The sequence below is a fragment of the Halorubrum ejinorense genome (assembly GCF_039522565.1).
Classification (GTDB): domain Archaea; phylum Halobacteriota; class Halobacteria; order Halobacteriales; family Haloferacaceae; genus Halorubrum; species Halorubrum ejinorense.
This window is the reverse complement of record NZ_BAAADQ010000001.1, coordinates 273784-384397: the sequence shown is the minus strand read 5'-3', so window position 1 is coordinate 384397 and position 110614 is coordinate 273784. Positions and strand designations below refer to the sequence as shown.

107 protein-coding genes and 2 tRNA genes (2 of these 109 running past the window's edge) are annotated in these 110614 nt (G+C 69.0%); 50 read left to right on the top strand and 59 right to left on the bottom strand.

Annotated elements, in window-relative coordinates; translation table 11 throughout:
• The 3 genes in view from ABDZ89_RS01990 to ABDZ89_RS01980 are tightly spaced (at most 21 nt apart) and all read right to left on the bottom strand, a layout consistent with a single transcriptional unit that may run on beyond the window.
• Window positions 1-814, bottom strand: partial view of an ABC transporter permease gene (locus ABDZ89_RS01990; protein WP_343776174.1) — the 5' portion only. 206 nt of this gene lie to the left of the window's left edge; only the first 814 of its 1020 coding nucleotides appear in the window; the start codon lies at window positions 812-814; its stop codon lies off the left edge, out of view.
• Window positions 801-1805 (bottom strand): ABC transporter permease, encoded by a 1005-nt coding sequence (locus tag ABDZ89_RS01985; RefSeq protein WP_343776172.1) that lies wholly within the window; start codon window positions 1803-1805, stop codon window positions 801-803. The genes ABDZ89_RS01990 and ABDZ89_RS01985 overlap by 14 nt, the downstream gene beginning before the upstream one ends.
• A gap of 21 nt (window positions 1806-1826) precedes the next feature.
• A complete protein-coding gene (locus ABDZ89_RS01980; RefSeq protein ID WP_343776170.1) occupies window positions 1827-3632 on the bottom strand; it encodes an ABC transporter substrate-binding protein in 1806 nt (601 codons plus the stop codon).
• A 178-nt stretch (window positions 3633-3810) separates the two neighbouring features.
• Between ABDZ89_RS01980 and ABDZ89_RS01975 the strand changes: the two genes are divergently transcribed.
• From ABDZ89_RS01975 to ABDZ89_RS01965, 3 genes are read left to right on the top strand one after another with little or no spacing between them, the layout of a single operon-like run.
• Entirely contained in the window at window positions 3811-5133 is a 1323-nt protein-coding gene (locus ABDZ89_RS01975) for a DUF7405 family protein (protein ID WP_343776169.1), read from the top strand.
• A gap of 1 nt (window position 5134) precedes the next feature.
• Window positions 5135-6805 carry a CRTAC1 family protein gene (locus ABDZ89_RS01970; RefSeq protein ID WP_343776168.1) on the top strand — a complete coding sequence of 557 codons (1671 nt, stop codon included), beginning with the start codon at window positions 5135-5137 and terminating at the stop codon, window positions 6803-6805.
• A gap of 54 nt (window positions 6806-6859) precedes the next feature.
• Window positions 6860-9091, top strand: a complete 2232-nt coding sequence (locus ABDZ89_RS01965) for a glycoside hydrolase family 3 N-terminal domain-containing protein (protein ID WP_343776166.1) — start codon at window positions 6860-6862, stop codon at window positions 9089-9091.
• Here ABDZ89_RS01965 and ABDZ89_RS01960 read toward each other — a convergent pair.
• The gene (locus tag ABDZ89_RS01960; protein ID WP_343776164.1) at window positions 9082-10164 is read right to left on the bottom strand and encodes a TrmB family transcriptional regulator; all 1083 of its coding nucleotides are present in this window, start codon (window positions 10162-10164) and stop codon (window positions 9082-9084) included. The genes ABDZ89_RS01965 and ABDZ89_RS01960 overlap by 10 nt on opposite strands.
• Before the next feature lie 1020 nt (window positions 10165-11184).
• Between ABDZ89_RS01960 and ABDZ89_RS01955 the strand changes: the two genes are divergently transcribed.
• A complete protein-coding gene (locus tag ABDZ89_RS01955) occupies window positions 11185-11394 on the top strand; it encodes a DUF7386 family protein (protein ID WP_343776162.1) in 210 nt (69 codons plus the stop codon).
• 138 nt (window positions 11395-11532) lie between these two features.
• Here ABDZ89_RS01955 and ABDZ89_RS01950 read toward each other — a convergent pair whose 3' ends face one another.
• Entirely contained in the window at window positions 11533-11868 is a 336-nt protein-coding gene (locus ABDZ89_RS01950; RefSeq protein WP_371152136.1) for a type IV pilin domain-containing protein, read from the bottom strand.
• Window positions 11869-12108: 240 nt separating this feature from the next.
• Between ABDZ89_RS01950 and ABDZ89_RS01945 the strand changes: the two genes are divergently transcribed.
• The gene (locus ABDZ89_RS01945; protein ID WP_343776158.1) at window positions 12109-12885 is read left to right on the top strand and encodes a hypothetical protein; all 777 of its coding nucleotides are present in this window, start codon (window positions 12109-12111) and stop codon (window positions 12883-12885) included.
• A 37-nt stretch (window positions 12886-12922) separates the two neighbouring features.
• Here ABDZ89_RS01945 and ABDZ89_RS01940 read toward each other — a convergent pair whose 3' ends face one another.
• Entirely contained in the window at window positions 12923-13300 is a 378-nt protein-coding gene (locus ABDZ89_RS01940) for a YccF domain-containing protein (RefSeq protein ID WP_343776156.1), read from the bottom strand.
• 361 nt (window positions 13301-13661) lie between these two features.
• Between ABDZ89_RS01940 and ABDZ89_RS01935 the strand changes: the two genes are divergently transcribed.
• The 3 genes from ABDZ89_RS01935 to ABDZ89_RS01925 all read left to right on the top strand — a co-directional run bounded on the left by ABDZ89_RS01935 (window position 13662) and on the right by ABDZ89_RS01925 (window position 17003).
• Window positions 13662-13844 (top strand): hypothetical protein, encoded by a 183-nt coding sequence (locus tag ABDZ89_RS01935; RefSeq protein ID WP_343776154.1) that lies wholly within the window; start codon window positions 13662-13664, stop codon window positions 13842-13844.
• A 291-nt stretch (window positions 13845-14135) separates the two neighbouring features.
• Complete coding sequence (locus ABDZ89_RS01930) at window positions 14136-15374, top strand: chemotaxis protein CheC (RefSeq protein ID WP_343776152.1); 1239 nt, start codon at window positions 14136-14138, stop codon at window positions 15372-15374.
• A 90-nt stretch (window positions 15375-15464) separates the two neighbouring features.
• Entirely contained in the window at window positions 15465-17003 is a 1539-nt protein-coding gene (locus ABDZ89_RS01925; RefSeq protein ID WP_343776150.1) for a universal stress protein, read from the top strand.
• 31 nt (window positions 17004-17034) lie between these two features.
• Here the strand turns inward: ABDZ89_RS01925 and ABDZ89_RS01920 are convergent, their stop codons facing one another.
• Window positions 17035-18660 carry a GMC family oxidoreductase gene (locus tag ABDZ89_RS01920; protein ID WP_343776148.1) on the bottom strand — a complete coding sequence of 542 codons (1626 nt, stop codon included), beginning with the start codon at window positions 18658-18660 and terminating at the stop codon, window positions 17035-17037.
• 132 nt (window positions 18661-18792) lie between these two features.
• Here ABDZ89_RS01920 and ABDZ89_RS01915 point away from each other — a divergent pair, with 132 nt between their 5' ends.
• The gene (locus tag ABDZ89_RS01915; RefSeq protein WP_343776146.1) at window positions 18793-19413 is read left to right on the top strand and encodes a class I SAM-dependent methyltransferase; all 621 of its coding nucleotides are present in this window, start codon (window positions 18793-18795) and stop codon (window positions 19411-19413) included.
• 165 nt (window positions 19414-19578) lie between these two features.
• Here the strand turns inward: ABDZ89_RS01915 and ABDZ89_RS01910 are convergent, their stop codons facing one another.
• From ABDZ89_RS01910 to ABDZ89_RS01870, 9 genes are all read right to left on the bottom strand, one after another.
• Window positions 19579-19839, bottom strand: coding sequence for a DUF7123 family protein (locus ABDZ89_RS01910; protein WP_343776144.1), 261 nt, complete (start codon window positions 19837-19839; stop codon window positions 19579-19581).
• Window positions 19840-19844: 5 nt separating this feature from the next.
• Window positions 19845-20108: a DUF8028 family protein gene (locus tag ABDZ89_RS01905; protein WP_343776142.1), complete on the bottom strand. Its 264-nt coding sequence runs from the start codon at window positions 20106-20108 to the stop codon at window positions 19845-19847.
• A gap of 333 nt (window positions 20109-20441) precedes the next feature.
• The gene (locus ABDZ89_RS01900) at window positions 20442-20846 is read right to left on the bottom strand and encodes a helix-turn-helix domain-containing protein (RefSeq protein WP_343776140.1); all 405 of its coding nucleotides are present in this window, start codon (window positions 20844-20846) and stop codon (window positions 20442-20444) included.
• Between the two features lie 174 nt (window positions 20847-21020).
• Complete coding sequence (locus tag ABDZ89_RS01895) at window positions 21021-22079, bottom strand: sulfite exporter TauE/SafE family protein (RefSeq protein WP_343776139.1); 1059 nt, start codon at window positions 22077-22079, stop codon at window positions 21021-21023.
• Window positions 22069-22233 carry a DUF7512 family protein gene (locus tag ABDZ89_RS01890; protein ID WP_343776138.1) on the bottom strand — a complete coding sequence of 55 codons (165 nt, stop codon included), beginning with the start codon at window positions 22231-22233 and terminating at the stop codon, window positions 22069-22071. Before ABDZ89_RS01890 ends, ABDZ89_RS01895 begins: the two co-directional genes overlap by 11 nt.
• Window positions 22234-22491: 258 nt before the next feature.
• Window positions 22492-23667, bottom strand: coding sequence for an inorganic phosphate transporter (locus tag ABDZ89_RS01885; protein WP_343776136.1), 1176 nt, complete (start codon window positions 23665-23667; stop codon window positions 22492-22494).
• A 12-nt stretch (window positions 23668-23679) separates the two neighbouring features.
• Window positions 23680-24138, bottom strand: coding sequence for a YeeE/YedE family protein (locus tag ABDZ89_RS01880; RefSeq protein ID WP_343776135.1), 459 nt, complete (start codon window positions 24136-24138; stop codon window positions 23680-23682).
• Window positions 24138-24695 (bottom strand): YeeE/YedE family protein, encoded by a 558-nt coding sequence (locus ABDZ89_RS01875; protein WP_343776133.1) that lies wholly within the window; start codon window positions 24693-24695, stop codon window positions 24138-24140. The genes ABDZ89_RS01880 and ABDZ89_RS01875 overlap by 1 nt, the downstream gene beginning before the upstream one ends.
• Before the next feature lie 8 nt (window positions 24696-24703).
• Window positions 24704-25897: an MBL fold metallo-hydrolase gene (locus tag ABDZ89_RS01870; protein ID WP_343776131.1), complete on the bottom strand. Its 1194-nt coding sequence runs from the start codon at window positions 25895-25897 to the stop codon at window positions 24704-24706.
• A 248-nt stretch (window positions 25898-26145) separates the two neighbouring features.
• Here ABDZ89_RS01870 and ABDZ89_RS01865 point away from each other — a divergent pair, with 248 nt between their 5' ends.
• Together ABDZ89_RS01865 and ABDZ89_RS01860 are read left to right on the top strand one after the other, a co-directional pair.
• Window positions 26146-26391, top strand: a complete 246-nt coding sequence (locus tag ABDZ89_RS01865) for a sulfurtransferase TusA family protein (RefSeq protein WP_343776130.1) — start codon at window positions 26146-26148, stop codon at window positions 26389-26391.
• A gap of 2 nt (window positions 26392-26393) precedes the next feature.
• A complete protein-coding gene (locus tag ABDZ89_RS01860; protein ID WP_343776128.1) occupies window positions 26394-26978 on the top strand; it encodes a DsrE/DsrF/DrsH-like family protein in 585 nt (194 codons plus the stop codon).
• Window positions 26979-27168: 190 nt separating this feature from the next.
• On the opposite strand, the gene ABDZ89_RS01855 is transcribed toward ABDZ89_RS01860, so the two are convergent.
• The 4 genes from ABDZ89_RS01855 to ABDZ89_RS01840 all read right to left on the bottom strand — a co-directional run bounded on the left by ABDZ89_RS01855 (window position 27169) and on the right by ABDZ89_RS01840 (window position 30240).
• Complete coding sequence (locus ABDZ89_RS01855) at window positions 27169-27801, bottom strand: helical membrane plugin domain-containing protein (RefSeq protein WP_343776126.1); 633 nt, start codon at window positions 27799-27801, stop codon at window positions 27169-27171.
• A 2-nt stretch (window positions 27802-27803) separates the two neighbouring features.
• A complete protein-coding gene (locus tag ABDZ89_RS01850; RefSeq protein ID WP_343776125.1) occupies window positions 27804-28943 on the bottom strand; it encodes an NAD(P)/FAD-dependent oxidoreductase in 1140 nt (379 codons plus the stop codon).
• Window positions 28940-29185: a sulfurtransferase TusA family protein gene (locus ABDZ89_RS01845; RefSeq protein WP_343776123.1), complete on the bottom strand. Its 246-nt coding sequence runs from the start codon at window positions 29183-29185 to the stop codon at window positions 28940-28942. The genes ABDZ89_RS01850 and ABDZ89_RS01845 overlap by 4 nt, the downstream gene beginning before the upstream one ends.
• A 200-nt stretch (window positions 29186-29385) precedes the next feature.
• Window positions 29386-30240: a 4Fe-4S binding protein gene (locus tag ABDZ89_RS01840; RefSeq protein ID WP_343776121.1), complete on the bottom strand. Its 855-nt coding sequence runs from the start codon at window positions 30238-30240 to the stop codon at window positions 29386-29388.
• 551 nt (window positions 30241-30791) lie between these two features.
• Between ABDZ89_RS01840 and ABDZ89_RS01835 the strand changes: the two genes are divergently transcribed.
• Entirely contained in the window at window positions 30792-31796 is a 1005-nt protein-coding gene (locus ABDZ89_RS01835; protein ID WP_343776119.1) for an arsenic resistance protein, read from the top strand.
• 64 nt (window positions 31797-31860) lie between these two features.
• Here the strand turns inward: ABDZ89_RS01835 and ABDZ89_RS01830 are convergent, their stop codons facing one another.
• The gene (locus ABDZ89_RS01830) at window positions 31861-32259 is read right to left on the bottom strand and encodes a helix-turn-helix domain-containing protein (protein ID WP_343776117.1); all 399 of its coding nucleotides are present in this window, start codon (window positions 32257-32259) and stop codon (window positions 31861-31863) included.
• 288 nt (window positions 32260-32547) lie between these two features.
• On the opposite strand from ABDZ89_RS01830, the gene ABDZ89_RS01825 reads away from it, so the two are divergent.
• On the top strand, window positions 32548-33252 hold the full coding sequence (locus ABDZ89_RS01825; protein WP_343776115.1) for a type 1 glutamine amidotransferase: 705 nt from the start codon (window positions 32548-32550) through the stop codon (window positions 33250-33252).
• 62 nt (window positions 33253-33314) lie between these two features.
• Here the strand turns inward: ABDZ89_RS01825 and trxA are convergent, their stop codons facing one another.
• Window positions 33315-33722 carry a thioredoxin gene (trxA, locus tag ABDZ89_RS01820; protein ID WP_343776113.1) on the bottom strand — a complete coding sequence of 136 codons (408 nt, stop codon included), beginning with the start codon at window positions 33720-33722 and terminating at the stop codon, window positions 33315-33317.
• Between the two features lie 286 nt (window positions 33723-34008).
• Between trxA and ABDZ89_RS01815 the strand changes: the two genes are divergently transcribed.
• From ABDZ89_RS01815 to ABDZ89_RS01805, 3 genes are all read left to right on the top strand, one after another.
• A complete protein-coding gene (locus ABDZ89_RS01815; protein ID WP_343776111.1) occupies window positions 34009-34929 on the top strand; it encodes an NAD(P)/FAD-dependent oxidoreductase in 921 nt (306 codons plus the stop codon).
• A 149-nt stretch (window positions 34930-35078) separates the two neighbouring features.
• Window positions 35079-35996, top strand: a complete 918-nt coding sequence (locus tag ABDZ89_RS01810; protein WP_343776109.1) for an SDR family NAD(P)-dependent oxidoreductase — start codon at window positions 35079-35081, stop codon at window positions 35994-35996.
• A gap of 179 nt (window positions 35997-36175) precedes the next feature.
• Window positions 36176-37423: an RNA-guided endonuclease InsQ/TnpB family protein gene (locus tag ABDZ89_RS01805; RefSeq protein WP_343776107.1), complete on the top strand. Its 1248-nt coding sequence runs from the start codon at window positions 36176-36178 to the stop codon at window positions 37421-37423.
• Between the two features lie 75 nt (window positions 37424-37498).
• On the opposite strand, the gene ABDZ89_RS01800 is transcribed toward ABDZ89_RS01805, so the two are convergent.
• From ABDZ89_RS01800 to pheS, 4 genes are all read right to left on the bottom strand, one after another.
• On the bottom strand, window positions 37499-39379 hold the full coding sequence (locus ABDZ89_RS01800; protein WP_343776106.1) for a cation:proton antiporter domain-containing protein: 1881 nt from the start codon (window positions 39377-39379) through the stop codon (window positions 37499-37501).
• Between the two features lie 168 nt (window positions 39380-39547).
• The gene (locus tag ABDZ89_RS01795) at window positions 39548-39703 is read right to left on the bottom strand and encodes a hypothetical protein (RefSeq protein ID WP_343776104.1); all 156 of its coding nucleotides are present in this window, start codon (window positions 39701-39703) and stop codon (window positions 39548-39550) included.
• Between the two features lie 116 nt (window positions 39704-39819).
• Window positions 39820-41580, bottom strand: a complete 1761-nt coding sequence (gene pheT, locus ABDZ89_RS01790; protein WP_343776102.1) for a phenylalanine--tRNA ligase subunit beta — start codon at window positions 41578-41580, stop codon at window positions 39820-39822.
• Window positions 41580-43088, bottom strand: a complete 1509-nt coding sequence (gene pheS / locus ABDZ89_RS01785; protein WP_343776101.1) for a phenylalanine--tRNA ligase subunit alpha — start codon at window positions 43086-43088, stop codon at window positions 41580-41582. Before pheS ends, pheT begins: the two co-directional genes overlap by 1 nt.
• Before the next feature lie 122 nt (window positions 43089-43210).
• On the opposite strand from pheS, the gene ABDZ89_RS01780 reads away from it, so the two are divergent.
• On the top strand, window positions 43211-43519 hold the full coding sequence (locus tag ABDZ89_RS01780) for a HalOD1 output domain-containing protein (RefSeq protein WP_343776099.1): 309 nt from the start codon (window positions 43211-43213) through the stop codon (window positions 43517-43519).
• Between the two features lie 46 nt (window positions 43520-43565).
• Here the strand turns inward: ABDZ89_RS01780 and ABDZ89_RS01775 are convergent, their stop codons facing one another.
• The 8 genes from ABDZ89_RS01775 to ABDZ89_RS01740 all read right to left on the bottom strand — a co-directional run bounded on the left by ABDZ89_RS01775 (window position 43566) and on the right by ABDZ89_RS01740 (window position 51877).
• A complete protein-coding gene (locus ABDZ89_RS01775; RefSeq protein ID WP_343776097.1) occupies window positions 43566-44246 on the bottom strand; it encodes a peptidase in 681 nt (226 codons plus the stop codon).
• A gap of 63 nt (window positions 44247-44309) precedes the next feature.
• Entirely contained in the window at window positions 44310-44960 is a 651-nt protein-coding gene (locus ABDZ89_RS01770) for a nucleotide-binding protein (RefSeq protein ID WP_343776096.1), read from the bottom strand.
• Window positions 44957-45739, bottom strand: a complete 783-nt coding sequence (locus ABDZ89_RS01765; protein WP_343776095.1) for a DUF7857 domain-containing protein — start codon at window positions 45737-45739, stop codon at window positions 44957-44959. The genes ABDZ89_RS01770 and ABDZ89_RS01765 overlap by 4 nt, the downstream gene beginning before the upstream one ends.
• Window positions 45740-45797: 58 nt before the next feature.
• Window positions 45798-46625 (bottom strand): DUF7856 family protein, encoded by an 828-nt coding sequence (locus ABDZ89_RS01760; RefSeq protein WP_425544599.1) that lies wholly within the window; start codon window positions 46623-46625, stop codon window positions 45798-45800.
• Window positions 46622-46960: a DUF7855 family protein gene (locus ABDZ89_RS01755; protein ID WP_343776094.1), complete on the bottom strand. Its 339-nt coding sequence runs from the start codon at window positions 46958-46960 to the stop codon at window positions 46622-46624. Before ABDZ89_RS01755 ends, ABDZ89_RS01760 begins: the two co-directional genes overlap by 4 nt.
• Before the next feature lie 99 nt (window positions 46961-47059).
• On the bottom strand, window positions 47060-47383 hold the full coding sequence (locus ABDZ89_RS01750) for a DUF7854 family protein (protein ID WP_343776091.1): 324 nt from the start codon (window positions 47381-47383) through the stop codon (window positions 47060-47062).
• Complete coding sequence (locus ABDZ89_RS01745; RefSeq protein ID WP_343776089.1) at window positions 47384-51424, bottom strand: LAGLIDADG family homing endonuclease; 4041 nt, start codon at window positions 51422-51424, stop codon at window positions 47384-47386. It abuts the gene before it with no gap.
• 90 nt (window positions 51425-51514) lie between these two features.
• On the bottom strand, window positions 51515-51877 hold the full coding sequence (locus tag ABDZ89_RS01740; protein ID WP_343776087.1) for a TRAM domain-containing protein: 363 nt from the start codon (window positions 51875-51877) through the stop codon (window positions 51515-51517).
• A 202-nt stretch (window positions 51878-52079) separates the two neighbouring features.
• Between ABDZ89_RS01740 and ABDZ89_RS01735 the strand changes: the two genes are divergently transcribed.
• Window positions 52080-54422 carry a DEAD/DEAH box helicase gene (locus tag ABDZ89_RS01735; protein ID WP_343776086.1) on the top strand — a complete coding sequence of 781 codons (2343 nt, stop codon included), beginning with the start codon at window positions 52080-52082 and terminating at the stop codon, window positions 54420-54422.
• Window position 54423: 1 nt separating this feature from the next.
• Here ABDZ89_RS01735 and ABDZ89_RS01730 read toward each other — a convergent pair whose 3' ends face one another.
• Window positions 54424-55773, bottom strand: a complete 1350-nt coding sequence (locus tag ABDZ89_RS01730; protein ID WP_343776084.1) for a putative ATP-dependent zinc protease — start codon at window positions 55771-55773, stop codon at window positions 54424-54426.
• Window positions 55774-55904: 131 nt separating this feature from the next.
• Between ABDZ89_RS01730 and ABDZ89_RS01725 the strand changes: the two genes are divergently transcribed.
• Entirely contained in the window at window positions 55905-56672 is a 768-nt protein-coding gene (locus ABDZ89_RS01725; RefSeq protein ID WP_343776082.1) for a topoisomerase DNA-binding C4 zinc finger domain-containing protein, read from the top strand.
• A gap of 8 nt (window positions 56673-56680) precedes the next feature.
• Here the strand turns inward: ABDZ89_RS01725 and ABDZ89_RS01720 are convergent, their stop codons facing one another.
• From ABDZ89_RS01720 to ABDZ89_RS01710, 3 genes are all read right to left on the bottom strand, one after another.
• Window positions 56681-57667: a tyrosine--tRNA ligase gene (locus ABDZ89_RS01720; protein ID WP_343776080.1), complete on the bottom strand. Its 987-nt coding sequence runs from the start codon at window positions 57665-57667 to the stop codon at window positions 56681-56683.
• An 89-nt stretch (window positions 57668-57756) separates the two neighbouring features.
• Window positions 57757-59805 carry a DUF460 domain-containing protein gene (locus ABDZ89_RS01715; protein WP_343776078.1) on the bottom strand — a complete coding sequence of 683 codons (2049 nt, stop codon included), beginning with the start codon at window positions 59803-59805 and terminating at the stop codon, window positions 57757-57759.
• A 76-nt stretch (window positions 59806-59881) separates the two neighbouring features.
• Window positions 59882-61081 carry a CBS domain-containing protein gene (locus ABDZ89_RS01710; protein WP_343776076.1) on the bottom strand — a complete coding sequence of 400 codons (1200 nt, stop codon included), beginning with the start codon at window positions 61079-61081 and terminating at the stop codon, window positions 59882-59884.
• A 55-nt stretch (window positions 61082-61136) separates the two neighbouring features.
• On the opposite strand from ABDZ89_RS01710, the gene ABDZ89_RS01705 reads away from it, so the two are divergent.
• Window positions 61137-61517 carry a cupin domain-containing protein gene (locus ABDZ89_RS01705; RefSeq protein ID WP_343776074.1) on the top strand — a complete coding sequence of 127 codons (381 nt, stop codon included), beginning with the start codon at window positions 61137-61139 and terminating at the stop codon, window positions 61515-61517.
• 18 nt (window positions 61518-61535) lie between these two features.
• On the opposite strand, the gene ABDZ89_RS01700 is transcribed toward ABDZ89_RS01705, so the two are convergent.
• Window positions 61536-62339 carry a M14 family metallopeptidase gene (locus ABDZ89_RS01700; RefSeq protein ID WP_343776072.1) on the bottom strand — a complete coding sequence of 268 codons (804 nt, stop codon included), beginning with the start codon at window positions 62337-62339 and terminating at the stop codon, window positions 61536-61538.
• 108 nt (window positions 62340-62447) lie between these two features.
• Entirely contained in the window at window positions 62448-63014 is a 567-nt protein-coding gene (locus ABDZ89_RS01695) for a DUF309 domain-containing protein (RefSeq protein ID WP_343776070.1), read from the bottom strand.
• 160 nt (window positions 63015-63174) lie between these two features.
• Here ABDZ89_RS01695 and ABDZ89_RS01690 point away from each other — a divergent pair, with 160 nt between their 5' ends.
• The 9 genes from ABDZ89_RS01690 to ABDZ89_RS01650 all read left to right on the top strand — a co-directional run bounded on the left by ABDZ89_RS01690 (window position 63175) and on the right by ABDZ89_RS01650 (window position 71982).
• A complete protein-coding gene (locus tag ABDZ89_RS01690; protein ID WP_343776068.1) occupies window positions 63175-64092 on the top strand; it encodes an EamA family transporter in 918 nt (305 codons plus the stop codon).
• Between the two features lie 60 nt (window positions 64093-64152).
• Window positions 64153-65217 (top strand): PAS domain-containing sensor histidine kinase, encoded by a 1065-nt coding sequence (locus tag ABDZ89_RS01685; protein ID WP_343776066.1) that lies wholly within the window; start codon window positions 64153-64155, stop codon window positions 65215-65217.
• Window positions 65218-65380: 163 nt separating this feature from the next.
• A complete protein-coding gene (locus tag ABDZ89_RS01680) occupies window positions 65381-66598 on the top strand; it encodes an endonuclease/exonuclease/phosphatase family protein (protein WP_343776065.1) in 1218 nt (405 codons plus the stop codon).
• 82 nt (window positions 66599-66680) lie between these two features.
• Window positions 66681-66764, top strand: a tRNA-Leu gene (locus tag ABDZ89_RS01675).
• Between the two features lie 506 nt (window positions 66765-67270).
• Window positions 67271-68596 (top strand): outer membrane protein assembly factor BamB family protein, encoded by a 1326-nt coding sequence (locus ABDZ89_RS01670; protein WP_343776063.1) that lies wholly within the window; start codon window positions 67271-67273, stop codon window positions 68594-68596.
• Between the two features lie 112 nt (window positions 68597-68708).
• A complete protein-coding gene (gene pyrG / locus ABDZ89_RS01665) occupies window positions 68709-70364 on the top strand; it encodes a CTP synthase (RefSeq protein ID WP_343776061.1) in 1656 nt (551 codons plus the stop codon).
• On the top strand, window positions 70365-71282 hold the full coding sequence (gene guaA / locus ABDZ89_RS01660) for a glutamine-hydrolyzing GMP synthase (protein ID WP_343776059.1): 918 nt from the start codon (window positions 70365-70367) through the stop codon (window positions 71280-71282).
• Window positions 71282-71665: a DUF7126 family protein gene (locus ABDZ89_RS01655; RefSeq protein WP_343776057.1), complete on the top strand. Its 384-nt coding sequence runs from the start codon at window positions 71282-71284 to the stop codon at window positions 71663-71665. The genes guaA and ABDZ89_RS01655 overlap by 1 nt, the downstream gene beginning before the upstream one ends.
• A complete protein-coding gene (locus tag ABDZ89_RS01650) occupies window positions 71662-71982 on the top strand; it encodes a glutaredoxin family protein (RefSeq protein ID WP_343776055.1) in 321 nt (106 codons plus the stop codon). The genes ABDZ89_RS01655 and ABDZ89_RS01650 overlap by 4 nt, the downstream gene beginning before the upstream one ends.
• Before the next feature lie 33 nt (window positions 71983-72015).
• Here the strand turns inward: ABDZ89_RS01650 and ABDZ89_RS01645 are convergent, their stop codons facing one another.
• Window positions 72016-73827: an HVO_2922 family protein gene (locus ABDZ89_RS01645; protein WP_343776054.1), complete on the bottom strand. Its 1812-nt coding sequence runs from the start codon at window positions 73825-73827 to the stop codon at window positions 72016-72018.
• 117 nt (window positions 73828-73944) lie between these two features.
• Between ABDZ89_RS01645 and ABDZ89_RS01640 the strand changes: the two genes are divergently transcribed.
• The 4 genes from ABDZ89_RS01640 (at window position 73945) to ABDZ89_RS01625 (ending at window position 79211) form a co-directional block, all read left to right on the top strand.
• Window positions 73945-75126 carry a metal-dependent hydrolase family protein gene (locus ABDZ89_RS01640; protein WP_343776052.1) on the top strand — a complete coding sequence of 394 codons (1182 nt, stop codon included), beginning with the start codon at window positions 73945-73947 and terminating at the stop codon, window positions 75124-75126.
• Window positions 75127-75198: 72 nt separating this feature from the next.
• Window positions 75199-77355, top strand: a complete 2157-nt coding sequence (ligA, locus tag ABDZ89_RS01635) for an NAD-dependent DNA ligase LigA (RefSeq protein WP_343776050.1) — start codon at window positions 75199-75201, stop codon at window positions 77353-77355.
• A gap of 63 nt (window positions 77356-77418) precedes the next feature.
• Window positions 77419-78399: an ABC transporter ATP-binding protein gene (locus ABDZ89_RS01630; protein ID WP_343776048.1), complete on the top strand. Its 981-nt coding sequence runs from the start codon at window positions 77419-77421 to the stop codon at window positions 78397-78399.
• Window positions 78396-79211: an ABC transporter permease gene (locus ABDZ89_RS01625; protein WP_343776047.1), complete on the top strand. Its 816-nt coding sequence runs from the start codon at window positions 78396-78398 to the stop codon at window positions 79209-79211. Before ABDZ89_RS01630 ends, ABDZ89_RS01625 begins: the two co-directional genes overlap by 4 nt.
• A 352-nt stretch (window positions 79212-79563) precedes the next feature.
• On the opposite strand, the gene ABDZ89_RS01620 is transcribed toward ABDZ89_RS01625, so the two are convergent.
• Window positions 79564-79637 (bottom strand) — tRNA-Val (locus ABDZ89_RS01620).
• 60 nt (window positions 79638-79697) lie between these two features.
• Here ABDZ89_RS01620 and ABDZ89_RS01615 point away from each other — a divergent pair.
• Window positions 79698-80174 carry a DUF192 domain-containing protein gene (locus ABDZ89_RS01615; protein ID WP_343776046.1) on the top strand — a complete coding sequence of 159 codons (477 nt, stop codon included), beginning with the start codon at window positions 79698-79700 and terminating at the stop codon, window positions 80172-80174.
• Between the two features lie 123 nt (window positions 80175-80297).
• On the top strand, window positions 80298-80717 hold the full coding sequence (locus ABDZ89_RS01610; protein ID WP_343776044.1) for an SHOCT domain-containing protein: 420 nt from the start codon (window positions 80298-80300) through the stop codon (window positions 80715-80717).
• Window positions 80718-80771: 54 nt separating this feature from the next.
• On the opposite strand, the gene ABDZ89_RS01605 is transcribed toward ABDZ89_RS01610, so the two are convergent.
• From ABDZ89_RS01605 to ABDZ89_RS01590, 4 genes are all read right to left on the bottom strand, one after another.
• Entirely contained in the window at window positions 80772-81890 is a 1119-nt protein-coding gene (locus ABDZ89_RS01605; protein ID WP_343776043.1) for an ABC transporter ATP-binding protein, read from the bottom strand.
• 102 nt (window positions 81891-81992) lie between these two features.
• Window positions 81993-82937: a carbohydrate ABC transporter permease gene (locus tag ABDZ89_RS01600; RefSeq protein ID WP_343776041.1), complete on the bottom strand. Its 945-nt coding sequence runs from the start codon at window positions 82935-82937 to the stop codon at window positions 81993-81995.
• Window positions 82934-83935 (bottom strand): carbohydrate ABC transporter permease, encoded by a 1002-nt coding sequence (locus tag ABDZ89_RS01595; RefSeq protein WP_343776038.1) that lies wholly within the window; start codon window positions 83933-83935, stop codon window positions 82934-82936. The genes ABDZ89_RS01600 and ABDZ89_RS01595 overlap by 4 nt, the downstream gene beginning before the upstream one ends.
• Before the next feature lie 53 nt (window positions 83936-83988).
• Window positions 83989-85335: an ABC transporter substrate-binding protein gene (locus ABDZ89_RS01590; RefSeq protein ID WP_343776035.1), complete on the bottom strand. Its 1347-nt coding sequence runs from the start codon at window positions 85333-85335 to the stop codon at window positions 83989-83991.
• A gap of 174 nt (window positions 85336-85509) precedes the next feature.
• Between ABDZ89_RS01590 and ABDZ89_RS01585 the strand changes: the two genes are divergently transcribed.
• The 5 genes from ABDZ89_RS01585 (at window position 85510) to ABDZ89_RS01565 (ending at window position 89883) form a co-directional block, all read left to right on the top strand.
• Window positions 85510-86166: a DUF4013 domain-containing protein gene (locus tag ABDZ89_RS01585; RefSeq protein WP_343776032.1), complete on the top strand. Its 657-nt coding sequence runs from the start codon at window positions 85510-85512 to the stop codon at window positions 86164-86166.
• 52 nt (window positions 86167-86218) lie between these two features.
• The gene (locus ABDZ89_RS01580) at window positions 86219-87268 is read left to right on the top strand and encodes an AAA family ATPase (RefSeq protein ID WP_343776030.1); all 1050 of its coding nucleotides are present in this window, start codon (window positions 86219-86221) and stop codon (window positions 87266-87268) included.
• Entirely contained in the window at window positions 87265-87906 is a 642-nt protein-coding gene (locus ABDZ89_RS01575) for a protein sorting system archaetidylserine decarboxylase (RefSeq protein ID WP_343776028.1), read from the top strand. The genes ABDZ89_RS01580 and ABDZ89_RS01575 overlap by 4 nt, the downstream gene beginning before the upstream one ends.
• Before the next feature lie 54 nt (window positions 87907-87960).
• The gene (locus ABDZ89_RS01570) at window positions 87961-88611 is read left to right on the top strand and encodes an HVO_2922 family protein (RefSeq protein ID WP_343776027.1); all 651 of its coding nucleotides are present in this window, start codon (window positions 87961-87963) and stop codon (window positions 88609-88611) included.
• Between the two features lie 114 nt (window positions 88612-88725).
• Window positions 88726-89883 (top strand): DNA primase, encoded by a 1158-nt coding sequence (locus ABDZ89_RS01565; protein WP_343776024.1) that lies wholly within the window; start codon window positions 88726-88728, stop codon window positions 89881-89883.
• A 92-nt stretch (window positions 89884-89975) separates the two neighbouring features.
• Here ABDZ89_RS01565 and ABDZ89_RS01560 read toward each other — a convergent pair whose 3' ends face one another.
• On the bottom strand, window positions 89976-90191 hold the full coding sequence (locus tag ABDZ89_RS01560; RefSeq protein WP_343776021.1) for a DUF7472 family protein: 216 nt from the start codon (window positions 90189-90191) through the stop codon (window positions 89976-89978).
• A 175-nt stretch (window positions 90192-90366) separates the two neighbouring features.
• Between ABDZ89_RS01560 and ABDZ89_RS01555 the strand changes: the two genes are divergently transcribed.
• Window positions 90367-91008 carry an SWIM zinc finger family protein gene (locus tag ABDZ89_RS01555; protein WP_343776018.1) on the top strand — a complete coding sequence of 214 codons (642 nt, stop codon included), beginning with the start codon at window positions 90367-90369 and terminating at the stop codon, window positions 91006-91008.
• Between the two features lies 1 nt (window position 91009).
• On the opposite strand, the gene ABDZ89_RS01550 is transcribed toward ABDZ89_RS01555, so the two are convergent.
• The 4 genes from ABDZ89_RS01550 to ABDZ89_RS01535 all read right to left on the bottom strand — a co-directional run bounded on the left by ABDZ89_RS01550 (window position 91010) and on the right by ABDZ89_RS01535 (window position 93354).
• Entirely contained in the window at window positions 91010-91201 is a 192-nt protein-coding gene (locus ABDZ89_RS01550; RefSeq protein ID WP_343776015.1) for a hypothetical protein, read from the bottom strand.
• A gap of 119 nt (window positions 91202-91320) precedes the next feature.
• Complete coding sequence (gene rpl12p, locus ABDZ89_RS01545) at window positions 91321-91662, bottom strand: 50S ribosomal protein P1 (protein ID WP_343776012.1); 342 nt, start codon at window positions 91660-91662, stop codon at window positions 91321-91323.
• 16 nt (window positions 91663-91678) lie between these two features.
• Window positions 91679-92719 carry a 50S ribosomal protein L10 gene (locus ABDZ89_RS01540; RefSeq protein WP_343776009.1) on the bottom strand — a complete coding sequence of 347 codons (1041 nt, stop codon included), beginning with the start codon at window positions 92717-92719 and terminating at the stop codon, window positions 91679-91681.
• Complete coding sequence (locus ABDZ89_RS01535) at window positions 92716-93354, bottom strand: 50S ribosomal protein L1 (RefSeq protein WP_343776006.1); 639 nt, start codon at window positions 93352-93354, stop codon at window positions 92716-92718. The genes ABDZ89_RS01540 and ABDZ89_RS01535 overlap by 4 nt, the downstream gene beginning before the upstream one ends.
• A 339-nt stretch (window positions 93355-93693) precedes the next feature.
• Here ABDZ89_RS01535 and ABDZ89_RS01530 point away from each other — a divergent pair, with 339 nt between their 5' ends.
• Together ABDZ89_RS01530 and ABDZ89_RS01525 are read left to right on the top strand one after the other, a co-directional pair.
• Window positions 93694-95238: an acyl-CoA carboxylase subunit beta gene (locus ABDZ89_RS01530; protein WP_343776003.1), complete on the top strand. Its 1545-nt coding sequence runs from the start codon at window positions 93694-93696 to the stop codon at window positions 95236-95238.
• Window positions 95238-95570 (top strand): DUF8022 family protein, encoded by a 333-nt coding sequence (locus ABDZ89_RS01525; protein WP_343776000.1) that lies wholly within the window; start codon window positions 95238-95240, stop codon window positions 95568-95570. The genes ABDZ89_RS01530 and ABDZ89_RS01525 overlap by 1 nt, the downstream gene beginning before the upstream one ends.
• A 228-nt stretch (window positions 95571-95798) precedes the next feature.
• Here the strand turns inward: ABDZ89_RS01525 and ABDZ89_RS01520 are convergent, their stop codons facing one another.
• Window positions 95799-96017 (bottom strand): DUF7987 family protein, encoded by a 219-nt coding sequence (locus ABDZ89_RS01520; protein WP_343775997.1) that lies wholly within the window; start codon window positions 96015-96017, stop codon window positions 95799-95801.
• 124 nt (window positions 96018-96141) lie between these two features.
• Here ABDZ89_RS01520 and ABDZ89_RS01515 point away from each other — a divergent pair, with 124 nt between their 5' ends.
• From ABDZ89_RS01515 to ABDZ89_RS01500, 4 genes are all read left to right on the top strand, one after another.
• Window positions 96142-98028 (top strand): ATP-binding protein, encoded by a 1887-nt coding sequence (locus tag ABDZ89_RS01515; protein WP_343775994.1) that lies wholly within the window; start codon window positions 96142-96144, stop codon window positions 98026-98028.
• 135 nt (window positions 98029-98163) lie between these two features.
• Complete coding sequence (locus ABDZ89_RS01510; RefSeq protein ID WP_343775992.1) at window positions 98164-98511, top strand: hypothetical protein; 348 nt, start codon at window positions 98164-98166, stop codon at window positions 98509-98511.
• A 145-nt stretch (window positions 98512-98656) separates the two neighbouring features.
• Window positions 98657-99136: a TRAM domain-containing protein gene (locus ABDZ89_RS01505; protein WP_343775989.1), complete on the top strand. Its 480-nt coding sequence runs from the start codon at window positions 98657-98659 to the stop codon at window positions 99134-99136.
• 164 nt (window positions 99137-99300) lie between these two features.
• Window positions 99301-99786, top strand: a complete 486-nt coding sequence (locus ABDZ89_RS01500) for a Tfx family DNA-binding protein (protein ID WP_343775986.1) — start codon at window positions 99301-99303, stop codon at window positions 99784-99786.
• Between the two features lie 51 nt (window positions 99787-99837).
• On the opposite strand, the gene ABDZ89_RS01495 is transcribed toward ABDZ89_RS01500, so the two are convergent.
• Window positions 99838-100866: a succinylglutamate desuccinylase/aspartoacylase family protein gene (locus ABDZ89_RS01495; RefSeq protein WP_343775984.1), complete on the bottom strand. Its 1029-nt coding sequence runs from the start codon at window positions 100864-100866 to the stop codon at window positions 99838-99840.
• Between the two features lie 147 nt (window positions 100867-101013).
• Between ABDZ89_RS01495 and ABDZ89_RS01490 the strand changes: the two genes are divergently transcribed.
• Entirely contained in the window at window positions 101014-101841 is an 828-nt protein-coding gene (locus ABDZ89_RS01490) for an MBL fold metallo-hydrolase (RefSeq protein ID WP_343775982.1), read from the top strand.
• Window positions 101842-101902: 61 nt separating this feature from the next.
• Complete coding sequence (locus tag ABDZ89_RS01485; RefSeq protein ID WP_343775980.1) at window positions 101903-103006, top strand: molybdopterin-dependent oxidoreductase; 1104 nt, start codon at window positions 101903-101905, stop codon at window positions 103004-103006.
• Window positions 103007-103011: 5 nt separating this feature from the next.
• Here ABDZ89_RS01485 and ABDZ89_RS01480 read toward each other — a convergent pair whose 3' ends face one another.
• The 3 genes from ABDZ89_RS01480 to ABDZ89_RS01470 form a co-directional block, all read right to left on the bottom strand.
• Window positions 103012-103404, bottom strand: coding sequence for a PIN domain-containing protein (locus ABDZ89_RS01480; protein WP_343775977.1), 393 nt, complete (start codon window positions 103402-103404; stop codon window positions 103012-103014).
• The gene (locus tag ABDZ89_RS01475) at window positions 103401-103613 is read right to left on the bottom strand and encodes a DUF7557 family protein (protein WP_343775975.1); all 213 of its coding nucleotides are present in this window, start codon (window positions 103611-103613) and stop codon (window positions 103401-103403) included. Before ABDZ89_RS01475 ends, ABDZ89_RS01480 begins: the two co-directional genes overlap by 4 nt.
• A gap of 69 nt (window positions 103614-103682) precedes the next feature.
• Window positions 103683-106151 carry a DEAD/DEAH box helicase gene (locus tag ABDZ89_RS01470; protein ID WP_343775972.1) on the bottom strand — a complete coding sequence of 823 codons (2469 nt, stop codon included), beginning with the start codon at window positions 106149-106151 and terminating at the stop codon, window positions 103683-103685.
• Window positions 106152-106444: 293 nt separating this feature from the next.
• Here ABDZ89_RS01470 and ABDZ89_RS01465 point away from each other — a divergent pair, with 293 nt between their 5' ends.
• Entirely contained in the window at window positions 106445-106885 is a 441-nt protein-coding gene (locus ABDZ89_RS01465) for a DUF5807 family protein (protein ID WP_343775969.1), read from the top strand.
• A gap of 68 nt (window positions 106886-106953) precedes the next feature.
• On the opposite strand, the gene ABDZ89_RS01460 is transcribed toward ABDZ89_RS01465, so the two are convergent.
• From ABDZ89_RS01460 to ABDZ89_RS01450, 3 genes are all read right to left on the bottom strand, one after another.
• Complete coding sequence (locus ABDZ89_RS01460) at window positions 106954-108606, bottom strand: long-chain fatty acid--CoA ligase (protein ID WP_343775966.1); 1653 nt, start codon at window positions 108604-108606, stop codon at window positions 106954-106956.
• 157 nt (window positions 108607-108763) lie between these two features.
• Complete coding sequence (metX, locus tag ABDZ89_RS01455) at window positions 108764-110062, bottom strand: homoserine O-acetyltransferase MetX (RefSeq protein ID WP_343775963.1); 1299 nt, start codon at window positions 110060-110062, stop codon at window positions 108764-108766.
• A 4-nt stretch (window positions 110063-110066) separates the two neighbouring features.
• Window positions 110067-110614, bottom strand: partial view of an O-acetylhomoserine aminocarboxypropyltransferase/cysteine synthase family protein gene (locus ABDZ89_RS01450; RefSeq protein ID WP_343775961.1) — the 3' end only. 796 nt of this gene lie beyond the right edge of the window; only the last 548 of its 1344 coding nucleotides appear in the window; its start codon lies off the right edge, out of view — the gene reads right to left on this strand; its stop codon occupies window positions 110067-110069.

The window sequence follows — 110614 nt, the reverse complement described above, 5'->3', positions numbered from 1 at the left end:
ACGCGAAGTTGAGCGTCACGCCCCAGTTCTGCGCCGAGTAGGGCAAGACTCCGAGGAAGTAGAGCCCGACCGATGCGAACATGACGTAGCGCGCGGCGAACACGAAGTTGACCGTGATGTACGGCATCAGGTTCGGGATGATGTCCTTGACGATGATACGCGGCGTGCTGATCCCCATCGTCCGCGACGCCTCGACGTAGTTGTTCTCGCGGATCGTGAGCACCTGCGAGCGGAGCGACCGTCCGAGCCCGGCCCAGTAGCTGATGTTGATGATGACGCCGAGGACCACCGGGTTCTCCGGATTTAGCGTCACCGCCAGGATGATGACGAGCGGCAGCCCCGGAATCGCCATCACCAGGTCGGAAAACGACATCAGTCCGCGGTCCACGCTGCCGCCCTTGTAGCCGGCGACCGTGCCGATGACGACGGCAATCAGGGTCGCCCAGACCGCGCCGGCGGTGATCAGGATGAGGATGGTCGGCGTCGAGTGGATAATAAGCGCCATGAGGTCGACCCCCGACTGGGTCGTTCCCAGCGGATAACTCATGTCGGCGAACGGCCCGAGGAGCCGCGGCGCCTGACTCGTCGACGGCTCCCGCCAGAGGCCGAGCACCGCGACGAGCGCCATGAGGACGTAGCCGCCGATGATCAACAGGCCGAACCGGGTCCGCCAGTCGGACCACGCGACGAGCGCCGGCGTCCGCACCCGCGCCTCGTACGTCTCCTTGAGCCGTTCCCGCCTCGTCACGTCGGGCGACGAGGCGCTGTCGCCCCGCCAGTCGACGGCCGTGCTATCGGTCTCAGTAGGCTTCATCTGACTCACCTGCGCTGATCCGCGGGTCGATCCGGCTGTACGTCAGGTCGGCGACGAACACGCCGATCACGAGCGCCACGGTGATCACGAGGAACGTCCCCATCATCAGCGGGTAGTCGTTCGCGTTCAGCGCCGTGATCATGTAGTAGCCCAGCCCGGTGTACGAGAAGATCTGCTCTAAGATGACGGTCCCGCCGAGGCGGAAGCCGAGCAGCAGCAGGAACCCCGTGTACAGCGGGAGGATGGCGTTCCGCGCGACGTATCGGGTCGCGATACGCCCGTCGGAGAGGCCGCGCAGCCGCGCCACCTGAACGTAGTCGTTACCGAGCACCTGGATGCTGTTGCCCCGCATCGCGAGCGCCTGCCCGCCGGCGGCGCCGAGCGTGTACGAGACGATCGGCAGGATGCTGTGTTTCAGCGCGCTGACGACGAACGGGACGCTGAGGCTCCGGTCGACGCTGTTGCTGATCGTCCCCGCGGTCGGCAGCCAGCCGAACTGGTAGGCGAACACGTACAACAGGAGGACGGCCACCACGTAGAACGGCAGCGACATCATCGAGATGGAGACGCCGGTGACCACCTGGTCGAACCGGCCGCCCTCCCAGTACGCCTGTAGCGAGCCGAGGAAGATGCCCACGACGAACACGAGGATCGTCGAGACGAGGACGACGAACACCGTCCACGGCGCCGCCTTCGCCAGCACCGACACCACCGGCTCGCCGAGCGAGATCGACTCGCCCAGGTTGCCCTGTACCAGCGCGGTCATGTAATCGATATACTGCATCCACAGCGGCTCGTCCGGGCGGATGTTCTGGAGGTTCGCGATCCGGGCGTCGACCTCGTCGGCCGGGACCCCCTGCCGCAGCAACTGCGCCCGCAACAGCGTGAACGGACCGCCCGGGAGGAGCCGGACCAGACCGAACGTCAGCGACGCTACGAGGAAGATCGTGACGAACACCCTGGCGGTCCGCCGCACGTAGTAGTTGACCATTGCGTACTATGTGCCGTCGGATTACTCCGTCGCGCTCAGCTTCCCCTGCTTCGGGAGCCAGTGCGACGGCCACTTGACGCCGCGGGCCGGGTCGTCCGGGCCGACGACGTCCCAGTCGGCGTCGGTGAGCCACGACTGGTCGACCTTCCCGACCAGGCTCAACACCGGGATGTTCTGGTTGTGATGCCACGCGACGCGCTGGATCGTCTCCCGCGCCGCCGCCTCGTCTTGGGTCGTGGCGACCGTCTTGATCTCCTCGAGGGGGTCGATCGTCATCTCGCCGGAGCCGTCCATCGCGGGCACCGTCTTCTCACCCTCGGTGAACCCGTGCCCGCCGCTGATGTCCGGGATCTTCATCTGCCAGCGCAGCGGGAAGTACGGGAACGACGAGCGCGCGCCGCCGGGCAGCCAGTAGAGCGCGCCCATCGTGAAGTTCGACTCGATGTACCTGCTGAAGAAGTCGCCGATCGGGAGCGAGTTGATGTCGAAGTCGAAGCCGAAAGAGTTGAGCTGGTCGACGACGGTGTTCGTCGCCGTCGTCCAGTCGGTCCAGCCGGCCGGGGTGAGGTACTCGCCGCCGAGCGCGTTGCCGTCGCCGTCGCGCCACTTGCCGTCGGACTTCGAGTAGCCGGCCTCGCGGAGCAGCGAGGCGGCCTCCTCCGTCTGGGAGGCGTCCATGCCGTAGCTCTCGAAGCTGTCGAAGCGGTCGCCCAGCCGCGTCTCCTGGTCGGCCGGCGCGATACCGGTGACCTTCGGCGCCGGGTCCTTCGTCCGCGGCCCGGCGTTTTCGGCGACCTGCTGGCGGTTGATCACGTGCGCGACCGCCTGCCGCACCTCTCGCTTCCCGAAGTGCTCGTCGTTGTGGTTGAAGAGGGCGCCGTACCCCCACTTCGCCGGCAGTTGGACCTCTTCGACGCGGTCCGGGAAGTTCGCGACGGTCGTCGGCGGCGTGAACAGGCTCGTGACCACGTCGAGTTCGCCGCCCAAGAGCCCCTGCTGGAGCGCGGTGTTGTCGGTCCGCGTGAGCAGCTCGTACGTGCTGAAGTTCACGTTGTCCGCGGAGTGGAAGCTCTCGTTCCGCGTGAGCGTCCACCCCTGGTCGCGCTTCTCCTCGAAGTTGAACGGGCCGTTCCCGTGGATGTCCTCCTCCCACTTGAACTCCTGAACGGCCGAGGCGTCCTGGTCGACGAACTCCTCGTACACCGGCCCGTACGCGTGGATCCGGAGGTCGCCGTTCGCCAGCGTGTGCTTGATGATCTCCGGGTTCGTCGGCTCGGCGAGGTTCAGGACGACGGTCTTGTCGTCGCCGCCCTGCTCGACGCTCTCGACGTAGTCCCAGAGCGCGGAGCCGGTCTTCTCCATCAGGCGGAACTGCCGGATGACGTCGCTCGCCGTCACGTCGTCGCCCGTGTCCCAGGTGAGGTCGTCGCGCAGGGTGAGCGTGACTGCCGTCTCCTCGAACGACCACTCGTCGAGCCCCGCGAGCTCGAACTCCTTCGTCGAGAAGTTGTACGCGGCGAAGCGCTCGAAGATGTGGTTGCCGGCGATCCAGTCGTAGTTCTGGGTCCCCATCGGGTTCACGTGGAGGTTCGACGGCACGCCGTTGTTCGTGGCGCCGACGAGCGCGGTGTCGATCACGCCCGACCCGTCGCCGCCGTCGCTCCCGTCGCTCCCGTCGCCGCCGTTACTCCCGCTCCCACTGCCGCCGCCACCGCCGTCGTCACCGCCCGCGCAACCCGCGAGCGCCGCTGCCCCCGAGGCGCCCGCCGTGGCGACGAACTGCCGCCGGCTGACAATATCGCTATAGTCGTCGTTGGGATTTGCCATGTAACGGTTATCACGTTCTGTCATCTGTTATTAAATGTTATGGTAAATGGACTATCATGGACAATCTAGATCGCGTGCGGGCCCGCGATCCTGCCGACCAGAACCGAGATCTCTCGGTAGGACGCCCGAGCGTGACCGCGACAAAAGAATTAACCTGAGACACTCGTTACCACGGATGATGCCTTCAGACGAGAGTCGAGACATTCCGCGTCGTGCGTTCGTCCGTACCGCGGTGGCGATCGGCGGCAGCAGCGCCCTTTCCGCGTGCCTCGAGGCGGAGCGCGGCCGGCTCGGCGAGGCGCCGGGCTCGACCGACGGGGCCCCGGCCGACGCCGATCCGACGTTCCCGCGTGGGGATCCGAGTGCCGTTCCGGACGGCCAGCACCGCTGGGGGGAGTTCCTCGTCCGCGACGCGCACGGTAACACGGTCCCCCCGCAGCAGCTCGTCGGGATCGGGATGCGCTACGAGGGGTCGACGCCGCCGACGGACGCCGAGCGGGAGACTGTCGAGGAGGCGCTCCGAACGCTCGAACGAGCCTTCCAGTGGGGCACCGGAGGCGATGATGGCGCGCCGTTCCACCGCGGACTGCTCTTCATGCTCGGATACGCCCCGGCCTACTTCGACGCGGTCGGCGACGTCCCCGCGGGGCTCTCGACCCCGGAGTCAGTCCTCGAAGCCGTCGGCGAGGACCCGGCCCGCGCGGACGAGTACGACGCGGTGCTGATACTGACGAGCGACATCGGCTCGATCCTCCTCGCCGCGGAGGAGGCGCTGTTCGGCGAGCTCGACGAGCTCAACGGCCTCCCGGTCGAGTCGACGTTCGAGGGGGTGTTCTCGAAGGCCGGCCGCCACGTCGGCTACGTCGGCAAGGGGCTGCCGGCCGACAAGCTCGACCACGACGACGTTCCCGAGGACGCCCCGCTGTCGATGGGGTACAAGTCCGGATTCCGCGACAACCTCCCGAGCGAGGACCGCGTCACCATCGACGAGGGGCCGATGGCCGGCGGGACGACGATCGCCTCCTCGACGCTCCGGATCGACCTCGACCGCTGGTACGACCAGGGGCAGGCGGAACGGACCGCCGAGATGTTCTGTCCGGCGCACGACCCCGACGACGTCGGCGACACCGGCGACAAGCTCGGCGGCGACAGCGGCGTCACCGAGTCGCACGTCGAAGACATCGACGCCCACGCCGAGGAGTACGACCGCGTCGGCCACACCCAGAAGGTTGCCCGGGCCCGTGACGACGACTTCGAACCGCGCATCCTCCGGCGGACCGAGGGCGTCGCCGACACGGTCCGCGACGGCGCGGGGTTCCAGTTCAACGCGATCCAGGAGACGATGGCCGACTTCGTCGAGACGCGGAAGACGATGAACGTCGACGAGTACGACCACGACGTGCCCGCCGAAGACCACGGCATCACCGATTACCTAGAGACGCTCCGGCGCGGCAGCTACCTCGCCCCGCCCCGCGAGAAGCGCGCGCTCCCGGTGGTCTGAGATGCGACGAGGCCTGCGCGTCGGCGCCGTCTGTCTGTTCGTCCTCCTCGCCGGTTGCTCCGCCGCCGGGGTGTTCGCGACCGGAGGCGACGACCCGGCGACGGAGCCGCCGCGGATCCAGTTCGAGGACGCCACGGCGGAGGCGGGACTGGCGTACGAGGCGAGCGGCGGCGGCGTCGGCAACGGGAACTCCGGCGTGTACGTCGCCGACGTCGACCGCGACTCGTGGCCGGACGTCCTCGCTGTCGGCGGGGCCGAGCCGGCGCTGTTCGTGAACCGGAACGGGACGTTCTCGCGGCGGGGCTCGTTCCCGTCCGTCGACGGGGCAGTGAAGAGCGCCTCGTTCGTCGACGTCGAGGGGGACGGCTGGCCGGACCTCCTCCTCTTCGGCCGCGACGGGACGGTCCACGCCTTCGACAACGACCGCGGCACGTTCGAGCCGACCGACTACGGGCTCGGTACCCTCACGTACCCGCTCGGCGCGGCGGCCGCCGACTACGACGGCGACGGCGACACCGACCTCTTCGTCTACCAGTCGGGGTCGTGGCGCGAGGGGAAGCCCGCGGGCTACTTCAGCCCGAACGCCAGCATCGACGTCGACAACGGGAACCCGAACTACCTCTACGAGAACGTCGGCGGCGCCTACGAGCGCGTCCGGACCGACGATATCGAGGGGGCGCGCTGGAGTTTGGCGGCGAGTTTCGCCGACCTGACCGGGGACGGTCGTCCCGACATCCACGTCGCTAACGACTACAACAACGACACAATCTACGTGAACCGGGGTGGCGGGGGGTTCGAGCGGCGGTCGCTCGGCGGCTCGACGGCCCGCAACGGGATGGCGTCAGAGGTCGCCGACGTGACCGGCGACGGCCGGCCGGATGTGTTCGTCTCGAACATCTGGTTCCCCGACCTCGAAGCGAACATGGAGCCTGAGCGGTACGAGCGACTGAAACGCCTGCTCGATTACGTCATTCACTCGAGTCGGACCGAGGGGAACACCCTCCTCGTCAACCGCGGCGGCGGGGAGTTCACCGACCGCGCCGACGGTCTCGGTGTCCGCCGCGGCGGGTGGGGCTGGGCCGCGAGCATGACCGACTTCGACAACGACGGCGACCGCGACCTCGTCCACACGACCCAGCGGGTCATCAGGGTCGACCGCGAGGATCCGGTGTACACGCACCCGATGGTGTTCCAGTCCAACCGGAGCGTCGCGGGCGACGATGGGGCGTACGAGCGCGTCGAAAAGGAGACGAACGGAATGCGCGAGACCGACGGCCGGGGACTCGCCACGCTCGATTACGACCGCGACGGCGAACAGGAGCTCGTCGTCGCGACGTACGACGCCGAGTTCGTCGTCTACGACAACGCCGCGGTCGACGACCGGAACGGCCTCCAGTTCCGCGTCGTCGACGAGCGCGGCGCGACGGCGCTCGGCGCCGAAGTCACCGTGACGGCCGACGGAGAGCAGGTGGTCCGTCACACCTCGAACACCGACTTCCTCTCGCAGGACTCCCGGGTCGAACACGTCGGGGTCGGCGCCGGCGAGACGGTGTCGCTCCGCGTCGTCTGGCCGGACGGGACCGAGCGGCGCTTCGAGGACGTCAGCGCCGACCAGCGGCTGCGGATCACGAAGTCGGGGATCGTCGTCGTTTCCGGCGATTCGACCGCCTGATGGGGTTTTCCCGCCATCAAAAATTATAAACCAACTTGGTTACCCTCTATGCGTATGCAGTCAAGCAGCGAGCAACCCCTTTACAGAGACGAGACTGCCACTCTCTCGAACCGGGTCGAGGACCTCCTCGACCGGATGACGCTCGAAGAGAAGGCGGGCCAGCTCGTCGGCACGTGGGCCGGCCAACTCAGCGAGTTCAAAACGGTCGACGACGCCGCCGACGAGATCCGCGACCACCACCTCGGCGCGGTCGCGTCGTTCGGCTGGGGCGGCGCGGCGGACATGCGCCTGGACGACATCGTCGAGAACGTCAACCGGCTCCAGGAGGTCGCTCTCTCGGAGACGCGTCTCGGCATTCCACTGCTGTTCAACGTCGACGCCGTCCACGGCCACGCGTACGTCGCCGAGGGGACGGCGTTTCCGAACGGCCTCGGCGTCGGGGCGACTTGGGACGCGGAGGCGGCGGAGCGTGCCGCCGACGTCACGGCGACGGAAGTGCGGCGGTCCGGCGCGCACCAGAACTACTCCCCGACGTGTGACGTCGCCCGCGAACCGCGCTGGGGCCGCGCCTTCGAGACGTTCGGCGAGAGCCCGTACCTCTGCGGGAAACTGGCGGCCGCGAAGGTCCGCGGGTATCAGGGCGAGGGGATCGAAGACTCATCGTCCGTCATCGCGACGGCCAAGCACTTCCCGGCGTACAGCGAACCGGCCCGCGGCGAGGACGCCGCGCCGGTCGAAGTGTCCGAGTACGTGCTGCGGAACGTGTTCCTCCCGTCGTTCCTCGACGCGCTCGACGAGGGGGTCGAGTCGGTGATGCCCTGCTACAACGCCGTCGACGGCGAGCCGGCGCACGGGTCGCGGCGGTACCTCACCGACCTGCTCCGCGGGACGCTCGGCTTCGACGGGACCGTCGTCTCGGACTGGAACGGCGTCCGGATGCTCCACGACGACCACAAGATCACGGCCGACCACCGCGGCTCCGTTCGGCAGACGCGCGACGCCGGCCTCGACATCGCCTCGGTCGACGCCGTCGACCATGCCGAGCACCTCGTCGAACTCGTCGAGGAGGGCGAACTGGCCGAGTCGGCCCTCGACGAGAGCGTCGGGCGCGTGCTCGAACAGAAGTTCCGGCTCGGACTCTTCGAGGACGCCTTCGTCGACCCCGCTGAGGCGCGCGACGTGGTCGGCGCGGCGCCGCACCGAGAGGCCTCTCTCGAGGCGGCCCGGGAGTCGATGACGCTGTTGAAAAACGACGACCTGCTGCCGCTCGACGACGACGCCGACGTGCTGGTCGCTGGTCCGAACGCTGATGCCCCGGTCCACCAGCTCGGTGGCTGGAGCGTTCCCGATCCCGAGGGGACGGACATCGTCACCGTCCGTGACGGGGTAGAAGCGGTCACCGACGGCGACGTCGCATACGAACAGGGTGCGACGATGAACGACGAGCTCGACGTCGATGCGGCCGTCGACGCGGCCGCGGACGCCGACGTGGCGGTCGTCGCCGTGGGCGAGCCGTGGTACCTCCACGAGTTCGGGCCGACGGCCGACACCGGCACCGAACCGGACGAGTTCCCCAACCGGCACTCGCTTAGCCTCCCGGACGCGCAACGCGACCTCGTCGAGGCGATCCACGAGACGGGGACCCCCGTCGTCGGCGTGTTGATTACCGGTCGACCGCTCATCGTCGACTGGATGGCCGACAACGTGCCGGCGCTGCTCATGGCGTACTACCCCGGGACGATGGGCGGCCGGGCCGTCGCCGAGACGCTGTTCGGCGAGAACGACCCCGGCGGCCGGCTCCCGATCACCATCCCGAAGTCCGAGGGCCACCTGCCCGCCCGTTTCAACCACTTCCCGCACCCGACGCCGATCGGACAGGACGAACACCCCTCGTCGTACGACCCGCTGTTCGAGTTCGGCCACGGGCTCAGCTACGCCGAGTTCGAGTACGGACAGGTTACGCTGGCGGACTCCATCGTCGGCCCGCACGAGACGACGACGGTGGAGGTTCCGGTCGAGAACGTGAGCGACCGCGCCGGGACGGACGTCGTCCAGGTGTACGTCACCGACCACGCCAGCCCGACGGTGACGCCGGTCCGCGAGCTCCGCGGATTCGAGCGCGTCTCGCTCGAGGCCGGAGAGCGCGACTCGGTGTCCGTCGAACTCGACGCGGCGTCGCTCGGTCGGGTCGACGCCGAGGGCGTGCGACAGACCGCCGCCGGCGACTACTCGGTCCGCGTCGGTGAACAGACGGTCGGACTGCGCGTCGAGACGACCTACGACTGATCGACGCCGTCGAAGGAGATCGCTTCGAGCGTTATCTTCTGCGCTTCGATGTCCTCGAAGACGGCCCCCCAGCCGCCGATCGAGAGCTCCTCCGTCTCCGCGTCGAGCCAGACGACGGAGTACGTCGAGAGCCGCTCCAGCGACGGGCTGTGGTTGACGAATATGTCCGGGTAGTAGATGTTCGCGACCGTCCCGGTGACCGTCCGGAACTCCCGCGTCTCGACGTCGAGGCCGTCGATGGTCACCGCTACCGTCGCGCCGCCGTGATACACGTCGCTGATGTCGCGGATGAACTCCTTGAGGCTGATGTACGTCTTCGGAAGCCGCTGGTTCGACGACAGCGGCTCCCACGAGTACCAGAGACAGGTCTGGAAGTACCAGTGGTTGATAAACGAGAGGATGTTGTCGTTGATCAAGATCCCGTAGCTCTCCCCGGCGCGCGAGTTCGGCGCAAAGTAGGTCCGGCTCCGGTCGAGAACGGCGAGAAACGGGCCCGGAATCTTGACGACGCGCATCTCTAGGTTCGGCGCCGAGAGGTCCCACTCCTCGCTCCGCGCGGCCAGGTCCGGCTCGTAGTACACCGCGACGTGAATGACCACGTCCCGGTCGGCGGCCGCCTTCAGGTCCGTCCGCAGCGACTCGAACTGCTCGGCGGTCAACGCGACCTCGACGGCGACCTCGGCTTCCCGGATCTGCGTCCGGACGTGTTCGAGTACCGTCTCGGTGTGTTTGACGACGCCGACGCGGTGTTCGTTGAGGTCCGGCTGCTCCCAGCGGTCCTCGAGCTCCTCGGCGGCGTCGGTGAAGAGCTCCCCGCGCTCGCGCAGGTGCGTGAGGAGGTTGACGGGGTCCGACGGCTCCGCGTGAAGCCGGTCCTGATCGATGGTCTCGACGAACCCCTTCCCCTCCAGTGACCGAAGGGTCTCGTACACCTGTGAGGTCGGCACGCTGGACTTTTTGGCGACGTCGACGGCGGGGAGTCGTCCGTGGTCGACGAGCGTCAGATACGCCTCGGCCTCGTACCCAGTCAGGTCGGCGTTTTCCAGCGCTCGCTTGAGCGTGTCCCGGTCCATGGCTCACTCCTCGTGCCCCCGGTATGAATTTCTATCGCACGACACGACAGATATGTTCGAATACGTACGTGAAGTAGCGAGCTGTGTACCCGAATACAGAAATAAAAGTTGATAAATAGATTAGAACGCGTAATAACCTATAAAAGTGTTTCAGAGCCGTCTTGAACCGACTTTTAATTCACACGAGGCTCAAAAGATATCTAAATTGACTATTATTAGATCAGTATGTAGCGGCCGAACAAATATCTTTCACGGCAGGTTTCCCCGCTCGTTCGGTCACAGCGCCGGACCCGCGGGCGACCGGTCGTCGATTGTTGACCGCGCACCGATCTACGTACCATAACAAACGTAACGTTGTTATTTTGAAGCTGTGGCCGAGCCCCAGCGCCGGTTCGACCTTCGTGCCCGACCCTCGAACCGAGAGCGCCGTCGACCTCTCTCACGTGACTCGTTCCGCATCGTATAGGAGCTATCTTATCAGATTTTACTATTACTAGACTTTCCGACTTATTTCACTGTAGACACACGGATCGACCGTTCGTCGAGCGAACGGCCTCGTCTGAAAAATGAGCGTAAACTGCTTAAAAGCGTTTAAAACAGACAAGTAGGCCTGAGAGTCTGTATATTCTACGTTGCGCGCGCGCAGCTCTCGGCGATCCCGATCGGACCTGCGTCCACCCAAACTTGTATCGACAAACCTCGAAAAACCGGCCGCTTATGAGCTTTTATAGCAAATAGCGAGAAAGACAACCCGAGATTCGCCACAATCGTCTTTCGAATAGCTTCGAACGTGATTTTATATCAGAATAAAAGGGAATAATTACTCTAATCAGTTCGCAAGAACGTTTGTGTCGCACAGAAACAGTTCCTCGCCCGCGTCCGTGACTAGCGTTCCCTGAAATCCGTCGTGTTGCGAGTGGGAATCGTCGGATTGCGGCCGATCCGTCGGACATACTTCAACAGAGTGCGGTTCAGTCACTCCGGCGCGGCGAGCGACCGCAGTACATTCAATGTGTATGAATGATCTGTCAAGCCAGAATCAACGTCACCGACGAACGCGAGTTCCAACTTGAGAACGGGACCGGGGTCTCGGCGAAAAGTCCCGACGACGATTCTCCGATGAGCGTGGTGATCGACGCCCCGCTCGCGCATCTGATCCATCCACAGGAGAACATCTGCGAGGCTTGCGACGAGATCGATCCGGTGACGATCCAGCAGTTCAATATTTAAGTGGTTGGCTTACGGTACCGAACAGCAATCCAGAGTCGGCGGCGGTGACATGGTTTTAATCTCGCTTAACAAGGGAGATAGAACTCTATGAAAAGAGGGTTCCGCTTAATAAGATAGTCAGCCGCCGGGGCTGATCGACTACGGCGTGGTTACGTTGAACGAACGGAGAACCGATTCCTCTCCGTTCGGCCCAGTTGCGATCACGTTGTAATCCCCTTGAGAGCTGACCGTGACGCTAGCCCCAGTGCTGTTTATCGGAAGAGTCCCCGTGTAAGACGAAACCCGGTCACCAGTGGTTGAATTCACAATATCAACACTTTCAGCCGTTCCAGTATTAGTGAGCGTTACAGTAGCACTTCCTGTTCCATCCCCATCGACAGTCACGCCGGCCGTGGCCGATCCACCGATCTGATCACCGAGTCCGAGCACGAACGTCCCGATGACGGCGGCCAGAATGACGGTGATTGCGACCATCAGTATGACTCCGATTACCGGACTCACACCGCGGTCATCGTTGTTGAATAGGTTGCCTGGTTTCATAGTTGAACCCAGCAGGGTCCGATGAGCGCGATCCCGGATTAGTCGCGGGTCACGTCTCTCGGGTCGCTGGCTACTGAAGGGTAGGCAGATCCTGTATAAATACTTGATGGCCCACCTCTCACTCGTGAAAATTAGTCCGGCACGTTCAAGCTGTAAGTGTCCATTACTCAAGGTATGAGCCCCACGGCCCCAGCCCTCGCCCGGACGTACAGCGACCGGGAGTACCCGGACCCATGGGAGAAGGTCCTCGACTACCGACGCGTTCGGGAGTACGCGGCCGAGCACCCGGCCCACGGTCGCACTCGCGTCGGGAACACGCTCGACCTCCCGCCGAGTCGCGTGCGCGGGTGGCTAAAGGGCGGCATGCCCGACCCGGTCCGCGGCATTCAGACCGGCCTCAACCACGGCTGGCTCGATCCCGACCCGGCAGGCGAGACCGCGGCCGCGCTCGTCGACCTCCTCGCGCACGTCCTCGCCGGTGGCAGTATCAAGACCCAGACGTACGTCCCGTCGGTGACCGTGGGGCGGCGCCTCGAGACCGACGACGTCCGAGCGGTCTTCGACCGAGTCGGCGTCGAGACGGCCGTCCGCCGGGCCGACGACGACGGCCGTGCGACCGAGGTGGTACCGGAGTGTGACGGCTCGGTCCTCGGTCGGTGTCTCGTCGCGATGGGTGCCCCGACGGGCGAGAAGGTGGGCCTCGACGCCTTCCCGTCCGTCGCGTGGGACGTGCCGGAGTCGGCACGGGCGTCGTTCGCCCGGATCTACCTCGACCACCGAGCGACGGCGTTCGCCGGCAAGCGAACGATGGTCATCCGAGAGGACCGACCGTCGGCGTATCTGGAGGGGCTTCGCGACTTCTTGGCTGCCGTCACCGGTGGCCCGGTGACCGTCGGCAACGGGAACGTGACCGTTTCGGCGGACGCCGTCCGCGAGTTCTGTCCCGCGTAGCGATCCGAGCTCGCCGGCCTGGTATCGACCGTCGGCGTCACCCGTGGAACCGGTACAGCGACGTGACGTACGGCAGCCGGTTGAGCATCCAGACCGCGACCGGGAGCCCCACGACGGTGATCGCGAGGAACGACGCCACGTTCGCCCACAGCAGGCTCAGCCACCAGCCGACGAAGACGAAGTAGACCGCCCGGACGGCGAGCGAGCGCTGTCCTCGCGCCGAATCGGGCTCGGAAAGCGACCGCGGCTCCGCGAGGGTGAGTACCGTCGGGACGAGGTTGATCAGCTTGATCCCGACCGGGAGCAGGACGACGGTGACGTTGAGCAGCCACGCGGTGTTGACGACGATCGGCGTTACCCACCAGCCGACGAACACGAACCACAGCGCGCGAACCGGGAGGGATCGTTGTGTCATGACTCCCGGTAGATCCCCCGGTGATAAACCCGTATCGCCGATCCCGCGGCCCCCGAATCGACCACATAACCGGCGTACAGACATGAACGGGCCGCTTTCGCGGCGACCGGGCGGAACCGATCCGTTCGTCGTGAGCCGCTCAGTGACCGGACGCGGTGACGCATCCGCAGAGGTACTCGCTCGGTGCCGAACAGCAGTGACTCACACCGGAACACGCTCGATCGCCGGTCGAAACGTCCGAGAACCGGACGAACGGACCAGTCCGTCCGGACGGATGAGGGTAGTCGACCGGATCGGTCTGTGGTCGACCGACGGACGTGATTGGGATCAGAACTAAGCCGAACTCCGCCGAACGCTCTCTATGTCCCTCCGACGCAACCTCTACACGGCCGCGTTTATCGGCGGATCGTTATCGTACATCTTCAACGTCCTCGCGTTCACGGGCGCGTTCGACGTATTCCGCTGGTTCGTGTTCGCCGCCGCCTTCCTCGGGTTCACGTACGCATTCGAGCAGTTCATCGGTTGGCAGACCGACTCGGCGTGAACGACCCCCCTCGCGAACGCCACGCTCGCGGCGCCGCCCGACTGCGCACGACCGTGGCGAAACCCGAGACAATCTCCGGGATAATTCTCAACAGCAATACTTGGAGGGGATACGTTTTTGACACGTCTTTGAATTCACACTTACAGTGGCCCGATACATGAATCAGGGAGATCCGCCCGGTCGTGAACGGCGCACTGGCGTCCGTTCGAACGCGGCCGCTCGGTCAGGCGATCCTAGTCGTTCACAGCCAGCTACCCCCCGACAGACCGCGGTCCGGTCCGAACGAACCCGATGAGAGTGGAGGTCGACGCGCTCGGACGGTTCAATCGGCTCGCTCACGAGGGATCGGAACGAGCGGCTCGCGCGCTCGGTCAACTGACGGGCGTCGAGCCGGCCGTCGAAGCGACGAGCATCGACCTGCTCCGTCAAAGCGACATCGTCGCCGACTTTCGAAACGAGGACTTGATCGGGGTCGCGACCGAGTTCTCAGGCGGCATCACCGGTACTGCGCTGCTCGTGTTCAACCGCGCCGGCGCGAGGACGCTCGTGAAGAGCCTCCCCGGAGACACGGACGCCGAGACGAACGTGGAGCCGCGACTGACCGAAGTCGGGAACATACTGTTGAGCGGCTTCATCGACGGCTGGGCCGACCGCCTGCGACGCACCATCGATCAGGACCCCCCGACGTGTCTCACCGGGAGCGGGACGGAGATACTCCCGGAGCGAACGCCGTCGGACGGAACGCCCGGGCAGGTTACGACGGTCACCAGCGTCTTCGAGACGTCGGCCTTGGCCGTCGAGACGTCGGCGTACTCCTTCTTGGAGCGGGAGTCGTTCGAGTCCGCTCTCGTCGAGGAGTTCACCGACCGGTCGACCCCGGTTCCGTTGGATAAGCTACAGCTCTTCAGCCGGATGGCCGCCGTGGGCGGAGCGACGGCCGGCGACAACATCACCATGATGACCGGCATCGACACGACGGTCGACATCAGCCGGATGAGATTTCTCAGGGTCGAGCACCTCTCCGCGAAACTCGGCGACGACCGGCAAGTGGGCGTCGCGGTCGAACTCACCGGGCTGCCGAGCGGATACGTGCTGGTCCTCTTCGACGAACCGTCCGCCAAGACGGTCGCGGAGGCCATGGGCACCGGTCCCGTCGGTGGATCCTTCGGATCGATGCATCGGAGTGCGATCGAAGAGATCTGTAACGTCATGATCAGCGGGTTCGTCGACGGCTGGGCGAACGTGCTCGGCACCTCCAACCAACACACCCCGCCGGAGTTCGTCCACGACTTCGCGTCGGCGCTCGTCGACCCGATAATGGTCGACCTCGCGACCGAACAGGAGTACGCGTTCGTCTTCGATACCGTCGTTCAAACGTCTGAAGAGGCAGTCAGCTGCCAGATTTACGCCCTCCCCGAAGAACGGGAACTCCAGCGAGCACTCGAACGGCTGTCGCCTGACGAGCTCTCTGCGGACATCGTGTCGCGGATGCGCGCCGATCCGGACTCCGTTTTCGGCGGCGATGTGTAAGGCGAGCTCCGTTCTCGACACCGCCGCCACCTCAGCGTCCGCGGCGGACGCTCCGCCACGCTCTTGACCGCCACGGGCGAAGGGGGAGTAATGCTGGACAGGGTGCGAGCGAAACTCGCCGCCGCTCGCCTACGGGCGCGTCGGATCGAACGGCGGGAGCTCGCGGAGCTCCGGCAGTGGACCGCGGACACGACCAATCTCCTTCACTTGACGACGCTGTTGCTCGTGCCGGTGCTCATCGCCTTCGTCACCCAGATAACGAACCTGACTGACCTCTCTTTTCTCCTCTTCCCGCCGCTGGCGTCGGGGACCTACACGCTCTTTGCCGACCCGCAGGGGAAGTACTCCTCGCCGCGGACGTTCGTCGGCGGCCTCGTGGTGGGAGCACTCGCGGGGTGGGTCGCGCTGGAACTCTCGCTGCTCGGCGTCGGCGGCGTCTCGGCCACCGCGATCAGTCCGCTCAGCGCCGGTCTGTCGATCATGCTCTGTGGCGGCCTGACGTGGCTCGCCGACGTCGAAGAGCCGGCCGCCTTCTCGACGGCGCTCTTGGTCCTGGTGAGCGCGCGCGGCGACGCGGTGCTCGTGTTCGGCACCGCTGTCGATCCGGCGGCGGCCTACGTCGTGGGCGTCGCGGTCTCCGGCGGCCTCGTCGCGGGCGCGTTCGCCGTCTGGCGCACGTGGTTCTACGAGGAGCGCGCCCGCTACCTCTACGGGACGACGCAGGCCGACGACCACGTGCTGGTGCCGATGCGCGGGGAGACGAGCGAGGCGACCGCGTTCTTCGGGGCGCGGCTCGCGGCGGCCCACGACGCCGGGAAGGTCGTCCTCCTCGACGTCGTCGACGACGCGGAGATGGCGGCCGCAGAGCGCGCGGTGCTCGCCGACCACGACGCCGCGACGCCGGAGGACCTGCCGGAGTCGGTGCGCACGTCGTTCGACGGCGACTTCGAGGAGGCGGTCACGGACCGGGCGGCGGCGACGGCGGCCGAGCGACTCGAACGCCACGCCGCGGACATCCGGGAGCGGTTCGACGTGCCCTGCGAGGTGGTCGTCGCGGCCGACGGCGATCCGACGCGGGTCGCCGTCGAGACCGCCCGCGCGACGAACTCGGACCTGCTCGTGACGCCGTACGAAACCGAAGACGGCCTCCTCTCGTCGTTCACCCGGGGCGTTTTCGCCGGCCCCCTCGACGCCGTCGCGTTCCGGTCGACGAACGGCGTCGACACCTGGCGGCGCGTCCTCGTCTTGGTCGCCCGCCCCGGCGACTCGGCGCACGCGATGATCGACTTCGCCGAGCGACTGGCCGGCGAGAGCGGCGGGGTGAGCGTCTGTACCTGTATCGACGCCGAGTCCGACCGCAGACAGGCCGAGACGAAGCTGGCGAACCTCGTCGAGACCGCGGCGGGGCCGGTCGAGACGCGCGTCGCGCGGTCGGAGGTAACGGCGTTCCTCAGCGCGAACGCGGACACCTACGACCTCGTCCTGATGGGGTCGAGCGGGGACCGGTCCGCGGCCTCGCGGCTCGTCTCCCCGCCGACCTTCGAGCGCATCCAGGACATTCAGTGCGACGTGGCCATCGTCGACCGCGGCGACGCGGACCGCGACGTGTGGGCGTCGCGAGAGAGGTGAGACCGTCGGCGACGCGCGCGGCGGCGCCGCGTCAGTCGGTGGTCGCCGCGACCGGCCCTTCTGCGGGCGCCGCCCGATCGTCACGGATCAGGTCCGCCGCTCGCTCGGCGATCGCGATCGTCGGCGCGTTCGTGTTGCCGCCGACGAGCGTCGGCATCACGCTGGCGTCCGCGACGCGCAGTCCCTCGACGCCGTGGACGCGGAGCCTGTCGTCCACGACGGCCGCCTCGTCGTCGCCCATCTTACACGTGCCGATGGGGTGATACACCGTGTGGCACTTCTCGCGGACGTGTTCCGCGATCGCCGCGTCTGACCGGGCGTCCTCGCCCGGCCACACCTCGTCTCCGACGTACTCCGAGAGCGGCTCCTGTGCGGCGATCTCGCGGGCGCGTTTCACCCCCTCGACGAGGGTCGCGACGTCCTCGCTCTCGGCGAGGTAGTTCGGATCGATCCGCGGCGCGTCGAACGGGTCGTCCGACGCGAGCGTGACGCGGCCGCGGCTCTCCGGCCGGAGCTGCGTCGCACCGATCGACAAACCCCTCCCGTCGGCGGGGTTCGCGAGTCCGTGCTCCATGAAGTACGAGGGCGCGAAATGGAACTGGAGGTCCGGCCGCGACTGCTCCTCGTCAGTCCGCACGAAGCCGCCCGCCTCGCCGACGTTGGAGGTGAGTCTGCCTCGCTTGAACACGAACCAGTTGAGAATGTCTAAGAGCCCGCCGGCGTCGTCGAGCGTGCTCACGTCGTTCCCCGTCTCGTAGACGGTGAACACGAACAGGTGGTCCTGGAGGTTCCGACCGACGCCGGGCGCGTCGACCGTCACGTCGATGCCGTGCTCCGAGAGGTGCGCCGGGTCGCCGATCCCCGAGAGCATGAGCAGGTGCGGCGAGTTGACGGCGCCGGCGCTGAGGATCACTTCGCCGCTCGCGCCGGCGACGCGGGTCCGGCCGTCCTGTCGGTACTCGACGCCGGTCGCGCGACCGTCCTCGATGGTCACCTCGGTCACCTGTGCGCCCGTCTCGGCGGTGAGGTTCGGGCGGTCGAGGACGGGCTTGAGGTACGCGTCGGCCGCGCTGTGGCGCTCCCCGTCCTTCTGGGTGACGTGGTACATGCCGACGCCCTCCTGTTCTGCGCCGTTGAAGTCGTCGTTCCGGTCGTAGCCGGCCTCGACGGCGGCGCGGACGAACGCCTCGGAGGCCGGTCGCGGCGAGGTCTGATCGGCGACGTTGAGCGGACCGTCGGTCCCGTGGTACTCCGCGACCGACGGTTCGAACGTCTCCGCCCGCTTGAAGTACTCCAGCATCGAGTCGTACTCCCACCCGTCGTTCCCCAGGTCGGCCCAGTGGTCGTAGTCGGACCGGTGGCCGCGGACGTAGATCATCGCGTTGTTCGACGAGCAGCCGCCGAGCGTCTTCCCGCGGGGCCAGTAGAGCTCTCGGCCGTCGCAGTGCTCCTGCGGCTCGGTGTAGTACTCCCAGTCCGTCTCGGTCTTGAAAAGCTCCGGGAACGCCGCCGGGATCCGGATGTTCCGCTCGTCGTCGGGCTCGCCCGCCTCGAGCAGCAGCACGGACGTCTCCGGATCCTGTGTGAGTCTGTTCGCGAGCACACAGCCCGCGGACCCGGCGCCGACCACGACGAAGTCGTACCCTTCTTCTGTCATGGACGATCGTGCGGGTGGTGGCCAATTAAGTGCATTCGTGAACGTACAATACGGTAACACGTCACGATCTTCCGGTCGTTTCCGCTGGGGACCCTTCAACGACGTTTTATATCTCTCACGAAGTCGACACACGTGGACCCCGATACCGTCCGAGACGCGTGGACAGACCGGGCGGGCAGATACTCCCCGGCGTACTACTCACATTACGGCCCCGACGAGACGAGTGCGCTCGTTCGCGAGGGCCTCGGCACGTGCGTCGGCCCCGACGCGAGCGTGCTCGAACTCGGCTGCGGCTCCGGCCGTCACCTCAAACACCTCGCCGACCACGGCTTCGAGGACCTCACCGGGATCGACATCGACGCCGGCGCGTTCGACACGATGCGGGAGACGTACCCCGAACTCGCCGCGGACGGGACCTTTCACTGCGCTCCGATAGAGGACCGCATCGAATCGTTCGACACCGGACAGTTCGACGCGGTCTACTCGGTCGAAACGCTTCAACACCTCCATCCCGACGTCGAGTGGGTCTTCGCGGAAATCGCTCGGGTCACCGACACCGTCCTCGTCACCGCGGAGATCGAGAGGCCGGTCCAGGAACCGCCTGACCCCGACCCGGACGTCAACTACGTCGACGACGACACGCCCCTGTACTACCGCGACTGGAGCGAGATCTTCACCTCGCTCGGTCTCGAGGAAGTCGGCGTCGTCCGCGGCGACAGAGACACCACGCGAACGTTCCGCGTCTCCGACTGACCGCCGGTTCTGGCGTTTCCGACGGGCTCTCTGCTCTGAACCGAGAGGTGTCTCCCGGGACGGTCGCGGAGGTCTCCCAGGACGGTCGCGGAGGTCTCCCAGGACGGTCGCGGAGGTCTCCCGACACCGCCCCGTCGAAGCAAAGCCGACCCGACGACCGTCCCGCTACGCCGACGAGATACGCCACGTCGTCGCGCCCGTGTACGACCACTGCTCGATCTCGATGTCCTGGACGGAGCCTTGAAGCTGGACGAGGAGCGCCCCGATCTCCTTCGGCGAGAGGTCGACGTCGTCGGCGATGAACTTCGCCTTGACGTAGGCCTCGCCGCCGGCGGCCTCCTCGCGCAGGAACGACGCGAGGCGGCTGGCTTTCGTGCTGGTCGACTCGGGCTCTCGGTCGTCGGTCGTGGTTGTGTCGGTGCTCATGGCGTTCAGTCGGAGTTCTCGGGAGCGGCGTGGCCGTGGCCGAGCAGGAAACACGCGACGTGGACTGCGACGAGGACGAGCGGACTGCCCGCCGCCTCGAAGGGTGCGACACCGTAGGCCGCGGGGACGTACGCGAGCGGCAGCGCGACCGCCGCCCAGAACGCGACGGCCCGAACGCCGGCGGCCGCGCGGCGACCGCACGCGGCGGCGATGGCGGTCCCGTGTCGGGCTGGCGTCGGCAGTCGCGTGGAGGACGTGCTGGATGACATGGGGCGTTCGTACTTGCGACCAACACGGACAGGGGCATATAACGGTGAGAGCGTTGACGCGTCTTCACTCGGATTCACCGGCTCTGTGGTTCGTTCGGGTCGATTTACGCTCGACAGCGACCGTTTAAAACGGCAGCAGGAATAGTTAGACCGTTTATCGTGGGTACTAAGCGGTTCCTTTGTGATGTCCCACGTCGCGGCCGGCTGTCGGAACCTCTCCGGTGATCGCCTCGCCGATCGTCGGCTGGCGAGGGCGATCGAGGTGCGCCGAACCGGCGCGCGTCGAGCCGGCGCGGCGGCCGCGCAGCGACCACCGGCTGCCGCGGAGTACCGTCAGTTTTCGGCGGCGGGGGCCGCGGTCTCGGACTGCTCGTACTTGCTCTCGAACTCGCCGATGAGCTGGCCCATCTTCGCGTACCAGTCGTTGAGTAGCCGCTGCATGTCGTCGGTGATCTCCGCCGAGTCGCTCGGCGAGTAGACGTGGTAGTAGCCGCCCTGGTCGTAGTTGATCTGCTCTTTCTCGATGATCCCCGTCTGGAGCAGGCGCTGGACGGCGCGGTACGCGGTCGAGCGCTCCCGGTCTACGTGCTCCGTGAGTTCGTCGACCGTCAGCGGTTCTTCCGCCTCGACGAGCGCCTGGAAACACTCCCGGTCGAGGTCTTTGAGCCCGTGGAAACACTCCAGTAGCCCCTCACACTCCATGTCTTGACGGAGCTGTTCGGCCATCGAGTCTGGCATCGGTATCGACAGAACGTATGCCCCGGGCGAATAAAAGACTTTTGTACATATCGCACAATTTTGCTGAGGGCGCAGAAACCGGGGGGAACGGTCGGCTGCGAGCCGTTCGTCCGCCGAGAGGTCGCCGCGGCGGACGGCCGAACCGAACTCCGACGCAGACTACGTTCGAACGGCTCAGTCCGCGGCCGTGACCGTCTGCCGACGCGTCTGTCGGAGGGAGGTGACCGTCGTGTAGAGGATCGCGGCGGCGACGACGACCGCCGCCCCGATGACGAGGACCAGTCCGACCAGTTCGAGCGTGGGGTTACCGAGGAACGAACCGACCTCACCGATCCCGACCGCGACGGCGCCGATCAGGAGCATCCCGCCGAAGTAGACCTTGATCCCGTCCGCGTCGACGATGGCGGTCGCCGCGGACCCGACGCGCGCGCCGAGCGCGCTCCCGAACAGCAGCGGGACGACGATCCCGAGATTCACGCCGCCGCCCTGTCCGTAGAGATAGCTCCCGATGCCGCCGGAGAAGACGATCTCGAAGAGGTCCGTGCCGACCGCGACGGGCACCGGCACGCCGATCGCGTAGATCATCGCCGGCATCCGAATGAACCCGCCGCCGACGCCGAGGAAGCCGGACAGGACGCCGGTCGCGAAGGCGACGGCGGTGATCACCCACGCCGAAACGCGGACGTCGCCGCGGAGCGTCACCATCGGGGGAACGCGGACGGTCCGTTGGATCGTCTTCGCGACCTCGGGTATCTCGTACTCGCTGAGGTCCTTGTCGGCCGCCTCGTGGTCGACGCCGCCCCCGCCGTCACCGCGCAGGGCGTCACGGGTCACCATGGCCCCGACGCCGCCGAGCAGCACGACGTAGGCCACGCTGATGACGCCGCCGGCCAGTCCCAGCGACTCGAGGTAGTAGACGCTGGCGCGACCGACCTCGATGCCGATGGTCGTTCCGGTTATCATGATCGCGCCGAGTTTGTAGTCGACCTGCCCGAGGTCGTGGTGTTTCAGCGTCGCGATGACCGCCGTTCCGAAGACGAACGCCATCCCGCTGCCGACCGCGACGGGCGCCGGGTAGTCCAGCATCAACAGCGCGGGCGTCACGAGGAACGACCCGCCCATGCCGAAGAACCCGAACAGGACTCCCACGACGAGGCCGAACCCGACGAACAACGCCAGCATCTCGGGGCTCGTCCCGAGGAATCCCGCGCCGCCGAGCAGACTACTGAGCATCCGGTTCACCTCCGACTACGAGTCGCATCAGCGGCCCGCCGACGAGCCGTTCGAGTCCGCCGTACCCCGCGTACAACACGATCGCTTCCAGCAGGATCGTCCCGATGAGCAAGGCCGTCTGCGGATCCCAGGTGGGAATCTCTAGTCCTGCCATCGACTCTCACTCCGATGTCCGACCGCGGAAATTCGTTGTTGGCACATTTCTGCTCAAGAACTCCTACCCGCCTCGTGCCTATAACGGTTTTGGGTTTATCGCACAATACTATATTCGGGTAACCTCGGCCGGAGTATCCGTAACTTATGGCGAACGTATCGCCCGCCGGCGGCTCCGGAACCCGGTCGCTGTACGTCTCTGATCGACGCAGGCGGTCCGCAGAGAAGACAGCCGCACGGCGGCGCCACCCGCTCGCCGCTACAACACCAGCGCGCTCGCGCCGTACGCGAGTCCGAACGAGAGGGCGAACGACCCCGCCCACGCCCCCGCAGTCAGGAGAATCTTCTCGGGGTCTACCGCCTCGCGCCCGCCGACCGCCGCGCCGCTCCCGATGATCGCGCTCACGACGATCTCGTTGAACGAGACGGGGACCCCCAACAGGACGGCCAACTGCGCGATCAGGAACGAGGGGACGAGCGCGGAGATGGCGCGTCGGGGGCCGAGCGACGAGTAGTCTTGTGCGAGCGACTTGATCATCCGGGGGGCACCCATCCACGACCCCGCGAGCATCCCGACGCCGCCGCCGACGAGGACGGCGACCAGCGACACCGTCTCGACCGACTCGAGGAGCGGAATCAGCGGTCCGACCGCGAGCCCGACCTGGCTGCCGCCCGCGGAGAACGCGACGAGCGACCCGAGAGCGAGCAGCACGTGACGGAGTCCCCCCCGTCGGTCGCGACCGACGTCCCACCGGACCGCGGCGGCGACGCCCACCGCCGCGACGCCGGTGACCGCGACGGCCGCGGCGGGGCCCTCGACCGCCAGCAGCCGCTGTGTAACGCCGCTCGCGGTCCCCGTGGCGCCTCCCGCGCCGAGAAAGCTGAACTGGACGTTCACGAGGACGACGGCCACGAGACCGACGAGGACGGGGACGCTGTACCGCTCGGGCACGTCGGGCCGCGGGAGCACGCTCGCGATGGCGTAGGCGATCCCGCCGCCGACGAACGGCGTCAACACCCAGACGGTCGCGATCTGCTGGTACTTCGCCCAGACCGGCGTTCCGCCGAGGGCGAGTCCGACGCCGATGACGGCGCCGGTCACGGTGAACGCGGTCGCGATCGGATACCCCGTGAGGATGCCGACCGCCATCAGGCCGGCGCCCAACACCAACACGAGGATGACGCCGGCGACGGGCATGGTCATTCCGCCGACGAGCCCGCTCCCGACGGCTTCCGAGACGTTTCCGCCCTGCGTGACGGCGCCGACGAACCCGAAGACGCCGACCAGGAGGGCGGCTCGCATCGTTCCGATGGCGTTCGCCCCGACCGCGGGCGCGAACGGGGTCGCGCCGCTCGACCCGGCGCCGATCACCCACGCCATGAACAGGCTGGCGAGCGCCGCGGCGACGAAGAGGGCGGTGAAAGCGAGGTCCATCTGAAACGGGCGTCAGTCGGCGCCCGTCGGCGCGGCGTCCGAGGCCGGACTGCGGCTGCGCCAGTAGCCTTGGGCGTACGCGCCGAGGAACATCCCGGCGAGCGCCCACAGGATCGTGACGTTACCGACGCCGAGGCTGGCGTACGCCGCGCCCGGACAGATCCCGGAGAGCCCCCACCCGACGCCGAAGACGGCGCCGCCGACGAGGACGTTCCGGTCGAACGGCTTCAGCCGCCGCTCGTAGGGCCTGCCGGTGAGCGGCGCGGCGTCCCGAATCCGCGGGAGCAGCGCGAAGGCGAGCCCGGAGACGATAGCGCCACCGAACATGACGAACGGCAGCCCGAGGTCGTCGAACTGCAGGAAGTTCAACACGACCTCCGGGCGCGCCATGTGGCTGAATCCGAGACCGAACCCGAATATCAGGCCGCCGACGAAGACCAGCGGCTTGAACAGGGGATGTCGGTCCGCCATTACGGGCTCACCCCCAGCGCGGCGACGACCTGTGCCGTTCCGATGGCCACGGCCAGGAACGTCACCACGCCGACGAGCGACGTCTTCGACGCCGATCCGACGCCGCAGACGCCGTGTCCGGACGTACACCCCTTGCCGACCCGGGTACCGATACCGACGAGGATGCCGCCGAAGAACAGCCGCCACGGCTGGACGTCGGTCCGCCACAGCGTCACGCCCGCGACGTCGTACAGCTGTCCGGTGGCTCCGGGCTCGTACAGCGTACTCGATACCAGCCCGGACTGGAACGTCGCGGCGAAGGCCAGGCCGCCGAGCACGATGCCGGCCGTGAACACGACTCGCCAGTCCCGCGAGGCGACGTACTGTTGGAACCGCGACTGCCCGGAGACGTACGACAGCGTCGACTCGAGGAACGTGCTCGCCCCGGCCGGGATACCCGTTCCGAGGTAGACGACGACGGTGCCGAGCCCGACGAGAAGCCCGCCGATGGCGTAGCGACTGATCCCGTTGGGGAACAACTCGGCGGCCATCTGGAGCGGGACTGGATCAGTCACCATTGGCGGCGTCAGTCACCCGCGAGCGAGTCCTGGCTCGCCGCGCAGTTGTTCGGGCCGAGTTCGAGGGTGAACGCCTCCTCGTCGTCGACGGCGTGTTGGCCGAGGTTCGTCGCGATGATGTCCTCGTAGTTGGCCGGTCGGGGCGGCATATCCGAGAGGATCAGGTCGACGAAATCGTCCTCGTCCATCGTGAGCGCGTCCATCTCCGCGACGAGCCGGCCCACGGGCGCGGTGTAGGTCCCGTCGGCGGCCGGCTCCGCGGCGTCGCTGAAGTGTGCGCCCCCGATCAGCGTGTCGTCGGGCAGCGTCAACACGCGCTCTTGGAGGGACTCGTAGAGCATGCGGGCCGCGTCGGGCGCCCCCTCGTCACCCTCCTCGAGGTCGGGGCGGGCGACGCTCTCGATGAACAGCCCGTCACCGGTCGCGAGCAGGCTCCCGTCGACGAGGTAGGAGGTCATTCCCGTGGTGTGGCCCGGCGTGTGGACGGCCTCGATGGTGGCGTCGCCCACGCGGAACTCGGTCCCGTCCTCCGCGGTCGTCAGATCGTCGGCGTACGTGACGCCGCGGTCGACGGCGGCCGCGGGGATGACGCCTTCGACGCCCTCCTCGTCGAGGTCACGGATACCCGAGATGTGGTCCGCGTGGATGTGGGTGTCCAGCGCGTACCGTAACTCGACGCCGAGGTCCGCGGCGTCCGCGAGGTAGCGGTCGGTGAACGCCCGCAGCGGGTCGATGATCGCGGCCTCGCCGTCGTCGTAGAGGAGGTAGCCGAGACAGCCCGACGAGGGGCGCTGGTACTGTACGAGCGTACCGGCGCCGTCGTACTCGGTGACCTCGACGGTCTCGTAGATGCTCGCCCAGCCGTTCATCCCGTCTTCGAGGTGATCGACGTCGTACCCGCGCTCCGCGAGCGTGCCCGCGACGTACTCGCTGGCGCCGCCCTTCGCGCACAGGACTGTCACCTCGCGGTCGTCGGGAACCCGGTCGAGGACGTCGTCGTCGATCTCGTCTTCGAGGAACTCGAAGTACGGGACGTTGATCGACGTGACGTTCTCACCGTCGATGCGCCACTCCTCGTAATCGGAACGCATCCGCGTGTCGAGGAGCGTCACGTCGTCACCGGCGTCGATTCGGTCCTTCAGCGTCTCCGGCTCGACCGACGCCACGGAGACGTCGGGAGTCGGGAAGTCGTCAGCGTTCATATCGGACAACCACACCTACCGGCCTGACGCACAAAAGCATTTTCATAGTATTTCCTTTACTAAGCAATACTATGGTCGCTGAAGAAACGCTTCATACTAGAAGGACCCAGAAAACAAGACTTTAATCGGGTCTATGGCTGGGTTCGGTCTGAGAGTAGTTTGTGATAAACACAAGAACCGACAATCTTTTACTTCGGCATCGGGTATTGTGCGTTAGCTCCAATACAGACCACCGGAGCAGATAACCAATGAGTGCTGAATACGACATCGCGGAGACGCTCGACGTGAAAGGCGCATCGTGCCCCATGCCTGTTGTGAAGACGAAGGGAGCCATCGACGACCTCGCGGTCGGCGACGTCCTCGAAGTGCTGGCGACCGATTCCGGCAGCATGAGCGACATCGACGGATGGGCGGCCGGCACCGCGGGTGTCGAACTCGTCGGTCAGGAAGCGGGCGACGACGTGTACAAACACTACGTGCGCAAGACGGAGTAACGATGAGCACGGACACATCCGACGCCCCGTCCGACGGCGCCGCGCCCGACGACGCGCCCTCGCGCGCGGAACTGGCCGCGCGCGTCGACGAACTCGAGGCGGCGCTCGCCGACGCCACGGGCGAGGACGGCAAGAAGATGAGCATCATCGCGACGAAGGGGACGCTCGACATGGCGTACCCGCCGCTCATCCTCGCCAGCACCGCCGCCGCGTTCGGCTACGAGGTGACCGTCTTCCACACGTTCTGGGGGTTGGATATCCTCCACGAGGAGCGCTCGAAGAACCTCAAGCTCAGCTCCGTCGGCAACCCCAACATGCCGGTCCCGAACGCGGTCGCGGCGCTCCCCGGCATGGACCGCGTGACGACGAAGATGATGGAGCGACGCATCGCGGACAACGACACCGCGACCGTCGAGGAACTTCTCGAGACGAGCCTCGACATGGGCGTCGAGTTCCAGGCCTGCCAGATGACCATCGAGCTCATGGACTACGACGAGAACGACTTCTACGACGGCGTCACCACCGGCGTCGGCGCCGCGACGGCGCTTCAGGACATGGCCGACGCCGACATCCAACTGCTCGTCTGAGCGTCGTCGGTCGAACGCGCTCAGACGCGCTCGAACGCGCTCGAACGCGACGCCGACCGCGACCGTCGGGGGTTCGCTCCGCCGCCGACGGTCACCGCTGTTCCCCCTTCTGACAGTAAAAGCGACAGCCGCCCCGACACCGAACGCCCAGCGACGGCGACCGCCGGAACGGGTGCTCCGGTCGGCCGACTCAGTCGGCGTCCGACGCGTCCTCGCTCCGCTCCGCGCCGATCGCGGCCGCCAGCGTCAGCAGGTAGCCGAGCCCGTGCTGAACGTCTGGGTCGCGCAGTCCGCGCACCAGCCCGACGGCGCCGAGCGGCTCGGGCGACGCGCGCTCCGCGTCGCCGAGGCCCCGGAGCAGCGTCTCGATGCCGTCGCGGGTGTCGTCGTCCGCGGCGGTCTGTGCGACCTCCCCGAGCGACGAACCGGTGGCGGCCAGCGACCTGACCATCTCGTCGTCGAGCGCGGCGGCGGCCAGCGACCCGACCTCCGCGACCTCGGCCAGTTCGTCGAGCGTCCCGCTCCGCTGGAGCGCGAGCACCGTCTCTAGGGCCTCCCGTAGCTCGTCGCCGTTCTCGCCGACCGTCTCCGCGAGCGCGACCGTCTCGTCGGTCGCGAGCCCGTCCGCGGACTCGGCGAGCGTCGACCCGGTCGCGGAGAGCTCGCGAACCATCTCGTCGTCCAGCGCGCTCTCGCCGAGGGCGAGCACGTCCAACAGCTCGTTGACCGCGTCGAGGCGCTCCACGAACTGCGCGACCGCCTCGGGATTCCGCTCGATGGCCGCCTCGAGGGCGACCTGCTCGGAGGCCGTGTCCCGCGTCATGGTCAGAGCAGCCCCCGTGCGGTGAGCCAGTAGGACTCGTTGTACGCCAGCTTCGACCAGTGGAGCTTCTCCGAGGGCGGCGCCGGCGACGGCGGACTCTCGTAGTCGAACTCGACGAACGACGCCGCGTCCATCCCGGTCTCGATGAAACACAGCGTCTTGCCGTCGTAGGTCGCCGTCGCGGGGCGACCGCGGATCTCGCTGGCTATCCGTTGACTCACGACGCCCGCCTGGTAGTGCGCGACGCTTCCGGCCTTCGGCACGCCGGTCGTCGCGGCGTCTCCGAGGGCGTACACGTCGTCGGCCGCCTCGGCCTCCAGCGTGTGTTTGTCCACGTCGACCCACCCGCGGTCGCCGAGCCCGGCCTCCTCGACGACGTCGACGCCGCGGTGGGGCGGGATCGCCGCGAGGAGGTCGTACTCGATCTCGGTGCCCTCCATCGAGCCGATGACCTTCGCGTCGGGGTCGACCGACTCGGCGTTGAAGAACGTCTCCACGTCGATGTCGCGTTCCTCCATGAGCGGTGCCGCCCACTCGGCGATGTGGGGGTTCCCGTGGACCCGCTGGACCGGGTACGTGTACGTGATGTCGATCGCGTCCCGGAGCCCGCGCTCGCGGAACCAGTCGTCGGCCATGAAGACGAACTCCAGCGGCGCGGCGGGACACATGTGGGGCGTTCCGACGACGCTAAGCACGAGATGTCCCTCCGTCATCGAGAGCAGCTCCTCGCGGAGCGCCAGCGCACCCGACTCGGAGTAGTAGTCGTGACCGCCCTCCGCGAGGCCGGGGATCTCCCCGTCGGCCAGCGTCGAGCCCGTCGCGACGACGAGGTAGTCGTACTCGAGCGCGTCGCCGTCGGCGAGCGCCAGCGACTTGCGCTCGGTGTCGATCGCGGTCGCTCTGTCGACGGTCAGGGTTACCCGCTCGTCGACGAGTTCGCTGAGCGGCCGTCGCCCGTCCGCGGGCTCCCGCTGTCCGAAGGGAACGTACAGCCAGACGGGTTTGTACACGTGGTCGGGGCCGTCGTTGATCAGCGTCACCTCAACGTCGCCGGCGTCGATCTCCGCGCCGAGCCGCTCCGCGAGGTCGTTGGCGAGCACCGCGCCGCCGGTGCCGCCGCCGAGGATCGCGACGCGCGTCATCCCGAGACCCCCACGTAGAAGCCGTACTCGTCGCCCGTCTCGTCGACGGCGATCAGCTCGTTGTCCGTCTCGTCGACCCACTCTGGCACGTCGGTCAGCGACCGATCGCTGTCGCTCAACAGGAGGACCACGTCGCCGGCGTCTGCCGACCGGACCTGCCCGATGAGGTCCATCAGCGGTCCGGGGCAGGCGGCCCCGCGCGAGTCCACGGTGTCCGTCGGTTCGATGTCGAGTTGGGTCATGTACGCGTGGAAGTACGCGGCCCGCCGTAATAGTATTGTGTAGAATACCCATTTATTAAGAATACTGACTATTCGTCCGGTCACACCGGTGTTGTCCGCGGTTCCCGCCGCCTCGTTGACGCCGTGGAGCCGATCGCGTCGGCGACGAGGGGCCGTGACGCTCGATTCAGCGCACCGTACACGACCGAGTCGCTGTCCGCCTACTCCGCGTCGAACGACAGCGCGTCCGTGGGGCACTCCTCGACGCAGGCCGAACACTGGAGGCAGTCCCCGTGGTCCACGACGCCGTCGGCCTCGCGAGTCGCACCCTCAGTGCCTCCCCACGAGAACACGTCGCCGTGGTCGGTGACCTCCCGGTCGGCGTACTGTCCCGGGTTGATATCCTGACGACACACCGTCCCACACCGGCCGCAGTCCACGCACGCGTCCGCGTCGACTTCGACGCGCGGTGCGGGGTCGCGGCCCAGCGCTTCCGCGATCCGATGGACGGCGTGTGAGAGCGTTCCGGCCGGACAGACCTGACACCAGGCGCGCTGGTGGTAAACGACGCCGAGACCGACGGCGACGAGCGTGCTCACGGCGAGCATGGTCAGGAACGGGACGCCGAGCGATCCGCCCTGTCGCCACGCCGCGCGGATCCCCGTCGCGAGAAGCCCGAACGCCGTCGCCGCCACGACGACGCGGATCAGCGGGTGATTGAACCAGTCCGGCGTTCGCTTCCCGCGGCTGAACAGTCGAACGTAACCGTCGAGCAGCCCGCCCCGGGGACAGAGGTGGTTACAGTAGAACCGCCCCCGAACGGCACCCACTCCGACCGCCGCGGTGGCACACCCGACGACGCCGACTCCCGCGAGCACGGGGTACCAGATCGCCGCTACGAGCAGCCCGACGAAGGCGACGCCGAGATACCGCTGTCGCCGTCGTCGCCGCTCGATGGTCTCGTCGTCGACCGGTCGCCGACGAACGGTGTCGAGTCCTCGTTTGTCGAACCACGGGTCGCCGCCGCGCACCCGTCGGAGTCGCTCGACCAATCGGACCGTTCGCTCACCGGCCACCGCCGATCGCACTCGGTCCGTGAGTCTCCTCGCTCGTTCTCGCAGGGGCATGCTTGACGCGGACGAGTGTATCGGCGTGTTCCACCTAGTAATTGTGGGTATTTCACAATTCTAAGCTTTCCGCGGGTCGATTACGTATCCCCACCCCGGCTCGAACGCGTTGAGGATCGAGAGATCGTTTCGCAGAATTCCTCAAATACACGTTCCAATGCCCTCTGCTCGCATTCAGTGCGAGCCGTGCCCTCGGAAACCCATGCGAGTGTCACCCGCACATTTTTGTACGAAACGCACACAAGTAAATGCGTGGCGCCCGAGACACTCTTCGAGTTCATTGGATCGCACACTGGCTTCGGTCCGAGCGGGACGGTTCTCGCGCTCGCCTCCGGACCCGTCGAGGCGTCGGGCGGTAACGCCGCCATCGGCCCGGACCGGGAGCGTTCACGGACCACGGAGCGAACTAGCCCGGCGGCGATACTCCGCCCGCCCGTCCGACGAGCGGCGGTGTCCCACCGGGTCGAACGACTGGACATAGGGCGGGTCACCGACGCGAGATGATACGCGCGTTCCTCACCGGGGTCAAAGAGCACCTCATCTACGTCGTCGTCGGGTCTCTCGCCGTCGGACTCGCGTTCGGCCAGGTCGCCGGTCCGGCGACGAAGGGCGCACTGAAGATCGCCGTCACCCCGATCCTGTTCGTCATGATCTACCCGATGATGATCAACGTCGACCTCCGAGAGGTGGTCAACGTCCGGGATCACGCCGGACCGGTTGGGGTGAGCCTGCTGGTCAACTTCGGGATCGCCCCGGCGCTGGCGATCGGCCTCGCTCGGGGCTTTTTCGGCGGGAACGTCGCCTACGCCGTCGGGCTGTACTTCATCGCCCTCATCCCGACTTCGGGAATGACGGCGGCGTGGACCGGCCTCGCCGACGGCGACCTCGAGGCGGCACTGGTCGCGATGGCGGTGAACCTACTGGCAGCGGTCGCGATCCTGCCGGCGTACCTGTCGGTACTCGTGCCCGCCAACGTCGGGTTCGATCCGTCCGCACTGTACCGGCAGCTCCTCCAAATCGTCGTCGCGCCGATGGTCGCCGGCACGCTCACCCGCGGGCTGTTGCTCCGGCGATACTCTCCGGAGGGATTCAAACGGCTGAAACCCCTGTTCGGCGGGCTGTCGTCTCTCGGCGTACTGTTGATCGTGTTCGTCGCGATGACCTTACGGTCGAGTCAGATCCTCGCGGATCCGGTCGCCTCGGCGAGTACGATCTTCCCCTTGGTGGTGTTTTACGCCGCGCTCCTCAGCGTCGCTGTCCTCCTCGGACGGGCCCTGCTGGACCCGCCGCGGGCGGTCGCGCTGGTGTACGCCACCAGCATGCGCAACCTCTCGATAGCGCTGGCGATCGTCGTCGCCGCCGAGGCGATTCCCGCCGCCGCGGTCCTGCCGATCGCGCTGGCGTACGTCATCCAGCCACCGTTGGGTGCGGTGTACATGCACTATCGGCGTGACGTCGTCGGCGAGGGGCTCTCGATCCGCGAAGCGGCCGCGCGACTCGTCTGAGCCGAGCGCGTCACGCCGCCGTAATACGGCGGCGCCCGACGTCCTCGCCGGAACGGCGCCTCGATCAGTCCCGGACGGGTGGCGAGTCGGGCCCGGTGTCCGGTATCGCGAAGTCATCGATGGCCCCGTCGAACTCCGTGTACCAGTCGTTGAGCGTCCGGTACATGTCACGACTGACCGCTCCGGAGTCCACGACGGAGTAGACGTGACAGTAGCCGCCGTCGTCGTAGTTCACCTGCTCCTTCTCGACCACTCCGGTCGCGAGCAACCGCTGGACCGACCGGTACACCGTCGACCGGTCGTGCCCGACCGCCGCCGCGACGTCGTCGACCGTCAGCGGCCGATTCGACGATCCGAGCGCCCGGAAACACGACTCGTCTAACCCGGTGTGCCCGTAGAAACAACCGAGCAGCGCTTCACAGTCCATGTCCCGTGTGAGCTGGTCAGCGACCGAATCGACCATTCCGAGACGGAGTACGGAGCAAGGCCACTTAATACATTTGCGTATTTTTCACAATACTAAGCGGCGAGACACCGATTCGGACTCCGTGTTTCGACGTCGAGACGGCGCCGGATCACCCGGCCTCGTCCGCGTGCGACGCCAGATACAGCCCCCCTTGACGGCGCACGTGCTGACACTCGCCCGATCACGGTCCGCGGTGGACCCGGTCAGAGGTGACCGCAGATCAACTGTGCGTGTATAGTACATTACACACAAAAGTACTTGGCGTTACCACTCCTCGGGTACAGTATGAGCCCGGCACTCGCGGTGATCGACGCGTCAGTGGGCGACACCCCGGCGGAGTCGAACCTCCGTCGCGAACTCGACGCGGACCTCTCCGTCTACAAGATCAGCGACGGCGAGTTCCCGCCGTCGGTGTCGGCGGCGGACTGGCGCTTCGACGGCGTCGTCATCAGCGGCTCGCAGACCTCAGTGTACGACGACCGCGACTGGATCCACGAGGCGACGGAGTGGGTCCGCCGGGTTCACCGGTCCGACGTACCGATCCTCGGAATTTGTTGGGGCCACCAGTTCCTCGCACAGGCGCTGGGCGGCCGAGTCGCCGACATGGGTGCGTACGAACTCGGGTACGAGCGGATCGAACGCGTGGGGGAGGACCCGTTACTCGAGGGCGTCCCCGAGACGTTCACCAGCTTCGAGACCCACTCAGATCGGGTCGTGGAGCTCCCCGCGGGCGCGGCGACGCTCGCTCGCAACGACAACGGTGTACAGGCGTTCCGCGTCGGAAGCACGTACGGCGTCCAGTTCCACCCGGAGTACGACCGCGAGACCGCGGTCTGGGTGACGGAGGGCAAGGACCTCCCGGACGAACGCGTCCGCTCCGTGCTCAACGGTATCTCCGACGAATCCGTCGAGGCCGCTCGGGCGAGTAAACGGATCTTCGATAACTTCCGACGCCTCGCTGAAACCCATCAGCCGGTCCAGCGGGCCTGACCACAGTCGCCCGCGGAGCGGCTCGCCGCGAGTCTCCGCGGGCCGACACCGCCGCGGCGCGTTCAGGCGTACCGTTCGATCACCGAGCGTAGCTCCGCCTTCTGCTTTACACCCACCATCTGTTCGACCTCCTCGCCGTCGGCGAAGAGGGACATCGTCGGGACGCCCCGAACCTGGTGTCGCTGTGCCAGCCCCTGGTGCCGGTCGATGTCGACCTTGGCCACGGTGGCGTCGGTCTCGGCGGCCAGCTCCTCGACGATCGGTTCGAGCATCTGACACGGACCACACCAGTCCGCGTAGAAGTCGACGAGAACGACCCCGTCCGCCGCGACGAGTTCGTCGAAGTGGTCGTCGCCCTCGACGTGAACGGGTTCGCGTCGACCCTCGACGGCTTCGGCGGCGCCGCCGTCCGTCGCTCTCTCCCGTAGCTCCTCGAGCTTCTTTCGTCGGATCTCGTCTCGATCGCTCATCGCGTCTCCCTTGCGGCTAGATCCATATAATGGTTATGTGTGTTATGTACAATATCTACCGAGCGGATTGATGCCGATCGACATCCGATGTCAGCGTACCGGCCGTGTTCGACCATCCGAGCGTGCCGACAACACGAGACGATAGAGGCGGTCAGGCGCGTCCATGTGCGTTTGAATCTGCTTCCTCCGGTAGCTGCTGTGCGTTTCAGAGCCGTGTGAGACGCCGCGCGCGATCTCCGTGCGGCCGGAATACATAAGTGAGTATAGTACAAAATATACAATACGCATGTCTGGTGTCGCGATCATCGGCGGCGGCCCGACCGGACTGAACGCCGCCATCTACACGGCCAGAGCGGACAGGCGGACGCTCGTGTTCGACGACGGCGGCGGGACGACCCGCGACGTGGACACGATGGAGAACGTTTACGGATTCCCGGAGGGCGTCACCGGTCCAGAGCTCGTCGACTTGGGTCAACGACACGCGAAGAAGTACGGCGCCGAAATCGTCGAAGAGGAAGTCGTCCGGATCGAACCCGACGACGAGCGGTACCGGATCGAAACGACGGTCGACGAGTACGCCGTCGACGGCGTGATCATCGCCACGGGCGCCGACTACGAGCGACCGGCCATCGGAGACGTGGCGTCGTACGAGGGCCGCGGCGTCTCCTACTGCGTCGAGTGTGACGCGTACTTCTACCGAGACAGCCCCGTCGCCGTCGTCGGGGACGACAACTACGCCGCGACGGAGGCGCTGATGCTGCTCGACTACACCGACGACGTCCGGATTCTCACCAACGGGTCGTCGTTCGAGGCCGACGAGGGGCTTCGAGAGCGAGTCGCCGACGCGGGGATCCCCGTGACCACCGACCGGCTCGACCGGCTCGTCGGGGAGGAGGGGCTCGAAGCCGCTGTCACGCGCTCGGGCGAGGAGATCGCGATCGACGGGCTGTTCGTCGCGCTGGGTACCGCCGGCGGCACCGACCTCGCGGAGATGCTCGGGGTCCCCGTCGACGGCGACGACATCGTCACCGACCCCGACCAGTCGACGCCGGTAGACCGGGTGTACGCGGCGGGCGACGTCACGGGCGGGCACCAACAGATCGCCACCTCCGTCGGGGAAGGGGCCCGCGCGGCGATCAACCTCCTCGAGGAGCTCCGCGGTGCGGACTACATCGACTACAAGAAACTCGAGTCGCAGCCGGCCTGACCGACTCGTCGCTGCCGAGCCGCCGTCCCTCCCGCCTTCGTTGCCCGCACCGATCCTCGGTCCGTGCCCCCGGGCGACGCGTCGACGCCGGCGCGTCGAACGGGGCCGTCCGCGATGGGTCTCAAGTGTACTCGGCACGAACGTACCCCATGAGCCGACCAGAGGAGATCGCCGGCGTCGAGGGCGTGGACTGCGACGGGGTTCAGGCGCTCGTCACCGGCTCGACGAGCGGGATCGGACGGGCGGCGGCCCTCGCGCTCGGACGGCTCGGCGCCGACGTCATCGTTCACGGCCGCGACCGGTCCGCCGGCGACGCCGTCGTCGACGAACTCGAAGCGACCGGGTCGGACGCGCGGTTCGTGCCGGCGGACTTCGCCGACCCCGACTCGGTCCGCGACCTCGCGGCGACCGTCCGGGAAGCGACCGACGGGCTCGACGTCTTGATCAACAACGCCGGCGGCTTCTTCCGAGAGGGGCGACGGACCGACCTCGGCGTCGAGTACACGTTCCACGTGAACCACCTCGGTCCCTACCTGTTGACGGCCGAGCTCCTCGATCACCTCACCGACGGCAGCCGGGTCGTGACGACGGCCTCCGCCGCCCATCGGGGGTCCGAACTCGACCTCACGCGGGTCCGCACGGTCGAGGACTACTCGGCCACGTGGGCGTACGGGCACTCGAAGCTCGCCAACGTCCTGTTCGCGGCCGAACTCGCCAAGCGCGTCGAGACGCTCGATCGGTCCGTCGTCTCGAACAGCATCCACCCCGGAGCGATCCCCGGCAGCGGGTTCAGTCGGTTCCTCCCGGGCCCGCTGCCGCGCGCGCTTCAGGCGCTCGACGCGCTGCCGTTCGTGACGAGCGTCGCGGACGGTGCCGCCGAGCTGCTCGTTCCCGCCGTGTCGCCCGAGACGGCCGACGTCACCGGGAAGTACTTCGCCGACCGGCGACCTACCGAGCCGTCGCGGGCGGCGCGGGACGCGACCGCGGCCCGCCGCCTGTGGGAGGTGAGCGCCGATCTGCTCGGCATCGATCCGCCGCTGCCGGACGCGTCGCCGGGTTCGGAGTGACGGTTCCGCGGCCTCGCGCTCGGCGGCCTCAGCATTTTCGAGGTGGAGCCCCCGACCTCAAGGAGCAAACGGAGTGAGCGAGTAGGTCGGGGAGGAAACCGACATGGGACGACACAACCGCCACACCGCGACCGACCGACTCCCAGGCCTATAAGTACCGTCGGGTACTCTCTGAAACTATGGGTGTGCGTCGAACCGCCGTCGTGAAACTCGCCGTTTCCGACGAGCAACGCGACGCACTCCACCGAACCGCCGACCAATACCGGTATTGTGCGAACCGAACCGCCGACTACTGTTGGTCCGACACCTCCTACACTGAGTGTAAGACCAACAAGCGAGAGGTTCGTGACGCGCTCTACGCCGAACTTCGGGAGGAGACAGACCTACAGGCCCAACTTGTCCAAGCCGCTATCAAACGTGCTGTCGAAGCCGTCAAAGCGTGTGTCGAACGGTGGAAAAAGGGACAGCGCGTCTCTCAACCGACGTTCACCGCCGAAACGATGGACTACGACACACGGAGCGCGACCTTCTACCGGAACAAGGTGTCACTGGCAACTGTTGAGGGCCGAGTCGAACCCTCGTTTGTTCTCCCGGCAGACAGTCCGACGCCCTACGAGCGGTACGTACTCTCCGAGAACTATGAGTTCCGCGAGAGTACGCTTCGGTACGACGCGGCCACTGACGAGTTCTACCTCAACATTTCGACGCGGCGGACACACAGTGACGATGGGGTTTCGGAAGATACCGGGCACTCCGACCAAACGGTCCTCGGTATCGACCTCGGCGTCAACAGCCTCGCTGTGTCCTCAACCGGCACGTTTTGGCAGGGGGACGACTACGACCACTGGTGTCGTGAGTTCGAGAAGCGACGTGGTGAGATGCAACAACGCGGCACGGAGGCCGCACACAAGGCCCTGCTTCGCCTCGGGAAGCGTGAAGAAGCCTGGCGCAAACAGTACATCCACACGATCGCCAACGAACTCGTCTCGGAAGCCGTCGAACACGACTGCGACGTAATCGCGTTCGAGGAGTTGAGCGACATTCGAGAGCGGCTTCCACACGCGAAGTGGCACCACGTCTGGGCGTTCCGACGCCTGTTTGAATACGTCTCATACAAAGGCCCTGAACAGGGGGTCTCCGTGGAGCAGGTCGAGCCGAACCACACATCCCAACGCTGTTCTCGAACAGACTGTGGCTTTACGCACGACGGCAACCGCCACGGTGAACACTTCGAGTGCCAGAAATGCAGCTATGAGGTCAACGCGGATTATAACGCTGCGAAGAACATTGGTGTGCGGTACGCTCGGAAGCGACAGCACAAACTCCGTTCCTCGCCCAAGTCGGGGGACGGAGACGCACCAGTAGACGTGCGTGTGAATGGTGGGACCTTGAACGGCGAGAGTTACCAGCCTCTTGCTGGCGACTGATTGCCGGGAGTCCACATCAAAGCCCTACCCTCAAGGACCGAGGCGCATAGCGCCGAGGGAGTAGGGTAGGGTAGTTTACGCGCCGCCGACCAGTTCCATCCCCTCGCGGACGGCCTCGCGCTGCCCGAGGAGCGTGACGTGGTCGCCGCGCTCGATGACGGTGTCCGCGCCCGGGACTTCGACCGACTCCCGGTCTCCGTCGCTGATGACGGCGATCAGACAGCCGTCGGGCAGCAATGTCCCCACCTCCTTGACCTTCTTGCCGAAGAACGTCTCGTTGGTGACCTCGAGCTGTTGGACGTCGCCGTTGTGACCGACCTCGGTCATCCAGTGGGCCAGGTCCGGCCGCTCGATCTGGTTGTCGAGGGCCCACGCGGCCGACATCGCGGCCGAGATGGTTCTCACGCCTAAGTCCTCGAACGCCTCGACGTTGTCGGAGTTGTTCGCCTTCGCTAAGACGCGCTCGACGCCGAAATTCGTCTTCGATAGCTGCGCGACGAGGAGGTTCGCGTCGTCGTCACCGGTGGCGGCGACGACGATCTTGGCGTTGTCCGCCCCCGCCTTCCGCAACAGCTCCGTGTCCGTTCCGTCGCCGATGACGGTGGAGAAGCCGTCGTTTCGGAGCGATTCGACCTTCGCCTCATCGTGTTCGACGATGACGACGTTTTCGCCGCGGTCTTCGAGGCGTTCGGCGAGCGCGCGGCCCACCTGCCCGCCTCCGACGATGATGACTCTCATGGGTATGACGTTGAGGTACTGCGCGATGTAGCGTGCCAGCCCGCCCTGAACGAGGGCGGTGACGAAGATGACCAGGAACACCGTCCCGATCAGGAGGTCCGCCTGCTGTGCGAGGGCGGGGTCGTTGAGCTCGGTTGCGGCCGCCCTGAGCTCGGTGGCGAACAGCGTCGCGACCGACGCCGGGATGATCCCGCGCGGTCCGATGGCGCTGATGAACAGTCGCTCCGAGAGGGTGAACCGATCGCCGATCGTGGAGACGAACACGAGGAGCGGCCGGATCACGACGGCGATGACGACGACCACCCCGAGCCCGGCGAGCCCCACGTCGAATATCGCCGCCGGCGGCAACTGGGCGGCGAGCGCGATGAACACGAACGACAACACGAGCAGCGTGATGTCGCCTTTGAAGTCGGTGATCTCCTCTTTGTACGGGACGTCTAAGTTCCCGAGAGCGAGGCCCGCGGTGGCGGCGGCCGCGACGCCGGCCTCGCTCGCTAGCTGGTTCGCGCCGGCGAACGCGGCCAGCGCGCCGGCGAGCACGAGCAGCCGCGCGTTCCGCGGCGCCGCGCCGGGCGAGAGGTCGACGTACCGGAGCAGGTAGTAGAGGACGCCCGCGACGACGAGACCGACGAGGAGGCCGCCGCCGAGCCGGAGCGCGAAGCCGCGGACGAGCCCCTCTGCGGCGACCGTCGGGTTCACGGCCTCGAAGAGCACGACGGCCGTGATCGCGGCCGTCACGTCGTTGACGATCCCCTCGGTCTCGAGGACGGCCGCGACTTGGTCCCTGACCGGGACGACCTCGAGGATCGGAGAGATGACCGTCGGTCCCGTGGCGACGAGCAGCGCGCCGATCACGAACGAGAGCGCCCAGGGTAACCCCTCGAGGAACCGGACCGCAACCGCGGTGCCGACCAGCGCGATGGCGGCGCCGATCGTCACGAGCCGAACCGCCGCCCGCGGCGCCTTCTGGATGCGCTCGAACTCCAGGTGGAAGGCGCCCTCGAACACGATGATCGCGACCGCGAGCCCGACGATCGCCGGGAGGGAGCTCCCGAAGGTCTCGCTGGTCACGATTCCGAGTCCCGGTCTCCCGATTATCACCCCGACCAACAGGAAGAAGATGATACTCGGTACTCGGAGCCGAGCCGCGAGGATCTGTGCGAGGACGCCGAGTCCGATGATCCCCGCGACCAGTGGAATCAGGAACTCCTGTGCCACACTGGGTTCACCTGTGTGAACGTCTACTACTGCGCCGGAATAAAAGACGGTTGATGCGTCGCCCCGCGACCGGTCGGAACCGCGATCCGCCCGCGACGCGCTCCCGCCGCGGCGACGGCGAGCGGACTCTGAACCGGACTGCTGCCGCCCGCCCGCGGTGCCGTCGGCCTACCGCGCCGGCGAGCGCGCGTCGTCGGTCGAGTCCGTCGACACGGACCGCACCGCGTCCCAGCCCCTGACACAGGCGCCACACAGGTAGTACGCGAAGCCGTCGACGTCACGGTGCGTGAGCGAGGCGTCGATACCGCATCTCTCACAGTTCATGCCCGGTCAGTTCTCCATCGGGAATATATGTCTTCTGTTCGCGAACTCGTCCGTGATAATACGTGATAGAACCGACGGAACGGAAGTTCCGATCTCCGCCGTTCCACCGCGGTCGCTCAGTTGAGCGCGTCGAGGTCGAACTCGAAGGCGGCGACCGGCACCTCCAGGTCGTGCTCGACGAGCACCGCGGGGTGGAGTTCGCCGATCACGCCGGCGCGCTCGCCGTCGATCACGACGCTCGCGACGCGACCATCGATGAACGAGGGATGGTCGGTCGGGGGCGTCTCCACGTCGACGCCGAAGTCGCTACAGAGCGCCTGTAGCCGGCCCTTCGCGACCTCGTAGGAGGCGTCGCGGCGGGCGACCGCCCCGGCCACGTGCCGCGATTCGGCGACGCTCGTGTTCTCGTCGCCGTCGCGCTCGGCGACGAAGCCGACCTCGGCGACGTCCTGCGGGTAGGCGTTGTGGGTGTTCCGCTCTAACAGCATCACGAGCGACGGGAGCGCCCAGCTGCGCAGTTGGGTGTACTCCTCGCTGTACGGCTCCGTGATCTCGACCGGATCCCCGCCGCCGAAGACGCCGGCGCCGTCGACCGCGGCGCCGCCGGTGCCCGGCTCGACGCGCATCCGTTCGTAGTTCTCCTCGCCGCTCGTCATGTGGAAATTCAGCAGGTCCTCGAAGCCGAGGCCGACGAGGCTCGTCCGGACCGCGTCCTCTAGCCGCGAGCGCTCGTGGCGGCCGCCGACGGTGCCCACGTCCGGGTAGCGCGGCTCCAAGTTGTCGAACCCGTACGCCCGCCCCACGTCGTCGACGAGGTCGAGCGGGTGGAGCACGTCGACGCGGTACGGCGGGATCGATACCTCGTAGGTCACGTCCTCACCGAGCGTGTAGCTCGCGTCCAGCCCGGCGCGCTCGAAGCAGTCGACGACCTCCTCGGGCTCGAAGTCGACCCCGAGCAGCGTCTCGATCCGGTCGTGTGCCACCGACTTCTCGTCGACGTCGAGGTTCGGACGAACGAGTTCTGCCCCGTACTCGCTCGGGTGCGTCGCGCCGTCGGCGTAGTTCACCTCGACCTCCTCGATCGTCGCGCCGCGGGCCGACAGGGCGTAACAGATGATCGTACACATCTTGTCGATCGTCCACTGGTCGGTGCCGGTGAGCTCGACGAGCAGTTCCCGGGAGCCGGTCGTCACCTCCGTCCGCTTCCCGTTGATGACCGGCGGGAACGAGAACAGGCCCAGCTCGTCGTAGATCGCGGGGTAGCGGTCGAGGTCGGCGACGAGGTCGGCGTAGGTCTCGCCCGTGGCGTGCTCGGTGAGCACCTCGGCGGGGGTCAGCTCGTCGTTCGCGTCCAGCGGCACGAACGGCGCGCCGTCGGGGTCGACGCCGCGGTAGGTGATCGAGCGCTCCGCGCCCTCCTGGAGCGGCGCGCCCTTCACCATCGCGAGGTCGTGGATCCCGATCGCGCCCTTCGCGCGGCCGCGCCCCATCGTCGCGTGGAGCTTCTCTTGGAGCTGGATCAGCGACTCCAGCGCCGCCTCGTCGAGGTCGACGCCGCGGACCACGGCCCCGGTGACGTACGGCCGCTCGTCGGGCACCGACTCGTCGACCTCGATGGTCCACTCGGGGTCGTTCGTGTTCGGCACGTACACGCCGCGCGCGTCGCCGTAGTGGTACCGCAGTGAGCGCGCGACGCCCTCGACGGAGAGCCGGTCGAGCCGGTCGGGCGCGAACTCGAACTGGTACTGCCCCTCCTCGGTCTCGCCTTCGAACTCCAAGCCGAGCCCGAACAGGTCCGCCTTGAGGTCGTCGTCCGACAGGTCCTCGTGACCGGTGAGCTCGCGGAGTTCGTCGGGGTCGACGTCGACGACGGGCATCAGTAGCTCACCTCCGCGTTCCGCAGGAAGTCGATGTCGGCCAGGGTCCCGTGGAGGTCGCGGATGTCCTCCGCGCCCGTGGTCAACATCGCGAGCCGCTCTAAGGCGAGTCCCCACGCCATCACGTCGCAGTCGACGCCGAGCGGGCCGGTGACCTCCTCGCGGAAGACGCCGGAGTTACCGATCTCGATCTCCTCGCCAGTCTCCGGGTGTTCGCCGAACAGCTCGAAGGAGGGCTCGGTGTAGGGGTTGTAGTGCGGCTTGAACCGGATGTCGGTGATCCCGAACTGCCGGTAGAACTCCTCGAAGGTGCCCATGAGGTCACGCACCGACAGGTCCTCCGCCATCACCCACCCTTCGATCTGGAAGAACTCCAGTAAGTGCGTGGGGTCCAAGGTGTCGTTCCGGTACACCTTCTCGACCGAGAAGTACCGCTGGGGCGGCTCCAGGTCGGCGCCCGCGATCCCCGAGAGGTAACGCATCGACAGCGACGTGGTGTGGCCGCGCAGGGCGACCTCGCGAGCGAAGTCCTCGGACCACGGGGAGTGGTAGCCGTCGCCGTCGTCCCCCCAGCCGTCGCGGTGGGCCGCCTCGACGCGGTCGATCAGCTCCGCCGGGATCGACTCCATCGGGTCCACGTCGAGCGCGAAGCGGTCCCAGTGGGTCCGCGCCGGGTGGTCTTGGGGCATGAACAGGCAGTCGTTGATCCAGAAGTCGGCGTCAGCGTGGGGTCCCTCCATCTCCTGGAAGCCCATGCCGACCAGCACGTCCTTCACGCGGTCCGCCGTCCGGCGGAGCACGTGCTTGCGGCCGCCGCGAGCGGTCTCCGCCTCGGCCTCGACGTTGTACTCGGCGAACTCCACGTCGCGCCACTCGCCGCTGGCGAGCAGTTCCGGCGTGAGCGCCCCCACCGTCTCGGTCGCCTCGACGCCCATCATCAGCGCGTCGACGCCGTCGTCGGTGAGCCGAACCGTCCGCGTGACCGACTCGCCGCGGTCGACGAGCCCGCGGGAGTCCAACTGGTCGAGCACCGCCTCGTCGACGCCGGGGTCGCCGCTGCCGGCCAGCGCCGCGAGCGCCGTCGCCTCCGCGTCCCCGTCCGGGTCGGCGTCGGGGTCGACCGAGAGCTCGCCGCTCTCGACGGTGCCGAACCCCTTGCGCGCGAAGTTCGCGAGCGCGATGTCGACCTCCGGACCGTCGAGGTCGGCCTCGCCGATGACGGCCCCCATCGAGACCGGCTCGGCGCCGGCGCCGGCGTCGAGCCCGGCCCGGTAGAGCCGCGTCTCGGGGAGCCCGGCGTCGACGTAGGTCCGCCCCTCGTCGGTGAGTTCGAGCGTCTCGTCGGTTACCGACCCGACCTCGACGAGCCCTTCGTCCGCGAGGTCGAACGCCGCCCCGGCGACCGTTTCGGGCTTCGTGTCGGTCTCGGCGGCGATCTCCGCTACCGTCCGCTCGTCCGTCGCGCTCGCGGCCTCGAGGACCGCGAGCTGTCGTTTCGGGAGTCGCATTCGAGTTGTCTCTACACGCGTGCGGCTGGTTGGTAACGGTTCCGGGACCGCGCCGCCGCCCGAGACTCACTTCTGATAAACTGAACGACCAGTTTATGTGGTCTGCCGGAGTGTCGGCATGTATGAGCAGCGCAACAGCCGGATCGAGCGATTCCGGTTCGGTACCCGAGACGGCCCGCGTCCGTCACGGCGGCGACGGTCCCGCGCCCAGCCTCGCCGTCGTCGAAGCGATCGCCGACCTCGCCGGGGTCGAACCCGCCGACCTTCTCGAAGAAGAGGGCGTGGTGCTGTACGACCACGTCGACCCGGACGCCCTAGACGCCGTCGTCGCCGGCCGGCCCGACAGCGACGTCGACGTCTCGCTTTCGGTCGCGGGCTACGACGTCACCGTCGGCCCCGACTCCGCCGTCGCCCGACAGACGCAGAGCTGAGTCACGGGCCGACACCACCGACTCCGTCCCTCTCCGCTCTTTCCTCTCACTCCGACCCGTCGGTCCGCTCGCGGAGCCGCGCGATTCGGTCGCCGAGCGGCGGCTGGACCTCGAACCACGTCGACCAGTCTCCGGTCTGGGGCTCGACGCCGCGGCGCTCCGCGACGCGCTCGAACGCGTCGGCGACGTGGTCGGCGCCGACCGCGTCCGCGGCGCGGGCGTCAGCCGCGTACTGGACCCGCCGGCCGGCCCAGAAGGAGACGAGGCCGACGCTGATCACTGTCAGGAATCCCGCTTCGAACGGGACGAGCGTCGTCACGACCGCCGCCAGCGCCGCCAACACGCCGCCGACGGCGACCGCCCGGAACTCGGCGTAGTACGTCGCCACTCGGCCGGCCTCCGCCGCGAACAGGCCGATCGCGACGTCCTCGTCGAGGCCGGTGAGCACGTCCTCGGTGAGGAACAACACCCGCCGTCGGGGCGGTCCCCGGACGGACACCTCGGCGGGACCGGCGTTCTCGCTCCCGTCACCGTCCGATCCGACGGGTTCGATCGCGATCCGCTCGACGTCGAGACCGCCGGGCTCCGCCAGCGCCGCGATCTGCGCGCGCTCCGCGGGCGTCGGGTCCCGCAGGTCGCGGAACCTGTCGGCCGCGTACAGCGGGCCGACCGAGACCGCGATCGCCGCGACGACGGCGACTCCGAAGACGAACGCGACCGTGAGCATCGCTCTCGCCGAGGGGTCGCGGCGGGTAAAAGGACGCGATGTCGCGACGCCTCGCCCGTCCGCTCACTCCGGGACGCGGCGCGCCAGCGACCGAACGGCTGTTGCGGCGTCGCTGTCGGGGGCAGTGACCGCGACGGGTCGCTCCGCCGCCACCGACCGACCGACGCGCGGGTCGGCCGGCACCACCTCGACGGGCGCCCCGAGCGCGTCGCCGATCGCGTCCACCGGCGGAGGCTCAGTCACCCGGTTGACCGCGCAGCCGACCAGCCCGGCGTCGAGTTCGCGGGCGAGCTCCCGGGTCCGGATCGCGTCTGCCAGCGCGAACGCCCGCGGCGAGACGACGAGGAGACAGGCGTCCGCGACCGCGAGCGGCACGCCCGCGTCCGCCCGCCGCCCGGCCGGACAGTCGAGGACGACGGTCCCGAACTCGCGTTCGATCGCCTCGACCGCCTCCGCCAGCCGCGTCAGGTCCGCTGCGCGCGCGCCGGCCAGCGTCCGTCCGCAGGGGACGACGTCGACCGGTCCGGGTCGGACTGCCTCGGCCGGGTCTGCGGCGCCGGCGAGCACGTCGTGGAGGTCGGGACCGCGACCGCTCGGCAGGTCGGCCATCCCGAGGTCGGCGTCGACGACCGCCGCGTCGAGTTCGGCGGCGACGTTGTACGCGAGCGTCGTCTTCCCGACGCCGCCCTTCCCGCCGGCCACCGCGAGGATCACGCCAGCGCCTCCAGCGCCTCGGTCGGGACCTCGCTCTCGTCGGCGCGCTCGGCCAGCGCCGCGGCGCGGTCGCGGACCGCCTTCAGGCGCTCGGCGTCGGCCGCGACGCGCTCGTCGAGTCCCTCAATCGCGTCGAGGCCACCGGCCTCCTCGACGACCGCCGTCGCCGTCGCGAGGTCCGCGCCCGTCAGCCGCTCCGCCTGTTCGATCCGCGCCTCGACGGCAGCGAACCACGCCTCGATCTCGGCGGGAATCGCCGCGTTCGGCCGCTCTTCCGTGGTCGCGACCGGATCGGAACCGCCCTCGCCGACCGGTTCCGCGCGCTCTCCGTCGCCCTCGTCGCGTCCGGGATCGGCTCCGTCCGACCCGCGTTCGTCGTGATCGACCGCTTCCGCCCCAGCGACGGCTCGACGCGGCGGACGGTGGTCCGCGAGGTCTCGAACCGCCGTCTGAACGGAGGCCGTTTCGCCTTGTCTCGCCGCCTGCCCGTCAGCCGCCCCGGGCGTCGCGGGCGCCACGCCCGCGATCTCCACCGGCGGCTCGACCGGGTCCGCAAGGGTCGCGAACCCGAACGTCTCGCGCTCGCCGGGATCGATCACCGCCGTCACGCCTCCGGCGTCCCACCCCGCCTCGGGGACGCCGCCGCGCCGCGGCGGGAGCACCGCTCCGTCCAGCCGGCTCTCGATCCGGACTCGCCTCGGGACCGCCTCGTCGTTGCGCACTCTGACGCCGACGAGCGACGCGTCGCCCTCGCGGTCGACGGACCAGTCGAGTTCCATGCGCCGGGTCCCGCGGAATCGTACGTAAACGTCCGGGCGAAACGTCCGGTTCGCGATCTCAGTGCCCGTCGGATCTCCCGGCTCCGACCGACGCGAGTGATTCGCCTCTCACCCGGACCGGACTCGCTCGAAGCAGCGCCCTCGCGTTCCGCTTCGACGCCTCGACCGCTCGCGCCGCCTCGCCGCGCAGTTCGACGGCGCCGTCGAGCGCCGCGACCCTCACGGCAGCGAGCGACGCGGCGATCGGATCGCCGTCGTACGCGCCGGGGTCGTCGCCGGCCGCGTCGGGATCCCCGCCCGGGACGACCGCGAGCGCCTCCCGGAACTCCGGGTACACCGACGCGGCGAGTTCGCGGCGAGCGTCGCGCCGCCGGTTCCGAAGCCGGTCGCGGAGCCGCAGTCGGCGCCGGCGTTCGTCGCGGGCGCGCGCCGCCTCGGCCCGTGCGCGTTCGAGCGCCTGTTCGGCGGCGATCGCCTCAGTCTGTGCGGCCGACAGCTCGGCGGCGGCGGACTCTAACTCGTCGAGCGCGGCCTCCTCGTCGGCGTCGACCGCGCGACGCGCCCGCGCGTCACCGCGGAGCGTCGCGACCCGCTCTTTCAGCCGCTCGGTCTCGCCCGTCGCCTCCGCGACTCGCCGCCGCGCCGCCGTCAGGTCCACCGACTTCACGTCGATGTCCGCGAGTTCCGCCTCGATCTCGACGATCTCTGCCGCCACCGACGCGGTTCGGCCCCGCGAACGAGCGGCCGCCGCGAGCTGCCGTCGGAGCCCTGCGTCGGTCGGGAGCCGGCCGATCACCTCGCTCGGTTCCGGGGGCACTCGGGCGGGAGTCAAGCCCTCGTCTCGGTCCGCGTTCGAATCACCCGGCGTCGACGCGTCCCCGGTCACAGCTCCCGGTCGCGCATCGCCTCCGGGTCCGGGTGATCGGTGCCCGCGGCGAAGGCGGCGTACGGCGTCGCCTTCGCGGAGCGGTCCGCGTAGGCCGCGGCTGCCTCGCGGACCGCCGGCTCGACGGCGACGAACTCGTTGAACGGCTCGGTGCGCTCGATCTGAACGTCCCCGCCGTGTGACTCCCGCAGCCGCAGGGCGAGGAACGCGGCGTACTCCGTCTCGTCGAACAGCGCGGCGCGACCGAACCGCCGCGCGACGACCGACTCGTGGCGGCGACACAGGTTTCGAAGACCGGTTCGGGCGGCCGCCGAGTAGGTCACGACCAACAACACGCCCGCCGGTGGTCGATTTCGGAATTTATCGGTTCCGGACCCGAACGTTTCAGTCGCGTTCAGCGACGCTCCGACGCCACGCGCGACCGGAGTCGACGCTCAGACCCGATCAACGTCGAATTCGAGGGATTCCGGGTCATCCTCTCCGTTCTCGCCGTCGCTCGGGTGACCCTCGTCCGAATCGACGCCGCTCACCGCGAGGACGCGCTCGCGCGCCGCCGGCTCGGAGGGGGCGACGACGACCGTGCCGTCGACGGCGTCGTCGCCGACCGCACGGAACACGTCGTCGTCGCCGTCGAACTCGGTGGCGTACGTCCGGAGCACGGCCGCGACGCGCCGCTCGGTCGCGGCGAGGTCCGCGTCCCCGTTCTCGAACTCGCGGAGGGCGTCTTCGACGTTCCGTATCGCGGAGATGCGGTCCATCTACGTCGTCCGGAGGTGCCCCTGCTTGGGCTCGTACACTTCGCCTTTCGTGCGGAGCTTCTCGATCTCCTGTTCCGCCTTCCCGGGGTCCATCCCGATCTCGCCCGCGCGGTCGAGCACCTCGTCGACGGGCGCGCCCTGCTCGTACTCCTCTTCGACGTCCGCGATGAGCCCCTTGATGTTCTTGATGCGGTCGCGCTGGCTCTTCGAGGTGCCCGTCTCGACCACGTCGGCGTCGAACTGCCCGGTCTCCGGGTCGACGCCGATGTCCTTGAGACACGACTCGACGATGTCGGTCGCCCGCTCCGCGTCCTCGCGCTCGACGGTGTCCGAGAGGCGGACCCGCGCGCTCGCCTCCGAGAGCCGCACCATCGCCTCCAGCTTCCGCGCGGTGACCGGCACCGGCGCGTCCTCGTCGGCCCCCTTCGAACGGAGGTCGACGTAGAACTCCTCGATGATGTCTTTCGCCTCGTCCGTCATCGTCGGGAAACAGGAGCGCTTCGCGTGAGCGATGTACTTCCGAAGCAGCTCCGCGTCGATCTCCGGTGCCACCTCCTGGGTGACCGCGTCGACCTCCTCGGCGGTGAACTCCGAGGAGGGGACCTCCGCCCGCTGGGTGTTGAGCTCGCCGGCGTAGTTCGTCTTGATGATGTGTTTCGCCAGCCGCGAGTCGTGTTCCGCGTCCGGGCTGTCCGTCACCGTGAAGATCAGGTCGAACCGCGAGATGAGCGCGGGCTCTAAGTCGATCTGCTCGCCGATCGGCTCGTACTGGTCGAACCGGCCGTACTTCGGGTTCGCCGCGCCGAGCAGGGAACACCGCGCCTTCAGCGTCGCGTTGATCCCCGCCTTCGAGACGGAGATTTTCTGCTGTTCGAGCCCCTCGTGCATCGCGGAGCGGTCCGAGGAGTTGTGAACGACGAGCCCGTTCGCGACGAAGTTGTGCGTCCCTTCGACCGTCAGATCGTACACCCGCGGCCGCTCCCCGTCGTCGATCCGTGTCAGTATGGACCGCAGTTCCGCTTCGACGGCGTCGACCTCCTCGGCGACGGCCTCGCGCACGTCGTCGAGCCGATCCGTTTCGACGGCGCCGGACAGCCAGCGCGACACGGTCGCCTGCGTCACGTCCAGTCTCGACGCCACGTCCGCCTGACTGATCCCGTACGCGTCGAGCGCCGCCGACAGCTCCGCCCGCGTCTCGCTGACCGGACCGGGGTCGAGCAGGTCGCGAGCGCGTTGTTCGGCCGTCTCAACCGGTCCCCCGATGACGTCGGCGAGGCGCTGCCGGAGCACCTCGCCGCGGTGTTCGGTCGATTCCGGCGGCACCGTCTCGACCGACTCGACCTGTCGCCACTTCACGTCGCCGCGGACGAACTCGCGGAGGTCCCCGAGGTCGGTCGCCGCAACTTCGGTCAGCACCTCCCGGAGCCGGTCCGTCACCGTCCGGCGGACTTCCTCGCTTTCGCCCCACCCGCCGGAAATACGTTGCTGTGACAGCGTCGTCCCATCGGCCAACTCGGACTGCGAGACGTGGTATCGGTGCCGCAGTTCCGAGAGCGCCTCCCACGTCGGGCCCGCGTCGAGCGGGCCGACGTCGTCGGCCGCGCGCTCCCGGCGTTCCTCGAACGCCGCGAATATCCGCTCGGCGCGGTGGAGCGAGACGTTCGCGGCCCCGCTCTCGAAGTCGTGATAGGTGACCGGATTCACGCCGCACTCGCGCTGGTGAAGCCGGAGGGAGTCGCGACACCGCGCGAGCACGTCGTCGACCTCCGGGACCACGTCGAGGATCGTGCGACCGCCGCCGGCCGCGTCGACGACGCGGTCGAGCGCCTCCGCCTTTCGCGTGGCCGTGAACCCGACGTACCGCCGGAACGCCGCGAGCGAGTCGGCGTCGGTCACCGCGAGGTAGTACACGTCGCGGCCCCCGTCCCGCTCGCGGTGCTGGAGCTGGCTCGACACGCCGAACCCTAAGAGGAGGTTCCGCGCGCCATTCAGCAGGTCTCGGCTCGCAGACGCGATCCGAACGTTGCCGGCCGACTCGTCGACGTGCCCCTCGCTGTCGGCGAGCGCCCGGACGAACGCGGCCTTCGCCGCGCGGCTTCCGGTCGAGACGGCGGTCGGGAAGCACTTCTCGTCGTACCGACCGAGGTTCATCCCAGCGTCGAGGACGGCGTCGGCGTGTTCCTTCCCGGTGACGCGGACCGTCTCGACGCCGTCGTCGCGCTGTTCGCTCGGCGGTCGCACTGGCTCCGCGTCGAACGCCGCCCGCGCCGCGCGCTCGAAGTCGTCCAGCAGTTCCTCGTCCGCGTTGGTGAACCGGACGCCGTAGACGCCTTCGTCGCGGTCGTAGAAGACGTTCCCGTCGCCGGAGAGGTACCCGATGACGCTCGCCGTGGCGGCGTCGACGTCCTCCCCATCGACGGGCTCGGCCGCTGGCCCACTCCCGCCGCTCGCGGCTACCGCTCCGCCGTCCGCCGCCTTCGTCGGAAGCCTTCGTGGGACGTACACCCAGTCGCCGTCGTCGAGCGCGGCCGCCTCGCGCTCGACGCGCTCCCCGTCATCGAGGACGAAAAACGGGTGGTCGGCGGTCGCGGTCAGCGACTCGCCCGTCTCCGTCGTGACCCGGGTCAGCTCCGACGGCGCGTCGTACTCGTGCACCGCGGAGACGGACCGCTCCACGAGGTTCCCGTCTTCGTCCATCGACCAGACGTCGAGGTCGACGTCGTGGACGCGGCGACCGTTCGAGAGGTCTTCGATGTCGCCGTCCTCGGCCGCCTCTCGCGCCAGTTCGTCGATGCGCTCGACGCGGCCGTCGGCGAGCGAGACCAGCGTGTCGCCCGTGACGCAGTCCATCTTATCCAGCTCGTCGACTGCGGCGATCCCCTTGTCGGCGAGGACGAGCGCGCCGGCTTCGAGCGACCACTGCTGGCCGTCACCGAAGTCGTCGCGGACGGCGGCGGCCGTGAGCCCCGCCGCGGACGACCCCTTCCCGGAGGTGTACACCGAACGGGGCGCGATGTTTTCTACGTACGAAATCATCTGAGATTTACCGGTTCCGGGGTCGCCAATAAGGAGCATGTGGAGGTCGCCGCGGATCCGGGAGCCGTCGGGGAGGTGTTTGGTGACGCCGGAGAACAGCTGGAGGATCATCGCGAGCTTCTCCTCCTCGTAGCCGTAGATGGCCGGGGCGATGGAGCCGACCATCGCCTCGTAGATGTCGTCGCGCTCGGAGAGCTCGATGATGTCGCGTTTGTCCGCCTCCGTGATGTCCATGTCCTCGAACTCCTCGTCCTCGATGGAGATGGAGACGCCGTCCATGTACAGGTCGAAGATGGCGGACTTCTCGTTGCCCTGCTCGACCTGCTCGATGTGGAGGACGCCGACGCAGGTGACGTGGTCGCCGGGGCTCACCTCTCCCGTGATGTCGTCGACGATGTCCACGTCGAGCGACTGGGGCGTCTCGCCGCCGCGCAGGCCCTCGGGGGACTCCTGGATGCGGAGCTTCTGGGAGTCGACGAACTCGGACTGATCGAAGTTGACGCGGAAGGGACCCTGTCGCTCACAGCCTTGGCACTCGTGTGGCTCCTGAAAGCCGCCGTCGGACTGCGGGATATACGTCATCGTGCCGCAGCGCTGGCACTCGAAGGCGGCCTCGGTCACCTTCGGGCGCACGTCGGTGGCCTTCCGGACGATGCCCTGGACCGAGACCAGCTTGCCGATGTGGTCGTCGTGGACGCGGATGCCGCGGATGTCGACGCTGTCGGGGAGGTCCTCGATGCGGACGTGTGCGCGGCCGAGATTGACGTCCGCGGGGAGGTCGTAGAGCCGCAGCGCCTCCTCGGCGTACTCGCGCATCTGGTCCGGCTTGCTCTGGAAGTCCTCGGCGAGGTCGCGGTCGAACTGAAAGAGATCGTCGTAGGAGACGTACAGCGAGCGCTGCTCGTTGGGGTACCGCTGGGCGAGCTGTCCGATCTCCTCGCGGTAGTAGTTACGGTAGAACTGAATGAACCGCTCCGTGAGGTCCTGGGTGCCGGCCTGAGCCATTGCGACACCACTTCGTCGGCATCACGTATGAACCTCCGGTTCGGCGAGGAAGTGGTCCGGGCGGTGACCGCGCGTCTCCGTCCGCTCGGCCTACGCCCGTCCGACGAAGGTCGCGTCGGCGGAGGTTCGCCCCTCGTTGAAGGATAGCACCTTCGCGCGGATCACGTCGCCCGGCTCGAGGCCGCCGGGGACGTCCTCGGTGAACACGACGAACCCCTCGACTTTCCCGACGGCGACCTCGTCCCCGGAGTGGTGGTCGGTGAGCTCCGTCACGCCGAACTCGTAGGTCTCGCCGATCTCGACGGGCGCGTCGCGCTTCTGGGCGGCCTCGTGAGCGCGCTTCGACTCGCGCGCCTCGGCCGACGGGCCGCGGAGCCGGCGGACGAGCACGAACAGCGCGAGCAGCGCGACCGCGACGGCGACACCGATCACGACCGGCGACGAGGGAAGCATACCCGTTCGGTCGGTCGCGGTCACCTAAACGGTGGGGGTCTCCGACGGCGCGATCGCCGCCGACCGCCGTCGCGAGCGCCACGCCGCGCACGGCCGCCCCGTCCCGCCCGTATGAGAAACGCCTTTGCCCCCGAGGCCCTCCCGTCGATCCGATGCGACACAGCCGCGGTTCCCGACGACTCGCACACGGGTGTGGTGTGCCGTGAAGGTCGCGGACGCGGTGCCGGAGTTCGCCGACGCCTTCGGGTTCGAGGAGTTCAATCGGATGCAACGCGAGGCGCTGCCGGGCATTCTCGAGACCGACCACAACGTCGTCGCGTCGGCGCCGACGGCCTCCGGGAAGACGGCGCTCGCCGAGCTCGCGATCTGTAAGACCCTCTCCGAGGGCGGGACCGCCCTGTTCGTCGCGCCCCTGCGCGCGCTCACCAACGAGAAGGAGAGCGAGTGGGAGCGGTTCGAGGAGCTGGGCTACTCCGTCTACGTCGTCTCCGGCGAGCGCGACCTGAACCCCCGCCGCGCCGAGCGCGCGGACGTGCTGGTGACGACCCCGGAGAAGGCGGACAGCGCGACGCGGAAACACGACTCGGCGCGCTACTCGTTCATCACCGACGTGGACTGCGTCGTCATCGACGAGGTCCACCTGCTCGACTCCGAGAAGCGCGGCGCCGTGCTGGAGGTCACCGTCTCGCGGCTCCGCCGGCTCCAGGACCCGCGCGTCGTCGCGCTCTCGGCGACGATGCCGAACATCGACGACGTGGCCGAGTGGCTCGACGCGCCCGCGGAGACGACGTACGCGTTCGGGGACGAGTACCGCCCCGTCGACTTAGAGACCGGCGTGAAGACGTACTCGCACGGCTCGAACGCGTTCGCCGACAAGTACCGCCGGCTCTACCGCGCGCTCGACTTAGCCGAGCCGCACGTCCGGGAAGACGGGCAGGCGCTCGTCTTCGTCTCCTCCCGACAGGACACGGTCCAGGCCGCCAAGAAGGCGCGCGACGAGATCACGGAGCGCGACATCCCGATCGACTCGCGGGACGACTACGACTTCCACAACGAGGCCACGGAGCTGACGAACGACACGCTCCGTCAGTCGGTCACCGACGGCGTCGGCTTCCATCACGCCGGCCTCGGGAAAGACGACCGCGACCGCGTCGAGGAGTGGTTCAAACAGGGGAAGATCAAGTTCCTCTTCTCGACGTCGACGCTCGCGTGGGGGGTGAACCTCCCGGCGCGCTGCGTCGTCATCCGCGACACGAAGTACCACGACCCGCTGGAGGGAGAGACGGACATCTCGCCGTTGGACGTGCTCCAGATGCTCGGCCGCGCCGGCCGCCCGGAGTACGACGACGTGGGGTACGGCTGGGTGGTCTGTGACCGCGCGGACGCCGACAAGTACCGGAAACTGCTCCGCGAGGGCAAAGCGATCGAATCTCGACTGGCGGCCGAACTGGAGTCGCACCTCAACGCCGAGATCGCGATGGGGACGATCCGCGGGTTAGAGGACGTGATGGCGTGGTTAGAGACCACCTTCTACTACGTCCGCGCGGCGTCGCAGCCGGAGCAGTACGACTTCTCCACGCTGCGCGACCGCGTCCGCGACACGCTCGAATCGCTCGTCGACGACGGGTTCGTCGCGGCCGACGACGACCTCGCGATCGAACCGACCGCGCTGGGGCGACTCGCATCGAAGTACTACATGCGGCTCGACACCGCCCGCCGGTTCCGCGCGCTCGCCGACCGGGACTCCATGGCGGTCGACTCGGTGTTGGAGACGGTCGCGGCCGCCGGCGAGTTCGACTCGGTCTCGGCGCGCTCGGCCGAGTCGGACGCGATCGACCGGATCCTCGACGGCCGCGACACCGACCTCGAAGACGGCCACCGCAAGGTGTTCGCCATCCTGCTCGCCGGGATGAACGACTCCATCCCGAGCGACCTGCGCTCGGACGCGTGGGTGATCCGACAGAACGCGCTCCGCCTGCTGGCCGCGCTCGCCGAGTTCCTCGACCGCTTCGCCGGCCCGCGCGCCGCCAACCTCGCCCGCCGCGTCGAGGCGCGCGTCGAACACGGCGTCTCCCGCGAGGCGGTCGCGCTCACGGCGATCGAGGGGGTCGGCTCCGGGCGCGCCGAGCGCCTCGCGGACGCCGACCTCACCTCACCCGTCGACGTCGTCGACGGCGGCCCCGAGACGCTCTCCGGCGCCGGCATGAGCGACTCCGTCGCCGAGCGGGTCGTCGACGCCGCCCGCGACTGCCCGCGGGTCGACGTCGACTGGGGGGACTTCCCCGAGGCCATCGCGGTCGGCGAAAACGAGATGTGCGAGGTCGGCGTCGCCGCCGTCTCCGGGAGCGCCCGCGCCGGGATCCGCGTCACGGTCAACGACGTGGAGATGAGCGCGACGACGACGTACCTCGACGGGGAGGCGACGGTCCCGGTCGGCGTGTTCGGGCCGCCGGACGCCGACGAACTGGAGTTCGTCGTCGAGGTCAGCTTCCCCGACCTGCCGCTCCTGCCCGTCCGGGCGGCGCGGACGGTCAGGGTCGAGTAGGTCACTCCTCGCGCTCCCGCTTCGTGACGTCCACGTGGTACCCGTCGAGAACGTCCCGCCCGAGCAGCACGGGATAGTTCATGTGACTCCGGTTCTCGACGCTCGCGGTCACGGTCTGCCAGCGGCTCCCGATCTTCACGTCGATCTCGACGAGCGGGCGCCGCTGTCGCTTCCGCTGTGATCCGGACTTCACGCGGACCGTCTTGAGTATCGGCCCGGCGCCGGTCTCGGCGGCGACGTCGAAGTCGATGCTCGTCCGCCGGGCGCCGGTGTCCGACTTGGCGACCACGTCGACCGCCCGCCGGCCCGCGCTCACCGTCACAGCTTCGGTGTAGCCGATCGTCATCGACTCCTCCGGCTCCGGATCGATCGAGGGCTTACAGTCGGGGACCGAATCGTCCAGAACCGACGCGAGGGACGTGACGCGATCGCGGTCGACGCTGCCGCCGCCCCGCTCGATGGCGAGCGCGGCGATGGACGGTGCCGGACTGATCCCCGTCGCCTCGAAGAGCCCCTTGAATCCCGCCGTCACGTTCACCTCAAGTACGTACCAGGTGCCGTCGCGACACAACAGGTCGACGCCGGCGTAGTCGAGGCCGAGCACGTCGGCCGCCTCTCGTGAGAGCCGCGCCGCCTCCTCGGGCAAGTCGGCGGTGAAATCTTCGACCTCGCCGCCGACGGCGACGTTCGTCCGCCACTCGTCCGACGGCGCGTACCGTTTCATCGCGCCGACGACGCGGTCGCCGACGACGTACGCGCGGACGTCGAACGGCCGCTCGGTGCCGGTGTCGATAAACTCCTGTAAAAACGCCCGACGGCGAGCGATATGCGGAGCGACGGTATCGTCCGCGCCCACGATCGCCATCCGATTCCCGTTCGTCCCGATCGCGGACTTGTGGACCGCCTTCTCGCTCGTGAGGCGGCTCCCCTCGTTGATCGTTCGTCGGCTGAATGCGATGTACGCGTCCGGAACCGGAATCCCCGCCGTCGCGAGTCTCGCCGCGGTCCCGTACTTGTGAAGCGCTCGGACGACGACCTCGGGCGGGTTCAACACCGCGCGGGACGCGGCGTACGCCGTCGCGATCCCGAGGTCGTCCAACGGCTCGGCGGCCTTCGTCATCAGCAGTCGGTTCGCGACGACCTCCACGTCGGGGTCGAATCGGAGACGCTCGTCTTCGATCCACGACCTGGTGTTCTCCTCGCGGAGCCAGACCGGCTCGTGGCCCAACGCCCGGACGGCGTTGAGGATCGCTTTGGTCTCTTTGCTGTTGTGGAAACTCAACACGCCCACCCGAACGGGGGACGCTCCGTCGGCCGTCACCGACGGGTCCGAATCAGATCCCTCCCTCATATCTGCCCTCCCAGAGCGATCTTGCTAAGTTAACCACACAATACCCGCCGTAAAGAGCGCGATCGGCCGCCCGGCCGCGCGGAGCGGCTCACCGCCGACCGCTTAAACGGGAGAACGGGGCAACCCGCCCTATGCCGCAACGACTCCGCGTACTCGCAGGCGACTGTCAGGTGACCGACCGCGGCGACCGAACGCGCACCCACCGCGGGCGCGTCGTGGTCCTCATCAAGCCCGACGACACCACGCTCGTCCACGACGCCGACGGCTACCAGCCGGTCGCGTGGCTCACGCGCCCCGAGAGCGTCGTCGTCGAGGGCGACGAAGAGGGGTTCACCGTCACCGCCCGCGACGGCTCCCGGCGGCTCCGCGTCGTCGCAGAGGAGGCGACAGCGAGCCGGGCGCTCCCCGTCACCGAGGCGGGCACGCCGGTCGGTACCTGTCCCGACGACGGCGGGCCGCTCGTGCGCTCGCGCGGCGACGTGGTCTGTCTCGACTGCGAGACGCGGCGGGGACTGCCCGCGGGGGCGAGCGTCACGGACGCGACCTGCGACGACTGCGGGCTGCCGAAGATCCGCGTCGAGCGCGGCGAGCCGTTCCACCTCTGTCTCGACCCCGCCTGCGACCCGATGGAAGACGCCGTCAGCGACCGGTTCGACGCGGTCTGGGACTGTCCCGACTGCGAGGGCGACCTCGCCGTCCGCTCCGCGCCCGGCCGCGTCTACCTCGGCTGCGAGAACTACCCCGGCTGCGAGACGACGTTCTCGTTCCCGGCGGGCGTCGTCGTCGACGAGTGCGACTGCGGGCTCCCGGTCTTCGAGACGGCCGCCGGACGGAGCTGTCTGGACGGGAGCTGCCCGGCCGGCAGTCACGCGACGCAGCGAAAAGCGAACTCCGAGTAGCGACCGGCCTACTCGGCGAGCTGCTGGCGCCCCGGCGCGATGAGGCGGTCGAGGTACTCGGCGAGCGCCCCCTTCGCGTCCGCGGGGTGGAGCTCGCCGGACTCCAACTCCGCTTCGAGGGCCTCGTAGTCGTCGTACTCTAAGTCGCCGCCGTACTCCTCGGGCCGCTCGACGACGACGGAGTCGAACCGGGGGAACACGTGGTACTCGAACACCTGGAGGACGGGGTTCTCGCGGTCGGCGCCGTCCTCGGTCGGTTCGGGGTCCGCGGTCGGCGGGCAGTAGGCGTCGTTCACCTTCGACTCGATGTCTTCGCGCGAGTCCTCCATCGAGATGGTGACGCCCTCGCTGGAGGACATCTTCCCGCGGCCGGTGCCGAGGTCGGCGATCAGCGGCGTGTGGAGGCTCGTCGGCGGCTCGCGCTCGATGCTCGGTAACACGTCGCGAGCGAGCATGTGGACCTTGCGCTGTTCCATCCCGCCGACCGCGAGGTCGACGCCGAGGTACGGGATGTCGAGCGCCTGCATCAGCGGGTAGACGGCCTGCGACACCTTCACCGAGTCGCCCGAGCTGATCTCGGCCATCGCCCGCTCCGCCCGCGCGAGCGTCGTCTCCAGCTCCAAGGCGTGGAGGTCGAGCGTGTAGTCGTCGTCGAGCTGGAAGTCGGAGCCGAGCACGAACTGCGTGTTCGACTCGTCGAGCCCGTACGCGATGAACTGGTCGCGCATCCGCTCTGCGGTGTGGCGGATCTCCTCGAACGAGCCCTTGTCGTTGAGGTACGCGTGAACGTCGGCGAGGAGGACCGTCACCTCGAAGCCCGCCTCCTGGAGGTCGATGAGCTTGTTCGCGGTGAGCATGTGACCGATGTGGAGCACGCCCGAGGGCTCGTAGCCGACGTACGCCCGCTTGCCCTCGGGGTCGTCGGCCAGCGCCTCGATCTCCGCCTCGGTGACCACCTCGGCCGCGTTCCGGGTGATCAGCTCGTGAGCGTCCATACCTCCGAGTGTGCGTTACCGGACATATGACTTCTGGATGCGTGCCGACGACTCACGCGGAGCGCCGCCGCCCCGGCCCCGCTCGCCGCTCACTCCTCCGTCTCGGGGAGCGTGCGGCCCGCGCGGTGTTCCGAGATGATCCGGTCGATCCGCTCGGCCTTCTCGTCGCGGCGACGCTGCTCGGCGCGCTCCTCCCAGTCGGCGACGGCGTCGGCGAGGTCGTCCTCGTTCGCGACCGCCAGCTCGTCGACCTCTCGGATCGGCACCGCGTCGGCCGGGACCACCGGGACTCCGCGTTCGAACAGCACCTCGTCGGCCACGTCCGAGAGGTTCCCCTCGTCGCGGATCACCGCCCGCGGCTCCGTCTCGGCGAGCCGCTCCGCGGTCCGGCGGCCGGCGCCCGACGGGTCTCTGAGGTAGACGACGTCGCCCGCGACGAGCCCGTACGCCTCGTCGGCCGCGTCGAGGGCGTCGAGCGTGAACTGCTCGACGACCTTCACGCTGACGAGCCCGCGTCCCTCGGCGACGTCACCGAAATTCGAGTGGTCGAGCCGCCACAGCTCCTTCAGCGTCTCCACCTTTCGTTCGAGGTCGGCGACGCGTTCCTGCGCCTCGTCGCGCTCGCGTTCCAACCGGTCCGTCTCGCGCTCCAGCCGCGAGACCGCCCGTCGCGTGCGGGCCTCGATCCGCTCTTCGCGTTTCGCCTCCTCTAGCTCCGACTCCAGCTCTTCGACCCGCTCGTCGCGCTCGTCGAGGTCGTCCTCCAGCGACTCCGCGTGCGACTCCAGCCGGTCGACGCGCTCGCGGAGCCGCCGGATCGTCTCCTCCTCCTCGGTGCGCTCGGGCTCGGTCGGGTCGGGCTCGTCCTCGTCGCCCCCGTCGCCCCCGCCGTCGTCGGTCTCGCGGAGGTCCTCGATGACGGCCTCGACCGACGAGCCGCCCGCGACGACCCCGGCGATCACCGCCTCGCGGTCGAGCCGCGGCGGCGTCTTCGCCGCGATCCGGTCGAACTGGTCCTCGTGGTCGTCGTAGGCGTACAGCGCCGCCGCCAGCGCGTCCCGCTCGTGGTCGTTCGCGTAGTTCGCCTCTCGGGCCCGATGGAGCTTCTCGTCGACCGGGAGGTCGGTCGTGGGCTGCCAGCCGGCGGCGTCGAACGACCGTCGGAACTTCTCGACGGTCTCCGGCATCGGCTCCACGTCGGCGGCGACGATGATCGGCCGCCCCTGCTCGACGATCCACGCCGTCACGTCGGCGGTGTCGGCGGTGCGCGACGAGTACAGCGCGTGGACGGTGCCGTCGAGGCCGACGACGGCCGCCGCGGTGGTGGTGCCGGGGTCGATCCCGACGATAACGCGGTCGCGCCGCTTCACGAGCGGCTCGTACTCGATGCCGTCGCGCCGCTCGCGCTCGACCTCGACGCGCACGTCGCCCGCCCGAGAGTTCGAGACGGGGATGTCCTCCGGGCGCGCCTCGACGGTGAACGTCGCGTTCGCGAAGCCGCCGTACTTCTCGGTCACGTCGCGCTCGAACGAGAGGTTCGCCTCCTTGAGCTTCGACTGGACCTGTCGCGTCCGCTTCCTGACGTTGCCGTGGATCCGGCGGGTGTAGCGGTCCTGGCTCCACCCGCCCTTTCCGGTCGAGCGCCCCCGCGACACCTTCACCGTCGTCTCGTCGGTGAACGCGGTCACCTCGTGGCCGACGTTGGCCGCCGCGAGCCGCGCCGACGCCTCGGCCTCCTTCATCGGTTTCTTGCCGTAGGGGATCCCGTGTCGGGAGGCGACCCGCGAGAGCGGTTCCGGCCGCTCCGCGCCGGTCACCTGGACCAGTCGGGTGCCGTCGGGCAGCGACCGGAGAAACCCGACGAGCTCCCCCTTGTCGGCCGCCAGCTCGTAGGCGTTGTCGGTGGCGACGTAGAGGGGTTCGCGGTCGTCGATCAGCCGGCAGAGCTTCCGGAAGGAGACCACGTCGCGGGTGACCCGAGCCATCGGCCCGTCGGCGTCGGGGGCGTCCTCGTCGTCCTCGTCGACGGGGTCCAGAATGACGAGCGCGTAGGAGGGGCTGTCGCCGCGGACGTCGCCGCTGTGGACGTCGACGCCGAACACCGGCCGGTCGCGGGCGCGGATGGTCCGGGTTGTCACGTGCCGAGGTAGGTCGTTGCCGCGTATATACCCCACGCCGGGGGGTTCGGTCGGCCGACGTCGAGCGGCCGAGCGGTCAGAACACGCCGGGGCCGTCCTCGACCCCCTGGCGGCCGCTGATGACGCCCGGCGTCCCGCCGGTCTGGATGATGTTGAACGCGGTCATCAGGTCCGACCGCGAGATGAGTCCGACGAGCTCCCCGTCGGCGTCGACGACCGCGAGCCGACCGACCCCGCTCTCTTGCATCGTCTGGAGCGCGCTCAACGCGTCGGCGTTCGGGGCGACGGCGACGATGTCGGTCGCCATCACGTCGTCGACGCGGTAGGCGTCGCGCTCGACGTCGCGGACCGACCGCGCGTCTTCTAAGGTCACCATCCCGACGAGTTCGTCCCCGTCGAGGACGGGGTAGCCGGTGTGACGCTCCGTGAACATCCGATTCATCAGCTCGGCGACGGAGGTGTCCTCGCTCACCGTGTGGAGGTCCTCGCGGCTGGTCATCACGTCGCCGACGGTGACGTCCTCGAAGACGGCCTTCAGCGTCGTCTGCTGGGCCTCGCCGGAGGCGGCGATGTAAATGAAGAAGGCGAGCACGATCAACAGGAGCTGGAAGGTGAACAGCCCGATGATCCCCATCAGGAACGCGAACACCTTCCCAACGGAGGCGGCCCGCTGGGTCGCCTGCGCGTGCGGCTGGTTCCGCGCGAGCAGCGCCCGGAGGACCCGGCCGCCGTCCATCGGGAACGCGGGCAGCATGTTGAAGACGGCGAGGACGACGTTCAACAGCGCGAGGTAGCCGAAGACGAAGAGGGCGGCGTTCACTCCGACGGAGCCCCCCGTCCCGGCGGGCAGGACGAAGACGACCCCGAAACACGCGACCCCGACCGCGACGCTGACCAGGGGTCCGGCGATCGCGATCCAGAACTCGTGTTTCCAGTCTTCGGGGAACTCTTTGAAGCTGGCGAGGCCGCCGAGCAGCCACAGGGTGATCGACTCGATCTCGTACCCGTACCGCATCGCGACCAGCGAGTGCCCGAACTCGTGGAGCAACACGCCGACGAACAGCCCGATAGCGGCCGCCAGCCCGAGCAGCCACGGCGCGGGCCCCGACGCGAGCACGGCCGCGTCGATCCCGATCCCCCCTGCCTCGTTCATCACCTCCACGATAGTACCCACCTCCCCGCCGATGAGGTACGCGAACAGCGGTAAGACGATCAGAAACGTCCAGTTGAGCCTGATCGGAATGCCGAACGCGCTCCCGATCTTGATTCCACGCATGCCAACCGGTTCGGTCGGTGATCGCTTAAATACACGGGCACCGTCACGGACGACCATGAGCGACACAGCAGACCTCGGGCCGATCGTGAAACGCGGGGACGAAGTCACGGCAGAGCCGGTCGACGCCGCCGAAGGGCTCTCGAAGGCCGTCCTCATCGACGAGTCAGACGGCGCGCCGCACTTCGCGATGCGACGCTTCGAACTCGCGGCGGGCGCCGAGGTTCCGCGTCACACCAACGCGGTCGAACACGAGCAGTACGTCCTCGCCGGCGAGTACGTCGTCGGAATCGGCGACACGGAACACGCGGTCTCGCCCGGCGACGCCCTGTTGATCCCCGCGGGCGCCGAACACTGGTACCGGAACGAGGGCGACGAGGCCGGCGCGTTCATCTGCGTGGTGCCGAACGGCGACGACACGATCGAACTCGTCGAGTAGCGGGGGCGTCCCGGCGTCTCACTCCAGCGTGCCGACCCGGTCGGCGACGTAGCCGAACTGGTCGCGGTAGCCGTTCGGCGAGAGCAAGACCGGGTAGAACGGCTCGTCGGCGAGCAGCGGTTCGCCGTCGGCGGCCGCGAACCGCTCGCCGGCGGCGACGCGCTCGAAGTTGTGTGCGAACACCTCGTAGCTGTCGGCGGCGGGCTTCGGGATCCGCTCGCGGAGTCGGAACACCGCGACGTCCTCCCGGCCGCCGGCGTCCAGCACGTCGTCGGCGCCGGGCGCGGAGATCGCGCCGGTCGCCGCGAGGAACGCCCGGGACAGCCAGTAGGCGTTGTCGGCGGCGGCGTCGGAGCCCTGGAGCCCGGCCTCCACTTCGAGCGTGTGCGGGTGTTCGATGAGCCTCCCCTCGGTGAACGCGTCGGTCTGTATCACGGCGTCGACCGGGAGGTGCGGCGCGACGGCGCGGGTCACCTCGTCCATCGAGTCGACGACGGCGAACGGCCCGGCGTACGACTGCGTCGAGTGGATCGCGAGCGTCGTACAGCCGTCGAGCGCGTCGACCAGGTCGGCCGCGAGCCGCACCTCGTGTGCCGCTCCGTCGGGGTTCCCCGGGAACGCCCGGTTGAGGTCCGCGTCGAGGTACCGCTCGCCGGCGGCGAGCGCCGCCTCGTTGGCGACGATCAGCCGCACCGGTCGCTCGACCTCGAGGTCGGCGTCGACCAGCCGCTCGACGGCCCGGGGTCCACAGGGCTCGTCGCCGTGGATCCCGCCGACCACGGCGACCTCCGGGTCGCCGTCGCCCAAGTCGTGAATCTCCATACGGCTCACAGGTAGGCGGCGGATAAGTGGCGTTCGGATCGCCGGCGCTCCGCGCGGTCGTGCCGCCGCCTCTCCGCCGGGGATCGGAACCCGCGTCTTCAGCCCGCCTCAGTGGCTCTCTTCGAGCCGCTCCGCGTACTCGTAGTCGGCCGGATACGCCGCGGTCCGCGCGTCGTCGAGGCGGATCTGCCAGTCGTCGACCGCGCTCGGGTCGTCGAGCGCGGCCCGGAGGGTCTCACGAACGTCGTCGACGTCGACCCCGTAGAAGTCCCCCGGGACGCCGTCGAGGTACTGGAGGGCCGTCTCGAACAGCGACCGCATCCCCGCGTCGCTCTCGAAGTCGACGCGCTTGTACGCGCCGGCGGCGACCTGAACCATCCCGTGGAGGAAGGCGCTCTCGACGGTGCCCCGCCCGTAGTTGTACCACTCGTCTTCGAAGCAGTCGTGGCTCTCGTGGTAGGCGCCGTCGTTGAACAGCCGAACGCCGTGTTCGGTCGCCCGCCGGAGCGTGGCGTGCTCCCAGTAGCCGCCGGCGAGCCGGGCGTCGCCGGCTGACCCGGCGTCGTCACCCCGGTCCGATTCGTCAGCCCGGTCCGGTCCGTCGCCGCCCGCGTGCCACCCGGTCGGGTCCCCGAGCGGCGGGGCGACGCCGGGGTCCCGGGTGTGCTCGTCCATGCGAAGCCGTCTCGCGCCCAGCGACCTAACCGTTTCGCGGTCCGCGGGTCGCACCGCTCGCGACCGCGGCCGCTCTCGGTCGCGCTCCTCGGCCGCGCTCGGCCCGCGGGACGCGACCGGACCGAACCCTTCTTTCGGCGACCCGCCCTCGGGCCGGACGATGGACCTCGGACTCCTCTTCGCGATCGGGGCCGCGCTCGTCTGGGGCGTGTACGTCTTCGCGCTCAAGCGGCTCTTCTCCGACTACCCGCCCGCGGGGGTCACGGTGCTGATCAACGCGTCGGCGCTCGCGTGGTTCCTCCCGGTGACCGCCGCGACGACCGACGGCGACGTGGCGGCGCTCGCGACCGATCCGGTCGGCGCGCCCGGGCGGATCGCGCGGTCGCTCGCGGCGGTCGACCCCGTCTCAGTCGCCGTCGTCGCCGGCACCGCGGCGGCGACCGCGGCCGCCTTCGTGCTCTTCCTCCGGGCGATAGAGGGCGGTGACCTCTCGTACGTGATGCCGATCAACAAGGTCGTCCCGATGTTCGTGCTCCCGCTCGAGGTGCTGTTGCTCGGGCAGGTGCTGGCGCCGATCCAGATCGCCGGCGCCGTCGTCGCCACGGCGGCCGTCTACGTCGCGAACTACGAGCCGGGGAGCCTGCTCGCGCCGCTCGTCAGCGCCGTCCACTCTCGACCCGCCCAGCTCGCCGTCGTGAGCGCGGCGTGTTACGCCGTCGCCGACCTCGGCAAGCGCGTGGCGCTCCAGGAGCTCGCGATCCCCGGCACGCTGTGGGTCCCGCTGCTCCTCGTCGGCGTCGGGGTCATCCTGCTGCCGGCCGCGGTCCGGAACCCGGCAGCCGTGACCCGGCGCGACGCGCCGAAGTTCCTCGCCGCCGGCGCGCTCGTCGCGCTCGGCGAACACCTGACGACCGTCGCGTTCGCGTCGCTCCCCGCGAGCGTCGCCTCGCCGGTGATCAACACTCAGGCGATCGTCGCCGTCGTGCTCGGGGGGATCATCCTCGGCGAGCGCTACTTCCGGATCCGCCTCCTCGCCGCCCTGCTCGCCGTCGTCGGCGTGACGATGATCGCGCTTTGAGCGCCCGCCGGTTTTGCCGCCACCCGGAGGACACTTGAGCGACGGGCCCGTGCCTAGGCCATGGACACCGCGCCGGATTCCGCGCCGATCGACCGCGCCGAGTCGATCGTGAACGCGCTCGGCGACGGGGCGTACGTCCTCGACGCCGACCGGAACCGGGTGTTCGTCAACGACCGGCTCCGCGAGGTGACCGGCTTCGACGAGGCGGTCCTCCACGGGAAACACCCGGAGCGGATCGTCGAGGCCGGACACTGGCCCGCGGAGATGGGCGAGCGATACCGAGACGCCGTCGAACCCGTCCTCGCGGGCGAGTCGGAAGACGAGCGCGTCCAACTCACGACGACGCTCGGCGACGGGACGGAGGTGACCACCGAGACGCGACTGTCACCCATCGAACGCGACGGACGCGTCGTCGGCGCGGTCGGGGTCATCCGCGACGTCACGGACCGGGTCGAACGCGAGCGCGAGCTCCGGCGGCTCAACGAGCGGCTCGAACGCCTCGCCGGCTTCCTCTCCCACGACCTCCGGAACCCCCTCTCGGTCGCCCGCGGGTACGTCGAACTCGCCCGCGAGACCGACAGCACGGAGCGGCTCGCCGCCGCGGAGGAGGCGCTCGACCGGATCGAGACGATGATCGACGAGGCGCTCGTGATGGCCCGCGACCCGGCCGAGGTCGAGACCGAGGACGCCGCCGTCGACCTCGACGACCTCGCGAGCGACTGCCTGGAGTCGGGCGACTTCGGCGCCACCCCGTCCGACGCCGACGTCGTCGTCGAGGACCCCGGACCGGTCGTCGGCGACCCGACGCTCCTCCGCCGCGCGGTCGGGAACCTGATCGGCAACGCCTTCGACCACGCCGGCGACGCGCCGAAGGTGCGGATCGGCGTCGACGACCGAGGCCTGTACGTCGCCGACGACGGACCGGGACTGCCCGACGCCGACGGTGGGCCCGCCGACGCGTCGTCTGGGTTGACCGCGTTCGGCGTTTCGAAGGGGGGTGGCACCGGCATCGGCCTCGCCATCGTCGAGCGCGTCGCGGCCGCCCACGGCTGGACGCTGGAGGTCGGCGAGTCGTCGGCCGGCGGTTTTCGTGCGACGCTGGTCGGCGCTCGGTCGGCGGACTGAGCCGCCACGACCGAACCACCCGACGGACCGAACCGTTCGTCCTCGAAGACCGCTCCTCACGAACGAGAGCGTTCGCCGGCAGCACTGATTACACCGACGCAGTAGTCAATTAATTTATGTATAATAAAAAATTTAACATCCTACAAATGAAATTCGTGTTCGCATGCCACAACCAAGCTCACGGCGGAGCGTTCTGAAGGCGATCGGCGCGACGGTGACGCTCTCGGGCGTCGCGGGGACCGCGGCGGCCCGCGGGAAGCCGTCGACGCCGCGGTACGCCGCGTTCAACGTCGTCAATCTGGGGACGGAGCAGGTCCAGACTCCCGGCGACGACCAGGCGGAGGCGGCCGCCCGCGTGGTACAGGAAGTCGACCCGGACGTGCTCGTCGTGAACGAGCTCGCGAACAACGAGCAGGAGGCGACGGTCGAGAACAGCGACGACGACGACGTGAACGTTCCCACGGACCGGACGAACATCGAGGCGTTCGTCGACAACTACCTCAGCGTCCCGCAGCGTGAGGGTCTCGACGGCATCGAGTACGACCACACCCTCCAGCCGGAGAGCAACACCGGGCTCCTGCCGGACACCGACTACGACTTCAACAAGGACGGCGAGGCCGGCGAGCGCCCCGGCGACGCCTTCGGATTCGGGTTCTATCCGGGCCAGTACGCCTTCGGCATCGCGAGCAAGATTCCGTTCGACGAGGGCGCGATCCGCTCGTTCCAGGAGTTCCTGTGGGCGGACATGCCGGACAACCTCATCCCGCTCGCCGACGACGACGGGGTCGACACGAGCGAGGGTAACATCTACCTGACCGAGGACGAACTGGGCGCGTTCCGGCTCTCCTCGAAGACGCACATCGACGTGCCGTTCGACGTCGACGGCGAAGTCGTCCACGGGCTGTTCTCGCACCCGACGCCGACGGGATTCGACGCCGCGAACAACTTCAACGGTCGCTGGAACCACGACGAGAACCGGTTCTGGGCCGAATACGTCGCCGGCGAGGACTACATCTACGACGACTCCGGAACCGAGGGCGGCCTCGACGACGACGCATCCTACGTCCTCCTCGGCGACATGAACGCCGGCCCCGGCGACGAACCGCTCGACCCGGCCCGGAAGTTCTTCATCGAGAACGAGGACTTCAACAGCCGGAGCCGTCCCACGAGTCCGGGCGGCGCACAGCGCGGGAACCCCTACGCGACGGCCGAGTTCGGCGGCGGGGCCACCGTGGACTGGGTCCTGCCCTCGCCGGACCTGTCGCTGCGCTCGTCGTCCGTGGTCTGGCCGAGTTCGAACGCGAACAAGCGCGGGCTCAGCGACGCGGCCGAAGAGGCCTCCGACCACCGGCTCGTCTGGGCCGACATCGCGACGAAGTAGCTCCTCGACGCGGGGCGCGCCGCGAGGGCCGGCGCGGAAACCGGTGGTTTAAATCTCCGCGAGGGACTCATTCGAACCGCGTGCGAGGGTAGCCAAGCCCGGAAACGGCGGCGGATTCAAGCTCCGCTCCTGTAGAGGTCCGTGGGTTCAAATCCCTCCCCTCGCATCGCCGGGGTCCGCCCCCCGTGATGCGGAAGGCGCTCTCGGAGCGCTCTTCCCTCGCAAAACTCTCACACCGTTATCCCGCCAGCCGCGCGACTCTCTGCCGAGAAACGACGGCGGATTCAAGCTCCGCTCCCGTAGAGTTCTCGTGAGCGAGCCTTGCGAGCGAACGAGAGCACGCGGGTCGCAGCCGGCGAGCGAAGCGAGCCGGACCGTCTCGCGGCGGTCCGTGGGTTCAAATCTCACCCCTCGCACGAGCGCGTCACAACGCCCGAATGCTGGAGGGATTTGAATCAGGGAGCGCCTCCGGCGCGACCGTGGTTCAAATCCCTCCCCTCGCATCGCCGGGGTCCCCCCCCCGTGATGCGGAAGGCGCTCTCGGAGCGCTCTTCCCTCGCAAAACTCTCACACCGCTCCTTCGAGCAGCCGCGGCCGTATCGCGTTCGTCGACTCCGCTCCGGCTCGGTCCGAGCGACATGGATTTTTATCCCCACCCGCGAACCGGTTCCCATGAGAGAACGGACGCGTCGCGACCTGCTCCGCGTCGCCGGCGGCGTCGGCGTCGCGGGACTCGCCGGCTGTAGCTCGCTCGGCGACAACTCGCCGCCCGGCGGTGACTCGCCCGCTGCCGGCGCCGGACCGACGTTTGACGACGTTGAGCTGCCGCTGGATCTCGCCGCCCGACCGCAGTCGTCCGACGGACTCGCGTCGCAGTTCCGACAGGGGCTCCGGAACCACGGCCACGTCGACGCGACGATACCCGAGACCGTCGAGGTGCGGTGGTCGGTGCCGGCGAACCGGGGCGAGCACTCCGCCTCGAAGGGCAGTCCGATGCAGACGCCGTCGGGCGACATCCTCGTCGCCGACGACACGGGCCGGATCCAGTCGATCGCGGTCGACGGGACGACGAACTGGGCGACGAACCTCTCCGACGCCAAGTGGGGGAGCCACGGTACTCCCGCGGTCGCCGAGGGGTCGGCGTACGTCGGCACCTACGACGGCGTCGTCTCAGCGGTCTCGGTCGCGAGCGGCGAGATCGAGTGGCAGACCGATATCGGCGACGCGGCCGCCGCCAGCCCGACGTACCACGACGGAACCCTGTACGTCGCCGTCGAGTTCTCGCCGCCGAGCGGCGCCGCCGTCGCGCTGGACGCCGAGAGCGGTGAGGAGGTGTGGCGCGACGGCCGGCCGACCGACCACCCGCACTCGACCGTCGCGGTCGACCTCGACCGCGACCGCTTCCTGTTCGGCGCCAACGACGGCCGCGTCTACGCGTGGTCCTTCGCCGACCGCGAGCGCGCGTGGACCTTCGACACCGGCGGCGACGTCAAGGCGCCGATCGCGGTCAGCCGCGGGATCGCGGTCGTCCCGTCGTGGGCCGGCACCGTCACCGCCGTCGACGTCACCGACGGCGCCGGGCTCTGGTCGTTCGAGACGGACGAGTCCGTGTCGCCGTCGGACGAGCCCGACCCGATCCGCACCGGCGGCGTCATGTGCGCGCCGGCGGTCCACGACGGGACGGTGTACGTCGGGAGCCACGACACGAACGTCTACGCGATCGACTTAGCGACCGGCGAGGAGCTGTGGTCGACCCCGACGGACGGGTGGATCACGGGGAACGTGACCGTGACGAACGGGCACGTCCTCGTCGGCTCGTACGACGAGCACCTCTACGCGCTCGATCGCGAGGACGGCTCGGTGACCTGGGCGGTCGAGGGCAACGGCGAGGTGACCAGCGCGCCGTTCGTCACCGACGACGGGATCTACTACACCGAGCGCGCCCCGGAGGACACCGACGAGCCCGGCATGTGCTACCGGCTCGCCGCGCCGGAGTGAGCCGGCCGCCCCGCCGTCGGGCGGTCGGGCGGTGCCTCGGCAGATAGCCACGAACGTCCACCCGGAACGGCGGGTCCGAAACGGTTTTGCCGGCCCCTGACGGACGGTCGATATGCCAGCAGATCCCGACACGGGGTACGACCCCTCGCTGGGTCGGAAGTTCGTGTTCGTCACGGGCGGTGTGATGTCCGGGCTGGGCAAGGGCATCACCGCCGCCAGTACCGGGCGCCTTCTCGCCAACGCGGGCTTCGACGTCACCGCCGTCAAGGTGGACCCCTATCTCAACGTCGACGCCGGGACGATGAACCCCTACGAGCACGGCGAGGTGTACGTCCTCAAGGACGGCGGCGAGGTCGATCTCGACCTCGGCAACTACGAGCGCTTCCTCGGCACCGACATGACGTTCGACCACAACGTCACCACGGGGAAGACCTACCAGCACGTCATCGAGCGCGAGCGCGCCGGCGACTACCTCGGAAAGACCGTTCAGATCATCCCGCACGTCACCGACGACATCAAGCGGCGCATCCGCGAGGCCGCCGAGGGGAGCGACGTCTGCCTCGTCGAGATCGGCGGGACGGTCGGCGACATCGAGTCGATGCCGTTCCTCGAGGCGCTCCGCCAGTTCGCTCACGAGGAGGACGACGAGGACATCCTCTTTACGCACGTCACGCTCGTCCCCTACTCGAAGAACGGCGAGCAGAAGACGAAGCCGACCCAACACTCCGTGAAGGAGCTGCGCTCGATCGGGCTCCAGCCCGACATCTTGGTCGGTCGGTCCGAGGACCGCCTCGACCCGGAGACGAAAGAGAAGATCGCCCTGTTCTGTGACGTGCCCACGGACGCCGTCTTCTCGAACCCCGACGTGCCGGACATCTACCACGTCCCGCTGATGGTCGAAGACGAGGGGTTAGACGAGTACGTGATGGAGCGGCTCGGGCTCGTCGACGAGGCGCTCCCGAAAGCAGAGCGCTCGACGGAGTGGCGCGAACTGGTCACCCGCGACCGAGACCGCGAGATCGACGTGGCCCTCGTCGGCAAGTACGCGCTCGAAGACGCCTACATGTCGATCCACGAGGCGCTGAAACACGCCGGCATCCACACCGAGACCGAGGTGAACGTGCTGTGGGTCGACGCCGACGAGACCCGCGCGGAGCACGAAGAGCGTCTCGCCGACGCCGACGCGGTCGTCGTCCCCGGCGGGTTCGGCTCCCGCGGCACCGACGGGAAGATCGAGGCGGTCCGGTACGCTCGCGAGAACGACGTGCCCTTCCTCGGGCTCTGCTTGGGCTTCCAGATGGCGGTCGTCGAACACGCGCGCAACGTGCTCGGACTGGAGGGCGCCCACTCCGCGGAGATCGACCCCGACACCCCGCACCCCGTCATCGATCTCCTCCCCGAGCAGTACGAGACGGAGGACATGGGGGGGACGATGCGGCTCGGCGCCCACGAGACCGACATCGAACCCGACACGCTCGCGGCGCGGGTGTACGGCGCCGACTCCTGTACCGAGCGCCACCGCCACCGCTACGAGGTGAACCCCGAGTACATCGAGCGGTTGGAGGCCGACGGGCTCACCTTCTCCGGGCACGCCGACAACCGGATGGAGATCGTCGAACGCGGCGACCACCCGTTCTTCTTCGGCACGCAGGCGCACCCCGAGTTCCGGTCGCGGCCGGACCGCGCGAGCCCGCCGTTCGTCGCCCTCGTCGAGGCCGCGCTGGGATCGACGGACACAACCGAGCGGAACGCGGACGTGAGGCTATAGATGGTCGACACGGAGGAGTTCATCGAGGAGGCGACCACCGAGATCCGCGAGGCGATCGGCGACGCGAACGCCGTGATCGCCTTATCCGGCGGCGTCGACTCGTCGGTCGCGGCGACGCTCGCATACGAGGCGGTGGGCGACCAGCTCACCCCCGTCTACGTCGACACGGGACTGATGCGGAAGGGCGAGACCGCGGAGATACGCGAGACGTTCGACTTCATGGAGTCGCTGCGGGTGATCGAGGCCCAGGAACGCTTCTTCGAGCGCCTCGCCGGCGTCACCGATCCGGAGGAGAAGCGCCACGTCATCGGCGAGGGGTTCATCGACGAGTTCGAGACGGTCGCCCGCGACGTCGGCGCCGACTACCTCGTTCAGGGCACGATCTACCCCGACCGCATCGAGTCCGAGGGGAACATCAAATCGCACCACAACGTCGGCGGGCTCCCCGAGGTCGTCGACTTCGAGGGGATCGTCGAGCCGGTCCGCGACCTGTACAAAGACGAGGTCCGCGAGGTCGCTCGCGCGCTCGGGTTAGAGGAGGTCATCTCGGAGCGGATGCCGTTCCCTGGGCCCGGGCTCGCCGTCCGGATCGTCGGCGAGGTGACGCCCGAGAAGGCCGACGTCGCCCGCGAGGCGACCCACGTCGTCGAGGAGGAACTGGAGGAGTACGACCCGTGGCAGGCGTTCGCCGCGGTCCTCGGGAAGGCGACCGGCGTCAAGGGCGACAACCGCGTCCACGGCTGGGTCGTCGCCGTCCGCTCGGTCGAGAGCCGCGACGGGATGACGGCCCGCGCACAGGAGCTCGACTGGAGCACGCTCCAGCGGATCCAGAGCCGGATCACCGGCGAGAACGAGAACGTGGCGCGCGTGGTGTACGACGTGACCCACAAGCCGCCCGCGACGATCGAGTACGAGTGATGGCGGACCAGCTAACGGCCGTCGTCGCCGGCCCGGACGAGCGCGGCCTCGGCGAGGAGTTGGCGGCGCTGGGCGTCGAGATCGCCCGCATCGACGGGCTCGTCACGGCGGCGAAGCTCGAAGACGCCGGGATCGCCGACGCCGACCTGTTCGTCCTCACGGACGTCGAGGAGGCCACCGGGATCCCGATCGCGAAGGAGCTGAACCCCGACGTTCGGATCGTGACGTACGCGAGCCGGTCGCTGCCGGAGTTCGTCGCGACCGTCGCCGACCTCGCGGTCGATCCCGACCTGTTGGACCCCGCGACGGTCGCCGAGGAACTGCTGGCCGACGAAACGGACCCCGACGACGAAACGGACCCCGACGACGAAACGGACCAGTGAGCGAACCCACCTCGACCGACGGCGGCGAGGGCGGTCACGACGACGGCGCCGCCGCCGACGCGACGACCGTCCCGGTCACCCTCTACACCCGCGAGGACTGCTCGCTTTGCGTCGTCGCCCGCGAGACGATCGAGTCCGCCGCGGCCGACCTCGACGCCGTGGCGGTCGACCTCGACGAGGTCGACGTGGACACCGACCCCGAACTGGCCGAGGAGTACGGCGAGCGCGTCCCGTACGTCTTGGTGGACGGCAACCCGGCGTTCAAGTACGAGGTCGACGAGCGCGACCTGCGGCTGAAGCTGCTGGCGGCGACCTGAACCCGAAAAACGCCGCCCGAATCGCCCGCGCGCCTACTGCTCGACCGTCTCCGCGCCCGGCGCGTTCGCCTTCACTCGGGTCACGGCCTCGACGGCGTTCGACCGGGAGGCGTACCCCTCGCCGGAGTCGGCGAGGAGGTTGCCGTTGCGGTGGCGGAGCCGCCAGCGCCACTCCTCGCCCGCGTCCTCGTATATCTCGAAGGCCGCGCTCCCGGCCGCCAGCGCGCTCGCGTCGGGCGCGTACTCGCCGACGCGCTCGACTGCGTCCGTCGCGTTCGACTTGGAGGCGTACCCCCCGCCCGAGTCGGCGATGATGTTCCCGTTGTCGTGGACGAGCCGCCAGCGCCACTTGCCGGCCCTGTCATCGTAGGCCTCGAACGTCGCTTTGCTCTCGCCGTCGCCTTCCCGTCCCTCCGCGCCCTCGTCGTCGGGGAACTCGAGGCCCGCGCCGCCCGCGTTCGACCTGACGCTGTCGAGTCCCTGCTGGGCCTTCGACCGGGAGGCGTACCCCTCGCCGGAGTCGGCGAGGACGTTGCCGTTCTCGTGGACGAGCCGCCAGCGGTACTCGCCGGCGGCGTCGCGGAACACCTCGAACGCCGCGGGGTCGATGCGGAGATAGTCCGCGCCCGCGACGTGGTCGCGCAGCTTCGCAAGCGCGCGCTTCGCGTTGGACTTGGAGGCGTACCCCTCGCCGGAGTCGCCGACGACGTTGCCGTTGTCGTGGCGGAGCCGGAAGCGCCACTCGTCGGCGCCGTCGGCGAACAGCTCGAACGTCGCCCGGCTCTCCGGCGCGGCGTCCTCGTCCGGGATGGCCACGTCCGGCTCCTCGGCGTCTTCCGGCTCCGGCCCGTCGTCGTCCGCGACCGCCGCCGCCTCCTCGACGGGCGTCTCGATCCGGAGGAGTCCCGCGCCGAGCGCGTTCCGCCGCACGCTGTGGAGCCCCTGCTGGGCCTTCCCGCGGCTGCTGTACCCCTGTCCGGAGGTCGCGACGACGTTGCCGTTGCGGTGGCGGAGCCGCCAGCGCGGCTTCCCGCCCGCGTCCTCGAACAGCTCGAAGCGGGCCTTACTCGACCGGACCGTGTCGATCTCCGCTCGGGCCGTCTCCAGTTCCTCGTGCGTCGCCGTCAGTTCCTCACGGGTTTCGTCCAGCTCGTCGCGGGCCGCGTCCAGTTCCTCGTTCGTCCCGGTCAGTTCTTCGTGTGCCTCGGTTAGCTCGTCGCGGGTCGCGTCTAACTCCTCGCGGGTCGCGTCTAGCTCGTCGTGAGTCGCGTCTAGCTCCTCGCGGGTCGCGTCTAGCTCCTCGCGGGTCGCGTCTAGCTCCTCGCGGGTCGCGTCCAGCTCGCCGCTCGTCTCCGCGGTCGCCGCCGTCGCCGCGGCCGCTTCGTCTTGCATCCGCTCGTAGTCCTCGTAGACGGGGTCGGAGAGCAGCGGCACGACGGTTCCCGCGACACCGATGAGGAACAGCCCGACGCCGTACAGCCCGATCACCGTCGGCTCTCCGGAGACGGTGGACCAGCCGCCCGGGAAGATGTTCACGAACCACACGACGCCGAGGACGCTCACCGCCGTCCCGAGGTAGCCGAGATAGGTCCCCGTCCGTCGGAGCGGGAACCGGATCACGGCCCCGAGCATCAAGAACGGCGGCGCCAGCGCGGCCAGCGCGTACCCGATACCGCGCGTCGTCGTCGCCGCCTCCGTGAGGAAGAACACCGCGACGCCGGCGAGGCCGAGCAGGACGCCGAAGCCGAACAGCCAGTAGCCGTTCACCTCGTCGTTCGTCTTCGGCGTTCCGATCCGCCGCTCGTACAGTCCCCCACCGCGGTCCGTTTCGTCGTCTGTTGCCATATGCGGGCCGTCTCGGGCTACCCGGTTATATGTGGGGGTGTGTGACACGTCACCATCTGAAAACGCCGGACTACCGCGACCCGAGCGTTTACCCGTCGAACGGTCCCTCGTGTGGGTATGTACGTACTTCGAGGCGGTCGCGTCGCGGACGCGGACGGGACTCGTGAAGCGGACGTCGCGGTCGCGGACGGCGAGGTTGTCGCGGTCGGCGATCCGGAGGCGGTCGACGCCGCGGTCGACGGGGCGGACGACGAGGTCACGACGCTCGGCGTCGACGGACGGGTCGTCGCGCCGGGGCTGATCGACGCGCACGTCCACGTGATGATGGACGGTCGCCCGGACGTCGCCACCGCGGTCTCCGACAGCGACTACACGGCGAGCTACCGGGCCGCGAGCAACCTCGAAGCGGCGGCCGAGGCCGGCGTCACTACCGTCCGCGACCTCGGCAGTCGCGGGATGCTCGCCCTCGACGCCGGAGAGGCGGTCGACGCGGGCGACATCGACGGCGCACGGGTCCTCGCGTGCGGCCGCAACGTGATCATGACCGGCGGCCACGGCAACTGGTTCGGACGCGAGGCCGACGGCCCCGCCGAGGTGCGAAAGGCGGCCCGCGAGCAGCTGAAGGCGGGCGCGGACGTGCTCAAGTGTATGGCCACCGGCGGCGTCCTCACCGAGGGCGCCGTGACGGGCGCGCCGGAGCTCACCCCCGAGGAGCTGAACGCGTTCACCGACGCGGCCGCGCCGACCGACACCCCGACCGCGGCCCACGCCCACGGCGAGGTGGGGATCAAAAACGCCGTCGAGGCCGGCATCTCCAGCGTCGAACACGGGACGTTCATGGACCGCGAGGCGGCCGAGATGATGGCGGACCGGGGGACCTACTGGGTCCCGACCGCGAGCGCGCTCCGCGGCATCGTCGAGAACGGCGTGGAGGCGGGGATCCCGGAGGACGCCGTCGCGAAGGCGGAAGACGCCGCGGACCGCTTCGACGACGCGTGGGACCACGCCTTGGAGGCCGGCGTTCCGATCGCGATGGGGACAGACGCCGGCACGCCGTTCAACTTCTTCGAGGAGATTCCACAGGAGATGGCGCACATGGTCGACTACGGGCTCTCGCCGGAGCGGGCGCTCGAAGCCGCCACCGTCAACGCGGCCGACCTGCTCGGCCTCGACGACGCGGGCCGCGTCGCGGAGGGCTACCGGGCGGACCTCGTCGTGCTCGACGCCGACCCCAACGCCGACGCGGCGGCGTGGCAGGACCCCGAAGCGGTGTTCGTGCGCGGCGAGCGCCTCGTCTGACCCGCCGGCCGAGTCGCGTCCGCGTCGACCCGAAACGGTCATTTTTACGCCGGGCGGCCCCACGATCGACCGATGACGACCTCGTCGACCCGGCACGCGGACCCGGACGAGAACCCGTACGTCGAGGACCCGCCGACCGACTTCGAACCGGTCGGCGACCTCTCCGAGGACGAGGCCGCCGAGCAGGCCGCACTGCTCCGGGCGGCGGTCCGCGAGCACGACCACCGTTACTACGTCGAGGCGCACCCGCTAATCGCTGACGAGGCGTACGACGCGCTGTTCTCCCGGCTGAGCGACCTCGAAGCCGCCTTCGACCTCCCGACCGCGGGCTCGCCGACCCGTCGGGTCGGCGGCGAGCCCCTCGACGAGCTGGCGACCGTCGAACACGTCGCGCCGATGCTGTCGATCGACAACGACACCGAGGCCGCGGCGGTCCGCGAGTTCGACGAGCGCGTCCGCGACGGGCTGGCGGCCGCCGCCGAGTCGGGCGATATCTCCGGGTTCGCCGCCGCCGATCTCGCGTACGTCTGCGAGCCGAAGTTCGACGGCCTCTCCGTCGAGGTCGTCTACGAGGACGGCGAGTACGTCCGCGCGGCCACCCGCGGCGACGGCCGCGAGGGCGACGACGTGACAGCGCAGGTGCGGACCGTCGGCTCGGTCCCCGGGCGCCTGCGGGGCGCCGACCACCCCGAGCGCCTCGTGGTCCGCGGGGAGGCGTACATGCCCCGCGACGCCTTCGAGGCGTACAACGAGGCCCTGATCGAACGCGGCGAGGAGCCGTTCGCGAACCCCCGGAACGCGGCGGCCGGCACGCTCCGCCAGTTGGACCCGTCGGTCGTCGCCGAGCGCCCCCTCGACGTCTTCTTCTTCGACGTGCTGGCGTGGGAGTCCGGCGACGACGGCCCCGACCGCCCCGACCGGCACCGGGACGCGCTGACGGCGTTCGAGTCGTTCGGGCTCCCCCGGAACGACCGGGTCGCGGTCGTCGACGACATCGAGGGTGCGATCGACTACCGCGACGAGATCCTCGCGGCCCGCGACGACCTGAACTACGCGGTCGACGGCGTCGTGATCAAGGTCGACGCCCTCGTCCACCGCGAGGCGCTCGGGTCGACGTCGCGAGCCCCGCGCTGGGCGTTCGCGTACAAGTTCCCCCCGCGGACCGCGACGACGACGGTCGAGGGAGTCACCGTCCAGGTCGGGCGCACGGGGCGGCTCACGCCCGTCGCCGAACTCGACCCGGTCGACGTCGGCGGCGTCACCGTCTCGCGGGCGACGCTCCACAACCCGGCAGAGATCGAGGCGCTCGGCGTGAACGTCGGCGACCGCGTCCGGATCTACCGGGCGGGCGACGTGATCCCCTACGTGCCGGAGGTCGTCGAGAAGCGCTCCGAGGGGACGTACGCGTTCCCCGACGCGTGTCCCGTCTGCGGGGCCGAAGTCGAGCGAGACGGTCCGCTCGCGTTCTGCACCGGCGGGCTCGGCTGCCCGGCGCAGTTGGAGCGAGCGGTCGAACACTGGGCGCGCCGCGACGCGCTCGACGTGGAGGGGCTCGGGCCCGAACGGGTCGAACAGCTCCGCGAGGCGGGCCTCGTCGAGTCGCTGCCGGACCTCTACGACCTGACCGCCGACGACCTCGCCGCGCTGGAGGGGTGGGGCGAGACGAGCGCGGCCAACCTGGTCGCCGAGCTCGACGCGACCCGGAACCCGCCGCTCGACGACTTCCTCGCGGGCCTCGGTATCCCGGACGTGGGCGCGACGACCGCCCGCGCGCTCGCGGCGCAGTTCGGGTCGCTCGACGCGCTCTTGGACGCCGACGAGGGGGCCCTCCGCGAGGTCGACGACGTCGGGCCCGAGGTGGCCGCGTCGATCCGGACGTTCTTCGACCGAGAGGAGAACCGGGCGGCGATAGCTGGGCTCCGCGAGCGCGGCGTCGAGCCCGAATCGATCGACGCCGACGACGGCGACGCGCTCGACGGACTCACGTTCGTGTTCACCGGGTCGCTGTCGACGACGCGGGGCGAGGCGCAGGCGCACGTGGAGGCGCGCGGCGCGAACGCGACCTCCAGCGTCTCCGGCAACACCGACTACCTCGTCGCCGGGGAGAACCCGGGCCGGTCGAAGCGCGACGACGCGGCCGCCGAGGACGTGCCCGTCCTCGACGAGGCCGCGTTCGCCGACCTGCTCGCCGACCGCGGCGTCTCGTGGCCGCCCGACGAGTCGGACTGAGGGCGGTGGCGACGCGGGCTCTAACCCGCAACCCTTTATCAGCTGACGCCGGAACCGAGTGGCATGACCGCGATCGAACTGCGCGGCGTGCGGAAGGAGTTCGCCGACGTCACGGCCGTCCGCGACCTCGACCTCACCGTCGAGGACGGCGAGGTGTACGGGTTTCTCGGGCCGAACGGCGCCGGGAAGTCGACGACGATCGACATGCTCCTCGACCTCGTCCGCCCGACAGCGGGGACGGTGCGGGTCCTCGGGACGGACGTCGCGACCGGCGGGGTCGAGGTCCGGCAGCGGACCGGCGTGCTCCCCGACGGGTTCGCGGTGTACGACCGCCTCTCCGGACGGAAACACGTCGAGTTCGCGGTGGAGTCGAAGGACGCGGACGACGACCCCGACGCCCTGTTAGACCGCGTCGGGATCCTCGACGCCGCCGACCGCTCCGCCGGCGAGTACTCGAAGGGGATGCGCCAGCGACTCGCCCTGGCGATGGCGCTCGTCGGCGAACCCGACCTGCTGATCCTCGACGAGCCCTCCTCCGGCCTCGACCCGGCCGGCGCCAAGGAGATGCGAGAGATCGTCCGCACGGAGGCGGACCGCGGCGCCACCGTCTTCTTCTCCTCGCACGTGCTCGAACAGGTCGACGCCGTCTGCGACCGGGTCGGTATCCTCCGCGACGGCGAGCTCGTCGCCGAGGACTCGGTCGAGGGGCTCCGCGAGGCCGTGGGCGGCGAGGAGACGCTGGAGGTCTCGGCGGCGGGCGTCGACGACGACGCGGTCGCGGCGGTCCGCGAACTCGCCGGCGTCTCCGGCGTCACGCGCGACGGCGACGAACTGGTGGTGAACTGCGCCAGCGACGCCAAGACCGACGTCATCGCTGCGCTGGAGAACGCGGGCGTCACGGTCGCCGACTTCCACACGCGCGAGGCCTCGCTGGAGGACCTCTTCTTGGCGTACACGGAGGGCGACGCGGCCGGCTCCGAGTCCGACTCGACTGCCCCCGACCGCCCTGCCGACGATACCGCGGCCGAAGGGGTGAACTCATGAGCCTCGCCGCCATCGCTCGGAAAGAAATTCAGGAGACGGTTCAGTCGCGCGGCATGATCGCGTTGATCGCGCTGTTCTCGCTGCTCGTCTCGGTGCTCGCGTTCATCGTTCGCCCCACCGGACAGAACGAACAGTTCGCCACGGAGGCCCTGTTGAGCTTCTTCGTCGGCCCGGTCCTCGTGACGTACCTCGTCCCGCTGGTCGGCGTCGTCGTCGGCTACAGCGCCGTCAGCGGCGAGCGCGAGTCCGGGTCGCTGAAACTGCTCTTATCGCTCCCGCACTCGCGGGCGGACGTGGTGTTCGGGAAGGTGGTCGGTCGCGGCGCGGCGCTCTCGCTCGCGGTGTTCGCCGGCTTCCTGTTGCCGGCGGCCGTGCTGATCGTCGCGCCGGTCACGTTCAACGCCGGGGCGTTCTTCGGTTACACCGTGTTCGCGGCCGCGCTCGGCGTCGTCTTCGTCGCCATCTCCGTGGGCTGTTCGGCCGCCTCCGCGACGCAGTTACGCGCGCTCATCGGCAGCATCGGCATTTACGTGCTGTTCGTCCTCCTCTGGGGCCTCCTCACCGGCCGACTGATCGACGCCGCCGGTCCGCTCGTCGACGCGCTCCCCGCGTCGGCGGCCCAGATCGAGGTGTTCCTTCGGGTCTCGAACCCGACCACGGCGGTCGAGGCGCTGTCGCGCGAGTTCCTCGCCGGACGACTGTTCGCCGGCGAGACCGCGAACCGGCAGATCTCCGCGGCCGCGATGCTGGTGTTCTGGACGGTCGCGCCGCCGCTCGTCGGACTGTTGAAGTTCGACGCCGCCGACCTCTGAGCGGATCGCCGGCGCCAGTTCGGGCTCGCGAAATTGCTCGCGACGGCAACACCGAATCGGGCGGTTCGAACCTCACTCACTCCGCTCGCTGCGCTCGCTCCGTTCCCTGCTTCGAACCCCCCTCGAACAGTCACAGCGACGCCGCTCACGAGTTGTTCGCGGCGCCGATAGTGGGCTCGGGCGGGTTCGAACCGAAGAAAGACGGTCGTCTCGCTTCGTCGCCGGCGCTTCGCGCCGGCTGCCTGCGAGACCAGTGGTCTCGCCACGCTCGACGCTGCGACTTTCAGGGTTCGAACCCGCCCTCAAACACGCACGTTGCTGTCGCTCGCGAAATTGCTCGCGACAACAACAGTGGGCTCGGGCGGGTTCGAACCGCCGATCTCAGCCTTGTAAAGGCCGCGTCATAACCAGCTAGACCACGAGCCCTCAGCGAAACAACCCCCCGAGAGCGGAAAACGATTTCCTTCCGGACCGCGAACCCCGGCCGTGAACCGCCGCTACGCCGCCGCCCTCGCTGGCGCGCTCGTCGTCGCGCTCGCGGTCGGCGCCGCCCTGAGCGCCCCCGGCCTCCTGATAACCGGCTACGACACCGCGGCGGTCGAGGCGGTCGACGGCGACACGGGCGAGTCGCTCGCGACCGTCGAGGTTCGGGTCGCTGACGGGCCGCTCAAACAGTACGTCGGGCTCTCCGCGACAGACGACCTCGGTGCCGACGAGGGGATGCTGTTCGTCCACGACGGGACTGCGGAGCGCGCCTACGTGATGCGGGACATGGCGTTTCCGCTCGACATCGTCTTCGCCGACGCGAACGGGACCGTCACGCGAATTCATGCGGCCGAGGTGGAGTCGCGCCCGTACACGCGCTACGGGGGGACCGGAATGTACGTCCTCGAAGTGCCGCGCGGGTGGAGCGACCGCCACGGGGTCACCCCGGGCGACCGGCTGGTGTTCGACCGGGGCTGAGTCGGGCACTCGGCCGGTCTCGACCGCCGTGATATCCCGTGATGGGATTCCCGCGTCTTCAGTCGCGGGAGGCGGTCAACGGTCGACGAAACCGCTTTCAGCCTCGCAGGCGTCGCCTCGACCATGACCGGACTCCCCGGCCGGATCGCGTGGAACCTCCGCCACCGCTGGCGACGGGTGTTCGCGCTCTGTGTCCTCGGCGCCGGCGTCGCCGCCCCCCTCCTCACCGGCCTCTGGTGGTCGCTCCCGCTCGTGTGGTTCTTCGGCCTCTTCATCGTCCTCCCGGTCCTCCACACGCTGGTGAAGCCGGTCCCGGAGGACGGCTCCGACGACGAGCGCGAGAACGCGACCGGCGACCCCGCCCTCGACGCCCTCCGCGAGCGGTACGCCCGCGGCGACATCGACGAGCGCGAGTTCGAACGGAAACTCGACCGCCTGCTGGAGACCGAAGACGCGGAGCTGGCCGACCCCCCGGAGGACGGCGACGCCGCTGACCGGGTCCGCGAGGGGATCCGGCGAGAGGTAGAGCGGATTCGAGAGTGAACGGACCGCCGCGCCGGGAGTCGCCGTCTCCCGTCGACGTCGACTGTCGCGGCGCTACTCGTCGATCTCGCGGTTGTGGACCGCTTCGCCGGTCTTCCCGTCGAAGAGGTGAATCGTCCGCTCCGGAATCTCGATGGTGACCTCGTCGCCGACCGAGACCTGTTGGAGGCCGCCGACGGTGGCGATGAACGTCTCGCCCTCGGGTGCGTCCTCGAACCGGAGGTACACCGTGTTTTCGTCACCCATCGGCTCGACGACCTCGACGACCGTCGAGAAGGTGTGCTCGCCGGTCGCGTCGCCGGTCAACGAGATGTCCTCCGGACGGACCCCGAGCGTGAGATCGGTCACGTCACCGATGTCGTCGAGCGTCGACGCCGACAGCGAGTAGTCGAACACGTCGCCGACGAGGGTCCCCCCGTCCCGCTCGACGTCGAAGAAGTTCATCGACGGGTCACCGATGAACCCGGCGACGAACCGGTTCGCCGGCTCGTGGTAACACTCCAGGGGCGTCGCGACCTGCTGGAGTTCGCCGCCGTCCAAGATGGCGATCCGGTCGCCCATCGTCATCGCCTCGGTCTGGTCGTGCGTGACGTACATCGTCGTCACGTCGAGTTCGGCTTGGAGCCGCTGGAGCTCGGTCCGCATCTCGGACCGGAGCTTCGCGTCGAGGTTGCTGAGCGGCTCGTCCATCAGGAACACCTCCGGGTCGCGGACGATCGCCCGACCGAGCGCGACCCGCTGTCGCTGCCCGCCGGAGAGGTCGGCCGGTTTCCGGTCGAGCAGCTCGGGGATGCCCATCGTCTCCGCGGCGTCGGTGACGCGCGCGTCGATCTCGTCGTCGGAGAGGTCCGTCGACTCCTCCAAGCCGAACGCCATGTTCCCCCGGACGGTCATGTGGGGGTACAGGGCGTACGACTGGAACACCATCGCGATGTCCCGGTGTTGCGGTTTCATGTCGTTGATGACGCTGCCGTCGAGCCGGATCTCCCCGCTGGAGATCGTCTCTAGCCCGGCGACCATCCGGAGCGTCGTCGACTTGCCGCAGCCGGAGGGGCCGACGACGACGAGGAACTCGCCGTCGCGCATCTCGATGTCGACGTCGTCGACCGCGACGACCTCGCCGTCGCCGTCGGGGAACACCTTGGTCACGCCGTCGAGTTCGAGCGTTCCCATGCTATCGCCCCCACGGAGCGGCGCGGCGGTTCGAGAGCGATGCCTTCGGTCGGCTGCGTGGTTGCTGTCGAGTCATAGATTGCTGCTGGCGAGCGGCGGCGGTCACGTCGCCACCCCCTCGGCGAACTCTTCGCCGAACGCGATGTACACCGCGAGCGTCGGCAGGGCGGCGATGAACGCGCCCGCCATCCGAAGCGCGAAGTCTTGGCCTTCGAGCGACGTCCCCAGTCCGGCGAGGATCAACACGATCGGTGCCGCCGCGCTGGATTCGGTCTGGACTAAGACGAGGGTGAACAGGAGGTCGTTCCAGATCTGCGTGAACTGGTAGATCAGGACCACCGCGAACATCGGTCCCGAGAGCGGGAGGACGATGCGACGGTAGATGCGACGGATAGACGCGCCGTCCAGCCGCGCCGCCTCGATCATCTCCTCGCTCATGTTCTTGTAGTACGACCTGAACAGGACGGTACAGATCGGCAGCCCGTAGGCCACGTGGGTGATGACCAGCTCTATCACCCCGGTGTAGTCGTTGTTGATTCCGAGGTCCCACAGGAATCCAAGCGACTCCTGAAGCGGGACCATCGACCAGAACTGCGAGAGCGGCACGAGCACGGCCTGGTAGGGGATGAATATCCCGGCGACGAACAGCGCGAGGATCGGCGCCTTGTACCGCGGCTTCCAGTTCGACTGCGTGATCCCGTAGGCCGCGAAGCTCCCCAGCAGTGCCGAGATTACGGTCGCGGGGATCGCGTACAGCGCGCTGTTTATCAGTCCGCGTCCGAGCGCGTCGAACGCGGCCTGCCACTTCCCGAAGGTGAACGTGCTCCCCGTCGGCGGTGCGAACGGGAGGGAGCCGCTGACCCCGCTCGGGGTCTTGAACGAGGTAACGAGCCCGGACTCGATCGGGATCAGGAAGAACGTCAAGACCCCGAGCAGTCCGAGGTACAGGAGGACCCGGTACCCGTCGACCCCGGACAACGCCCCCGCGGACGCGTCCGGGTCTCTCGCCGATGCCGTTCCGCCGTCGGTTCGTGCGTCGTCGCTCATAGGTTCCCCCGGTTGTACTGGTAGTAGAGGTACGGGCCGACGATCCCGAGCGTCATCACGAACAGCGTGATGGCGATCGCCGACGCGTACGCCCAGTTCAGGTTCGCGTACGCTTCACGCACCATCTTGGTCGCGAGGATGTCCGCCCCGTTCGGTGGTCGGTAGCCGCCGACCAGCGAGTAGAGGAAGTCGAACGCCTTCAGCGCGAACACCATCAGGACGACCGACGCGCTGATCGTCGACCCCTTCAGCTGGGGGATGATCACGCGCCAGTACATCTTGACCGTCGAGGCGCCGTCGACCTTGGCCGCTTCGTAGTGTTCGTCCGGAATGGCGCGCAACCCCGCGAGGAACACGACCATGGCGTAGCCGGCGAACTGCCACATCAACGCGAACATGACCGCCCAGAGGACGATCCGCGGGTTCCCGATCCAGTCGACTCGGCCGAACCCGAGCGACGTGATCACGATGTTGATGACGCCGTTGTTGAAGTTGAACATCCACGCCCAGAACTGGGCGGTGACGACGAACGAGAGGCTCATCGGCAGGAGGTAGATCGTCCGGAAGGTGTTCTCGAACCGAATGTTCCGGTCGATCAGGATCGCGAGCCCGAGCCCGAGCGCGAGCGTCACCAGCGTGAACCCCACGAGGAGGATGAAGGTGTTTATCGCGGCGTCGATGAACCCGCCGTCCGCCAGCGCACGGGTGTACATCTCGAAGTCGAGGTCGCTGTAGTCCGGCGTCCCGAAGCCTCTGAAGTCCGTAAGCGAGATCAGGAGGTTCCAGATGATCGCGCCGTAGACGAAGAGTCCCACCAGCAGGAACGGTGGCAGCCAGAACTGTGACGACTCCACGAAGTCGCTGCCGAAGCGGTCGTTCAGTGCGGCCACGGGACTGAATCCGGAGTCCTGCCGGTCTCGGGCGACGCCGCCGTCGGTGACGCCCCCGTCCGGAACCGCGTCGCCACTGTCGTCGCCGTTGTCAGTATTCCGTGTCATATCGGTCGTCGTGTGCCGAAACCGCCGAAATCCGGTCGCATCGTGGACCGGAGTCAGTTGGAGACCGCGTCGACGAAGCCTTGCGTCGCGGCTTCGACGTTGTACGGTCCGGAGAATTCGCTGGAGATCACGTCGTTCAGCGCCGTCATCGTCTCCGAGGGGACGCCGAGCCCGTGCTGGAGGTTCGGCGGCCGCTCGTCGGCGCTGGCGAAGTCTTCCTGCGTCTCCTGGAGGTACGGCCCGAACTGGCTCATGTCCACGTCGGTTCGGGTCGGGATCGAGCCCTTATACTGGTTGAACGCGACCTGTGCCGCCTCGCTCCCGACGAACTGCATGAACTTGTCCGCCGCGTCCGGGGTCGGGTTGCCCGAGGGGTAGAGGAACGAGTCGAAGTGGAGCATGTACATGCCCTCCGAGCCGGGGTAGGTCTTGAAGCCCCAGTCCTCGTTGTAGCTGAAGTCCTCGGCGTTCCGGTAGGCGCCGGCCGCCCAGTTACCTTGGTGGATGAACGCCGCGTTCCCCTCGATGATGTTCTGGTTGGACTCCGTGAGTCCGATCGAGGAGGCGTCCTCGTTGATGTAGTTGTCGAGGATCTCCGCCAGCGACTCGAAAGTCGCCTGAACGGCGGCCTCGTCGGGGCTGCCGTCGAGGAAGTTCATGTACGCCTCGTACCCCTCCTGGCCGAGCATCGTCGAGGAGAACAGCTGGGTCGTCGTCCAGGTCCCGCTCGCGCCGTGGGTCATCGGGATCGCGTCCGTCTCGCTCTGGACGGTCTCCAACGCGTCGATGAACGCCGACACGCTCGTCAGCGAGTCGGGGTCGACGCCCGCGTCTTCGACGACCGACGTGTTGTAGAACAGGCAGTTCAGCCGGTGGGACCCCAGCGGAACGGCGCGGTACGCGCCGTTATACTGGTGAAGGTCGACCGCCTCGTCCACCATCACGTCAGCGAAGCCCTCGGACTCCCACACGTCGTCGACCTCGCCCAGAACGCCATCGTACCGCTGGAGGTTCGGGCCGGGCCAGTTGGCGAAGGCGCCCGGCGGATCGTTGTTCTGGAGCCGGTTCGCGATGACCGCGTCCAGGTTCTGGTTGCCGCCGCCCCCGATGGGGTTGAACTCGTGTTCGACATCCGGATACTCCTCCTCGAAGGCCGTGACGAGCGCCTGTGCGGCGCGCGCGCCGTCACCGCCGGTCCAGGCGTGGAGGACTTCGAGCGGGGCTCCGCCGTCGCTGCCGTCGCCGCCGTCGCCGCCGTCGCCGCCGTCGCTGCCATCGCTGCCGTCGCTGCCGTCGCCGCCGTCACCGCCACCGGAACAACCGGCGAGGCCCGTCAGCGTCGCCGCCCCCGTCGCTCCGACGAAGTGTCGTCGTGATAGTCGGTCGCTTGTGTCTGTCATGATACTACATGCTGTACGATGGAAGATTGCCATATATACTTACTCATTCTTTTAGAACAATTTCTGAAGTCAATTTCTCGGTGTCGTCTCGCCGTCGTATTCGCCGCCGCTCGGCGCTCGCTCGGACGACTCGAGACCGACGAACATACTACGGTCCGGCGGGTGAGCGCATCCATGCGCCCTTCGATCGCCGCGGTCACGTACCCGATCGCCGGTGACGCCGCGGAGCGACCCCTCCTCGCCGTCTGGCTGCTCTTCGCGCTGTCGGCCGTCGTCCCGGTGCTTCCCGCGCTCCCGGTCGTCGGCTACCTGGTCCGCGTGCTGGTCGCCAGCGAACGGGGCGACTCCATGCCGCCCTTCCTCGCAGACGGCCGGACGCTCGCCCGCCGGTCGATCGGCGGTATCGTCGTCTGCGTGGCGCTCCTCGGCGTGCCGTTCGCCGCGCTCCTCGTCACCCTCTACGGCATCGTCACGCTGGAGCCCGGGGCTGACGCGCCGGTCGCCGTGATCCTCGCCGGCTCGACGGCCGTCCTGTTCATGGGGGTCATCGGGCTCTATCTGGTCCCGATCGCACTGGCGACCTACGGCCGACACGGGTCGATCCGACGGGCGTTCACCGTGGCGGCGCTCTGGCCGGTAGCCGGTCACGGCGCCTACTTCTTCGGCTGGACGCTCGGGTTCACCGCGCTCGTCGTCGCCGTCGGGGTCGGCGGCGCGCTCTTCACCGTGTCGCGGGCCGGGCCGCTGATCGGCTCCTTCGTCCTCGCGTACGGGCTCCTCGTCGCCACGTACCTCTGGGGGCGCGCGATCGAGCGCGCGGGACGCCGGTAGTCCGCCGTCCCGACCGACCGATTCTTGACCGCGCGGCTCCGACTCACGGGTGATGCAGGAACCGCTGTGGACAGACGCGCACGCGCCCGACCTCGACGAGATCCGACAGGACGAGGCCCGCGACCGCCTGCGTCGCGCGGTCGACGAGCCGATGAACCTCGTCGTTCAGGGTCCCCCGGGCGTCGGGAAGACGGCGGCGGCGCGGGCGCTCGCGGACGCCTCGCACGCCGATCCGGAGGCCGACCTGATCGAGATCAACGTCGCCGACTTCTTCGGTCGGACTAAAAAGGAGATACGCACCGACCCGCGGTTCGAGGGGTTCCTCGCGGGGCGGAGCCGCATGGCGAAACGCGACATGATAAACCGCGTGCTGAAGGAGTCGGCGTCGTACGCGCCGATGTCCGGCGAGTACAAGACGGTCCTCTTGGACAACGCGGAGGCGATCCGCGAGGACTTCCAGCAGGCGCTGCGGCGCGTGATGGAGAAACACCACCGGACCACCCAGTTCGTGATCGCGACCCGGCAGCCCTCGAAGCTGATCGCGCCGATCCGGTCGCGCTGTTTCCCGGTCCGCGTTCGCTCGCCGACCACCGACGAGACGATAGACGTCCTCGAAACGATCTGCGGCCGCGAGGGCGTCGACTACGACGGCGACGGGCTGGAGTTCGTCGCCAGCGCGGCCGGCGGCGACCTCCGCGAGGCGATCCTCTCGGCGCAGGCGACCGCGGTCGAGGGCGGCGAGATCACCATGTCGACCGCCTACGAGACGCTCGGCGAGGTCGGCGACGACGACGAGTTGCGCGAGGCGCTCGCGGCCGCCCGCGCCGGCGACCTCGGCGACGCTCGGGACACGCTGTCCGACCTCCTCGACGAGGGGTACGACGGGCAGGAGCTGTTACGGGAGACACTCCGCGTGGCCCGCGCCGGCTCCGAGTACGGCGGCGACGACCTCGCGCGGCTCCACGCGCTCGCCGGCGAGGCCGACCTCGACCTGACCGACGGGCTCGACGACGCGACCCACCTCGTCCACCTGTTCGCCGCCTGGGCCGCGGGGCGGAGGCGGCTCTCGCCCGCGCTGCGGGACCCGGAGGTGGCGCCGTGACCCGCGCCCCGCCGCTCGCTCGGCTCCTGCCGTTCCCGGTGGTCGACGCGGCGTGGTCCCTCGCGCTCGTGCCGGCGCTCGCGGGCGCCGTCACGCTCCCGCTCTTCCCGCCCGTGGGGGCGGCGCTCGTCGCGCTCGCGGTCGGCGTCCTCTGGTTCCACCGCGATCCGGAGCGCGACCCGCCGGACGCGGACGAGGCCGTCCTCTCCCCGGCGGACGGCACCGTCTCGGTGGTGCGCGAGGAGGGCTCGCGGCTGCGCGTCGGCGTGTTCATGAACGTCACCGACGTCCACGTCAACCGCGCGCCGATCGGGGGCGAGGTCCGCGAGGTCCGGCACCGCCCCGGCGCCAACCGCCCGGCGTTCGACAAGGAGTCGGACCGCAACGAGCAGGTCGCCATCGACTTCGGCGAGTACGAACTGCTCGTCATCGCGGGCTGGTTCGCCCGCCGCATCCACCCCTCCGTCGAGCCCGGCGACCGCGTCGACCGCGGCGACCGCGTGGGCCACGTCTCCTTCGGCTCCCGCGCCGACGTCGTCTTGCCCGCGGACGTGACCCGCGACGACCTGCTGGTCGCCGAGGGCGACGGCGTCAGCGCGGGCGAGACGATCATCGCGGAGCGCCCGGGCGACGCGTAGCCCTCAGACCGTCCGACCACACGCTTTTGTTTCACGGGCGTGACCGTCCCGTGTATGTCAGAGGACACCATTCACGAGTCGAAGGAGTCGCGGAGCCGACAGGGACTCGCCACCTACTTCCGCCGCATCGCCCGGGCGCTCGGGCGCGGCGAGCCAGTGCCGGTCGACGACGAGGGAACGGTGACCGTCGACCCGGCCGCGACCGGCGACCTCGAGGTCGAACTCGAACGCGAGGACGGGGCGGTCCACTTCGAGGTCGAGGTGGAGTGGCCCGACGAGGAGGCCGCCGTCGACGAGGAGGCGGCCGCGAGCAAGGCGACGTTCGAGCTCTACCCCGACAGCGCCGACCAGTGGCGCTGGCGGCTCGTCCACGACAACGGGAACATCATCGCCGACGGCGGCGAGGGGTACTCCGACAAGCGCGACGCGAGCTCCGGCATCGAGAGCGTTCAGCGGAACGCGCCGGGCGCGCACGTCGTCGACGTCTCCCGCGACGAGGAGGCGCCCGAGGACGGCGGCAGCGACGCGACCTTCGAGCTGTTCCGCGACAACGCCGACGAGTACCGCTGGCGGCTCCGCCACGACAACGACAACGTCATCGCCGACGGCGGACAGGGGTACGCCTCGAAACAGAAGGCGAAACAGGGGCTCGAAAGCGTCAAGTCGAACGCCCCCGGCGCGGCCGTCGAGGAGGAAGAGGCGTAGCCGCCGCGGTCTCGGCTCCCTCTCGCGACTCCCGTCACGCCGACCGCGGCCTCGGCGTCTCGCCGACCGCGGACCGCACCGCTTATTCGCCGGCCCTCACTACCTCTCGCCGACATGGACGCGCTCGACGCCAAGTACCCGTTCTTCGCGAGCGCCCGCGAGGCCGTCGCGGCGGCCGCGGTGTCGCTGCCCGAGCTCGTCGCGGCCGACGCGCCGGCCGTCGACCGAGCCCGCGAGCGCGTCGAGCGCGCCCTCCTCGAGGGGACGGTCGCCTCGGAGAGCGGTTCCTTCCCCGGGGAGTCGGCGTACGACGCGCAGGCGGAGCTGCTCTCGTACCCCATCGCGCGGATCCTCGTCTCGCTGCTCGACTCCGACCCCGCCATCGAGAAGTACGCCGCCGCGGAGGCGGGAACCGCCCTGGAGCGCGTCCGCAGCGACCTCGAAACCGACGACGAGCTGCGGTCGGTGTCGTCCGCGACGGTCGCGCTCGACGATCTGCTCGCCGAGTTCGACCTCGCGGACGCCGTGCGCCCCGACGCGGCGCCGGCCGTCGGTGGTGCGGGGGGCGGCTCCGCGACGGCGGCCGGCGGTCCCGGCCGCGACCCGGACCACTACTGGATCGGCGTCGGGCCGTACCTCCGGCTCACCTCGTCGGAGTGGGGCGACTCGTGGCGCCTCGTCAACCGCGCGGTGGCCGCCGGCGAGGTGCGCGTCTCCCGGGACGAACTGCTCACGGCGCTGGAGGCGGCCGTCGAAGAGCGGGTCGCCGAGGGGCTTCCCTTCGCGGTCGACGAGCCGATAGCCGGCGAGCTGGAGTCGCGCGTCGCCGACCTCCGGCGACTGCTCTCGGAGCGGACGTACGCGGAACCGCCGGACGTCGTCGCGCCCGCGCTGTTCCCGCCGTGTATGACCAACCTGATCGAGAAGGCCGAACGCGACGTGACGCTCTCGTCGGCCGAATCGTTCGCGCTGATGGCGTTCCTCGTCGGAATCGGGATGACGCCGGACGAGGTCGTCGCCTTCTGTGCGGACACGAGCCTCGACGCCGAGGGGATCCGCTACCAGACCGAGTACCTGACAGACGAGCGGGGCACGCAGTACCCCCCGCCGACCTGCGAGACGCTCGCGAACTACGGCATCTGTCACAACGAGGACGACCACATGCAGGTCGCGGCGGACCCGCTCTCCTACTACGAGAAGCGAGTCGCCGCGGCCGACGAGGTGACCGACTGGCGGACCGCCCGGGAGACGGACGAGCCGAGCGAGGGCTGACCGCGCCGCCGACCGGCGGCCGGCCCGCGCGAGGAGTCGAACGGAGCGAAGAAGTGTCGGGGGACGGTCGACCGCGGAACGGGGCGGGCCGACTACGACTCGTCGCCCGCGCGCATCAGGAACACGCCGACGCCGCCCATCAGCAGTACGAACCCGGCCAACAGCGCGACGAGGGCGATCGCCCCGGACGCCGGTAGCACCGTTGACCCGCCGAAGACGACCCCGATCGCGACCAGTCCGACGATGAACGCCGCGGCCGCCGCGAGCGAGACGGCGATCTGCCGACGGAGCTCCGCGTCGATTTCCATGGCTGCGATTTTCCGACGCCACTAAAAAAGGACTTCGATGAGGCCGGCGCCCCACATCGGGGGGCGAACGCGGGCGAAGCGTCGTGAGGCGCCCGTTTCATCGGTTTCCGCGGTGCGTTTACCAGTCTCGGGCTCCTACGTCCACCCGAAGCGAGGCCCAGCCTCGCCGTCGCCCATGACGCACACCCGAAACACAGCCGCGTCACCCGCCGAGCCGAACCGCTCCGACACGTCCCGAGCGGCGCGTTCGCCGCCCGTCGACGAGCGCTCCGAGCGCGCCCTCTCGGAGTCGATGACCGTCCGCCCGCTCCCCGACCGTCGGTACGTCGTCGACACCGACGGCGGCACGTACGTCGTCGACCTCGACGCCGGGAGCTGTACCTGTCCCGACCACGCCATCCGCGGCGCCCGGTGTAAACACCTCCGCCGCGTCGCGCTGTCGGTGACCGCGGGCGTCGTTCCCGCCCCCGACGAGCGCGTCGGCGCCTGTGCGGTCTGCGGGACTGCGACGTTCGTCCCCGCCGACGACCGCGGGTCACACCTCTGTGACCGGCACGCGTTCGACCCCGGGACCGTCGTGGGAGACCGCGAGACGGGGAAACGACTCGTCGTGACCGCGGTCACGACCGATCGCGCCGACGCGTATCGGACCGACGCGGACCGCTCGCTCGCCGACTACGAGTCGAACGCCGCCTACGGCGCCCACGAGCCCGCCGTCGAGGCCGTCTACGTCGAGTCGCTCCGACCGGAGACCGCGCTGACCGACCTGAAGACGTACGCGTTTCCGGCCTCGCGGCTCACCGCCTCGGTGGACTGACTCACCGCGCCAGGAACGTGATGTCTCGCCGCAGCGAGTAGCCCTGCGGCACGCCGACGACCTCGACGCACTCCTCGCACAGTACCCGCTCGTAGTCTCGGTTGGTCTCCTTCTCGAGCAGCGAGACGTCCGCGAGCGGATACACCTCCTCGCACCGCGCGCACTCCGCTTTGTCCCCGTCGACGATCTTCATGTCGGCTCACCGTACCGCGGATCGATACAAAAACCCGCGGACGACGTTATCACTCGGGATATCCTCGCGCCGCGAAAAATCGGTGATTCGGTCCGCGTCGACGGGAGTCGAGCGCCGGCTCAGCCGAAGAGCTCGCCGAGCCCTTCGCCGCCGTCGCCGTCTTCCTCGTCGTCGTCGTCCGCCTCGTCGGCGGCCTCGGCCTCGTCGTCGTCGTCGTCGGCCTCCTCGTCGGCCGCGTCGGCGTCCGCGGAGCCACCGGCAGACGCGCCGCCGGCGGCGGGCGCCGCGGCGGCCGTCTCGATGGCTTCCTCGATGTCGACGTCCTCCAGCGCGGCGACGAGCGCCTTGACGCGGGATTCCTCGACGTCGACGCCGGCGGCTTCCAGCACGCCGGTGATGTTGTCCTCGTTGATCTCTTCGCCAGTCTCGTTCAGGATGAGCGCAGCGTAAACGTATTCCATTGGTGTGTACCTCGTGTTATCCGAACATCGCGCCGAGTCCGTCGCCGCCGTCGCCGTCGTCGTCGTCGGCGTCGTCGGCGTCGTCGGTCTCCTCGGCGTCTTCCGTGTCTTCGTCCGCCTGTTCCTCCTCGGCGTCGTCGGCTGCCGGCTCAGTCGCCGGCGCGGCCTCGACGCCCTGTAGCTCCTCGGGGAGCGCCTCCTCGTCGTCGATCTGTGACGCGAGCGCGCGCAGCTGGGCGTCGGCCTTCCCGATCAGGTCTGGCACGACGTCCGGGCTCTCGATCTCCGCGAACAGCCCGACGGACTTCGCCTCGCCGGACGCCTTCGCGAGAAGGGTGCCGGCGGTGGCAGCCGTCGGGTACGCGGCGTTGACGGAGAGGTTGCGCGCGGCGGCCGCGGCGGACTGGACGTCCGCGCGGTACTCGTCGACGTCGATTTCGAGTTCGTCGGGCTCGAACAGGACGCCCTCGGAGTAGACGGCCTTCAGGTCGAGGCCGACTTCCTTGGGCTCGATGCCGAGCTCGACGAGGACGTTCGCGAGGTCGTCGTCGACGACCTCGCCCTCCTCCAGCACGGTCGAGTCCTCGGTCACCTTGATCGAGCCGTCCATGATGCGGGCGGACGCGCCCACCGTCTGGAGCTCGCCGACGAACGGTCCCGGGTCGACGCCGGTGTCGCCCTCGGGGATCACGATGTCGTTGGGGGTCACCTCGCCCGCGTTGATCGGGGCGGGGGTCTTCGAGGCTTCGAGCTGCTTGAAGAGGCCGAACGGGTTGTCGTTGGTGCCGACGAGCGCCACCTGACCGGCGACGTACTCCGTCAGCGCCTCGACGCCGTCGTCGACCTCCTCGAGCGCCCGGTTCGTGAGCGTGTTGCGGCTCATGCGGACGGCGGCCGAGCCGTGGAGCTCCCGGCGCATGGCCTGAAGCTGTCGGCTCGGGATGCCGGCCACCCCGACGATCCCGACGGACTGGTAGGAGTCGATGAACTCGACGAGCTCGTCGACTTCCTCCTGTTTCCACTCGGGGATCGTCTCGGTCTTGCGGACCGAGCTCATACGGGCACCTCCCTCGCGGGACCCATCGTGGTCTTCACGTAGATCCCGTCGATGTTGAGCGGGCCCTTCTCGAGGTCTGCTTCGAGTCGCCGGATGATGACGTCGATGTTGTCCGAGATCGCGTCGGGACTCATGTCCTCGGCACCGACGCGGGTGTGGAACGTGCGCCGGTCGCGCGACCGGAGCTGCACCGTGTTCTTCATCCGATTGACTGTGTCGACGATGTCGTCGTCCGGCTGTAGTGGGGTAGGCATCTTCCCGCGCGGACCGAGGACGGTACCGAGGTACCGACCGATGTCCTGCATCAGGTTGGCCTCTGCGACGAAGAAGTCAGTGTCGTCGGCCAGATCCTTTGCGCGGTCGTCGTCGTCTCCGAGGTCTTCGAGGTCGTCGCTGTCGAGTACTTCGTCAGCGACGTCCTGTGCGCGGACGGCGGTTTCGCCCTCCGCGAAGACGACGATCTGTGTCTCCTGCCCCGTTCCAGACGGCAGCACGACGGACTCGTCGATACGGTTCGACGGATCGTTGAGGTCGAGGTCTCGCAGGTTGATCGCGATGTCCACGGTCTCGCGGAAGTTCCGCTCGGGCGCATCGTCGAGTGCGAGGGTTACGGCCTCTTGTATTGTGTCTGCCATTTTCACCTCCGTAGTACGCAGGTCGCTCCTACGGGTCAGTGAAACAGGCGAAGCCTGTCTCATCGGAGAGAGGTCCATCGGAGGTTTAAAAGCGTCGAAGCGCCGTTCGCCGTGTGAACCCGAGGCAGGGCCGTTCCGCGGCGGTCGCGGCGTCTGCGTCGCCGCCGTCGCGCGTCCGCTTCTCCCGGGTCGTGCGACCGCGTTCCCCCGACCGCCGTCCGGCCGCCTCTCTCGCTCGTCGTTCGACGCGCGTCGAATCCGAAAACGTCGGATAGGGGAACCCTTTTGACGGCGCTCGCCGACCCACGAGGTAATGACGCAGGGTGGTCCGCCGTGACGATGGACGACCGCATCGAAGACCTCCGCGAGCGCCGCGAGCGGGCGTCGAAAGGCGGGGGCGAAGACCGGATACGGTCCCAACACGACAAAGGGAAGATGACCGCCCGCGAGCGGATCGACTACTTCCTCGACGACGGCACCTTCCACGAGTTCGACCGGTTCCGAACCCACCGCAACCACACGTTCGGGATGGAGGAAAAACAGATCCCGGGCGACGGCGTGGTGACGGGCTACGGCGAGGTGAACGGTCGGAAGACGTTCGTGTTCGCGCACGACTTCACCGTCTTCGGCGGCTCCCTCGGCGAGGTGTTCGCCGAGAAGGTGTGCAAGGTGATGGACAAGGCGATGGACGTGGGCGCGCCGGTCGTCGGCCTCAACGACTCCGCGGGCGCCCGGATACAGGAGGGCGTCGCCTCGCTCGGCGGCTTCGCCGAGATCTTCCGGCGCAACACCGAGGCGTCCGGCGTGATCCCGCAGATATCGGCGATCATGGGGCCGTGCGCCGGCGGCGCGGTGTACTCTCCCGCCATCACGGACTTCACGTTCATGGTGAAAGACACCTCGCACATGTTCATCACCGGGCCGGACGTCATCGAGACGGTCACCGGCGAGGAGGTGAGCTTCGAGGAGCTCGGCGGCGCGGTCACCCACTCGTCGACCTCCGGCGTCGCGCACTTCGCGGAGGACAGCGAGGAGGACGCGTTGGACAACATCGCGCGTCTGCTCTCGTATCTCCCCGCCAACAACGTGGAGGACCCGCCGCGCGTCGAGCCGTGGGACGACCCCGAGCGCGCCGACGACGAACTGGCCGAGATCGTCCCCGACGCGCCCCGGAAGCCGTACGACATGAAAGACGTGATCGCGAGCGTGACCGACGAGGGCTCCTTCTTCGAGGTCCAGGAGAACTTCGCGAAGAACATCGTCGTCGGCTTCGCCCGGCTCGACGGCCACTCCGTCGGCGTCGTCGCGAACAACCCCCGCGTGAACGCCGGCACGCTCGACATCGAGTCGAGCCAGAAGGGCGCGCGGTTCGTCCGCTTCTGTGACGCGTTCAACATCCCGATCGTCACGTTCGAGGACGTGCCCGGCTTCATGCCCGGCACCGACCAGGAGCACAACGGGATCATCCGCCACGGCGCGAAGCTGCTATACGCCTTCTCCGAGGCCACCGTCCCGCTGCTCACCGTCATCACCCGAAAGGCGTACGGCGGCGCCTACTGCGTGATGTCCTCGAAGCACATCGGCGGCGACGTCAACTACGCGTGGCCGACCGCCGAGATCGCGGTGATGGGGCCGAAGGGCGCGGTCAACGTCCTCTACCGCGAGGAGCTGAACGAGGCGGACGACCCCGACGCGCGCAGACAGGAGCTCATCGACGAGTACCGCGAGGAGTTCGCGAACCCCTACACCGCCGCCGACCGCGGCTTCGTCGACGACGTGATCGAGCCGACCGAGACGCGCGCCCGCCTCGTCGAGGACCTGAAGATGCTGAAGGGGAAACGCTCCGACCAGCCGGCGAAGAAACACGGCAACATCCCGATCTGATGGCGGCGGACGACCGGGCGACGGACGACGGGAGTCCCGCGGGCGGGGAGAACCTCGGCGGCGACGGCCCCGAACTCGCGCTCGCCGGCCTGTCGATCCCCGACGACGCCGTCGACGACGAGGCGGCCGCCATCGCCGCGGCGGTCGCGGCGCACCTCCGCGACGGCGAACTCGCCGCGGCCGCGGCCGCGGGCGACGAGGACGACGGCCGCGGCGAGGACCGCTGGGGCCTCGCCGCCCGAGTCGAGCGGCTTCACCGGCGGCGGGTGCGCGTTCCCGCGGACGCGCCGGCGGACCCGTGGACCGCGGTCGGCCGGAGCGACCGGTTCTGAGCGCTCGGTTCCGCGCGGTCGCGAGGACCGATCGGCCGAGCGCTCGCGCTGCTCACGATGTTGCTCGTCGAATAGAATCGCCGGACGCGGGGACGCCCGGTCGCGTACATTCCCCCGACGGCGCGACGGAGACCCGCCACGCCGCCGACCCGGCCCTGACTCAGGGCGCGCCGGATGATACGTCCGCTGACAGTTATATGTGTGGTACTGGCTCGCGCGACGGAGCGATCAGCGCGGGTCGTCGCCGGTCGCCTCGTCGCCCGCCATCTCGGCCGTGTCGCGGCCGCCGAACAGGCGGTTGAGCGCGGTCGGGACGACGACCACGAACACGAGGAGCGCCCCGACCCGGACCGGTAGCGATGCGTCGGTGACGACCGTGAGTCCGAGGTAGACGGCGGCACCGACCAGGACCGACGGCAGCATGTACGGGTTTCCCGCGTCGAGCATACCGGAACGTGGCGCCCGGCGTCCCCTTAACCGTCCCGGGACGGTTCGGCTCCGCTCCCGGAGCGGGCGCGGCCCGCTACGGACCGACAGAGTTTGGTAGCAGTTCGTGGAACAACCGACAGGAATGTTCGATAAGGTTCTCGTGGCGAACCGCGGCGAGATCGCGGTCCGGGTGATGCGCGCCTGTGAGGAGTTGGGCGTCGACACCGTCGCCGTCTACAGCGACGCCGACAAACACGGCGGCCACGTCCGCTACGCCGACGAGGCGTACAACGTCGGGCCCGCCCGCGCGGCCGACTCGTACCTGGACGGCGAGGCGGTCGTCGAGGCGGCCCGGTCCGCCGACGCCGACGCGATCCACCCCGGCTACGGCTTCCTCGCGGAGAACGCCGACTTCGCGGCCCGCGTCGAGGCGACGGACGGGATCACGTGGGTCGGCCCCTCGAGCGACGCGATGGAGCGCCTCGGCGAGAAGACCCACGCACGCCGGGTGATGGACGACGCGGACGTGCCGATCGTCCCCGGGACGACCGAGCCGGTCACCGACGTCGAGGCGGTGACCGACTTCGGCGACGAGTACGGTTACCCGGTCGCGATCAAAGCCGAGGGGGGCGGCGGCGGCCGCGGCATGAAGGTCGTCGAGAGCGCCGAGGAGGCCGAGGAGGCGCTCGAGTCCGCGAAACGCGAGGGCGAGGCGTACTTCTCGAACGACTCGGTGTACCTCGAACGCTACCTCCAGACCCCCCGCCACGTGGAGGTACAGATCGTCGCGGACGACCCGGCGGCCGCCGCCGCCGACGCGGTCGACGACGCCGCGGTCACCGAGAGCGACGTGGTCCACCTCGGCGAGCGCGACTGCTCGCTCCAGCGCCGCCACCAGAAGGTGATCGAGGAGGGTCCCTCCCCGGCGCTCTCCGACGAACTGCGCGAGCGGATCGGCGAGGCCGCCCGCCGCGGCGTCGCCGCCGCCGACTACACCAACGCCGGAACGGTCGAGTTCCTCGTCGAGGAGGACCCCGACCGCGACCCCTCGGAGCCGCTCGGGCCCGACACCCCCTTCTACTTCCTCGAAGTCAACACCCGGATCCAGGTCGAACACACCGTCACCGAGGCGCTGACCGGGATCGACATCGTCAAACAGCAGCTCCGGGTCGCCAGCGGGGAGGGGATGTCCGTCTCGCAGGCCGACGTCGAGCTGGACGGGCACGCAATCGAGTTCCGGATCAACGCCGAGAACGCTGCGAACGACTTCCAGCCCGCCAACGAGGGATCGCTGGACACGTACGACCCGCCGGGCGGGATCGGCGTGCGCGTCGACGACGCGCTCCGGCAGGGCGACGAGCTGGTCACCGACTACGACTCGATGATCGCGAAGCTGATCGTCTGGGGCGCCGACCGCGGGGAGTGTCTCGCGCGCTCGAAGCGCGCGCTCGCGGAGTACGACCTCGAAGGGGTCGTCACCATCGTCCCGTTCCACCGGCTCATGCTCGACGACCAGCGGTTCGTCGACGGCACGCACACGACGAAGTACCTCGACGAGGAGTTGGACGCCGAGCGCGTCGCCGACGCGCAGGCGAAGTGGGGCACCGAGTCGTCGGCCGCGGGCGAAGACGACGAGGAGGTGACCGAACGCGAGTTCACCGTCGAGGTGAACGGGAAGCGCTTCGAGGTCGAACTGGAGGAGCGCGGCGCGCCCGCCGTCCCGGTCCCGGAGAGCGGCGGGAGCGGCGGCCGACAGCGCCCGCCGCAGGCGAAGTCCGACGACGGCGACGACGGCGACGTCGACGTCGCGGAGGGCGGCGAGGCCATCGAGGCGGAGATGCAGGGGACGATCCTCTCGGTCGACGTCGCCGAGGGCGACGAGGTCGCCGCCGGCGACGTGGTGTGCGTCCTCGAAGCGATGAAGATGGAAAACGACGTGGTCGCCGAGCGCGGCGGGACGGTCGCGGGCGTCCACGTCGCCGAGGGCGACAGCGTCGACATGGGCGACGCGCTGATCGTCTTGGAGTAGCGCGCCGAGGCCGTCGCGGTCGGTCCTCTCAGGGCGGTCGCGATCGACCGGCTCGCGGCCGTTCCGCGGTCGAACCATTCTTCGCCGCCCGATCCGACCGACGGGATTTAACCGCCCGCCCGAGAACCGATCGGCATGGAGCCGGTCGACGACTGGCGCGCGGCGATCGACGAGGCCGGAGAGCTGACCGGCCCGATCGCCGCGGCCCTCGTCGACGCCCACGGCGACCGCGGCCAGCGCGCCATCGAGGCCGTCGGCGAGGGGCGCGTGAAGCGCTACCGAGACTTCACCGTCGTCGTCGGCCACGAGGACGAGTACGTGATCGAAGACGGGGAGTGCAACTGCGCGGACGCGACGTACAACCTCGACGCGGACGACCCCGACGAGCGCTGCTGGCACGCCATCGCGGTCGACGTGGCGGACGCGCTCGACGCCGTCGACCACCACGACATGTGGTACTCGGAGGTCCGCGAGTTCCTCTGAGCCCCTTTCGACCCGCGGCCTCCCCCGGCCCCGCGTTCCCGCCCGTGGTCATCAGTCGCCGCTCATCCGTGTGAATCGGCCGTTTTCGCAAATCTCGGCCTGAGAGTCGAAAACGTTTACAACGGCGGCCGGTCTCCCCTACGGTATGGCGGACTGTCCACTCGCCGACGACTGCCCCAGCTTCGACGAACGGATCGAGGGAATGGGGTGCCAACACTACGGCAACAAGGGCGGCGCGGAGTGGTGTAACCACTACGACATGCCGATCTACGAGCTGAAACAGCAGCCGGTCCAACCCGGCGAAGCGGTCGTCGTCGAGGTCGACGACATCCACGAGAGCGGTGCCGGCGTCGGCCGCACCGACGACGGGTTCATCGTCCTCGTCGACGGGCTGCTCCCGCCGGCGCGCGCGGAGGTCAAGATCCACCGCGTCAAGTCCAGCCACGCGACGGCACAGGACGTGCTCGAGCGCCTCCCCGACGACCCGGAAGACGAGGAGGGCGACGACGGGGAGACGGCCGACGCGGCCGATGGCGAGGCCGACGAAGGCGACGACGAGAACCACCGCCGCGACCGCCCGGACCGCGAGCGACTCGGCAGCCGCGAGAACTTCTGGGGCAAGTGACGGCGTCCCGGGGGAGCCCCACCCCACGGACAGTCCGGACGCCGTCGATCCGCCGCGAAATTTCCGCACCCGTACCGCGTAACCTCTCTTTTGCCGCTGGATTCCGCGCCGCTCTCATCGCGTGAAACCGCCGTTTTTTGAGCGCCCGGCACGTCGGTGATCGCATGGTGGCAGACGACGGGCGACCCGACCCCGCGGACATCGACGCCGACGCGGTCCTACAGCGGGCCGGGTTCGACGCCGACGAGAGCGTGCTCACCCGACGCCAAGCGGAGGTACTGGCGCTCCGCGAGCGCGGGCTCCGCCAGTCGGACATCGCGGACCGGCTCGGCACCTCGCGCGCGAACGTCTCCAGCGTCGAGGCGAGCGCCCGCGACAACGTCGAGCGCGCCCGCGAGACGGTCGCGTTCGCCGAGGCGCTGTCCGCCCCGGTCCGCGTCGAGATCGAGGCGGGGACTGACCTCTACGACGCGCCGAAGCGGGTGTACGACGCCTGTGACGACGCCGGGGTCAAGGTGAACCACACGGCGCCGGAGCTGATGAAAGCGATCGGCGACCGCGCCGGCGACGCGGTCCACGGCCGCGAGGTCCGTCGCCGACTGTACATCACCGTCGCGGGAGACGGGAAGATCCGCGTGCGTCGCCCGTAACGGGCAGCGTCGAGGGGCTCGGACGCTCCCGGCCACAGTCCGACTCGACCCCTACTCTTCGTCGATCCGCTCGGCCACACCGACGAGCGTCGAGCCCGCCGTGACGGTCGACTCCCGCGCGACGGAGTACGCGATGCCGTCCCGGTCGGCGCGCGCGGTCTGGAGCGTCTCGAAGGTCGTCGGGTCGAACACCTCGCCGACGCGGTCGCCCTCCGCGACTCGGTCGCCGACTGCGAGGCCCGACTCCGGAACGAACAGGCCCGAGTCCGCCGCGGTCACGCGGCCGAGGTGGTTCCGCGCGACGATCCCGTCCCACGGCTCGGGCTCGCCGTCGAGCAGTCCCTCGTGGCGCAACGCCCCGACCATCCCCGACACGCCGGCCTCGACCGCCTCGGGAACCACCTCCCGGCTGTGTGCGAGTTCGGGCGTCACCGTCGGGATCCCCTCGCGCGTGGCCGCGACTCGGAACTTCCCGGCGAACCCCCGCTCGCTCCACTCGGTCTCCGCGTCATCGCCGGCCGCCTCCGCCAGTAGCAGGTCGGTGCCGAACGCCTCCGCGAGACCGCGGCAGGCGTCGTCGCCGCGCATGAACACCGTGTGCGTCGCCATCGCCGGCGAGCCGGTGTGGAGGTCGACGACCGCGTCCGCCTCGCTCGCGAGCGACCAGAGGCGCGCAGCCATCCGCTCGTGGAGCGATCCCTCGGCGTCGCCGGGCCAGCAGCGGTTCATGTTCGGCTGCCGCGAGTCGAGCGACTCCGGCGTCGTGTACGAGACGCGGTCGAATGTGAGCGGGTCGGCGACGGGCACCGTCACGAGGGTCCCGTCGAGGTCGGCGGCCGTCGGTCCCCGCGACGCCTCGCCGACGAGCCGGTCGTGGAGCCGCCGGAGGACCGCGGCCCCGTTCACCTCCCGTCCGTGTTGGGCCGCCTGCGCGTACACCACGGGCGACCCGTTCGGCGCGTCGAGTTCGGCGCCGTCCTCGCCGTCGACGAGCTTCCCGTCGCCGTACGCGTGGACGGTCGTCCTGACCGGCACTCCCGACGGGAGCCGCGCGAGGGTGAGGCTGCGACTGGTGTGCATGCGTCCGGGTCGAGTCGGCTCGGGGTTATACGTCGCGGTCGCGCCGACGCCCGCGGCCCGGCGGACCGCCGCGAGGACATCCCCCGCCCCGTCGAGACGCCATCCCCGACCACGGACGCTAAGTCCGTGGCCCGCCGACCACGCTCCATGCGGGTCACCCTCCTCGGAACGGGCGACACGACGGGCACGCCGACGGTGGGCTGTGACTGCGACACCTGCGAGGCGGCCCGCGAGCGCGGGGTGTCGCGGTCGCGCTTCTCCGTTCACGTCGCCAACGAGCGGACCGGCGAGTCGCTGCTCGTCGACTTCAGTCCCGACTTCAGACAGCAGTTCCTCGCGGCCGACGTTCCCCTCCCGGACGCCGGGCTCGTGACCCACATCCACTTCGACCACCTCGACGGGCTGGGGAACGTCTACCGGCTCGTCGACGGGCTCCCCGTCCACGCTCCGAACGAGACCGACCCCGCGACCGACGAGAGCGTCGCGGAGACGATCCGCGGTAAGTACGACTACCTCGAAGACCGGATCGGCGTCCACGCCCGCGAGCCGATGACGCCCTTCGAGACCTGCGGCTTCGAGGTGCGGTTCGTCCCGGTCGATCACCCGCCGCTCGTCTGTTACGGCGTCGTCATCGAGGACCCGGAGACGGGCGCGAAGCTCTCGCTTACCGGCGACACCAGCTACGACGTTCCCGAACCCTCCCGCGAGGCGCTCGCCGACGCGGACCTCCTGCTCGCGGACGCCATCGTCCCCGCGTCGCTGTGCGAACACCACCCGATCGGCGGGCGCCACGAGGGCCCCGACGGCGTCCCGCGGACGTTCGGCACGAAACACATGACTCGGGAGGGCGCGCTTGCGCTCGCGGACGAGCTCGACCCCGACCGGACGCGGCTCGTCCACCTCGCGCACTTCTACCCCGCCGACGAGGCGTTCGAAGAGCCGCTGGCGGTCGACGGCGAAGTGTACGAGCTGTAGCGAGCGCGACGATCCCCCGTGGACTGTACCCTTTTGACTCGCTAGCACGTACCACGCGTAGATGACCGCGAGGGACCGACTCCGGAGCGCAATCGACCGCCTGGAGCCGCCGCCGCGGGCGGTCGACTGGTCGCTGTTCGCGTTCGTCGTCGCCGAGGCGGTGACCGGGCTGGTCTCCTTCACCGTCGGCGTCCCCGAGGGGTGGCCGTTGTTCTGGCTCCATCGCGCGTTGGGGGTCGGCATCGTCGCGCTGCTCGCGTGGAAGCTCGCGCGCGTCCGCCGCCGGCTCACCGACCCGAACCTCTGGCAGCGGTCGACCGCGCTGTCCGTTCTGACGCTCGTCGCCGCGGTCGGCGCGATCGGGACCGGCGTCGCGTGGGTGTTCGGCCTCGATGTGCGGCTCTCGTACTGGACCTTACTCTCCGTCCACGTCGGTTTCGGGCTCGCCCTCGTCCCGCTCGTGGCCGGCCACGCGTCGACCCGGTTCCGGCTCCCGCGCCGCGTCGACTTCGAGCGCCGCCGGACCGCGGTCCGGTACTTCGCGCTGCTGGCGGCCGGCGGTGCGACCTACCGGCTCCAACAGGGGGTCAACGACGCCCTCGACACCGCCGGCGCGGACCGGCGATTCACCGGCTCACAGCCCCGCGAGGGCGCCGGCAACGCCGCCTTCCCGATCACCTCGTGGGTCGCCGACGACCCGGACCCGATCGACCGCGACGACTACCGGCTGGCGGTCGACGGCCTCGTGAGCGACCCCGTCGAACTGACCGCCGCCGACCTCGCCGCCGGCCACGAGACGGAGGCGCTGCTCGACTGTACGAGCGGCTGGTACACGGTCCAGGAGTGGAGCGGGATCCGTGTCGGTGACCTGCTCGACGCGGCGGGCGGGGTCGACTCCGACAGCTCGGACCGCGACTCGGCCTACGTCCGGTTCACGTCCGTGACGGGCTACCGTTGGAGCCTGCCGATCGAGGAGGCCGAGGACGCGCTGCTCGCGACGCACGTCGGCGGGGAGCGCCTCTCGCACGGCCACGGCGCGCCCGCGCGGCTGGTCGCGCCCGACCGGCGGGGGTTCCAGTGGGTGAAGTGGGTGACGCGCGTGGAGGTCCGCTCGGAGTACGACCTCGGGCAGTGGGCCGTGACGCTGGTGAGCGGGTTCGACTGAACCCCTCAGACGAAATCGACGTTGAGTGCGTCACGAATCCCATCGACGTTGAAGTCGGTGTCCGACACGGCGAGCCGTTCGTCCTGTGCGACGGCGCCCCCCGCGATGAACGCGTCGCGGGCAGCGAGGGAATCTCCCCGATCACGGAGCGCATCTTGAAGCACCGCCGCTTCGCGAGCGACTGCCGACGACGTGTCGATCACATCTATCCAGTCCAGCGCCTCGTCGACCGCGCCGAGGTCCGTCGATCCCGCCTTGAAGACCTCTCCTTGATACACTTCGAACAGCACGAGCGGCGGAGCGACCGCACGCTCGTCGGCGTGAGACTCGACATATTCGACGGCGGGGGATCGTCCGGCGAGGTAATCGATGAGGACGCTACTGTCGTACAGGGTCACCGCGAGTCGACCCCGCGTTTCATCTCCCGGCGTCTCTCTCGGGCGCGCTCCGGCGCGTCGGTTCCCTCCCACAGACCGGCCCCGGACCGGATATCCTCGCGGCGCTCGCGAAGCAACCGCGTCAGCAGGTCGTCGAAGGTCTCGTCGTCACCTTTCAGCGACGCGAGCGCGGCGTGTGTCTCCTCGTCGACGCGGATGCTCTTGCTCATATCTGCTCGTATACTACCTCGTATACAATATCCTTTCGCCGCCGTTGCCGTTCGTACCGTCGATCAAGGCTATTCGTACTCGCTCCCGACGACCTCGCGGATGCGCTCCGCGGTCACCGGGCCGACGCCGTCGACCTCCAGTAAGTCGTCCTCGGGCGCGGTCATCACGGCCTCGACGGTGCCGAAGTGTTCGAGGAGGGTCCGGGCCGTGACCGGGCCGATATCCGCGATAGCGGAGACGACGTACTCCTGCTGTTCCGCGCGGGTCTTCGTCGTCTTCTCGCCGTGGACGCTCACCTCGCGGTCGCGCGTCTCCTGCTCGCGCTTGGCGATGGTCGCGAGCAGTTCGGTGGTGTCCTCCTCGCCTTCGGTGCGGAGGACGCTCACGTCGAAGTCGACCGCGAGCGACGCGAGCGCGCCGCGGATCGCGTTGGGTTCGATGTCCCGCTGCCCGTAGAGGTTCGTCCCCTCGACGACCATCACGGGGCGGGCGTACGCCCGCGAGAGCTCGCCGACCTGCTCGAACATCGAGCGGTCGCCGTCGAGCATCGAGTCGACGAAGTCGGCCGCGGACTTGCGCTCGACGGCCACGCGGTCCGAGAGGACGTAGTCGCCGACCGCGAGCGTCTCCAGCCGGGTGACGAGGCCGTCGCGCGTCGAGAGGTCCTTCGCGATGGAGGAGTCGAGCTCGCGCTGGTCGACGACGACCTCGACTCCGTCCTCGACGCCCGCGGTCGCGACGACGCCGTCGGCGCTCTCGTCAGCGTCGCCGGCGCTCGCCTCGTCGCCGCCCGCGTCGTCCTCCTCGTCGTCCCGCGCCTCGGCCGCGAAGTCGGTGAGTCCGGCGTCGTCCTCGCTGTCGTCGCCGTCCGCGTCGTCGCCGTCGTCCGATCCTGTGGCCTCCTCGTCGCGGGCGGCGTCCTCCTCCGACCCGTCGTCGCCCGAGTCGCCGCCGAACGCGTCGAGCCCGGCCTGCCCGTCGTCGCCGACGGTCTCCTCGATGTCGTCGGTGGCCTCCTTCAGCTCCGAGAGCTGGCTCGCCATCTTCTTCTCGCGGCGCCGCGAGATCCAGAAGAACGCCTCGTCGCGGGTGTCTTCGGCCATCAACACGACGACTTTCCCCTCGGCCTGCCGGCCGGTCCGACCCTTCCGCTGGATCGAGCGGATCGCGGTCGGGACGGGCTCGTAGAAACAGACTAAGTCGACCTCGGGCACGTCCAGCCCCTCCTCGGCGACCGACGTGGAGACGAGCACCTCGAAGTCGCCGTTCTTGAACTCGTCGAGGGTCTCCTGTTGCTGTTTCTGGCTCATGCCGTCGGAACCCTCCTTGTCGCCCTGCCCGACGAACTTGCGGACGTCGAAGCTCGCCGAGAGGAACTCCACGAGCGCCTCGGCGGTGTCGCGGGACTCGGTGAAGAGGATGGCGCGCTCGCCGCCGTCGATGCCGAGCGTCTCGGCGAGCAGGATGCGCGCCTTCGAGAACTTCGGGTGGAGCCCGTCGAACGACTCCGCCTTCCGCATCGCCTCTCGTACCTTGGGGTCCGCGACCATCCGTTGGCTCGCCTTCGAGGCGCCCGACGAGCGCGCGGCCTCGCGCTGGCGCTCGAAGTAGCGCCGGACGGACTCGACCGACTGGGTCTCGACCAGCTCGGTCGCGCGCCGGAGCTTCATCACCTCGGCGTGGGTACTCATCCCCTTGTACCCGTCCGACTGGTCGTTGTCCATCATCCGTTTCAGCTGTCCCCGCATCTTGTTGAGGTCCTTCTGTGAGAGGTCGGGGCTCGTCTTGTTCGTCACGCCCAGCTGTTTCAGCTTCTCCAGCCGGTCGGTGATCACCTCGTTGAGGGCGTCGCGGATCGCGAGGACCTCGTCGGGGAGCGTCACCTGCTCCCACTGGACGTCGGTGTCGTGGGTGTACTCGTCGACGTCGGCGTCGTCCTCCGTCATCACCTCGACGTTGACGAGGCCGAGGTTCTCACAGACCGTCTCGATCTCCTCGGTGTCGCCGCCCGGCGAGGCCGACATCCCGGTGACGAGCGGGTCGGCCGCGTCGGCGTGGTAGCGCTCCGCGATGTAGACGTACGCGTAGTCGCCGGTCGCGCGGTGGCACTCGTCGAAGGTGAGGTGGGTCACGTCGCGCAGCGAGATCCGGTTGCCGACGAGGTCGTTCTCGACCACCTGCGGCGTCGCGATCACGATCCGGGCGTCCTCCCAGAGCGCGGCCCGGTCGTCCGGCTTCACGTCGCCGGTGAACACGACGATCTCGTCGTCGGGGACCGAGAGGGCCTCCCGGTAGAAGTCCGCGTGCTGCTGGACGAGCGGCTTCGTCGGCGCCAAAAACAGCGCCTTCCCGCCGACTCCGTCGAGCCGCTCGGCGGTGACGAGCAAGCTGACGGTCGTCTTGCCGAGGCCGGTCGGGAGACAGACGAGGGTGTGGTCGTCGGCCGCGGCGTCGGCCAGCCGGAGCTGGTAGCGGCGGCGCTGTAAGAACCCGTCGACGAGCAGGGGTCGGTCGATCCCGGCGGCCTCGGTCGCCATCGACGGCTCTTGGCCGGCACCGGCCTAAAGGCTTCGCGAAGCGGGGTGAAAGTTATCCGTCGGTCGAGCGCTCCTCTCGGAGCTCTTTCGGAACGTCCTCGTCGACCAGCTGTGCCCACTCGGCGAGCCGGTCTCCGGATCTCGTCTGCGCACTCATTACGCGTCGGATCTCCGTGGTACGTATTAACGCTTACCCCTATTCTACACGATTTAACATCGGTTCGGGCCGCTCTCTCCGCTTCCGCCCGGCCGCGACACGCACTCCTTTTACCGCTCACGCGCCTCCGCCCGGCATGAGCAACCTCGACGAGTTTCTCGCGGGCGAGCGGCTCGAAGACGTGGTCTTCTACGTGAGCGACGCGTACCTCGACGACGACTCCCGACTCCGGAGCGTGGGCAGCGAGGTCGACGGCGGCGTCCGGCTGATCCTCGACGGCGAGACCGGTCGCTCCGCGTTCCAGGCCGGGACGGGCATGGGCGCGATGGAGTTCGCGAAGACGGCGATGGGCGCCGAAGGCGAGATCGCGCGCTCGCTCGACGACGGCGCGTGTCCCTTCGCCGAGGAGGACCCCGACGACGACCACGACGTCCGGTTCGTCTTCGCGTTCGCGGAGGCGCAAAACGAGGAGGTCGGCGGCCTCTACGCCGAGGGCGACGTGGTACACGCGTACGCACACTGTACCTGCGGGGAGAGCTACTCGCACAAGTGGGTCGTCGGCGAACGCGACGACTGAAAACCGACTGCGACGAGCGAAAAGCGACCGCGACGACTGAACCCGCCGAATTCCGGGCTACGCCGCCGTCACTCCGCGTCGGGCGCGTCGTCTTCCGGCACGGCCCCCTCGACGAGCGACTGGTCGCCGTACTGCTCGCGGAGGTCCTTCTTCGAGAACTTCCCGGTGGCGGTCTTCGGTACCTCGTCGATGAACTCCACCGCGTCCGGCAGCCACCACTTGGGGTACTCCTCGCGGAGCCCGGTCTCGATCCGGTCGACGAGGTCCTCGCGGTCGACGCCCTCGGCCACGACGACGAACGCCACGGGGCGCTCCTGCCAGCGCTCGTGGGGCACGCCGACGACGGCCGCCTCGCTGACGCCGTCGTAAGCCATGATCGCGTTCTCTAACTCGACGCTGGAGATCCACTCGCCGCCCGACTTGATCACGTCTTTCGTCCGGTCGACGAGCTGCATGTAGCCGTCCTCGTCGACGGTGACCACGTCGCCGGTCTTCAGCCAGCCGTCGACGAACTCCTCCTCGTTGGCCTCCGGGCGCTTGAAGTACTCCTTCGTGACCCACGGGCCGCGGATGCGGAGTTCGCCGAACGCCTCGCCGTCCCACGGGATCTCCTCTCCGTCCTCGTCGATGACCTCGAACTCCAGGCCGGGCGCGACGAGCCCCTGCTTCGAGCGCTTGTTCACCTGGGTGTCGTAGTCGGCGTCGCGCAGGTCGCTCTTGAGGTGCGAGACGGTGCCGATCGGCGACAGCTCCGTCATCCCCCACGCGTGGAGCACCTCGACGTCGCGCTCGTCGTACCACTCGATGAGCGCCTGCGGCGCGGCCGCGCCGCCGATGATCACGGTGTCGAGCGTCGAGAGGTCCACCTCGTTGCCTCCCTCGATGTACTCGCGGAGGCCGAGCCACACCGTCGGGACGCCGGCGGAGATGGTTACGCCCTCCTCTTCGATCAGCGCCGCGAGGTCGGCCGGGTCCGGCGACGGCCCGGGGTAGACGTGTTTCGCGCCCGCGGCGGCCGCGGTGAACGGCATCCCCCACGCGTTGACGTGGAACATGGGGACGACGGGCATGACGACGTCGGAGTCCTCCATCGGGATCCCCTGCGGCGTCTGGGAGGCCATCGTGTGACTCCACAGCATCGACTGCGTGTACTCGACGCCCTTCGGCCTCCCCGTCGTGCCGGAGGTGTAACAGAGCCCGGCGGGCTGGTCGCCGTCGAGGTCGGGCCAGTCGTACTCGGTCGAGTGGTCCGCGATGAACTCCTCGTAGGCCGGCGCGTCGAGCGCGTCGATCCCCTCCGAGCCCATCGCGACGAAGTCGACGCCCTCGAACTCCTCAGCGCCCTCCGCCGCGCCCGCGATCTTCTCGGCGAGCGAGGGGTCGACGAAGATGACCTCGTCGTCGGCGTCGTCGACGATGTACTGGATGTGCTCGTCCGGCAGTAGGGGATTGATCGTGTGAAGCTGCGCGCCGGTGTTCGGCACGCCGAAGTACGTCTCGAAGTGTCGCGTGTGGTTCCAACAGAACGTCGCGACGCGGTCGCCGCGCTCGATCCCGTGATCGTCCAGCGCGTTCGCGAGCTGTGCCGTCCGATCGGCGTACTCGCTGTAGGTGTGTCGCGTGCGCCCCTCGTGGGTGCGCGAGACGATCTCGGTGTCCGGGTACAGTCGTTCCGCGCGCCACATGAACGGTCGCAGGGTCTGAGCGTGTCCGCCTGGCATACCTCACACACCACGAGGTCGGGAACTATGAACGTTATCATGATTGATCGGGCACGTTCCTCGCGGCGGCGGGGCCCGGCGTTTCGCTCCCGACCGCCGGTCCCTCGACAGCAGCGCCGCCCGTCGGCACGCGCGACCGCGGCCCGCACGCCGCCGGCTACCCCCTGAACAGACTCGCGTGGACCGGCGCGTGGTCCGAGTCGGGTCGCGGGTCGTCGCCGTCGTCGCCGCCCTCGTCCGTGACCGCGCGGCCGTCGACGCCGTCGTCGAGGAAGTCGCGCACCGGCGGGCCGACGTGTTCCGGCTCGACGAGGAACGCGTCGTGGCCGTGGTCGGAGTCGACCACGTGGTGTGCGACCGGGACGCCGCTCTCGCCGAAGGCGTCGGCGAGCGACGCCGACTGCGCGACGGTGAAGTGCCAGTCGGCGGTGAAGCTCATTAGCAGGGTCTCGCCCTCGAAGGCGCCGAGCGCGTCGGCGTCGGAGCCGTGACCGGCGGCGAGGTCGTACTCGTCCATGGCGCGTGTCAGGTAGAGGTAGCTGTTCGCGTCGAAGCGGTCGCCGAACCCCTCGGCCTGGTAGTCGAGGTACGACTCCACCTCGCGGTACGGGAAGAACCCGGCCGTCGGCTCCGGCGGCAGCCCGAGGTCGCCGTCCTCGCGGCTGAGCGAGTCGCGGCCCGCCGAGCGCCGCCCGAACTTCCGCTCCATCGACGCCTTCGAGAGGTACATGATGTGGCCGATCTGGCGGGCGATCGCGAGCCCCTCGGTCGGGTCCGGCCGGTCCTCGCCGTAGTAGTCGCCGCCGTTCCAGTTCGAGTCCGCGCGGATGGACCGTCGCGCGACGGCGTCGAGCGCGAGACACTGCGCGTCGAGGCGCCCGGCGGTCGCGATGGCGACGACGCGGTCGACGTCGTCCGGGTACCGCTTCGCCCACTCCAGGGCGTTCATGCCGCCGACGCTGCCGCCGACGACCGCCCGCAGCCGCCCGACGCCGAGGTGGTCGAGCAGGCGCCGCTGCGCCCGCGCCCAGTCTTCGACCTGAACCGGCGGGAACGCGGTGCCCCACCGGTCGTGGTCCGGCTCCTCGCGCAGGTCGAGGTCCGCGGGCCGCTCGCTGGCCGGCCCCGTCGTCCCGTAACAAGACCCGGGGACGTTCGCGCAGACGACGTAGTACTCCGTCGTGTCGATCGCCTTCCCCGGGCCGACGACGTCGTCCCACCAGGCGCGGGCCTGTCCGGCCTGTCCCGCCCCCTGCGTCTCCTCGTCGCGCCCCGGCGCGGGCGACCGCGCGACGTTCTGACTGCCGGTGAGCGCGTGGCAGATCAACACGACGTTGTCCCCGTCGAACTCGCCGTGGGTCTCGTAGGCGACCTCGAAGTCGGGCACCGACTGCCCGCACTCGAAGGTGAACTCGCCGAGCGAGGCGACTCCGTGGTCGGTCGGAACGGTGCTCACGGGCTCACACCCCCTCCTCGTCGGCAGCGCCGTCGTCGGCGGCACGCCCGTCCGCGTCGCTCCCGCTCGTCACGCGCTCGCCCGCGGCGAGCCCGCCGTCGAGGTCGGCGATCACGTCGTCGGGCTCTTCGATGCCGACCGAGAGCCGGACCATCTCGGGGCGGACGCCGGCGAGCCGCTGTTGGGCCTCGTCCATCTGGGCGTGGGTCGTCGACGCCGGGTGGATGACGAGCGTCTTCGCGTCCCCGATGTTCGCGAGGAAGCTCGCGAGGTCGACCGACTCACACAGCGTCTTGGCGGCCTCGTACCCGCCGTCGACGCCGAAGGTGACCATCCCGCCGAACCCGTCGAGGTACTCGGCGGCGTTGTCGTGGCCCCGGTTGTCGTCGAACCCGGGGTAGCTCACCCAGTCGACGCGGTCGTCGTCGCGGAGGAACTCGGCCACCCGACGCGCGTTCTCGCAGTGGCGCTCCATCCGCAGCGCTAAGCTGTTGAGCCCCTGGATCGTCTGCCACGCGTCGAAGGGAGACTGCTGGCCGCCGGTCGGCCGCA

Excerpts from the sequence above, each read along its gene's own strand:
- ABDZ89_RS01985 (WP_343776172.1), bottom strand. The coding sequence starts at position 1,805 with ATGGTCAACTACTACGTGCGGCGGACCGCCAGGGTGTTCGTCACGATC.
- ABDZ89_RS01980 (WP_343776170.1), bottom strand. The coding sequence starts at position 3,632 with ATGGCAAATCCCAACGACGACTATAGCGATATTGTCAGCCGGCGGCAG.
- ABDZ89_RS01975 (WP_343776169.1), top strand. The coding sequence starts at position 3,811 with ATGCCTTCAGACGAGAGTCGAGACATTCCGCGTCGTGCGTTCGTCCGT.
- ABDZ89_RS01970 (WP_343776168.1), top strand. The coding sequence starts at position 5,135 with ATGCGACGAGGCCTGCGCGTCGGCGCCGTCTGTCTGTTCGTCCTCCTC.
- ABDZ89_RS01965 (WP_343776166.1), top strand. The coding sequence starts at position 6,860 with ATGCAGTCAAGCAGCGAGCAACCCCTTTACAGAGACGAGACTGCCACT.
- ABDZ89_RS01960 (WP_343776164.1), bottom strand. The coding sequence starts at position 10,164 with ATGGACCGGGACACGCTCAAGCGAGCGCTGGAAAACGCCGACCTGACT.
- ABDZ89_RS01955 (WP_343776162.1), top strand. The coding sequence starts at position 11,185 with ATGATCTGTCAAGCCAGAATCAACGTCACCGACGAACGCGAGTTCCAA.
- ABDZ89_RS01950 (WP_371152136.1), bottom strand. The coding sequence starts at position 11,868 with ATGGTCGCAATCACCGTCATTCTGGCCGCCGTCATCGGGACGTTCGTG.
- ABDZ89_RS01945 (WP_343776158.1), top strand. The coding sequence starts at position 12,109 with ATGAGCCCCACGGCCCCAGCCCTCGCCCGGACGTACAGCGACCGGGAG.
- ABDZ89_RS01940 (WP_343776156.1), bottom strand. The coding sequence starts at position 13,300 with ATGACACAACGATCCCTCCCGGTTCGCGCGCTGTGGTTCGTGTTCGTC.
- ABDZ89_RS01935 (WP_343776154.1), top strand. The coding sequence starts at position 13,662 with ATGTCCCTCCGACGCAACCTCTACACGGCCGCGTTTATCGGCGGATCG.
- ABDZ89_RS01930 (WP_343776152.1), top strand. The coding sequence starts at position 14,136 with ATGAGAGTGGAGGTCGACGCGCTCGGACGGTTCAATCGGCTCGCTCAC.
- ABDZ89_RS01925 (WP_343776150.1), top strand. The coding sequence starts at position 15,465 with ATGCTGGACAGGGTGCGAGCGAAACTCGCCGCCGCTCGCCTACGGGCG.
- ABDZ89_RS01920 (WP_343776148.1), bottom strand. The coding sequence starts at position 18,660 with ATGACAGAAGAAGGGTACGACTTCGTCGTGGTCGGCGCCGGGTCCGCG.
- ABDZ89_RS01910 (WP_343776144.1), bottom strand. The coding sequence starts at position 19,839 with ATGAGCACCGACACAACCACGACCGACGACCGAGAGCCCGAGTCGACC.
- ABDZ89_RS01905 (WP_343776142.1), bottom strand. The coding sequence starts at position 20,108 with ATGTCATCCAGCACGTCCTCCACGCGACTGCCGACGCCAGCCCGACAC.
- ABDZ89_RS01900 (WP_343776140.1), bottom strand. The coding sequence starts at position 20,846 with ATGCCAGACTCGATGGCCGAACAGCTCCGTCAAGACATGGAGTGTGAG.
- ABDZ89_RS01895 (WP_343776139.1), bottom strand. The coding sequence starts at position 22,079 with ATGCTCAGTAGTCTGCTCGGCGGCGCGGGATTCCTCGGGACGAGCCCC.
- ABDZ89_RS01890 (WP_343776138.1), bottom strand. The coding sequence starts at position 22,233 with ATGGCAGGACTAGAGATTCCCACCTGGGATCCGCAGACGGCCTTGCTC.
- ABDZ89_RS01885 (WP_343776136.1), bottom strand. The coding sequence starts at position 23,667 with ATGGACCTCGCTTTCACCGCCCTCTTCGTCGCCGCGGCGCTCGCCAGC.
- ABDZ89_RS01880 (WP_343776135.1), bottom strand. The coding sequence starts at position 24,138 with ATGGCGGACCGACATCCCCTGTTCAAGCCGCTGGTCTTCGTCGGCGGC.
- ABDZ89_RS01875 (WP_343776133.1), bottom strand. The coding sequence starts at position 24,695 with ATGGTGACTGATCCAGTCCCGCTCCAGATGGCCGCCGAGTTGTTCCCC.
- ABDZ89_RS01870 (WP_343776131.1), bottom strand. The coding sequence starts at position 25,897 with ATGAACGCTGACGACTTCCCGACTCCCGACGTCTCCGTGGCGTCGGTC.
- ABDZ89_RS01865 (WP_343776130.1), top strand. The coding sequence starts at position 26,146 with ATGAGTGCTGAATACGACATCGCGGAGACGCTCGACGTGAAAGGCGCA.
- ABDZ89_RS01860 (WP_343776128.1), top strand. The coding sequence starts at position 26,394 with ATGAGCACGGACACATCCGACGCCCCGTCCGACGGCGCCGCGCCCGAC.
- ABDZ89_RS01855 (WP_343776126.1), bottom strand. The coding sequence starts at position 27,801 with ATGACGCGGGACACGGCCTCCGAGCAGGTCGCCCTCGAGGCGGCCATC.
- ABDZ89_RS01850 (WP_343776125.1), bottom strand. The coding sequence starts at position 28,943 with ATGACGCGCGTCGCGATCCTCGGCGGCGGCACCGGCGGCGCGGTGCTC.
- ABDZ89_RS01845 (WP_343776123.1), bottom strand. The coding sequence starts at position 29,185 with ATGACCCAACTCGACATCGAACCGACGGACACCGTGGACTCGCGCGGG.
- ABDZ89_RS01835 (WP_343776119.1), top strand. The coding sequence starts at position 30,792 with ATGATACGCGCGTTCCTCACCGGGGTCAAAGAGCACCTCATCTACGTC.
- ABDZ89_RS01830 (WP_343776117.1), bottom strand. The coding sequence starts at position 32,259 with ATGGTCGATTCGGTCGCTGACCAGCTCACACGGGACATGGACTGTGAA.
- ABDZ89_RS01825 (WP_343776115.1), top strand. The coding sequence starts at position 32,548 with ATGAGCCCGGCACTCGCGGTGATCGACGCGTCAGTGGGCGACACCCCG.
- trxA (WP_343776113.1), bottom strand. The coding sequence starts at position 33,722 with ATGAGCGATCGAGACGAGATCCGACGAAAGAAGCTCGAGGAGCTACGG.
- ABDZ89_RS01815 (WP_343776111.1), top strand. The coding sequence starts at position 34,009 with ATGTCTGGTGTCGCGATCATCGGCGGCGGCCCGACCGGACTGAACGCC.
- ABDZ89_RS01810 (WP_343776109.1), top strand. The coding sequence starts at position 35,079 with ATGAGCCGACCAGAGGAGATCGCCGGCGTCGAGGGCGTGGACTGCGAC.
- ABDZ89_RS01805 (WP_343776107.1), top strand. The coding sequence starts at position 36,176 with ATGGGTGTGCGTCGAACCGCCGTCGTGAAACTCGCCGTTTCCGACGAG.
- ABDZ89_RS01795 (WP_343776104.1), bottom strand. The coding sequence starts at position 39,703 with ATGAACTGTGAGAGATGCGGTATCGACGCCTCGCTCACGCACCGTGAC.
- pheT (WP_343776102.1), bottom strand. The coding sequence starts at position 41,580 with ATGCCCGTCGTCGACGTCGACCCCGACGAACTCCGCGAGCTCACCGGT.
- pheS (WP_343776101.1), bottom strand. The coding sequence starts at position 43,088 with ATGCGACTCCCGAAACGACAGCTCGCGGTCCTCGAGGCCGCGAGCGCG.
- ABDZ89_RS01780 (WP_343776099.1), top strand. The coding sequence starts at position 43,211 with ATGAGCAGCGCAACAGCCGGATCGAGCGATTCCGGTTCGGTACCCGAG.
- ABDZ89_RS01775 (WP_343776097.1), bottom strand. The coding sequence starts at position 44,246 with ATGCTCACGGTCGCGTTCGTCTTCGGAGTCGCCGTCGTCGCGGCGATC.
- ABDZ89_RS01765 (WP_343776095.1), bottom strand. The coding sequence starts at position 45,739 with ATGGAACTCGACTGGTCCGTCGACCGCGAGGGCGACGCGTCGCTCGTC.
- ABDZ89_RS01750 (WP_343776091.1), bottom strand. The coding sequence starts at position 47,383 with ATGGACCGCATCTCCGCGATACGGAACGTCGAAGACGCCCTCCGCGAG.
- ABDZ89_RS01745 (WP_343776089.1), bottom strand. The coding sequence starts at position 51,424 with ATGGCTCAGGCCGGCACCCAGGACCTCACGGAGCGGTTCATTCAGTTC.
- ABDZ89_RS01740 (WP_343776087.1), bottom strand. The coding sequence starts at position 51,877 with ATGCTTCCCTCGTCGCCGGTCGTGATCGGTGTCGCCGTCGCGGTCGCG.
- ABDZ89_RS01730 (WP_343776084.1), bottom strand. The coding sequence starts at position 55,773 with ATGAGGGAGGGATCTGATTCGGACCCGTCGGTGACGGCCGACGGAGCG.
- ABDZ89_RS01725 (WP_343776082.1), top strand. The coding sequence starts at position 55,905 with ATGCCGCAACGACTCCGCGTACTCGCAGGCGACTGTCAGGTGACCGAC.
- ABDZ89_RS01720 (WP_343776080.1), bottom strand. The coding sequence starts at position 57,667 with ATGGACGCTCACGAGCTGATCACCCGGAACGCGGCCGAGGTGGTCACC.
- ABDZ89_RS01710 (WP_343776076.1), bottom strand. The coding sequence starts at position 61,081 with ATGCGTGGAATCAAGATCGGGAGCGCGTTCGGCATTCCGATCAGGCTC.
- ABDZ89_RS01705 (WP_343776074.1), top strand. The coding sequence starts at position 61,137 with ATGAGCGACACAGCAGACCTCGGGCCGATCGTGAAACGCGGGGACGAA.
- ABDZ89_RS01700 (WP_343776072.1), bottom strand. The coding sequence starts at position 62,339 with ATGGAGATTCACGACTTGGGCGACGGCGACCCGGAGGTCGCCGTGGTC.
- ABDZ89_RS01695 (WP_343776070.1), bottom strand. The coding sequence starts at position 63,014 with ATGGACGAGCACACCCGGGACCCCGGCGTCGCCCCGCCGCTCGGGGAC.
- ABDZ89_RS01690 (WP_343776068.1), top strand. The coding sequence starts at position 63,175 with ATGGACCTCGGACTCCTCTTCGCGATCGGGGCCGCGCTCGTCTGGGGC.
- ABDZ89_RS01685 (WP_343776066.1), top strand. The coding sequence starts at position 64,153 with ATGGACACCGCGCCGGATTCCGCGCCGATCGACCGCGCCGAGTCGATC.
- ABDZ89_RS01680 (WP_343776065.1), top strand. The coding sequence starts at position 65,381 with ATGCCACAACCAAGCTCACGGCGGAGCGTTCTGAAGGCGATCGGCGCG.
- ABDZ89_RS01670 (WP_343776063.1), top strand. The coding sequence starts at position 67,271 with ATGAGAGAACGGACGCGTCGCGACCTGCTCCGCGTCGCCGGCGGCGTC.
- pyrG (WP_343776061.1), top strand. The coding sequence starts at position 68,709 with ATGCCAGCAGATCCCGACACGGGGTACGACCCCTCGCTGGGTCGGAAG.
- guaA (WP_343776059.1), top strand. The coding sequence starts at position 70,365 with ATGGTCGACACGGAGGAGTTCATCGAGGAGGCGACCACCGAGATCCGC.
- ABDZ89_RS01655 (WP_343776057.1), top strand. The coding sequence starts at position 71,282 with ATGGCGGACCAGCTAACGGCCGTCGTCGCCGGCCCGGACGAGCGCGGC.
- ABDZ89_RS01645 (WP_343776054.1), bottom strand. The coding sequence starts at position 73,827 with ATGGCAACAGACGACGAAACGGACCGCGGTGGGGGACTGTACGAGCGG.
- ABDZ89_RS01640 (WP_343776052.1), top strand. The coding sequence starts at position 73,945 with ATGTACGTACTTCGAGGCGGTCGCGTCGCGGACGCGGACGGGACTCGT.
- ligA (WP_343776050.1), top strand. The coding sequence starts at position 75,199 with ATGACGACCTCGTCGACCCGGCACGCGGACCCGGACGAGAACCCGTAC.
- ABDZ89_RS01630 (WP_343776048.1), top strand. The coding sequence starts at position 77,419 with ATGACCGCGATCGAACTGCGCGGCGTGCGGAAGGAGTTCGCCGACGTC.
- ABDZ89_RS01625 (WP_343776047.1), top strand. The coding sequence starts at position 78,396 with ATGAGCCTCGCCGCCATCGCTCGGAAAGAAATTCAGGAGACGGTTCAG.
- ABDZ89_RS01610 (WP_343776044.1), top strand. The coding sequence starts at position 80,298 with ATGACCGGACTCCCCGGCCGGATCGCGTGGAACCTCCGCCACCGCTGG.
- ABDZ89_RS01605 (WP_343776043.1), bottom strand. The coding sequence starts at position 81,890 with ATGGGAACGCTCGAACTCGACGGCGTGACCAAGGTGTTCCCCGACGGC.
- ABDZ89_RS01600 (WP_343776041.1), bottom strand. The coding sequence starts at position 82,937 with ATGAGCGACGACGCACGAACCGACGGCGGAACGGCATCGGCGAGAGAC.
- ABDZ89_RS01595 (WP_343776038.1), bottom strand. The coding sequence starts at position 83,935 with ATGACACGGAATACTGACAACGGCGACGACAGTGGCGACGCGGTTCCG.
- ABDZ89_RS01590 (WP_343776035.1), bottom strand. The coding sequence starts at position 85,335 with ATGACAGACACAAGCGACCGACTATCACGACGACACTTCGTCGGAGCG.
- ABDZ89_RS01585 (WP_343776032.1), top strand. The coding sequence starts at position 85,510 with ATGCGCCCTTCGATCGCCGCGGTCACGTACCCGATCGCCGGTGACGCC.
- ABDZ89_RS01580 (WP_343776030.1), top strand. The coding sequence starts at position 86,219 with ATGCAGGAACCGCTGTGGACAGACGCGCACGCGCCCGACCTCGACGAG.
- ABDZ89_RS01570 (WP_343776027.1), top strand. The coding sequence starts at position 87,961 with ATGTCAGAGGACACCATTCACGAGTCGAAGGAGTCGCGGAGCCGACAG.
- ABDZ89_RS01565 (WP_343776024.1), top strand. The coding sequence starts at position 88,726 with ATGGACGCGCTCGACGCCAAGTACCCGTTCTTCGCGAGCGCCCGCGAG.
- ABDZ89_RS01560 (WP_343776021.1), bottom strand. The coding sequence starts at position 90,191 with ATGGAAATCGACGCGGAGCTCCGTCGGCAGATCGCCGTCTCGCTCGCG.
- ABDZ89_RS01555 (WP_343776018.1), top strand. The coding sequence starts at position 90,367 with ATGACGCACACCCGAAACACAGCCGCGTCACCCGCCGAGCCGAACCGC.
- ABDZ89_RS01550 (WP_343776015.1), bottom strand. The coding sequence starts at position 91,201 with ATGAAGATCGTCGACGGGGACAAAGCGGAGTGCGCGCGGTGCGAGGAG.
- rpl12p (WP_343776012.1), bottom strand. The coding sequence starts at position 91,662 with ATGGAATACGTTTACGCTGCGCTCATCCTGAACGAGACTGGCGAAGAG.
- ABDZ89_RS01540 (WP_343776009.1), bottom strand. The coding sequence starts at position 92,719 with ATGAGCTCGGTCCGCAAGACCGAGACGATCCCCGAGTGGAAACAGGAG.
- ABDZ89_RS01535 (WP_343776006.1), bottom strand. The coding sequence starts at position 93,354 with ATGGCAGACACAATACAAGAGGCCGTAACCCTCGCACTCGACGATGCG.
- ABDZ89_RS01530 (WP_343776003.1), top strand. The coding sequence starts at position 93,694 with ATGGACGACCGCATCGAAGACCTCCGCGAGCGCCGCGAGCGGGCGTCG.
- ABDZ89_RS01525 (WP_343776000.1), top strand. The coding sequence starts at position 95,238 with ATGGCGGCGGACGACCGGGCGACGGACGACGGGAGTCCCGCGGGCGGG.
- ABDZ89_RS01520 (WP_343775997.1), bottom strand. The coding sequence starts at position 96,017 with ATGCTCGACGCGGGAAACCCGTACATGCTGCCGTCGGTCCTGGTCGGT.
- ABDZ89_RS01515 (WP_343775994.1), top strand. The coding sequence starts at position 96,142 with ATGTTCGATAAGGTTCTCGTGGCGAACCGCGGCGAGATCGCGGTCCGG.
- ABDZ89_RS01510 (WP_343775992.1), top strand. The coding sequence starts at position 98,164 with ATGGAGCCGGTCGACGACTGGCGCGCGGCGATCGACGAGGCCGGAGAG.
- ABDZ89_RS01505 (WP_343775989.1), top strand. The coding sequence starts at position 98,657 with ATGGCGGACTGTCCACTCGCCGACGACTGCCCCAGCTTCGACGAACGG.
- ABDZ89_RS01500 (WP_343775986.1), top strand. The coding sequence starts at position 99,301 with ATGGTGGCAGACGACGGGCGACCCGACCCCGCGGACATCGACGCCGAC.
- ABDZ89_RS01495 (WP_343775984.1), bottom strand. The coding sequence starts at position 100,866 with ATGCACACCAGTCGCAGCCTCACCCTCGCGCGGCTCCCGTCGGGAGTG.
- ABDZ89_RS01490 (WP_343775982.1), top strand. The coding sequence starts at position 101,014 with ATGCGGGTCACCCTCCTCGGAACGGGCGACACGACGGGCACGCCGACG.
- ABDZ89_RS01485 (WP_343775980.1), top strand. The coding sequence starts at position 101,903 with ATGACCGCGAGGGACCGACTCCGGAGCGCAATCGACCGCCTGGAGCCG.
- ABDZ89_RS01475 (WP_343775975.1), bottom strand. The coding sequence starts at position 103,613 with ATGAGCAAGAGCATCCGCGTCGACGAGGAGACACACGCCGCGCTCGCG.
- ABDZ89_RS01470 (WP_343775972.1), bottom strand. The coding sequence starts at position 106,151 with ATGGCGACCGAGGCCGCCGGGATCGACCGACCCCTGCTCGTCGACGGG.
- ABDZ89_RS01465 (WP_343775969.1), top strand. The coding sequence starts at position 106,445 with ATGAGCAACCTCGACGAGTTTCTCGCGGGCGAGCGGCTCGAAGACGTG.
- ABDZ89_RS01460 (WP_343775966.1), bottom strand. The coding sequence starts at position 108,606 with ATGCCAGGCGGACACGCTCAGACCCTGCGACCGTTCATGTGGCGCGCG.